The organism is Enterobacter sp. DSM 30060 (assembly GCF_013375955.1).
Lineage (GTDB): Bacteria > Pseudomonadota > Gammaproteobacteria > Enterobacterales > Enterobacteriaceae > Enterobacter > Enterobacter intestinihominis.
Genome location: NZ_CP056118.1, coordinates 1,312,474 through 1,427,816 on the forward strand (window position 1 = coordinate 1,312,474; position 115,343 = coordinate 1,427,816).

Annotated in this window: 107 protein-coding genes and 3 pseudogenes (2 of these 110 only partly in view); 51 read left to right on the forward strand and 59 right to left on the reverse strand. The window is 56.1% G+C overall.

Features of this window, described 5'->3' with window-relative positions; all coding sequences use genetic code 11:
* From HWQ15_RS06320 to feoC, 4 genes are all read left to right on the forward strand, one after another.
* Positions 1–303, forward strand: partial view of a Tex family protein gene (locus HWQ15_RS06320; protein WP_063149308.1) — the final stretch only. It extends 2,028 nt beyond the left edge of the window; 303 of the gene's 2,331 nt are visible here — the last part of the coding sequence; the start codon falls outside the window, past its left edge; its stop codon occupies positions 301–303.
* Between the two features lie 336 nt (positions 304–639).
* Entirely contained in the window at positions 640–867 is a 228-nt protein-coding gene (gene feoA / locus HWQ15_RS06325) for a ferrous iron transporter A (RefSeq protein ID WP_022649633.1), read from the forward strand.
* Positions 868–897: 30 nt separating this feature from the next.
* The gene (gene feoB, locus HWQ15_RS06330) at positions 898–3,216 is read left to right on the forward strand and encodes a Fe(2+) transporter permease subunit FeoB (RefSeq protein WP_058645894.1); all 2,319 of its coding nucleotides are present in this window, start codon (positions 898–900) and stop codon (positions 3,214–3,216) included.
* Positions 3,217–3,227: 11 nt separating this feature from the next.
* Complete coding sequence (gene feoC, locus HWQ15_RS06335; RefSeq protein ID WP_015571443.1) at positions 3,228–3,464, forward strand: [Fe-S]-dependent transcriptional repressor FeoC; 237 nt, start codon at positions 3,228–3,230, stop codon at positions 3,462–3,464.
* Here feoC and bioH read toward each other — a convergent pair.
* Positions 3,439–4,221, reverse strand: a complete 783-nt coding sequence (bioH, locus tag HWQ15_RS06340; RefSeq protein ID WP_045622171.1) for a pimeloyl-ACP methyl ester esterase BioH — start codon at positions 4,219–4,221, stop codon at positions 3,439–3,441. The genes feoC and bioH overlap by 26 nt on opposite strands.
* 36 nt (positions 4,222–4,257) lie before the next feature.
* Between bioH and gntX the strand changes: the two genes are divergently transcribed.
* The 3 genes from gntX to gntT all read left to right on the forward strand — a co-directional run bounded on the left by gntX (position 4,258) and on the right by gntT (position 7,197).
* Positions 4,258–4,938, forward strand: a complete 681-nt coding sequence (gntX, locus tag HWQ15_RS06345; RefSeq protein WP_023298787.1) for a DNA utilization protein GntX — start codon at positions 4,258–4,260, stop codon at positions 4,936–4,938.
* Between the two features lie 61 nt (positions 4,939–4,999).
* Positions 5,000–5,575 (forward strand): Fe-S biogenesis protein NfuA, encoded by a 576-nt coding sequence (nfuA, locus tag HWQ15_RS06350; RefSeq protein ID WP_003861601.1) that lies wholly within the window; start codon positions 5,000–5,002, stop codon positions 5,573–5,575.
* A 305-nt stretch (positions 5,576–5,880) separates the two neighbouring features.
* On the forward strand, positions 5,881–7,197 hold the full coding sequence (gene gntT, locus HWQ15_RS06355) for a gluconate transporter (RefSeq protein ID WP_022649637.1): 1,317 nt from the start codon (positions 5,881–5,883) through the stop codon (positions 7,195–7,197).
* Between the two features lie 87 nt (positions 7,198–7,284).
* Here gntT and malQ read toward each other — a convergent pair whose 3' ends face one another.
* Positions 7,285–9,363 carry a 4-alpha-glucanotransferase gene (malQ, locus tag HWQ15_RS06360; RefSeq protein WP_063149288.1) on the reverse strand — a complete coding sequence of 693 codons (2,079 nt, stop codon included), beginning with the start codon at positions 9,361–9,363 and terminating at the stop codon, positions 7,285–7,287.
* Between the two features lie 9 nt (positions 9,364–9,372).
* Positions 9,373–11,766: a maltodextrin phosphorylase gene (gene malP / locus HWQ15_RS06365; protein ID WP_063148126.1), complete on the reverse strand. Its 2,394-nt coding sequence runs from the start codon at positions 11,764–11,766 to the stop codon at positions 9,373–9,375.
* A 573-nt stretch (positions 11,767–12,339) separates the two neighbouring features.
* On the opposite strand from malP, the gene malT reads away from it, so the two are divergent.
* Positions 12,340–15,045 carry an HTH-type transcriptional regulator MalT gene (gene malT, locus HWQ15_RS06370; protein WP_022649640.1) on the forward strand — a complete coding sequence of 902 codons (2,706 nt, stop codon included), beginning with the start codon at positions 12,340–12,342 and terminating at the stop codon, positions 15,043–15,045.
* A gap of 97 nt (positions 15,046–15,142) precedes the next feature.
* Here the strand turns inward: malT and HWQ15_RS06375 are convergent, their stop codons facing one another.
* From HWQ15_RS06375 to glpE, 3 genes are read right to left on the reverse strand one after another with little or no spacing between them, the layout of a single operon-like run.
* Complete coding sequence (locus HWQ15_RS06375) at positions 15,143–15,901, reverse strand: DeoR/GlpR family transcriptional regulator (protein ID WP_022649641.1); 759 nt, start codon at positions 15,899–15,901, stop codon at positions 15,143–15,145.
* Between the two features lie 16 nt (positions 15,902–15,917).
* Complete coding sequence (glpG, locus tag HWQ15_RS06380; protein ID WP_022649642.1) at positions 15,918–16,748, reverse strand: rhomboid family intramembrane serine protease GlpG; 831 nt, start codon at positions 16,746–16,748, stop codon at positions 15,918–15,920.
* Between the two features lie 47 nt (positions 16,749–16,795).
* The gene (gene glpE, locus HWQ15_RS06385) at positions 16,796–17,128 is read right to left on the reverse strand and encodes a thiosulfate sulfurtransferase GlpE (protein WP_022649643.1); all 333 of its coding nucleotides are present in this window, start codon (positions 17,126–17,128) and stop codon (positions 16,796–16,798) included.
* Positions 17,129–17,378: 250 nt separating this feature from the next.
* Here glpE and glpD point away from each other — a divergent pair, with 250 nt between their 5' ends.
* Positions 17,379–18,887: a glycerol-3-phosphate dehydrogenase gene (gene glpD, locus HWQ15_RS06390; protein WP_022649644.1), complete on the forward strand. Its 1,509-nt coding sequence runs from the start codon at positions 17,379–17,381 to the stop codon at positions 18,885–18,887.
* Between the two features lie 90 nt (positions 18,888–18,977).
* On the opposite strand, the gene glgP is transcribed toward glpD, so the two are convergent.
* From glgP to asd, 6 genes are all read right to left on the reverse strand, one after another.
* Positions 18,978–21,425: a glycogen phosphorylase gene (gene glgP / locus HWQ15_RS06395; RefSeq protein ID WP_032626819.1), complete on the reverse strand. Its 2,448-nt coding sequence runs from the start codon at positions 21,423–21,425 to the stop codon at positions 18,978–18,980.
* Between the two features lie 18 nt (positions 21,426–21,443).
* On the reverse strand, positions 21,444–22,877 hold the full coding sequence (glgA, locus tag HWQ15_RS06400) for a glycogen synthase GlgA (RefSeq protein ID WP_022649646.1): 1,434 nt from the start codon (positions 22,875–22,877) through the stop codon (positions 21,444–21,446).
* The gene (gene glgC / locus HWQ15_RS06405) at positions 22,877–24,172 is read right to left on the reverse strand and encodes a glucose-1-phosphate adenylyltransferase (RefSeq protein WP_003861582.1); all 1,296 of its coding nucleotides are present in this window, start codon (positions 24,170–24,172) and stop codon (positions 22,877–22,879) included. Before glgC ends, glgA begins: the two co-directional genes overlap by 1 nt.
* 17 nt (positions 24,173–24,189) lie before the next feature.
* Positions 24,190–26,163, reverse strand: coding sequence for a glycogen debranching protein GlgX (gene glgX / locus HWQ15_RS06410; RefSeq protein ID WP_063149287.1), 1,974 nt, complete (start codon positions 26,161–26,163; stop codon positions 24,190–24,192).
* Positions 26,160–28,346, reverse strand: a complete 2,187-nt coding sequence (glgB, locus tag HWQ15_RS06415; protein ID WP_063149286.1) for a 1,4-alpha-glucan branching enzyme — start codon at positions 28,344–28,346, stop codon at positions 26,160–26,162. Before glgB ends, glgX begins: the two co-directional genes overlap by 4 nt.
* 239 nt (positions 28,347–28,585) lie before the next feature.
* A complete protein-coding gene (gene asd / locus HWQ15_RS06420; protein WP_022649649.1) occupies positions 28,586–29,689 on the reverse strand; it encodes an aspartate-semialdehyde dehydrogenase in 1,104 nt (367 codons plus the stop codon).
* A 178-nt stretch (positions 29,690–29,867) separates the two neighbouring features.
* Here asd and yhgN point away from each other — a divergent pair, with 178 nt between their 5' ends.
* The 3 genes from yhgN (at position 29,868) to HWQ15_RS06440 (ending at position 32,616) form a co-directional block, all read left to right on the forward strand.
* Positions 29,868–30,461, forward strand: coding sequence for an NAAT family transporter YhgN (gene yhgN / locus HWQ15_RS06425; protein ID WP_003861574.1), 594 nt, complete (start codon positions 29,868–29,870; stop codon positions 30,459–30,461).
* A 432-nt stretch (positions 30,462–30,893) separates the two neighbouring features.
* A complete protein-coding gene (locus HWQ15_RS06435; RefSeq protein WP_045308769.1) occupies positions 30,894–31,340 on the forward strand; it encodes a hypothetical protein in 447 nt (148 codons plus the stop codon).
* Between the two features lie 397 nt (positions 31,341–31,737).
* Positions 31,738–32,616, forward strand: a complete 879-nt coding sequence (locus tag HWQ15_RS06440; RefSeq protein WP_063216068.1) for an Abi family protein — start codon at positions 31,738–31,740, stop codon at positions 32,614–32,616.
* Positions 32,617–32,666: 50 nt separating this feature from the next.
* Here HWQ15_RS06440 and gntU read toward each other — a convergent pair whose 3' ends face one another.
* The 5 genes from gntU to HWQ15_RS06465 form a co-directional block, all read right to left on the reverse strand.
* Positions 32,667–34,007, reverse strand: coding sequence for a gluconate transporter (gene gntU, locus HWQ15_RS06445; RefSeq protein WP_017693851.1), 1,341 nt, complete (start codon positions 34,005–34,007; stop codon positions 32,667–32,669).
* Between the two features lie 3 nt (positions 34,008–34,010).
* Positions 34,011–34,538, reverse strand: coding sequence for a gluconokinase (gene gntK / locus HWQ15_RS06450; protein ID WP_003861569.1), 528 nt, complete (start codon positions 34,536–34,538; stop codon positions 34,011–34,013).
* Between the two features lie 126 nt (positions 34,539–34,664).
* Positions 34,665–35,660, reverse strand: a complete 996-nt coding sequence (gene gntR / locus HWQ15_RS06455) for a gluconate operon transcriptional repressor GntR (protein WP_003861567.1) — start codon at positions 35,658–35,660, stop codon at positions 34,665–34,667.
* Positions 35,661–35,751: 91 nt separating this feature from the next.
* Positions 35,752–36,447 (reverse strand): pirin family protein, encoded by a 696-nt coding sequence (locus HWQ15_RS06460; protein WP_003861565.1) that lies wholly within the window; start codon positions 36,445–36,447, stop codon positions 35,752–35,754.
* A 123-nt stretch (positions 36,448–36,570) separates the two neighbouring features.
* Complete coding sequence (locus HWQ15_RS06465) at positions 36,571–37,608, reverse strand: oxidoreductase (protein ID WP_063149284.1); 1,038 nt, start codon at positions 37,606–37,608, stop codon at positions 36,571–36,573.
* 256 nt (positions 37,609–37,864) lie between these two features.
* Here HWQ15_RS06465 and yhhY point away from each other — a divergent pair, with 256 nt between their 5' ends.
* Positions 37,865–38,353 (forward strand): N-acetyltransferase, encoded by a 489-nt coding sequence (gene yhhY, locus HWQ15_RS06470; RefSeq protein ID WP_023298796.1) that lies wholly within the window; start codon positions 37,865–37,867, stop codon positions 38,351–38,353.
* A gap of 87 nt (positions 38,354–38,440) precedes the next feature.
* Here the strand turns inward: yhhY and ggt are convergent, their stop codons facing one another.
* Complete coding sequence (gene ggt / locus HWQ15_RS06475; protein ID WP_074143565.1) at positions 38,441–40,186, reverse strand: gamma-glutamyltransferase; 1,746 nt, start codon at positions 40,184–40,186, stop codon at positions 38,441–38,443.
* A gap of 122 nt (positions 40,187–40,308) precedes the next feature.
* On the opposite strand from ggt, the gene HWQ15_RS06480 reads away from it, so the two are divergent.
* On the forward strand, positions 40,309–40,680 hold the full coding sequence (locus HWQ15_RS06480) for a DUF2756 family protein (protein WP_023298798.1): 372 nt from the start codon (positions 40,309–40,311) through the stop codon (positions 40,678–40,680).
* Here the strand turns inward: HWQ15_RS06480 and ugpQ are convergent.
* From ugpQ to livK, 10 genes are all read right to left on the reverse strand, one after another.
* The gene (gene ugpQ, locus HWQ15_RS06485; RefSeq protein WP_063149283.1) at positions 40,670–41,410 is read right to left on the reverse strand and encodes a glycerophosphodiester phosphodiesterase; all 741 of its coding nucleotides are present in this window, start codon (positions 41,408–41,410) and stop codon (positions 40,670–40,672) included. The two genes, HWQ15_RS06480 and ugpQ, sit on opposite strands and share 11 nt — an antisense overlap.
* The gene (locus HWQ15_RS06490) at positions 41,407–42,477 is read right to left on the reverse strand and encodes a sn-glycerol-3-phosphate import ATP-binding protein UgpC (RefSeq protein ID WP_022649656.1); all 1,071 of its coding nucleotides are present in this window, start codon (positions 42,475–42,477) and stop codon (positions 41,407–41,409) included. Before HWQ15_RS06490 ends, ugpQ begins: the two co-directional genes overlap by 4 nt.
* Before the next feature lies 1 nt (position 42,478).
* On the reverse strand, positions 42,479–43,324 hold the full coding sequence (ugpE, locus tag HWQ15_RS06495) for a sn-glycerol-3-phosphate ABC transporter permease UgpE (RefSeq protein WP_063149282.1): 846 nt from the start codon (positions 43,322–43,324) through the stop codon (positions 42,479–42,481).
* Positions 43,321–44,208 (reverse strand): sn-glycerol-3-phosphate ABC transporter permease UgpA, encoded by an 888-nt coding sequence (gene ugpA, locus HWQ15_RS06500; protein ID WP_003861551.1) that lies wholly within the window; start codon positions 44,206–44,208, stop codon positions 43,321–43,323. The genes ugpE and ugpA overlap by 4 nt, the downstream gene beginning before the upstream one ends.
* Positions 44,209–44,337: 129 nt before the next feature.
* The gene (gene ugpB / locus HWQ15_RS06505; protein ID WP_022649659.1) at positions 44,338–45,654 is read right to left on the reverse strand and encodes a sn-glycerol-3-phosphate ABC transporter substrate-binding protein UgpB; all 1,317 of its coding nucleotides are present in this window, start codon (positions 45,652–45,654) and stop codon (positions 44,338–44,340) included.
* A gap of 246 nt (positions 45,655–45,900) precedes the next feature.
* Positions 45,901–46,614, reverse strand: coding sequence for a high-affinity branched-chain amino acid ABC transporter ATP-binding protein LivF (livF, locus tag HWQ15_RS06510; protein WP_023298801.1), 714 nt, complete (start codon positions 46,612–46,614; stop codon positions 45,901–45,903).
* A gap of 1 nt (position 46,615) precedes the next feature.
* Complete coding sequence (gene livG / locus HWQ15_RS06515; RefSeq protein WP_022649661.1) at positions 46,616–47,383, reverse strand: high-affinity branched-chain amino acid ABC transporter ATP-binding protein LivG; 768 nt, start codon at positions 47,381–47,383, stop codon at positions 46,616–46,618.
* Positions 47,380–48,657 carry a high-affinity branched-chain amino acid ABC transporter permease LivM gene (locus HWQ15_RS06520; RefSeq protein WP_063149280.1) on the reverse strand — a complete coding sequence of 426 codons (1,278 nt, stop codon included), beginning with the start codon at positions 48,655–48,657 and terminating at the stop codon, positions 47,380–47,382. The genes livG and HWQ15_RS06520 overlap by 4 nt, the downstream gene beginning before the upstream one ends.
* Positions 48,654–49,580 (reverse strand): high-affinity branched-chain amino acid ABC transporter permease LivH, encoded by a 927-nt coding sequence (gene livH, locus HWQ15_RS06525; protein WP_022649662.1) that lies wholly within the window; start codon positions 49,578–49,580, stop codon positions 48,654–48,656. The genes HWQ15_RS06520 and livH overlap by 4 nt, the downstream gene beginning before the upstream one ends.
* A 46-nt stretch (positions 49,581–49,626) precedes the next feature.
* Positions 49,627–50,736 carry a high-affinity branched-chain amino acid ABC transporter substrate-binding protein LivK gene (livK, locus tag HWQ15_RS06530; RefSeq protein WP_023307130.1) on the reverse strand — a complete coding sequence of 370 codons (1,110 nt, stop codon included), beginning with the start codon at positions 50,734–50,736 and terminating at the stop codon, positions 49,627–49,629.
* 424 nt (positions 50,737–51,160) lie between these two features.
* On the opposite strand from livK, the gene panM reads away from it, so the two are divergent.
* Positions 51,161–51,544: an aspartate 1-decarboxylase autocleavage activator PanM gene (gene panM / locus HWQ15_RS06535; RefSeq protein ID WP_022649664.1), complete on the forward strand. Its 384-nt coding sequence runs from the start codon at positions 51,161–51,163 to the stop codon at positions 51,542–51,544.
* A 200-nt stretch (positions 51,545–51,744) separates the two neighbouring features.
* On the opposite strand, the gene livJ is transcribed toward panM, so the two are convergent.
* From livJ to ftsY, 6 genes are all read right to left on the reverse strand, one after another.
* On the reverse strand, positions 51,745–52,845 hold the full coding sequence (gene livJ / locus HWQ15_RS06540; protein WP_015571474.1) for a branched chain amino acid ABC transporter substrate-binding protein LivJ: 1,101 nt from the start codon (positions 52,843–52,845) through the stop codon (positions 51,745–51,747).
* A gap of 197 nt (positions 52,846–53,042) precedes the next feature.
* Positions 53,043–54,308 (reverse strand): 4-aminobutyrate--2-oxoglutarate transaminase, encoded by a 1,266-nt coding sequence (locus HWQ15_RS06545; RefSeq protein ID WP_063149279.1) that lies wholly within the window; start codon positions 54,306–54,308, stop codon positions 53,043–53,045.
* Between the two features lie 136 nt (positions 54,309–54,444).
* A complete protein-coding gene (rpoH, locus tag HWQ15_RS06550; RefSeq protein WP_000159624.1) occupies positions 54,445–55,302 on the reverse strand; it encodes an RNA polymerase sigma factor RpoH in 858 nt (285 codons plus the stop codon).
* A gap of 250 nt (positions 55,303–55,552) precedes the next feature.
* Positions 55,553–56,608: a permease-like cell division protein FtsX gene (ftsX, locus tag HWQ15_RS06555; RefSeq protein WP_022649667.1), complete on the reverse strand. Its 1,056-nt coding sequence runs from the start codon at positions 56,606–56,608 to the stop codon at positions 55,553–55,555.
* The gene (gene ftsE / locus HWQ15_RS06560) at positions 56,601–57,266 is read right to left on the reverse strand and encodes a cell division ATP-binding protein FtsE (RefSeq protein WP_006812284.1); all 666 of its coding nucleotides are present in this window, start codon (positions 57,264–57,266) and stop codon (positions 56,601–56,603) included. The genes ftsX and ftsE overlap by 8 nt, the downstream gene beginning before the upstream one ends.
* Positions 57,267–57,268: 2 nt before the next feature.
* The gene (ftsY, locus tag HWQ15_RS06565) at positions 57,269–58,729 is read right to left on the reverse strand and encodes a signal recognition particle-docking protein FtsY (protein WP_023298805.1); all 1,461 of its coding nucleotides are present in this window, start codon (positions 58,727–58,729) and stop codon (positions 57,269–57,271) included.
* Between the two features lie 126 nt (positions 58,730–58,855).
* On the opposite strand from ftsY, the gene rsmD reads away from it, so the two are divergent.
* Entirely contained in the window at positions 58,856–59,458 is a 603-nt protein-coding gene (gene rsmD, locus HWQ15_RS06570; protein ID WP_022649669.1) for a 16S rRNA (guanine(966)-N(2))-methyltransferase, read from the forward strand.
* Positions 59,442–59,723 (forward strand): DUF1145 family protein, encoded by a 282-nt coding sequence (locus HWQ15_RS06575; protein ID WP_022649670.1) that lies wholly within the window; start codon positions 59,442–59,444, stop codon positions 59,721–59,723. Before rsmD ends, HWQ15_RS06575 begins: the two co-directional genes overlap by 17 nt.
* Before the next feature lie 87 nt (positions 59,724–59,810).
* Here the strand turns inward: HWQ15_RS06575 and HWQ15_RS06580 are convergent, their stop codons facing one another.
* Positions 59,811–60,170: a DUF2500 domain-containing protein gene (locus HWQ15_RS06580; protein ID WP_022649671.1), complete on the reverse strand. Its 360-nt coding sequence runs from the start codon at positions 60,168–60,170 to the stop codon at positions 59,811–59,813.
* Positions 60,171–60,299: 129 nt separating this feature from the next.
* Between HWQ15_RS06580 and HWQ15_RS06585 the strand changes: the two genes are divergently transcribed.
* Both HWQ15_RS06585 and zntA read left to right on the forward strand, forming a co-directional pair.
* A complete protein-coding gene (locus tag HWQ15_RS06585) occupies positions 60,300–60,926 on the forward strand; it encodes a lysoplasmalogenase (RefSeq protein WP_176587384.1) in 627 nt (208 codons plus the stop codon).
* Between the two features lie 76 nt (positions 60,927–61,002).
* Positions 61,003–63,174: a Zn(II)/Cd(II)/Pb(II) translocating P-type ATPase ZntA gene (gene zntA, locus HWQ15_RS06590; RefSeq protein WP_063149278.1), complete on the forward strand. Its 2,172-nt coding sequence runs from the start codon at positions 61,003–61,005 to the stop codon at positions 63,172–63,174.
* Between the two features lie 89 nt (positions 63,175–63,263).
* Here the strand turns inward: zntA and HWQ15_RS06595 are convergent, their stop codons facing one another.
* The 4 genes from HWQ15_RS06595 to tusA all read right to left on the reverse strand — a co-directional run bounded on the left by HWQ15_RS06595 (position 63,264) and on the right by tusA (position 66,531).
* Entirely contained in the window at positions 63,264–64,550 is a 1,287-nt protein-coding gene (locus tag HWQ15_RS06595) for a TRAP transporter large permease (RefSeq protein ID WP_022649674.1), read from the reverse strand.
* A gap of 10 nt (positions 64,551–64,560) precedes the next feature.
* Positions 64,561–65,070: a TRAP transporter small permease gene (locus HWQ15_RS06600; protein ID WP_023298808.1), complete on the reverse strand. Its 510-nt coding sequence runs from the start codon at positions 65,068–65,070 to the stop codon at positions 64,561–64,563.
* 12 nt (positions 65,071–65,082) lie between these two features.
* Positions 65,083–66,054, reverse strand: a complete 972-nt coding sequence (locus HWQ15_RS06605; protein ID WP_022649675.1) for a TRAP transporter substrate-binding protein — start codon at positions 66,052–66,054, stop codon at positions 65,083–65,085.
* 234 nt (positions 66,055–66,288) lie between these two features.
* The gene (gene tusA / locus HWQ15_RS06610) at positions 66,289–66,531 is read right to left on the reverse strand and encodes a sulfurtransferase TusA (RefSeq protein WP_000130627.1); all 243 of its coding nucleotides are present in this window, start codon (positions 66,529–66,531) and stop codon (positions 66,289–66,291) included.
* Between the two features lie 169 nt (positions 66,532–66,700).
* Here tusA and HWQ15_RS06615 point away from each other — a divergent pair, with 169 nt between their 5' ends.
* The 20 genes and pseudogenes from HWQ15_RS06615 to acpT all read left to right on the forward strand — a co-directional run bounded on the left by HWQ15_RS06615 (position 66,701) and on the right by acpT (position 82,877).
* Positions 66,701–67,366 carry a 7-cyano-7-deazaguanine/7-aminomethyl-7-deazaguanine transporter gene (locus HWQ15_RS06615; protein WP_022649676.1) on the forward strand — a complete coding sequence of 222 codons (666 nt, stop codon included), beginning with the start codon at positions 66,701–66,703 and terminating at the stop codon, positions 67,364–67,366.
* A gap of 72 nt (positions 67,367–67,438) precedes the next feature.
* On the forward strand, positions 67,439–67,996 hold the full coding sequence (locus tag HWQ15_RS06620; RefSeq protein ID WP_022649677.1) for a DcrB family lipoprotein: 558 nt from the start codon (positions 67,439–67,441) through the stop codon (positions 67,994–67,996).
* Between the two features lie 135 nt (positions 67,997–68,131).
* Positions 68,132–69,181, forward strand: a complete 1,050-nt coding sequence (locus tag HWQ15_RS06625; protein ID WP_003861270.1) for an AI-2E family transporter — start codon at positions 68,132–68,134, stop codon at positions 69,179–69,181.
* 125 nt (positions 69,182–69,306) lie between these two features.
* A complete protein-coding gene (locus HWQ15_RS06630) occupies positions 69,307–70,029 on the forward strand; it encodes a beta-ketoacyl synthase chain length factor (RefSeq protein ID WP_023307137.1) in 723 nt (240 codons plus the stop codon).
* The gene (locus HWQ15_RS06635) at positions 70,026–70,841 is read left to right on the forward strand and encodes a 1-acyl-sn-glycerol-3-phosphate acyltransferase (RefSeq protein ID WP_063149277.1); all 816 of its coding nucleotides are present in this window, start codon (positions 70,026–70,028) and stop codon (positions 70,839–70,841) included. The genes HWQ15_RS06630 and HWQ15_RS06635 overlap by 4 nt, the downstream gene beginning before the upstream one ends.
* The gene (locus HWQ15_RS06640) at positions 70,822–71,079 is read left to right on the forward strand and encodes a phosphopantetheine-binding protein (protein ID WP_003861263.1); all 258 of its coding nucleotides are present in this window, start codon (positions 70,822–70,824) and stop codon (positions 71,077–71,079) included. The genes HWQ15_RS06635 and HWQ15_RS06640 overlap by 20 nt, the downstream gene beginning before the upstream one ends.
* Before the next feature lie 11 nt (positions 71,080–71,090).
* Complete coding sequence (locus tag HWQ15_RS06645; protein ID WP_022649680.1) at positions 71,091–71,342, forward strand: acyl carrier protein; 252 nt, start codon at positions 71,091–71,093, stop codon at positions 71,340–71,342.
* Entirely contained in the window at positions 71,314–71,913 is a 600-nt protein-coding gene (locus HWQ15_RS06650; RefSeq protein ID WP_038416874.1) for a hypothetical protein, read from the forward strand. The genes HWQ15_RS06645 and HWQ15_RS06650 overlap by 29 nt, the downstream gene beginning before the upstream one ends.
* Complete coding sequence (locus tag HWQ15_RS06655) at positions 71,906–73,252, forward strand: AMP-binding protein (RefSeq protein ID WP_063149276.1); 1,347 nt, start codon at positions 71,906–71,908, stop codon at positions 73,250–73,252. The genes HWQ15_RS06650 and HWQ15_RS06655 overlap by 8 nt, the downstream gene beginning before the upstream one ends.
* Positions 73,239–73,589: a hydroxymyristoyl-ACP dehydratase gene (locus HWQ15_RS06660; RefSeq protein WP_063149275.1), complete on the forward strand. Its 351-nt coding sequence runs from the start codon at positions 73,239–73,241 to the stop codon at positions 73,587–73,589. Before HWQ15_RS06655 ends, HWQ15_RS06660 begins: the two co-directional genes overlap by 14 nt.
* Complete coding sequence (locus HWQ15_RS06665) at positions 73,580–75,271, forward strand: glycosyltransferase (protein ID WP_063149274.1); 1,692 nt, start codon at positions 73,580–73,582, stop codon at positions 75,269–75,271. Before HWQ15_RS06660 ends, HWQ15_RS06665 begins: the two co-directional genes overlap by 10 nt.
* A 3-nt stretch (positions 75,272–75,274) precedes the next feature.
* Positions 75,275–75,697 carry a thioesterase family protein gene (locus tag HWQ15_RS06670; RefSeq protein WP_023298814.1) on the forward strand — a complete coding sequence of 141 codons (423 nt, stop codon included), beginning with the start codon at positions 75,275–75,277 and terminating at the stop codon, positions 75,695–75,697.
* Positions 75,694–76,299, forward strand: a complete 606-nt coding sequence (locus HWQ15_RS06675) for an outer membrane lipoprotein carrier protein LolA (RefSeq protein WP_017384113.1) — start codon at positions 75,694–75,696, stop codon at positions 76,297–76,299. The genes HWQ15_RS06670 and HWQ15_RS06675 overlap by 4 nt, the downstream gene beginning before the upstream one ends.
* Positions 76,268–78,114, forward strand: a pseudogene (locus HWQ15_RS06680) (MMPL family transporter). Before HWQ15_RS06675 ends, HWQ15_RS06680 begins: the two are co-directional and overlap by 32 nt.
* Positions 78,111–78,689, forward strand: a complete 579-nt coding sequence (locus HWQ15_RS06685; RefSeq protein ID WP_023307143.1) for a DUF3261 domain-containing protein — start codon at positions 78,111–78,113, stop codon at positions 78,687–78,689. The pseudogene HWQ15_RS06680 and the gene HWQ15_RS06685 overlap by 4 nt, the downstream one beginning before the upstream one ends.
* Before the next feature lies 1 nt (position 78,690).
* Positions 78,691–79,857 (forward strand): beta-ketoacyl-[acyl-carrier-protein] synthase family protein, encoded by a 1,167-nt coding sequence (locus tag HWQ15_RS06690; protein WP_063149272.1) that lies wholly within the window; start codon positions 78,691–78,693, stop codon positions 79,855–79,857.
* On the forward strand, positions 79,857–80,330 hold the full coding sequence (locus HWQ15_RS06695; RefSeq protein WP_046620731.1) for a 3-hydroxy-fatty acyl-ACP dehydratase: 474 nt from the start codon (positions 79,857–79,859) through the stop codon (positions 80,328–80,330). The genes HWQ15_RS06690 and HWQ15_RS06695 overlap by 1 nt, the downstream gene beginning before the upstream one ends.
* Positions 80,324–81,055, forward strand: coding sequence for a 3-ketoacyl-ACP reductase FabG2 (locus HWQ15_RS06700; RefSeq protein ID WP_032626847.1), 732 nt, complete (start codon positions 80,324–80,326; stop codon positions 81,053–81,055). The genes HWQ15_RS06695 and HWQ15_RS06700 overlap by 7 nt, the downstream gene beginning before the upstream one ends.
* Positions 81,052–82,281, forward strand: a complete 1,230-nt coding sequence (locus HWQ15_RS06705; protein WP_045622198.1) for a beta-ketoacyl-ACP synthase — start codon at positions 81,052–81,054, stop codon at positions 82,279–82,281. The genes HWQ15_RS06700 and HWQ15_RS06705 overlap by 4 nt, the downstream gene beginning before the upstream one ends.
* Positions 82,282–82,283: 2 nt before the next feature.
* A complete protein-coding gene (gene acpT / locus HWQ15_RS06710; RefSeq protein WP_022649693.1) occupies positions 82,284–82,877 on the forward strand; it encodes a 4'-phosphopantetheinyl transferase AcpT in 594 nt (197 codons plus the stop codon).
* Between the two features lie 59 nt (positions 82,878–82,936).
* On the opposite strand, the gene HWQ15_RS06715 is transcribed toward acpT, so the two are convergent.
* The gene (locus HWQ15_RS06715; protein WP_063149271.1) at positions 82,937–83,443 is read right to left on the reverse strand and encodes a phenolic acid decarboxylase; all 507 of its coding nucleotides are present in this window, start codon (positions 83,441–83,443) and stop codon (positions 82,937–82,939) included.
* A gap of 99 nt (positions 83,444–83,542) precedes the next feature.
* On the opposite strand from HWQ15_RS06715, the gene HWQ15_RS06720 reads away from it, so the two are divergent.
* The 3 genes from HWQ15_RS06720 (at position 83,543) to HWQ15_RS06730 (ending at position 86,020) form a co-directional block, all read left to right on the forward strand.
* Positions 83,543–84,424 (forward strand): LysR family transcriptional regulator, encoded by an 882-nt coding sequence (locus tag HWQ15_RS06720; protein ID WP_023298821.1) that lies wholly within the window; start codon positions 83,543–83,545, stop codon positions 84,422–84,424.
* Positions 84,425–84,456: 32 nt separating this feature from the next.
* Complete coding sequence (locus tag HWQ15_RS06725) at positions 84,457–85,251, forward strand: SDR family NAD(P)-dependent oxidoreductase (RefSeq protein ID WP_022649696.1); 795 nt, start codon at positions 84,457–84,459, stop codon at positions 85,249–85,251.
* 106 nt (positions 85,252–85,357) lie between these two features.
* On the forward strand, positions 85,358–86,020 hold the full coding sequence (locus tag HWQ15_RS06730) for an HAD family hydrolase (protein ID WP_022649697.1): 663 nt from the start codon (positions 85,358–85,360) through the stop codon (positions 86,018–86,020).
* Between the two features lie 60 nt (positions 86,021–86,080).
* Here the strand turns inward: HWQ15_RS06730 and HWQ15_RS06735 are convergent, their stop codons facing one another.
* Positions 86,081–87,106: a TerC/Alx family metal homeostasis membrane protein gene (locus HWQ15_RS06735; RefSeq protein WP_063149270.1), complete on the reverse strand. Its 1,026-nt coding sequence runs from the start codon at positions 87,104–87,106 to the stop codon at positions 86,081–86,083.
* Between the two features lie 384 nt (positions 87,107–87,490).
* Between HWQ15_RS06735 and HWQ15_RS06740 the strand changes: the two genes are divergently transcribed.
* Positions 87,491–88,768 (forward strand): MFS transporter, encoded by a 1,278-nt coding sequence (locus HWQ15_RS06740; RefSeq protein ID WP_063216070.1) that lies wholly within the window; start codon positions 87,491–87,493, stop codon positions 88,766–88,768.
* 36 nt (positions 88,769–88,804) lie between these two features.
* Here HWQ15_RS06740 and HWQ15_RS06745 read toward each other — a convergent pair whose 3' ends face one another.
* Positions 88,805–89,542, reverse strand: coding sequence for an IclR family transcriptional regulator (locus tag HWQ15_RS06745; RefSeq protein ID WP_032674096.1), 738 nt, complete (start codon positions 89,540–89,542; stop codon positions 88,805–88,807).
* A gap of 169 nt (positions 89,543–89,711) precedes the next feature.
* Here HWQ15_RS06745 and HWQ15_RS06750 point away from each other — a divergent pair, with 169 nt between their 5' ends.
* Positions 89,712–90,404 carry an RraA family protein gene (locus HWQ15_RS06750; protein WP_063146809.1) on the forward strand — a complete coding sequence of 231 codons (693 nt, stop codon included), beginning with the start codon at positions 89,712–89,714 and terminating at the stop codon, positions 90,402–90,404.
* A complete protein-coding gene (locus tag HWQ15_RS06755) occupies positions 90,404–91,348 on the forward strand; it encodes a hydroxyacid dehydrogenase (RefSeq protein ID WP_063149268.1) in 945 nt (314 codons plus the stop codon). The genes HWQ15_RS06750 and HWQ15_RS06755 overlap by 1 nt, the downstream gene beginning before the upstream one ends.
* Before the next feature lie 368 nt (positions 91,349–91,716).
* Here HWQ15_RS06755 and pcoE read toward each other — a convergent pair whose 3' ends face one another.
* The 9 genes and pseudogenes from pcoE to HWQ15_RS06800 all read right to left on the reverse strand — a co-directional run.
* On the reverse strand, positions 91,717–92,151 hold the full coding sequence (gene pcoE, locus HWQ15_RS06760) for a copper resistance system metallochaperone PcoE (RefSeq protein WP_000723069.1): 435 nt from the start codon (positions 92,149–92,151) through the stop codon (positions 91,717–91,719).
* A gap of 217 nt (positions 92,152–92,368) precedes the next feature.
* Entirely contained in the window at positions 92,369–93,769 is a 1,401-nt protein-coding gene (pcoS, locus tag HWQ15_RS06765) for a copper resistance membrane spanning protein PcoS (protein WP_001211180.1), read from the reverse strand.
* Positions 93,766–94,446, reverse strand: coding sequence for a copper response regulator transcription factor PcoR (pcoR, locus tag HWQ15_RS06770; protein ID WP_001188930.1), 681 nt, complete (start codon positions 94,444–94,446; stop codon positions 93,766–93,768). Before pcoR ends, pcoS begins: the two co-directional genes overlap by 4 nt.
* Before the next feature lie 54 nt (positions 94,447–94,500).
* Positions 94,501–95,379: a copper resistance inner membrane protein PcoD gene (gene pcoD / locus HWQ15_RS06775; protein ID WP_229692861.1), complete on the reverse strand. Its 879-nt coding sequence runs from the start codon at positions 95,377–95,379 to the stop codon at positions 94,501–94,503.
* 55 nt (positions 95,380–95,434) lie between these two features.
* Positions 95,435–95,815: a copper resistance system metallochaperone PcoC gene (pcoC, locus tag HWQ15_RS06780; RefSeq protein WP_000025662.1), complete on the reverse strand. Its 381-nt coding sequence runs from the start codon at positions 95,813–95,815 to the stop codon at positions 95,435–95,437.
* A 39-nt stretch (positions 95,816–95,854) separates the two neighbouring features.
* Positions 95,855–96,745, reverse strand: a complete 891-nt coding sequence (gene pcoB / locus HWQ15_RS06785) for a copper resistance outer membrane transporter PcoB (RefSeq protein WP_001378118.1) — start codon at positions 96,743–96,745, stop codon at positions 95,855–95,857.
* A gap of 5 nt (positions 96,746–96,750) precedes the next feature.
* Positions 96,751–98,379: pseudogene (gene pcoA / locus HWQ15_RS06790) on the reverse strand (multicopper oxidase PcoA); the annotation flags it as partial.
* A 149-nt stretch (positions 98,380–98,528) separates the two neighbouring features.
* The gene (locus HWQ15_RS06795) at positions 98,529–99,509 is read right to left on the reverse strand and encodes an IS5-like element ISEc68 family transposase (RefSeq protein ID WP_000082736.1); all 981 of its coding nucleotides are present in this window, start codon (positions 99,507–99,509) and stop codon (positions 98,529–98,531) included.
* Between the two features lie 62 nt (positions 99,510–99,571).
* Positions 99,572–99,769, reverse strand: a pseudogene (locus HWQ15_RS06800) (twin-arginine translocation signal domain-containing protein); the annotation flags it as partial.
* A gap of 234 nt (positions 99,770–100,003) precedes the next feature.
* Here HWQ15_RS06800 and HWQ15_RS06805 point away from each other — a divergent pair.
* Positions 100,004–100,453: a copper resistance protein gene (locus tag HWQ15_RS06805; protein WP_001023257.1), complete on the forward strand. Its 450-nt coding sequence runs from the start codon at positions 100,004–100,006 to the stop codon at positions 100,451–100,453.
* Between the two features lie 288 nt (positions 100,454–100,741).
* A complete protein-coding gene (locus HWQ15_RS06810; RefSeq protein WP_000287501.1) occupies positions 100,742–101,479 on the forward strand; it encodes a peptidoglycan DD-metalloendopeptidase family protein in 738 nt (245 codons plus the stop codon).
* Positions 101,480–101,512: 33 nt separating this feature from the next.
* Here the strand turns inward: HWQ15_RS06810 and HWQ15_RS06815 are convergent, their stop codons facing one another.
* The 7 genes from HWQ15_RS06815 to silC all read right to left on the reverse strand — a co-directional run bounded on the left by HWQ15_RS06815 (position 101,513) and on the right by silC (position 111,181).
* Entirely contained in the window at positions 101,513–101,710 is a 198-nt protein-coding gene (locus HWQ15_RS06815) for a DUF2933 domain-containing protein (RefSeq protein ID WP_000843494.1), read from the reverse strand.
* Positions 101,711–101,750: 40 nt separating this feature from the next.
* Positions 101,751–104,198, reverse strand: coding sequence for an Ag(+)-translocating P-type ATPase SilP (gene silP, locus HWQ15_RS06820; RefSeq protein ID WP_001353604.1), 2,448 nt, complete (start codon positions 104,196–104,198; stop codon positions 101,751–101,753).
* Positions 104,199–104,324: 126 nt separating this feature from the next.
* Positions 104,325–104,765, reverse strand: a complete 441-nt coding sequence (locus HWQ15_RS06825) for a DUF411 domain-containing protein (RefSeq protein ID WP_000758228.1) — start codon at positions 104,763–104,765, stop codon at positions 104,325–104,327.
* 86 nt (positions 104,766–104,851) lie between these two features.
* A complete protein-coding gene (gene silA, locus HWQ15_RS06830) occupies positions 104,852–107,998 on the reverse strand; it encodes a Cu(+)/Ag(+) efflux RND transporter permease subunit SilA (protein ID WP_000574029.1) in 3,147 nt (1,048 codons plus the stop codon).
* 10 nt (positions 107,999–108,008) lie between these two features.
* The gene (gene silB / locus HWQ15_RS06835; protein ID WP_000157620.1) at positions 108,009–109,301 is read right to left on the reverse strand and encodes a Cu(+)/Ag(+) efflux RND transporter periplasmic adaptor subunit SilB; all 1,293 of its coding nucleotides are present in this window, start codon (positions 109,299–109,301) and stop codon (positions 108,009–108,011) included.
* Positions 109,302–109,414: 113 nt separating this feature from the next.
* Positions 109,415–109,768, reverse strand: a complete 354-nt coding sequence (gene cusF / locus HWQ15_RS06840; RefSeq protein ID WP_001246155.1) for a cation efflux system protein CusF — start codon at positions 109,766–109,768, stop codon at positions 109,415–109,417.
* A gap of 27 nt (positions 109,769–109,795) precedes the next feature.
* Positions 109,796–111,181 (reverse strand): Cu(+)/Ag(+) efflux RND transporter outer membrane channel SilC, encoded by a 1,386-nt coding sequence (silC, locus tag HWQ15_RS06845; protein ID WP_000475506.1) that lies wholly within the window; start codon positions 111,179–111,181, stop codon positions 109,796–109,798.
* A 189-nt stretch (positions 111,182–111,370) separates the two neighbouring features.
* On the opposite strand from silC, the gene silR reads away from it, so the two are divergent.
* The 4 genes from silR to HWQ15_RS06865 all read left to right on the forward strand — a co-directional run bounded on the left by silR (position 111,371) and on the right by HWQ15_RS06865 (position 114,699).
* A complete protein-coding gene (gene silR / locus HWQ15_RS06850; protein WP_000697968.1) occupies positions 111,371–112,051 on the forward strand; it encodes a copper/silver response regulator transcription factor SilR in 681 nt (226 codons plus the stop codon).
* A complete protein-coding gene (silS, locus tag HWQ15_RS06855) occupies positions 112,044–113,525 on the forward strand; it encodes a copper/silver sensor histidine kinase SilS (RefSeq protein WP_000555736.1) in 1,482 nt (493 codons plus the stop codon). Before silR ends, silS begins: the two co-directional genes overlap by 8 nt.
* Before the next feature lie 244 nt (positions 113,526–113,769).
* A complete protein-coding gene (gene silE / locus HWQ15_RS06860) occupies positions 113,770–114,201 on the forward strand; it encodes a silver-binding protein SilE (protein WP_000790485.1) in 432 nt (143 codons plus the stop codon).
* Positions 114,202–114,348: 147 nt separating this feature from the next.
* The gene (locus HWQ15_RS06865; protein WP_000647571.1) at positions 114,349–114,699 is read left to right on the forward strand and encodes a DUF305 domain-containing protein; all 351 of its coding nucleotides are present in this window, start codon (positions 114,349–114,351) and stop codon (positions 114,697–114,699) included.
* Between the two features lie 168 nt (positions 114,700–114,867).
* On the opposite strand, the gene HWQ15_RS23440 is transcribed toward HWQ15_RS06865, so the two are convergent.
* Positions 114,868–115,343, reverse strand: the 3' portion of a protein-coding gene (locus HWQ15_RS23440; RefSeq protein ID WP_326972508.1) for an ATP-dependent endonuclease. 307 nt of this gene lie beyond the right edge of the window; the window shows 476 of its 783 coding nt (coding positions 308–783); the start codon falls outside the window, past its right edge; it ends in the stop codon at positions 114,868–114,870.

Consider the following 115,343-nt stretch of genomic DNA (forward strand, 5'->3'; position numbering starts at 1 on the left):
CTGGTGCATATCTCTTCCCTCGCCGACAAGTTCGTTGAAGATCCGCACACCGTGGTCAAAGCGGGCGACATCGTGAAGGTGAAAGTGCTGGAAGTGGATCTTCAGCGTAAGCGTATCGCCCTGACCATGCGTCTGGACGAGCAGCCGGGCGACACTAACGCGCGCCGTGGCGGTAATGGCGGTGGCCGTGAACAGCAGCGTCCGGCAGCGAAAGCCGCGAAGCCACGCGGACGTGACGCACAGCCAGCAGGCAACAGCGCGATGATGGATGCTCTGGCAGCGGCGATGGGTAAGAAACGCTAATCCTGTAAATGCCCCTCACCCTAACCCTCTCCCCAAAGGGGAGAGGGAACTTGAACACCCTCGCCCTTTTGGGGAGAGGGCCGGGGTGAGGGGAAAAATTATATCGTAAAATATGAAACCGATTGCATATCCATATTTAAACCGCTATTTATCACTCCATTAACAAATACGCTTTTTATTCCTTCCCGGGTATTCCCGCAAATATTGAGCAAGGTCAAGCAGACCGCAAATTAATACGATTAACAACATCCCGTCACATTTTTATTATTGCTGATAAAAACTATTCTCATTATCATCGCAGTGTTGATTATTTAACCTCTCGTGGAATCAGGCGCTATGCAATTCACTCCAGAAAGTGCGTGGAAAATTATCGGTTTTACCCGTGAGATAAGCCCGGCCTATCGGCAGAAGCTACTGTCACTGGGCATGCTACCCGGCTCATCATTCCAGGTGGTGCGCGTGGCGCCGTTGGGCGATCCTGTTCATATCGAAACCCGACGCGTTAATCTGGTTCTGCGTAAAAAAGACCTCGCATTAATTGAAGTTGAATCTTTATCCCGTTAACAAGCCAGCGGTTTCAGTGAGTCTAAAACAATGAAAAAATTAACTATTGGCTTAATTGGCAATCCTAATTCCGGCAAGACAACCTTATTTAATCAGTTAACCGGCGCACGCCAGCGTGTGGGAAATTGGGCAGGCGTAACGGTTGAACGCAAAGAAGGCCTGTTCACCACGACAGATAATCAGGTCACGCTGGTTGATTTACCGGGGACCTATTCACTCACCACAATTTCATCTCAGACCTCTCTCGATGAGCAAATTGCCTGCCACTATATTCTGAGCGGCGACGCGGATCTGCTCATCAATGTGGTGGATGCCTCCAATCTCGAACGAAATCTGTACCTCACGCTACAGCTGCTGGAGCTGGGGATCCCCTGCATCGTAGCGCTTAACATGCTCGACATCGCCGAGAAGCAAAAGCTGCGCATCGACGTCGACGCCCTCTCCGCCCGTCTGGGCTGCCCGGTGGTCCCGCTGGTTTCTACCCGCGCGCGCGGCATTGACGCCCTGAAGCTGGCAATTGACCGCCACACGGGCAATGCCGACGTCGAACTGGTGCACTACGCCCAGCCGCTGCTGCGCGAGGCCGGGCAGCTGGCGCAGGAGATGGACAACGCCATGCCCGCCAGACAGCGCCTGTGGCTTGGCTTGCAAATGCTGGAAGGCGATATCTACAGCCGCGCCTACGCAGGCGATGCGGCGGATAAACTGAGCGTTGCACAGGCTCGCCTGAGCGACGAGCTCGACGACCCGGCCCTGCATATTGCGGATGCGCGCTATCAGGCCATCGCCGCTATCTGTGACGTGGTCAGTAATGCATTAACCGCTGAACCCAGCCGCTTCACCGCCGCCGTGGATAAGATTGTGCTCAACCGCTTCCTCGGTTTGCCAATCTTTTTACTGGTGATGTACGTAATGTTCCTGCTCGCTATAAACATCGGCGGTGCATTACAACCCATCTTTGATGGCGGCTCTGTCGCTATCTTCGTGCACGGTATTCAGTGGCTGGGCTACACCCTCCACTTCCCGGAATGGTTGACCATCTTCCTTGCGCAGGGGATCGGCGGCGGGATCAACACCGTCCTGCCGCTGGTGCCGCAGATCGGCATGATGTACCTGTTCCTCTCCTTCCTTGAAGATTCCGGTTACATGGCACGCGCCGCCTTCGTGATGGACCGCCTGATGCAGGCGCTGGGGCTGCCGGGGAAATCCTTCGTGCCGCTGATTGTCGGTTTTGGCTGTAACGTGCCGTCAGTCATGGGCGCGCGTACGCTGGACGCACCGCGCGAACGCCTGATGACCATCATGATGGCGCCGTTCATGTCCTGCGGCGCACGTCTGGCGATCTTCGCGGTCTTTGCCGCGGCGTTCTTTGGTCAGGAAGGGGCGCTGGCCGTCTTCTCCCTGTATGTGCTGGGTATCGTGATGGCTATTCTCACCGGCCTGATGTTGAAGCACACCATCATGCGTGGCGAAGCGTCGCCGTTCGTGATGGAACTGCCGGTTTATCACGTTCCGCATCTGAAAAGCCTGATTATTCAAACCTGGCAGCGCCTGAAGGGCTTTGTTCTGCGCGCCGGTAAGGTGATTGTAGTGGTCAGCATTTTCCTGAGCGCCCTGAACAGCTTCACCCTGAGCGGCCAGGCAGCGGACAACATTAATGACTCTGCCCTTGCCTCCGTCAGCCGGATCATTACGCCGGTCTTCAAACCGATTGGCGTACAGGAAGACAACTGGCAGGCAACCGTGGGCCTGTTCACCGGCGCGATGGCAAAAGAGGTGGTTGTCGGCACCCTGAACACGCTCTACACCGCGGAAAACATCCAGGAAGAGGAGTTCAACCCGGCAGAGTTCAGCCTCGGTGACGAACTTCTGGGTGCAGTAGAAGAGACCTGGCAGAGCCTGAAAGACACCTTCAGCCTGAGCGTGCTGGCGAACCCGATTGAAGCCAGCAAAGGCGACGGCGTAATGGCGACCGGAGCAATGGGTGTGATGGGCCAGAAATTTGGCAGCGCGTCGGCGGCCTACAGCTACCTGATCTTCGTCCTGCTCTATATTCCGTGCATCTCGGTCATGGGCGCCATTGCCCGTGAGTCCAGCCGCGGCTGGATGGGCTTCTCCATTCTGTGGGGGCTGAACATTGCCTACTCGCTGGCGACCGTGTTTTATCAAACCGTCAATTACAGCCAGCATCCGCGCTACAGCCTGGTCTGTATCCTCGCGGTGATCCTGTTTAACGTGATGGTGATTGGCCTGCTGCGCCGGGCACGTAGCCGCGTTGACGTTAACCTGCTGGCAACGCGCAAAACCCCAACGACCTGCTGTAGTAGCCCTGCGGGCGACTGTCACTGAGGGGAAAAAAGATGGCATCGTTGATTCAGGTCCGTGACTTACTGGCGTTACAGGGACGAATGGAGGCGAAGCAGCTCAGCCTCAGCCTGCATACGCCGCAGCCGATGATCGATGCCATGCTGGAAAGGCTGGAGGCGATGGGGAAAGCCGTGCGCATTCAGGAAGAGCCGGACAGTTGTCTGTCCGGCAGTTGTAAAAGTTGTCCGGAAGGTAAAGCCTGCCTCAGGGAGTGGTGGACGCTTCGCTGATAAAACCGGTCAGCGCTGAACAAAACTCAGCAGGATGAGAGATGAACGGCGCATGTGCCGCTTTGGCAACCACCATTGATTCACTCTCCGGCCACAGCGCATCCAGCAGCGGAACAACCTTGCGCGGGACCAGTCCATCCAGATAGCCATAAATACGCAGATGCGGCACCGTCAGTGACGCCAGCGGCTCACGCAGATCGGCCGTTTTCAGGATCTCCAGTCCACCGTTCAGCACCTCAACCTCCGGCATCGGCAGGGAAAGCACCGTCTGCTTCAGCATCCGCGCGTCCTGACGGGCGGTTTCAGTTCCCATCGTCTGCAACGCCAGGAAACGCTCCACCGTCCGCTGGAAATCTTCGCTCAACTGGTGCTGGAACCCGGCCAGCACCTCAGGTTTGATGCCCGGCCACGCCTCGCGGGCGCTGAAACAGGGTGATGAGGCAACGGTGATCAGCGCCTGGACCCGCTCAGGATGGCGCAGCGCAATCTGGCTTGCCACCAGCCCGCCCAGGCTCCAGCCGAGCCAGACGGCTTTTTGCGGCGCCGCTTCCAGAACCTGCTCCGCCATGTCCTCGAGCGTCATCGCGCCGTAGCCGTGGCTACGGCCATACCCCGGCAGATCCACCAGGTGTACCGTAAATTGCGAGGCCAGTTCCTCACTTATGCAACGCCACACTTCGGCGTTCAGTCCCCATCCGTGCAGCAGCACAAGATGACAATTTCCCGTCCCAACGGTCTGCCACCACAGCGTCTTCATCAGTTAACGTTCTCTTTTTTCACATGGAGATTGCGTATGCTAACAGTGCCCGGCTTGTGCTGGCTATGCCGAATGCCACTTGCGCTGAGCGCGTGGGGCGTCTGTTCCGTTTGCACGGGAGCGCTGGGTTACCTGAAGGGCTGTCCGCAATGCGGCTTGCCTGCCGTAAGCCAGACGCTCCCCTGTGGTCGATGCCTGAAAAAAGCGCCGCCGTGGAGCGCGCTGGTGGCAGTGGATGATTACGTTTTGCCGCTGAGTCGTCTGGTTCATCAGTTTAAGTTTTCCAGCCAGTTCGCGCTGGCGCAGCCACTGGCACGCCTGTTATTACTGGCGGTATTGCAGGCGCGAAGAACGCGTGGGCTACCGTCGGTCGACACGCTCGTGAACGTGCCACTCTTTCAGCGTCGGCACTGGCGGCGGGGATACAATCAGAGCGACCTGCTGTGCCGTCCGCTCGCCCGCTGGCTGGGTTGCCGGTACCCCGCCTCTGCGCTGAAACGTATTCATGCCACTGCCGTTCAGCACCGGCTCAACGCCCGGTCGCGCAAAAGAAACCTGAAAAACGCCTTTCGCCTTGAATTGCCGGTCAACGGTCTCCATATCGCGATTGTGGATGATGTCGTCACCACGGGCAGTACCGTGGCTGAACTTTCCCGACTGCTTTTGCAAAGCGGCGCCGCGTCAGTTCAGGTATGGTGTCTGTGCCGTACCTTGTAGCCCTTCTTCAATGGGCGTATGATTATACCCAGGTAATTTAGTCAACTATTAGGCCAAAGCTATGATCCGTATTTCCGATTCTGCACAAGCGCACTTTGCCAAACTGCTGGCAAATCAGGAAGAAGGGACGCAGATCCGCGTGTTTGTGATCAATCCAGGCACTCCGAATGCAGAATGTGGTGTCTCTTATTGTCCTCCGGATGCTGTGGAAGCAACTGACACTGCCCTTAAATTTGAACAGCTCACCGCATACGTTGATGAGCTGAGCGCGCCGTATCTTGAAGATGCGGAGATTGATTTCGTCACCGACCAGCTGGGTTCTCAGCTGACGCTGAAGGCGCCAAACGCGAAGATGCGTAAAGTCTCTGACGATGCCCCGCTGATGGAGCGTGTGGAATATCTGCTGCAATCGCAGATCAACCCGCAGCTGGCCGGCCACGGTGGACGTGTTTCCCTGATGGAAATCACCGAAGATGGTCTGGCGATCCTGCAATTCGGCGGCGGCTGTAACGGCTGCTCCATGGTCGATGTAACCCTGAAAGAAGGGATCGAGAAGCAGCTGCTGAACGAATTCCCGGAACTGAAAGGCGTGCGCGATCTGACCGAACACCAGCGCGGCGAGCACTCTTACTACTAATTCAGTGCCCGTCTGTATTGCCCGGTGGCGCTGCGCTTACCGGGCCTGCTTTTTCTTGCCTCCCCCTCTATATGTTGACCTGCGTCTCATAATTCAAATTTTGCCTCCCTGGGTGATTCTCAATCACGCCATGTTACCCGTATCATTCCCATGGGCACTCAACACCCTTATAACAGCCGACTAAACTTATCGTTTTCGCAGGCATCAGTATGAGTGCCGTTAATACTCTGTTCCCAGTTGGGACAACCGGAATTTGTCGTTGAAACAATGACGTTACCCATAACAATTCAAAGGCCAGGTCAATCATGCCATTAGTCATCGTCGCTATCGGTGTTGTGTTATTACTGCTCTTGATGATCCGCTTCAAAATGAACGGATTTATCGCTCTGGTTCTGGTGGCACTTGCAGTCGGTCTGATGCAGGGAATGCCGCTGGTTAAAGTTATCAGCTCCATTAAAGCCGGTGTCGGCGGTACGCTCGGCAGCCTGGCGCTGATCATGGGCTTCGGCGCCATGCTCGGTAAAATGCTCGCGGACTGCGGTGGCGCGCAGCGTATTGCCACTACCCTTATCGATAAATTTGGCAAGCAGCACATCCAGTGGGCGGTGGTGTTAACCGGTTTTACCGTCGGTTTCGCACTGTTCTATGAAGTGGGCTTCGTCCTGATGCTGCCGCTGGTGTTCACCATCGCCGCTGCCGCCAACATCCCGCTGCTGTTCGTGGGCGTGCCGATGGCTGCGGCGCTGTCCGTCACCCACGGCTTCCTGCCGCCGCATCCGGGTCCAACGGCTATCGCCACCATCTTCCATGCCGACATGGGTAAAACCCTGCTGTTCGGTACGATTCTGGCGATCCCAACGGTTATCCTGGCCGGTCCTGTTTATGCGCGCTTCCTGAAAGGCATTGATAAGCCCATCCCGGAAGGCCTGTACAGCGCCAAAACCTTCACAGATGCAGAGATGCCTGGCTTTGGCGTCAGCGTCTGGACCTCTCTGGTGCCGGTGATCCTGATGGCAATGCGTGCCGTAGCAGAGATGGTTCTGCCGAAAGGTCACGCGTTCCTGTCCGTTGCGGAGTTCCTGGGCGACCCGGTGATGGCAACACTGATTGCGGTCCTGATCGCCATGTTCACCTTCGGTCTTAACCGTGGTCGTTCCATGGATCAGATCAACGACACGCTGACCTCTTCCATCAAAATCATTGCCATGATGCTGCTGATCATCGGCGGTGGCGGCGCGTTTAAGCAGGTGCTGGTCGACAGTGGCGTGGATAAATACATTGCTGCCATGATGCATGAAACCAACGTATCGCCGCTCCTGATGGCATGGTCTATTGCCGCGGTGCTGCGTATCGCGCTGGGCTCTGCAACCGTTGCGGCGATTACCGCGGGTGGTATCGTTGCGCCGCTGATTGCGACCACGGGCGTAAGCCCTGAGCTGATGGTTATCGCGGTCGGTTCGGGCAGCGTGATTTTCTCCCACGTGAACGATCCGGGCTTCTGGCTGTTCAAGGAGTACTTCAACCTGACCATCGGTGAAACCATCAAGTCCTGGTCCGCGCTGGAAACCATTATTTCGGTGTGCGGTCTGGTCGGGGTGCTGCTGTTGAATATGGTGGTCTGATGCCCTAAGTCGGGTGGCGGCTACGCCTTACCCGACCTACATGAGCACGACCTGATAATAAAAAACCCGCCACTGGCGGGTTTTTTATTATTTCTTCGCGGCTGCTTTTCGCCGTTTATCCAAATCCTTAATCAGCCTGTTCACCCCGTCATCGGCGAACATCGCTTCAAGCGTAGTGGACAGCTTGCGACGCCAGTTTTTGTACTGATAGCTGGTGCCGGGAATGTTTACCGGCTCCGCCATATCAATCCAGTCTTCCGGTTGCAGACCGAGCAACGCGCTGTTACTGTCGGCAATATAGCGCTGTAAGCCCCGGTTAAGCGTTGGCGTCATCGACATCAGCGACGCCTTATGCCCGGCGCGCTTTGGCAGACAGCCATGCTTATGCAGCGCATCCAGCAGCCCCTGTTTCGCCAGCTCGCGATCCTGATACAACCCACGCAGAACCTCTTCATCCGGGTAGAGACCCAGCGTTTTGCCGAGCGTCAGGTCGCCGCTTTCCCAGTAGCCTCTGAGCGTAGGAAGATCATGCGTCGTCGCGACTGCCATTGACTGTTCAGGGTACGCTTTCGGCGCGCGGAAGGTTTTCTCATGGTCGTTTTCAAAATAGAGCACTTTGTAGGAGTAAACCCCGCTGTCGCGGAGCTTGCTGACAATCTCAACCGGCACGGTACCGAGATCTTCGCCAATCACCATGCACTGATGACGTTTACTCTCCAGCGCGAGGATTGAGAGCAGATCGTCCACCGGATACTGCACGTACGCCCCGTGATCGGCCGTTTCACCGTACGGGATCCACCACAGACGCAGCACAGACATGACATGGTCGATACGCAACGCGCCGCAGTTCTGCATGTTAGCGCGCAGCAGATCGATAAACGGCTCGTAGGCACGCGCCGCCATCACGTGCGGATCCATCGGCGGCAAGCCCCAGTTCTGACCAAGCGGGCCCAGAATATCCGGCGGCGCACCGACGGAGGCTTTCAGACAGTAAAGTTCACGGTCACACCAGGTCTCCGCCCCGCCTTCCGCCACGCCGACGGCCAGATCGCGATACAGACCGATCGGCATGTTATAGCCCTGGCTCACCTGCCAGCAGGCAGCAAACTGGCTGTACGCCAGCCACTGCAACCAGAGATAGAAATCCACCTCGTCGGCATGCGTCTCACAAAACGCCTTCACTTCCGGGGTATCCACGGACTGATACGCTTCCGGCCACACCGGCCAGCCCCAGCGCATCTCATCCTCCTGGACCTGATACGCATGCAGCGCATCAAACGCCGCCTGCCAGTAAAGGCTCTCGCCTTCCTGCATCACAAACTGGCGGAAGGCTGCCATCTGCTCGTCGTCACGCTTCGCAAAGCCCTTCCAGGCCAGACGCAGCGCCGCCATTTTCAGCGCGGTCACGGAGGCATAATCGACCCAGTCCGCATCGCGGGCCTGTTTCAGCATCTGTTGGGTGGTGTCCAGCTTCCACCACGCCTGCGCCTCTTTGCTGTTTTTGAAATCGTCTAACGCGTTAACGTCGATGTAGATCACGTTCAGCCAGCGGCGGGAAGACGGGCTGTACGGGCTCGCGCTTTCCGGATCCGCCGGATAGAGGGCGTGGATCGGGTTGAGGCCGATAAATGCCCCGCCGCGCTCACCAACAGATGCCAGCATCTTTTTCAGGTCGCCAAAATCGCCAATGCCCCAGTTGCTGTCTGAACGCAAGGTGTAAAGCTGCACACAGGCGCCCCACAGCTTTTTGCCTTCGAGTAGCGCCTGCGGCTCATAGCAGCGCTTCGGCGCGACGATCACCCGACAGTGGAAGCGGCTGTCATTCTGGGTGAGCGTCAGGCTGTGATAGCCCTCCGGCAGCTTCGCCGGAAGGGTGAGGGTTTTACCGCCGGTGGCATGGCCTTTATGCTGATGCCCCTCTTCGGTGGTGAGCAGCCAGCTGAACTCGCCGCGTCCTTCCACCGCCAGCGGCATCTTTTTGCCCGCGGTAAAGACCTTCACGTTCGGCACCGGCGCTCCCGACGCTTTCGCGTCGGTTTTGTGCATGGCATCCAGCAAACGTCTTTTGGTGTCCGCACCAATAGACTGCGGTTTGCCGTGCGCATTGATGTAACTGAGGCTAATTCCCGCCGCCTGCGCGGCACTGTCCAGACGTTTACTCTCCATCGCGCTTCCTTAGCGTTTTGCCTGCCAGATACGAGCCTGATAATCACGGATTGAGCGGTCAGAGCTGAACATACCGCAGCGCGCGGTGTTCAGGATACACGCGCGGGTCCAGGCATCCTGGTCGCGATACAGCACGTCGACCTGCTTCTGCGCTTCAACGTAAGCGGTGAAGTCCGCCATCACCAGGTACGGGTCGCCGCCCTGTTTGTCCATGCTGTGCAGCATCTGGTCAAACGCGTGCTTGTCGCCGTCGCTGTACTTTCCGCTTTCCAGCTCTTTCAACACTGCATCCAGCACTTTGTCTTTTTTACGCCATTTCACCGGGTCGTACCCTTTGGCTTTGATGGCTTTCACTTCTTCAACAGTATGGCCGAAGATAAAGATGTTCTCTTCACCGACCTTCTCGGCGATTTCAACGTTCGCACCGTCCAGCGTGCCGACGGTCAGCGCGCCGTTCAGGGCCAGCTTCATGTTGCCGGTGCCGGACGCTTCTTTACCGGCGGTAGAGATCTGCTCGGAAATATCCGCCGCCGGGATCAGCATTTCAGCCGCAGAGACGCAGTAGTCCGGCAGGAACACCACCTTCAGCTTGTCGCCCACTTTCGGATCGTTGTTGATCGCCGCCGCCACTTTATTAATGGCAAGGATAATGTTTTTCGCCAGGTAGTAGCCCGGCGCCGCTTTCGCACCGAACAGGAACACGCGCGGGACGCGGTCGGCCTGAGGGTTCTCGCGGATCTCTTTGTACAGCGCCAGAATGTGCAGCAGGTTCAGGTGCTGACGTTTGTACTCGTGCAGGCGTTTGATCTGGATATCGAAAATCGCATTTGGGTTAATTTCAATTCCGGTACGCATTTTCACGAACTCGGCCAGACGTACCTTGTTCTCCAGCTTAATGGCGCGGTACTGCTCGCGGAACTTCGCGTCGTCAGCGTATTTTTCCAGGTTGATGAGCTGGTCCAGATCGTTGGCCCACTCTTTCTTCAGGGTCTTGTCCAGCAGGCCGGCCAGCAGCGGGTTGCACTGTTTGATCCAGCGACGCGGCGTAATGCCGTTGGTCACGTTGTGGAATTTGGTCGGCCACAGCTGGTGGTATTCCGGGAAGAGGTCTTTCACCACCAGATCCGAGTGCAGCGCGGCCACGCCGTTCACCGCAAAGCCGCTTACCACGCACATGTTCGCCATGCGCACCTGTTTGTTGTGTACCACGGCCAGCTTCGCCCAAACGGCCTTATCGCCCGGCCAGGTTTTCTCCACCAGCGTTTTGAACTGGTCGTTAATCTTATTGATGATCTGCATATGGCGCGGCAGCAGCGTTTTCACCAGCTTCTCATCCCAGCACTCCAGCGCTTCCGGCATCAGGGTGTGGTTGGTGTAGGCGAAGGTGCGGCTGGTGATGGCCCAGGCGTCGTCCCAGCTCAGCTGATGCTCGTCGATCAGCACGCGCAGAAGTTCCGGGATGGCAATGGTTGGGTGCGTGTCGTTGAGCTGAATAACTTCGAAGTCCGGCAGCTGCGCCAGCTTGCGGCCCGCCAGGTGGTGGCGGCGCAGAATGTCCGCCACGGAGCAGGCGCACTGGAAGTATTGCTGCATCAGGCGCAGCTTTTTACCCGCCAGATGGTTGTCGTTCGGGTAGAGCACTTTGGTCAGCTTCTCGGCGTCGATACCCTGCTGCTCGGCGCGCAGGAAATCACCGTCATTGAATTTAGTCAGGTTGAATGGATGCGCGTGCTTCGCCTGCCACAGACGCAGCGGCTGCGCCACGCCGTTACGGTAGCCGAGCACCGGCAGATCCCAGGCTTCACCGGTAATGGTGAACGCTGGTTCCCAGAGCCCCTGCTTCGTGACTTTTCCGCCAATCCCGACCTGCACATCCAGTTGTGCGTTGTGGCGGAACCACGGGTAAGTATTACGATGCCAGTCGTCCGGCGCTTCCATCTGGTGGCCGTCAACGAACGACTGGCGGAACAGACCGTACTGGTAGTTCAGACCATAGCCAATGGCCGACTGGCCCACGGTTGCCATGGAATCCAGGAAGCAGGCTGCCAGACGTCCCAGACCGCCGTTACCCAGCGCCGGATCAATCTCTTCTTCCAGCAGATCGGTCAGGTTGATGTCGTGTTCTTTCAGCACATCGCCGACGTCCTGATACCAGCCAAGGTTCAGCAGATTGTTACCCGTCAGACGGCCAATCAGGAACTCCATCGAAATGTAGTTGACGTGACGCTGGCCTTTCACAGGCTTCGTCGCGGGCTGAGCGTCCAGCTGCTCTGCGAGCGCCCCGCTCACCGCCTGCCACCACTGGTGAGGCGTCATCTCGTTTGCAGCATGAAGGCCAAAACGCTGCCACTGACGCGTCAGGGCAGCCTGGAATTGAGCTTTGTTGAAAGTAGGCTGTGACATAGGGAATCGGCATCCTGTAGAGAGAAAACACATTTGGCGCTAGTGTGCCTGGCTCATTGCGCCTCTTCCTCCTCCTGTCGGGGATTAGGCAGGGAGGAGTAGCGGGGATGAGCATAAAAGTGTGATCGAGGCCACTGTGTAAGTGTGCGCTTCGCTGAAAAAGCGATCCCGGAAGAGCGTCAAAGAAATGAAATGCAGTTTCGGAGGAAATTAATCATCGCTGAAATGATTACTTACGTAGAATAATATTTCTCACGTACAGCGGCTTTCCAGCAACACTATTAAGCCAGAGCAACTTTCCCCAAAGTTAATTAACTTCACCGTCATTATCTCTTTCTGAAACCAGTTTCAGCGCAACCGCGCGCCATGCAGACAAGCCAGTAACAGCGCGGCATCCAGCCATTTATGAAAAGTTCCACCAATGATGAGAATGTTTTGTGACAGAGTGCAAATTCAGAGCCTCCAAACCCAGACATAACTTGCAATAGTTCCTCTATTGGCCGAACTTATAGATATTAATTACGAAGCGCAAAAAAAATAAATTCTCTCGTTCCCCACAGTGAAGTGAAAACTATGTTGATTCCGTCCAAATTAAGTCGCCCGGTTCGTCTTGACCATACTGTGGTCCGCGAGCGCCTGCTGGCTAAACTTTCCGGTGCGCATAATTTCCGACTGGCGCTGGTTACGAGTCCTGCGGGTTATGGAAAAACAACGCTCATTTCGCAATGGGCGGCAGGTAAAAGCGATCTTGGCTGGTACTCCCTGGATGAAGGTGATAACCAGCAGGAGCGTTTTGCCAGCTATTTAATTGCCGCGATTCAGCAGGCAACCAACGGACACTGCGTCACCAGCGAGGTGATGGTGCAAAAGCGCCAGTACGCCAGCCTGTCCTCTCTGTTCTCCCAGCTGTTTATCGAACTGGCCGAATGGCATCGCCCGCTGTATGTGGTGATTGATGATTATCATCTGATCACCAACCCGGTTATTCACGAGTCGATGCGGTTCTTCCTGCGCCATCAGCCGGAAAACCTGACGCTGGTCGTCCTGTCGCGCAACCTTCCGCAGCTGGGCATTGCCAACCTACGGGTGCGCGATCAGCTACTGGAAATTGGCAGTCAGCAGCTGGCCTTTACCCATCAGGAAGCGAAACAGTTCTTTGACTGCCGTCTGACTTCTCCGATTGAGGCGTCGGAAAGCAGCCGCCTGTGTGATGACGTTGCAGGCTGGGCCACGGCGCTTCAGCTGATTGCCCTTTCCGCGCGGCAAAACAATAGCCCAACGCACCAGTCCGCGCGCCGCCTGGCGGGCATCAACGCCAGCCACCTGTCGGATTATCTGGTGGATGAGGTACTCAACAGCGTAGACCTCACTACCCGCCATTTCCTGCTGAAAAGCTCCCTGCTACGTTCGATGAACGATGCGCTGATTGTGCGCGTCACCGGTATTGAAAACGGGCAGCTTCAGCTCGAAGAGATTGAACGTCAGGGTTTGTTCCTGACGCGAATGGACGATCCCGGCGAATGGTTTAGCTACCATCCGCTGTTTGGCAGCTTCCTGCGCCAGCGTTGCCAGTGGGAGATGGCCGCAGAGCTGCCAGAAATTCACCGCGCCGCCGCCGAAAGCTGGATGGCGCAAGGTTTCCCGAGCGAGGCTATCCACCATGCGCTGGCCGCCGGAGATGCCGGTATGCTGCGCGATATTCTGCTCAACCACGCGTGGGGACTGTTCAACCACAGCGAACTGACGCTGCTGGAAGAGTCGTTAAAAGCGCTGCCGTGGGAGAGCCTGCTGGAGAATCCGCGTCTGGTGCTGCTCCAGGCCTGGCTGATGCAGAGCCAGCATCGCTACAGCGAAGTGAACACCCTGCTGGCGCGCGCCGAGCAGGAAATGGAAAGCGAGATGGATGCCACCCTGCACGGCGAATTTAACGCCCTGCGTGCGCAGGTGGCGATTAACGACGGCGACCCGGAAGAAGCCGAACGGCTGGCGATGGTCGCGCTGGATGAGCTGCCGCTGGCGAATTTCTACAGCCGTATTGTGGCCACCTCGGTACACGGCGAAGTGCTGCATTGTAAGGGCGACCTCACGCGTTCGCTTTCGCTCATGCAGCAAACCGAACAGATGGCCCGCCGCCACGATGTCTGGCATTACGCCCTCTGGAGCCTGATCCAGCAAAGCGAGATTTTATTTGCTCAGGGGTTCCTGCAGGCCGCCTGGGAAAACCAGGAGAAAGCGTTCCAGCTGATCCGTGAACAGCATCTGGAACAGCTGCCGATGCACGAGTTCCTGTTGCGTATTCGCGCTCAGCTGCTCTGGGCATGGTCGCGTCTGGATGAAGCAGAAAGCTGCGCCCGCCAGGGCCTGAATGTGCTTTCGAGCTTCCAGCCGCAGCAGCAACTCCAGTGCCTGGCCCTGCTGGTGCAGTGCTCGCTGGCACGCGGCGACCTGGATAATGCCCGCAACCACCTTAACCGCCTGGAAAACCTGCTCGGCAACGGGCAGTACCATAGCGACTGGGTCTCCAACGCCGATAAGGTCCGGGTGATTTACTGGCAGATGACCGGCGATAAAAAGTCCGCCGCCAACTGGCTGCGTCACACGCCTAAACCAGAATTTGCCAATAACCACTTCCTGCAAAGCCAGTGGCGCAATATTGCCCGCGTGCAGATCCTGCTGGGTGACTTCGAGCCTGCCGAAATCGTGCTGGAAGAGTTAAACGAAAACGCCCGTAGCCTGCGCCTGATGAGCGATTTAAACCGCAACCTGCTGCTGTTAAACCAGCTTTACTGGCAGGCGGGACGTAAAAACGATGCCCAGCGCGTGCTGCTGGAAGCGTTGCAGCTGGCGAACCGCACCGGGTTTATCAGCCACTTTGTGATTGAGGGCGAAGTGATGGCCCAGCAGTTGCGCCAGCTGATTCAGCTCAACACGCTGCCGGAACTCGATCAGCATCGCGCCCAGCGCATTCTGCGCGAGATCAACCAGCACCATCGCCACAAGTTTGCGCACTTCGATGAGAACTTTGTTGAACGTCTGCTGAACCATCCGGAAGTACCGGAGCTTATCCGCACCAGCCCGCTCACACAGCGTGAATGGCAGGTGCTGGGGCTGATCTATTCAGGCTACAGCAACGAGCAGATAGCCGGTGAGCTGGCGGTGGCGGCAACCACCATCAAAACGCACATTCGCAATCTGTATCAGAAGCTGGGCGTGGCGCACCGTCAGGACGCGGTGCAGCATGCGCAGCAGTTGTTGAAGATGATGGGGTACGGAGTTTAGTTTTGTGCGGCCTGATGCCCTCACCCCGGCCCTCTCCCACAGGGAGAGGGAGAACAATTTGTAGGTCGGGTAAGCGCAGCGCCACCCGACACCACCGCTAGCACAACTCCAGCTGCAAATTGTTATCCTTAATCACCTGCAACACGCCCGCCGGCGGCATCTCGTCGGTGTAGACCGCATTCACCATGCTAATGCTGCCCATGTTGACCATCGCATTGCGACCAAACTTGGAGTGATCCACCACCAGCATTACGTGGCGTGAGTTCTCAATAATCGCGCGCTTGGTGCGCACCTCGTGGTAATCAAACTCCAGCAGCGAGCCGTCGGTGTCGATGCCGCTGATCCCCAGAATGCCGAAGTCGAGGCGGAACTGAGAGATAAAATCGAGCGTCGCTTCGCCGATAATGCCCCCGTCGCGGCTGCGCAGTTCGCCGCCCGCGAGGATGATGCGAAAATCGTCTTTCTGCATCAACGTGTTGGCCACGTTCAGGTTGTTGGTCACCACGCGGAGGTTCTCATGGTTCAGCAGCGCATGGGCGACCGCTTCCGGCGTGGTGCCGATATCAATAAACAGCGTCGCGCCGTTCGGGATCTGGCTCGCCACTTTACGGGCGATACGCTCTTTCTCTGCCGTTTGCGTCGCCTTACGGTCATGCCATGAGGTGTTCACCGAGCTGGACGGCAGCGCCGCGCCGCCGTGATGGCGCAGAATACGGTTCTGATCGGCCAGGTCGTTGAGGTCACGACGGATGGTTTGCGGGCTGACGGCAAACTGCTCCACCAGCTCTTCAGTACTGACGTATCCCTGTTTTTTTACCAGTTCGATAATGGCGTCATGACGTTGTGTTTGTTTCATGAAATATCCCTGGGAATTATGTTCGTTTTCGCGCATGGAGCGTATCGGCCAGCGCCATCGCCAGCCCGACCGCCAGGCCGGTAACGTGCGCACCATTGGCGATAGACATACCAAACAGATCAAACCATCCGGCAATAAGCCATATTAACGCAAAGGTTATTAATCCACGTTGTAAATAGATGCCGCTTTCCGGGTCGCGCTCGCCTCTGAGCCAGGCGTAACCCATCAGGGCGTACACCACGCCGGATAACCCGCCAAACCACGGACCGCTGAATTTATGCTGCACATAGCCGCTTAACAGGGCGCTGATAAGGGTGATCACAATCAGCTTGCCGCTGCCGAGCCGCTTCTCCACCGCCCCGCCGAGATACCACCACCACAGCAGGTTAAAGAGGATATGCATCACCGAGAAGTGCATCAGCGCATGCGTGAAGTAGCGCCAGACGTCAAATTGCAGAGAGGGATCGTACGGCCATGCGAGGGCAATCATCACGCTCTGGTCGCCCACCACGCTCATAATAATGAAGACGATGATGCAGGCTGCCATCAAAAGCAGCGTAAACGGTCCTGCGCGCTCGCGGAGGGTGGCGAGAAACGGAAAACGTTGATAGTGCAGGCCACTGTCGGTCTGGCCGGATTGCCAGCTTGCTGCCAGATAACGCGGGTCGCCCGGGTTTTCCAGGAAACGCGCCAGCTCGGCGTTCACGCGCCCAGCCTGGCTTTCGTCTGCCAGCCAGACATCCGTCTGTGTATGCTGCTGAATAGTCAGGATAATGCCCTGCGTCGCCATATAGTCGACAAACGCCTGGGCGACGCGCGGGTTGCTAAAAGAGGTGATCATCAACATGGGCAGCGGTCGCTTATTTCCACACAAAAGGGGACGGTATAGCGGGATCAGCGCTCAAACGCGTATTCAACTTCTGCCGGGAAATGACGATGCCATGCATCGAAGCCGCCATCGACGCTGTATACCGCGTCGTAACCCTGCTGGAGCAGATACTGCGCCGCGCCTTTACTGCTGTTGCCGTGATAGCACATCACCATCACCGGCGTGTCGAAGTCGTTATCGCGCATAAACGCGCCCAGCGTGTCGTTGGTGAGATGGAACGCGCCCGGCGTGTGGCCCATCGCAAAGCTCTGCGGATCGCGGATATCCACCAGCACCGCGGTTTTCTGGTGCATCTTCTGATGGGCTTCTTCTACGTTAATACATTCAAACTGATCCATGGTGTTCTCTTTCTGTTGTTCTGGTTGGGTGCGCTCTGGTGCCCTCACCCCAGCCCTCTCCCACAGGGAGAGGGAGAAAAGTTAGTCGCACGATTTTACCCCGTAGTGTACGTCCTGGCGGCGGGTAAACGCCATTATGTTATCCATATCACTCTAAATTGTTTTTTTGATGTTACCAAAAGCGCGTTCCTTTGCTATTATGAGCGATATCGAACATTTTTGAGCTTTAACGAAAGTGCATGAGGGTGTTATGGAAACCAAAGATCTGATTGTGATAGGCGGGGGCATCAACGGTGCCGGTATTGCGGTTGATGCCGCAGGACGCGGTTTATCCGTGCTGATGCTGGAAGCTAACGATCTCGCCTGCGCGACGTCGTCCGCCAGCTCCAAGCTGATCCACGGAGGCCTGCGCTACCTGGAACACTACGAATTCCGCCTGGTCAGCGAAGCGCTGGCCGAACGCGAAGTGCTGCTGAAAATGGCTCCGCATCTGGCGATCCCGATGCGCTTCCGCCTGCCCCACCGCCCGCACCTGCGTCCGGCGTGGATGATCCGCATCGGCCTGTTCATGTACGATCATCTGGGTAAACGCACCAGCCTGCCGGGTTCGACCGGTTTGCGTTTTGGCTCAGAATCGGTCCTTAAGCCTGAAATCGTGCGCGGTTTCGAATATTCCGACTGCTGGGTGGACGATGCGCGTCTGGTGCTGGCTAACGCGCAGATGGTCGAGAAGAAAGGCGGCGAGGTGAAAACCCGTACCCGCGCGATCGCCGCGCGCCGCGAAAACGGCCTGTGGATCGTGGAAGCGGAAGACGTGGATACCGGCGAGAAGTTTAGCTGGAAAGCGCGCGGCCTGGTGAACGCCACCGGCCCGTGGGTGAAACAGTTCTTCGATGACGGTATGCACCTGCCTTCTCCGTACGGCATCCGCCTGATCAAGGGCAGCCACATTGTGGTGCCGCGCGTGCATACCCAGAAGCAGGCTTATATCCTGCAAAACGAAGACAAGCGCATCGTGTTTGTGATCCCGTGGATGGACGAGTTCTCCATCATCGGCACCACTGACGTGGAGTACAAGGGCGATCCGAAAAACGTTGAGATTGAAGAGAGCGAAGTCAGCTACCTGCTGAAAGTGTACAACGCACACTTTAAGAAACAGCTGGCGCGCGATGACGTGGTCTGGACCTACTCCGGCGTGCGTCCGCTGTGTGATGACGAGTCTGACTCACCGCAGGCCATCACCCGTGACTATACGCTTGATATTCATGACGTAGACGGTCAGGCGCCGCTGCTGTCGGTGTTTGGCGGTAAGCTCACCACCTACCGTAAACTGGCGGAGCATGCGCTGGAAAAACTGGCGCCGTATTACAAAGGCATCGGCCCGGCGTGGACGAAAGGCGCCGTGCTGCCTGGCGGCGATATCGGCAATAACCGCGACGATTACGCCGCGAAGCTGCGTCGCCGCTTCCCGTTCATTACCGAAGGAATGGCGCGCCACTACGCCCGCACCTACGGCAGCAATACCGAACTGTTCCTCGGCGACGCGAAAGAGATTGCCGATCTGGGCGAGCATTTTGGCCATGAGCTGTACGAAGCGGAACTGCGCTACCTGGTGGAACACGAGTGGGTGCGCCGTCTGGACGATGCCATCTGGCGTCGTACTAAAGAAGGGATGTGGCTGAATGCCGAGCAGCAGTCTCGCGTGGCGCAGTGGTTGCAACAACATGCGGGAAAGCGTGAATTGTCACTGGCGTCCTGAGGGTGACAAAAAATGCCCGGTGGCGCTGCGCTTACCGGGCCTACAGGATCGAGTAGGCCGGGTAAGGCGGAGCCGCCACCCGGCTTTGTTTTACAACCTCACCGGATCAATATGCCAGATATTCTCGGCATACTCTTTGATGGTCCTGTCTGACGAGAAGTATCCCATGTTGGCGATGTTATGCATCGCGGCGCTGGTCCACTTCTCCTGCTGACGGTACAGTTCGTCCACCTTATCCTGACAATCCACGTAGCTGCGGTAATCCGCCAGCACCTGATAATGATCGCCAAAGTTAATCAGCGAGTCCACCAGGTCACGATAGCGCCCAGGCTCCTCAGGGTTAAACACCCCGGTGGCGATTTGCGTCAGCACCTGGCGTAACTCTTCATCCTCTTCATAATACTCACGCGGCGAGTAGCCCTGCTTGCGCAGCGCCTCCACCTCTTCCGCCGTATTCCCGAAGATAAAGATATTCTCCGCGCCCACATGCTCCAGCATTTCGACATTTGCGCCGTCCAGCGTGCCGATGGTCAGCGCGCCGTTCAGGGCAAACTTCATGTTGCTGGTGCCGGATGCTTCCGTCCCCGCCGTGGAAATCTGCTCAGAGAGATCCGCCGCCGGAATAATCAGCTGCGCCAGGCTTACGCTGTAGTTCGGGATAAACACCACTTTCAGCTTGTCGCCAATGTCCGGATCCTGGTTCACTACCTTCGCCACATCGTTGATAAGATGAATGATGTGCTTCGCCATGTAGTACGCGGAGGCCGCCTTACCGGCAAAGATTTTCACGCGCGGCACCCACTCCGCTGTCGGGTCAGCCTTAATGCGGTTGTAGTGAGTGATGACGTGCAGGACGTTCATCAGCTGACGCTTGTACTCGTGGATACGCTTGATCTGCACGTCAAACAACGCTTTCGGGTTCGCCACCACGTTGAGGTGCATCGCCAGCCACACCGCCAGACGTTTCTTGTTCAGTAGCTTGGCTTCCCGCACGGCTTTGTTCACCGTCGGAAAATCAATGTGTTGCTCAAGCTCGCTCAGCTGGCTCAAATCGGTGCGCCAGGTGCGGCCGATATTTTCGTCCAGCACGTCAGACAGCGGCTGGTTCGCCAGCGCCAGCCAGCGGCGCGGGGTGACGCCGTTGGTCACGTTGCAGAAACGCGTCGGGAAGATCTTCGCAAAGTCCGCAAACAGGGATTGCACCATCAGGTTCGAATGCAGCTCTGAAACTCCGTTGACCTTATGGCTGATCACCACCGCCAGCCAGGCCATGCGTACGCGGCGACCATTGGATTCATCAATGATCGAGGCGCGGCTCAGCAGGCCGGTATCGTTCGGGTACTGCTCCTGCAAGGTCTTGAGGAAGTAGTCGTTGATCTCGAAGATGATTTGCAGGTGGCGCGGCAGAATTTTGCCGAGCATATCCACCGGCCACGTCTCCAGCGCTTCACTCATCAGCGTATGGTTGGTGTACGAGAACACCTGGCAGGTCACTTCAAACGCGTCATCCCAGCTGAACTTATGCTCGTCAATCAGCAGGCGCATCAGCTCAGGGATCGACAGCACCGGATGGGTATCGTTGAGGTGAATAGCGGTTTTTTCCGCCAGATTCGCATAGGTTTTGTGCAGCTGATAGTGACGGCTAAGGATATCCTGAATCGTTGCCGAGACGAGGAAATACTCCTGACGCAGACGCAGCTCGCGGCCCGAATAGGTCGAGTCATCCGGATACAGGACGCGGGACACGTTCTCAGAGTGGTTTTTATCTTCCACCGCCGCGAAGTAGTCGCCCTGATTGAATTTACCGAGGTTGATCTCGCTACTGGCCTGCGCGTTCCACAGACGCAGCGTGTTGGTCGCATCGGTGTCGTAGCCGGGGATAATCTGGTCATAGGCCACGGCGAGGATCTCTTCGGTTTCCACCCAGCGGGATTTTTTCCCTTCCTGCTGAATACGCCCGCCAAAACGCACCTTGTAGCGCGTGTTGTGGCGCTTGAACTCCCACGGGTTACCGTACTCCAGCCAGTAGTCCGGCGACTCTTTCTGACGCCCATCAACGATGTTCTGCTTGAACATGCCGTAGTCGTAGCGAATACCGTACCCGCGTCCCGGCAGCGCCAGCGTCGCCAGTGAATCGAGGAAGCAGGCGGCAAGACGCCCGAGACCACCGTTACCCAGCCCCGGGTCGTTCTCTTCGTCAATCAGCTCTTCTAAGTCCAGCCCCATCTCTTCCAGTGCGTTTTTGACGTCGTCATAAATCCCGAGCGATAACAGCGCATTGGAGAGGGTGCGACCAATCAAAAACTCCATCGACAGGTAATACACCTGTCGCGTCTCCTGCGAGAGCTGGGCGCGGTTGGAGCGCAGCCAGCGTTCGACCATACGGTCACGCACCGCAAACAGCGTGGCGTTCAGCCACTCATGTTTGTTGGCAATAACGGGATCTTTCCCAATGGTAAACATCAGCTTATAGGCGATGGAGTGTTTCAACGCCTCAACGCTGAGCGTGGGGGAAGAGTAGCTAAATGGAGCATTCATATCAGTAACTTCGCCTCGTTACATCAAGCGTTGATAAAGGTCGCGGTAGGACTGCGCCGCAACGTGCCAGCCAAAGTCCATGGACATCGCCTGACGTTGTACGTAACGCCACAGGGATGGACGGGACCACAAGACGAAAGCACGCCGGATCGCCCGAAGTAGCGACCAGGCATTACTGTCCTCGAAAACAAACCCGCTGGCGATACCATCCGCCAGGTTTTCCAGGGAGCTGTCAGACACCGTATCCGCCAGCCCGCCCGTGCGGCGTACCAGCGGCAGCGTGCCGTATTTCAGACCATAGAGCTGCGTCAGGCCGCAGGGCTCGAAACGGCTCGGCACCAGAATCACGTCTGCGCCGCCCATGATGCGGTGCGAGAACGCTTCGTGATAGCCAATCTGCACGCCCACCTGCCCCGGATGTTCCGCCGCGGCCGCGAGGAAACCTTCCTGCAATACCGGGTCGCCCGCGCCGAGCAGCGCAAGCTGCCCACCCTGCTCCAGTAATCCCGGCAGCGCTTCCAGCACCAGATCCAGCCCTTTCTGGCTGGTCAGGCGGCTGACCACCGCAAACAGCGGTACCTTGTCGTTGACCTTCAGCCCCATCGCAATCTGTAGCTGACGCTTGTTCTCCGCTTTGTCCTCCACGGAGTCGCGACCATAGCGCGCTGCCAGCAGGAGGTCCGTTTCCGGATTCCAGATCTGTTCATCCACGCCGTTCAGAATGCCCGACAGACGACCTTCACGGTGGCGCTGTTGCAGTAGCCCTTCCATACCGTAACCGAACTCCGGCTGGGTAATTTCCCGCGCGTAGGTTGGGCTGACCGCCGTGATGTGGTCGGCGTAGTACAGACCGGCCTTCAGGAACGAAATCTGTCCGTTAAACTCCAGTCCGTGCATGTTAAAGAACGACCATGGCAGATCGATGTCATTCATATGATGCGCGTAATACATGCCCTGATACGCCAGGTTGTGCACCGTAAACACCGATTTCGCCGGATGCCCTTTCGCCGCCAGATACGCAGGAGCCAGCCCCGCATGCCAGTCGTGCGCGTGCACCACGTTCGGACGCCAGAACGGATCCAGCCCGACGGCCATCTCCGCCCCCACCCAGCCGAGCAGGGCAAAGCGCAGCACGTTATCGGTATAGGCGTACAGGTTGGTATCGTGATACGGGCTGCCGGGTCGGTCGTATAAATGCGGCGCATCAATCAGGTAAATCCCTACGCCATTGTAATGTCCAAACAGCAGGGTGATACGTCCCGCGAAGGTCTCGCGGCGGGTAACAACCTTCGCATCGGGAATACCACGCCGGATATCCGGAAAAGCGGGTAACAACACGCGGGTATCCACCCCTCCGGCAATTTGCGCCGCCGGTAATGCACCAAGAACATCCGCCAGTCCGCCCGTTTTTAACAACGGGAACATCTCAGAACATACGTGTAAAACCTGCATCATCGCTCCTGTTTGATTTGCAGCTTCCGCAACATTTCCCGTGTTACTAACACGATCCCCTCTTCCGATCGGTAGAAACGACGTGCATCTTCTTCCGCGTTTTCCCCAATCACCATCCCTTCGGGAATGACGCAGGCACGGTCGATAACGCAGCGACGCAGACGACATGAGCGCCCTACCCAGACATCCGGCAGCAGGACTGCCGAATCGATATTACAGAATGAGTTTATACGCACGCGCGGGAACAGCACGGACTGCACCACCACCGAACCGGAGATAATGCACCCGCCAGAGACCAGCGAGTTCAGCGTCATACCGTGGCTGCCGGAGCGATCCTGGACGAACTTCGCCGGCGGCAGCGATTCCATATGGGTGCGAATCGGCCAGTTCTGGTCGTACATATCTAGCTCAGGCGTCACGGACGCCAGATCGAGGTTGGCTTTCCAGTACGCTTCCAGCGTGCCGACGTCGCGCCAGTAAGGTTCCGCATTCGGATCGGACTGCACGCAGGACAATGGGAAAGGATGTGCATACGCCATGCCAGCTTTGGTAATTTTCGGGATGATGTCTTTACCGAAGTCGTGGCTGGAGTTTTCGTCTTTGTCGTCTTCTTCCAGCAGTTCATAAAGATAATCGGCATCAAAGACATAGATCCCCATGCTGGCGAGCGATTTGGTGTCGTCTCCCGGCATGGTTGGCGGATTCGCCGGTTTTTCGACAAAGTCGATAATCTTGTCGTCGCCATCTACATGCATCACGCCAAACGCGGTTGCTTCTGCAACAGGCACCGGCAGACACGCCACGGTGCAGCGCGCACCTTTTTCGACGTGGTCGATCAGCATGTGGGAGTAATCTTGCTTGTAGATGTGGTCCCCGGCGAGGATAACGATGTATTCCGCGTTGTAGCGGCGAATGATGTCGAGGTTCTGGGTCACGGCATCCGCCGTGCCGCGGTACCAGTTCTCCCCGTGAACGCGCTGCTGCGCCGGGAGCAGATCGACAAACTCGTTCATCTCTTCGCTGAAGAATGACCAGCCGCGCTGAATGTGCTGCACCAGCGTGTGCGACTGATACTGGGTAATGACGCCAATACGGCGAATGCCTGAGTTCAGGCAGTTGGACAGTGCAAAATCGATAATACGGAACTTACCACCAAAGTGAACGGCCGGTTTGGCGCGCTTGATGGTCAAATCTTTCAGACGGGTACCACGCCCGCCCGCGAGGATCAGGGCAACTGTTTTTAATGGTAGCTGGCGCGCCAACATTAACGGATCGTTCTTCTCTAATCTAACCATGACTAACTCCTTTTTTATCATCTTTGGAATACGCACACTCCGTGCGCAGGCCCGTGCCAGACAGCCATAACAACCGGATTATCCGCTCCGGCAAAGGGAGGAATGGCTCGCCATTCCCCGTCAGGTAAAACAATCTCTGCGACGTCATCCGTCGCGTTCAGCGTCACCAGCCACGCATCCGAAAGCAGGATTTGCAGACAGGGTATGCCGTGTTGCCACTCTTGCGCGCTTAACGGTTGCGCGTCTTTATTCAGCCAGCGAACGTTGCCGTCGCCCTCTTCCCACCAGCAGTCGGCGGTGAGCGCGGGGATGTGCTGGCGAAGATGGATCAGCGCCGCGGTGAAATGGGTCAACCCGCTGTTCGCTTCTTCCCAGTTGAGCCAGGTCAGGGTGTTGTCCTGGCAATAGGCGTTGTTGTTGCCGTGCTGGCTGTGACCGTGCTCATCGCCCGCCAGCAGCATCGGCGTGCCCTGCGACAACAAAAGCGTCGTCAGCAGCGCATGAACGCTGGCGCGTCGCCGCTCGATCACATCCAGACTTCCGCCTAACCCTTCTATACCATGGTTAAAGCTATGGTTGTTGTTAGTCCCATCGCGATTCTCTTCGCCGTTTGCCTCATTGTGTTTCTGATTGAAACAAACGCAGTCGCGCAGCGTAAAACCGTCGTGCGCCGTCACCAGATTAATGGTGGCCGACGGACGTTTGCCGTCACGCTTAAAGAGATCGCTGGAGCCGGCAAAGCGACCGGCAAACTCCCCCAGCGACAGATCGCGCGTCAGCCAGAAGCGGCGGACGGCATCGCGGAAGTGGTCGTTCCACTCGGCAAACAGCGGCGGGAAGTTCCCCACCTGATAACCGCCCTCGCCGATGTCCCAGGGCTCCGCAATCAGCTTCACCTTTGAAAGCACCGGACAGTTTTTGATGGCCTCAAACAGCGGCGCCTGCTGGCTGAACGCCGGGGTGCGCCCCATTACCGGCGCCAGGTCGAAACGAAAACCGTCCACGTGGAACGTCTCAACCCAGTATTTCAGGCACGCGTACGCGTAATGCGTAACGGCCGGATGACTGAGGTTGAGGGTGTTACCGCACCCGGTCCAGTTCTCGTAATCGCCGTCGTCCCTGATCCAATAATAGCTACGGTTATCGATTCCGCGCTGTGAGAGCGTCGGGCCATCAAGATCGCTTTCTGCACTGTGGTTCAACACCACGTCCAGAATGACCTCGATACCCGCCGCGTGAAGCGCCTTCACCGCATCGCGAAACTCATCCCGCGCCTTCTCCGGATGCACCGCGTAGCGCGGGTCGAGGGCGAACATCGCCAGCGGGTTGTAGCCCCAGTAGTTGCTTAACCCAAGACGCTGCAGCCGCGGCTCGCTGGCAAAATGCGCCACGGGCAACAGCTCCAGGGCGGTGATCCCTAAGTGCTTCAGGTACGCGACCATCGTCGGATGCCCAAGCGCTTTGTAGGTACCGCGCATCTCTTTGGGGATTGACGGATGCAGATACGTCAGCCCTTTGACGTGGGCTTCATAAATAACGGTGTTGCCCCACGGCGTGCGCGGCGGGGCATCGTCTTCCCAGTCGTAGAGATCGTGTACCACCACGCTTTTGGGCGCGACGGGTGCGCTGTCGCGGTGGTCTGGTTCGCCGTAGCCAACGTGGAACAGCGGATCGTCTTTAAACTCGCCGTCCACGCGGTGCGCACATGGGTCAATCAGCAGCTTCGCCGGGTTAAACCAGTGCCCCTGAGAGGGCTCCCAGGGGCCGTGTACGCGAAAACCGTAGTGCATCCCCGGCCGTCCTCCGGCCAGGTAGCCATGCCAGGTATCCCCCGTGCGCGCCGGTAAATCGTAACGGTGCTCGTTACCTTCCCCGTCAAACACACAGAGTTCCACCCGCTCCGCATGGGCGGAAAAGAGCGTGAAGTTCACCCCCTTTCCGTCAAAACTCGCCCCGAGCGGTTCGGGTTTACCTGCCGTAAGCTGCGTCATTCTCCCTCCCGCACCAGCCAGATTGTGCCAAGCGGCGGCAGCGTCAGGCTCAGGGAGTTCGGACGGCCATGGCTTTCAATGGCATCGCTCTGCACCAGCCCGCCGTTACCCGCATTGCTGCCGTGGTAGTGCATGGAGTCGGTATTGAGAATTTCGCGCCATTTGCCCGGCTGGTTTATGCCGAAGCGGTAGTGTTCGCGCGGTATCGGCGTGAAGTTGCTGGCGACGATGATCTCGTTACCGGCTTTATCACGTCGTACAAAGACAAACACCGAGCGCTCGTGGTCGTCCACCACAAGCCACTCAAAGCCGTACGGATCGAAGTCCAGCTCGTGCAGCGCTTTGTGGTGGCGATAGGTCAGGTTCAGGTCGCGAACCAGACGCTGCACGCCGTGGTGCCAGTTGTCCGCGCCTTCCAGCAGATGCCAGTCAAGGCTGGTGTCGTGGTTCCATTCGCGCCCTTGCGCAAATTCGTTGCCCATAAACAGCAGCTTTTTGCCCGGGAAGGCGAACATCCAGCCGTAATAGGCGCGCAGGTTGGCAAACTTCTGCCACGCGTCCCCCGGCATGCGGTCGAGAACGGATTTCTTGCCGTGTACCACTTCATCGTGCGACAGCGGCAGCATGAAGTTTTCGGTGTAGTTGTAGAGTAGCCCGAAGGTGAGCTTATCGTGGTGATACTGACGATAAACCGGGTCAAGCTTCATGTAGTCGAGCGTGTCGTGCATCCAGCCGAGGTTCCACTTGAACCAGAAGCCCAGGCCGCCCATTGCCGGTGGACGGGAAACGCCCGGGAAGTCGGTTGACTCTTCAGCCATGGTCACGGCGCCTTCCACCTGCTCGCCGATAATGCGGTTGGTGTTGCGCAGAAACTCAATCGCTTCGAGGTTTTCACGCCCGCCATACTCGTTTGGGATCCACTCACCCTCTTTGCGGCTGTAGTCGCGGTAGATCATCGACGCCACCGCATCGACGCGCAGGGCATCAATGCCGAAACGTTCGATCCAGTACAGCGCGTTCCCGACCAGGTAGTTTGACACTTCACGGCGACCGTAGTTGTAGATCAGCGTGTTCCAGTCCTGGTGATAGCCTTCGCGCGGATCGCTGTGCTCGTACAGCTTCGTACCGTCAAACTCTGCCAGCGCAAAATCATCCGACGGGAAGTGGCCCGGCACCCAGTCGAGGATCACGTTCAGTCCGGCGGCGTGCGCGGCATCAATGAAATAGCGGAAGTCATCGCGCGTGCCGAAGCGGCGCGTAGGCGCATATAGCCCGGTCGGCTGATAGCCCCAGCTACCGTCGAACGGGTGTTCGTTGATTGGCAGCAGCTCCAGATGGGTAAAGCCCATCCATTTGGCGTACGGCACCAGCTGGTCCGCCAGCTCGCGATAGCTCAGCCAGAAGTTGTTATCGGTGTGGCGACGCCAGGAGCCGAGATGCACTTCATAGACGGAGATCGGCGCATCAAAGCGGTTGGCCTGCTTGCGCTCCTCGCTCTGGACAACCTTCTCCGGCAGGCCGCAAATCAGCGAGGCGGTATTCGGGCGCAGTTCGGCCTCAAAGGCGTACGGGTCGGATTTAATACGCAGCTTGCCGTTGGCATCGATCATCTCGAATTTGTAGAGCTGACCGTTGTGCGCGCCGGGGATAAACAGCTCCCAGATGCCGGTTTCCCGGCGCAGGCGCATGGGGTGACGACGACCGTCCCAGTAGTTGAACTGCCCGACAACGGAGACGCGCTGGGCGTTTGGCGCCCATACGGCAAAGCGCGTGCCGGTGATACCGTCCATGGTATCCGCATGGGCACCCAGCGTTTCGTAGGGGCGTAAATGGGTCCCTTCGGACAGCAGCCAGGCGTCCATCTCTTTTAAGAGCGGGCCGAAGCTATAGGGATCATCAATCAGGTTTTGCTGACCGTGCCAGATAACGGCAAGCTGATAACGAAAAGGATTTTTACGGCGGGGCATGACGCCCGAGAAGAAGCCACGCGAGTCGAGGCATTCCAGATTACCCACCTTGCGGCCGGTTTTGGGTTCGATAACCCACACTTCTGTTGCATCCGGTAACAGCGCCCGAACTTCCAGTCCGGCCTCTGTACGGTGCATCCCTAGCACAGAAAAGGGGTCGGCAAAGTGACCCGCAATAAGCGCATTAATCACGTCTCTCGAAATACGATCGGACATGGTATTCATCCTGTTTTTTTATGTCGCCCTTTTTACGCGCTCCGGGACGACTTTTAATGTGACCTAAACGGTGCAGTTAATCCTCTCTGCTCCGCCCTACCCTCAGGTGAGAAATAAATCTTCCTTAAAGCATAGCCAACGTCGTGGGCCCTCCTGATAAAAAATAAGACATCTGCGTTTTACTCCATGTAGTACGCAAAAAAAGGGGGTGACATTCACCCCCGGTGTTTAACAAATTATTACGCCAGCTGGCGCAGCATGCGGCGCAGCGGCTCGGCGGCACCCCAAAGAAGCTGGTCGCCAACGGTGAACGCGGAGAGGTACTCCGGCCCCATGTTCAGCTTGCGCAGGCGGCCAACCGGGGTGGTCAGCGTGCCGGTAACGGCTGCCGGGGTCAGTTCGCGCATGGTGATATCGCGATCGTTTGGCACCACTTTCGCCCACGGGTTGTGCGCGGCCAGCAGCTCTTCCACGGTCGGAATAGACACATCTTTTTTCAGTTTAATGGTGAAAGCCTGGCTGTGGCAGCGCAGCGCGCCGATACGCACGCACAGACCGTCAACCGGAATGGTGTTCGCGGTGGCGAGGATTTTGTTGGTCTCAGCCTGGCCCTTCCACTCTTCGCGGGTCTGGCCGTTATCCAGCTGTTTGTCGATCCACGGGATCAGACCGCCGGCCAGCGGTACGCCAAAGTTATCCACCGGCAACTCGCCGCTGCGGGTGAGCTGAGTGACTTTACGCTCGATATCGAGGATCGCGGACGCCGGGTTTGCCAGCTCGGTCGCGACGCTCTGGTGCAGCTGGCCCATCTGGGTCAGCAGCTCGCGCATATGTCGCGCGCCGCCGCCGGACGCCGCCTGGTAGGTCGCTACGGAGACCCACTCCACCAGATCCTGTGCGAACAGGCCGCCGAGGGACATCAGCATCAGGCTGACGGTGCAGTTACCGCCAACAAACGTTTTCACGCCGTTGTTCAGGCCGTCGGTGATGACATCCTGGTTAACCGGGTCGAGAATGATGATGGCATCGTCTTTCATACGCAGCGAAGAGGCCGCGTCAATCCAGTAGCCCTGCCAGCCGCTTTCACGCAGCTTCGGATAAATTTCGTTGGTATAATCGCCGCCCTGGCAGGTCACAATAATGTCGAGTGCCTTCAGCGCTTCCAGATCGTAAGCATCCTGCAACGTGCCTGTGGTACCACCAAAGGACGGTGCAGCCTGGCCGAGCTGGGAAGTGGAGAAGAAGACCGGGCGGATGGCGTCGAAATCGCGCTCTTCAACCATGCGTTGCATGAGTACAGAGCCGACCATACCGCGCCAGCCGATAAAACCAACGTTTTTCATAGCATTTTTTTCCTGCAAGGGGTGTGTGCTGATTGTGCAAGCCAGTATTGAACTGGGATATGCTTCACATTACAAAATGCTGCCAAAGTCGCAAGCGAAATTAATCGATGATTGCCCGGCAATCAGAAAAAGTGCTAATCATCGCAATGACCACAATAAGTATCAGGGATAATTTAAGATGAGTGAAATCATTTCCGCAGCGGTTTTATTGATCCTGATTATGGATCCGCTCGGTAATCTGCCGATCTTCATGTCGGTGCTGAAGCACACCGAGCCGAAGCGCCGTCGGGCGATCATGATCCGCGAGCTGCTCATCGCCCTGCTGGTGATGTTTATCTTCCTGTTCGCCGGTGAAAAAATCCTCGCTTTCCTGAACTTACGTGCCGAAACGGTCTCCATTTCCGGCGGGATCATTTTGTTCCTGATTGCCATAAAGATGATTTTCCCGAGCGCGGAAGGCAGCAGCAGCGGCCTGCCTGCGGGTGAAGAACCGTTTATCGTGCCGCTGGCGATTCCGCTGGTCGCCGGGCCAACGATTCTGGCAACGCTGATGCTGTTGTCGCATCAGTATCCGAATCAGATGAGCCACCTGGTCATTGCCCTGCTGATCGCCTGGGGCGGGACATTTATTATCCTGTTGCAGTCATCGCTGTTCCTGCGCCTGCTGGGCGAGAAAGGGGTGAACGCCCTCGAGCGCCTGATGGGGCTGATTCTGGTGATGATGGCGACGCAGATGTTCCTGGATGGGATCCGGGCATGGATGAAAGGGTGAAGATGTAAAAAAGCCGGGTGGCGCTTACGCTTACCCGGCCTACGGGACCTGATTTTTTTGTAGGTCGGGTAAGCGTAAGCGCCACCCGACACACATACGGTCACTGAGATCTGGTGCCTCAATAATTCAAAATATTCATTCGTTTTGCGAGCCGCCTTCCAGAGCCTCTCTTGCCACCCCGCCCCCAACGCAGTATCTTCTTGCCGCGCCTGCTAAATCAGGCGTCAGGATTAGCCTCCTGAACTACCTCATCAGCGACACGAGTGTTATCGTGTCGTGCGCTTAGCTACACTTCAATGGTGGGCCAGGCGGGGGCGTCGCAAGACGCGCCGGTAGCTGATGAGGCCGGTAAGGCTAACCCTGTCTGGTTCCACCACCCGTGAGATTAGCCTCTCCAGTGGTGGATACACATTACTCATCAGAGGCGGTCATATGACTACTACCCCTAACTTTTCCCACGCTTTATTCACTACCCCGTTCGATCACACTACCGATTTCACCGAACTGGCAGACAACTGCGCGCAGTTTGTTGACGTGCTGGTTGAATGTGACGATCCAACCCAGAAGATGGCGCTGTGCGGACGGCTCTCAGCCTGCCTCGCCCTGCTCCAGCCAACGCTGCTTGAACCTGTTCCGGAATATTTAAAAGCCAGCCTGACGGTGGATGACCTGCCGCTGGACGTGCCGGTTTTTGAACCGGAGATCGATCAACTGGGGAGATACTGCCAGCTGCTAACGCAAATGCTGTTGGCTCGAACGCTCTCGGCGAGCGATGAAAGAGTCGCAGGAGATTTGTTGCAGGATTTAGTGGGGTTTTACAGTGAGACGCTGAAAGCGCCGCGCTGGTTGCGCACTCCTTTAGGTACGGTAGGCATTTGAAGCTTAAACTGGCTTTAACAGCAAAAAAACAACCCCGGGATCATTTTTATGATTCCGGGGTCGGTATCCTTTCGCTTTATATCGAAGAACTGGCACCACGACAAGGTGGGAGAAGAACTTTCAATTAGCTACGCTAGAAAGTATATCGGGCCATCTTTTGTATAGCAAGCAATACAAGGATATCCGATGGATGTACAACGTACATCCATCGGATATCCTTTTAACAAAAGCCAAATATGCCCATGAAAGCATTCAAAATGTAGAGATTAATCATCTGAAGATTTAGAATCTTATGCATTAAATTCAACAGATCAGAACTTCCATGCCTGAGTCCTATGATTACTCGGAACCAACCCGCTTACTTAGCCGTATTCGATTAAGTAGCTATACCACTTCGATGGCAACTCAAACTGATGCCCAGCTTTTAGGGGCATATTGTTGGAATCTTGCCATCGTCGGGGCATTTTATCCTCTTATTCAACTTGTTGAAGTAGCACTACGCAATGCGCTTCATCATGTAGCATCCTCCAAGTATCAAGGTGCTAACAACGAACATTGGTTTGGGATTGTTCCATGCAGGCAAGCTAATGATGAAAATGGCCAACCGATAACCGCAGAACAAGTGCGTAAGTTCCATGACTGCATAAAAAATGCAAAGAAGAGTGCTAAGCGCACGCTTGAAAGCAAAGGAATTGCGAGCCCCATACCAACCGTAGATCAGGTCATTTCTCAATGCGATTTTGCGACCTGGGAGTATCTCCTTGATAAGCATTTTTATGATGGTTCAGATAAAAATTTTCTTTGGCCACATGAGCTTACAAAAGTCTTTCGCAAACTTCCCAGAGTAGAGGAAACTAAAAACGCTATGTTTCATCAACGAGATGCGCTTCGTCGTCGCATTGAGGAAGTACGTTCGTTCAGAAACAGAATCTCTCACAATGAACCTGCGTGGATGACTGAAGGCGTGCAAAACAAGCAGGACATAATCGATCGCTTGATCGAGAAACTTGACCATATCATGGAGTTACTTTTCTGGATTTCACCAAAATTCAGGAAGTACGTCATGGATGTCGGTATCGAATCACGTGTCCGTCAGTTGATCTGTATGCGCGAGTTGAATCGATACATGCATTCTTATGAACGGTACGCTGTAGAGGATTTGCAGTTAATTGGCGAATTAGTATTGGAATCTAACAAAAATAACTATCGATGCTATTTTCATATAAACGGAGTGCCTGGCATTATCTCTCCAACCAATTCGTCTCTGTTACAATGAATAAGGGCTTCCATATGGAAGCCCTTTACTTTATCTATCAAAGGAATACGTTAGCTCAGCAGCGTAAACGCAATCATCCCGACAACCGCACCCGTCGTGCCGAGGATGGTTTCCATCAGCGTCCAGGTTTTCAGGGTTTGCGCTTCGGTTGCGCCGGTAAATTTACCGAACAGCCAGAAGCCTGCGTCGTTCACGTGAGAAACCACAATCGAACCGCCCGCGATACAGATAGAGAGCGCCGCCATCTGCGCGCCGGAGTAGTTCAGCTGTTCAATCACCGGCATCACCAGCCCCACCGCGGTTAAGCACGCCACGGTCGCGGAGCCCTGAATGATACGCACCGCCGCGGCCAGCACGAAGCAGGTGACCGCAATCGGCAGGCCCATCCCGGTCAGCGCTTCGCCCAGCGCCGGGCCAACGCCGGAATCCACCAGCACCTGCTTGAACACGCCGCCCGCCCCGATCACCAGCAGAATAATCCCCGCCGGTTGTAGCGCGGCACCGCATATCTCCATCACGCGATCTTTTGGCATGCCCTGACGCATCGCCAGCCCGTAAATCGCGACCAGACACGCCACCAGGATCGCAGTGAACGGATGGCCAATAAATTCGAACCATTCGTAAGCGGTTGACCCCACCGGCACAAAGCGGGCAGCGATGGTTTTCAGGCCCACCAGCACCAGCGGCAGCAGGATCAGTGACAGACTGAAGCCGAAGGACGGCATTTTGCCCTCGCCCAGGTGCGGCTCGGAGATGTCATCCGGAATGTGCAGCTCAACGTAACGGCTAATGAAGTTGCCCCACAGCGGACCGGCGATAATCATCCCCGGGATCGCCGCACACAGGCCAATCAGGATCATCCAGCCAAAGTCAGCATGCATCTGGGAAGCCAGCAGCATCGGCGCAGGCCCCGGCAGCAGAAACGCCGCCGCCGCCGCCACGCCCGCAAACAGCGGAATGACCAGCTTCACGAGGTTGGTACCGGTATGGCGTGCCATGGAGAACGCCACGCTAATCAGCAGCACCACCGCCACTTCAAAGAACAGCGGCAGCGCGCAAATCAGACCAGCCAGACCAATCGCGTAGTGCGCACGGCTGTGTCCGAAGGATTTCAGCATCTTGACGGCAATCTGATCGACCGCGCCCGTCTCGTGCAAAATCTTGCCAAACATCGCGCCGAGCGCGACTACGATGGCCAGGAAGCCGAGCGTGCCGCCCATCCCTTTTTCCATCGTCGCCGCAATTTTGTCGAGCGGCATTCCGGAAAAGAGACCGGCACCAATAGAAACCACCATCAAAGCAACGAAGGCGTGCATACGTGCCTTCATCACTAAAAACAGCAGCAGCAATACGGAACCCACTGCTGTCAAAACTAGCGTTAATGTACTCAAAACTTACTGCCTTTTATTAATAACCTCGATGGTGCTGGCAACAACACCTTCCAGCGGCTGATCGATATCAACCACTAAGACATCCTGTTCGTCAGCCCCCGGCTCCTGCAACGCTTCGAACTGCGTTACCAGCATCTGGGTTTTGAAGAAGTGGCCTTTACGCGCCTTCAGGCGGCTTTCAATTACCCCGAAATCGCCTTTCAGGTAGATGAAAGAGAGGTTCGGGTTGCCATCGCGCAGCAGGTCGCGATAGGTTTTTTTCAGCGCGGAACAGACTATCAGGGAGACTTTATTGGTGCGCTGCATCGCGAACGCGGCATCATTCAGCGCCTGCAACCAGGGTTTGCGGTCGTCGTCATTCAGCGGCTCGCCGGAAGCCATTTTCATGATGTTGCTGCGCGGATGGAGGAAGTCACCATCAAGAAACGCAGCCTGGAGTTGATGCGCCACTTCGCTCGCCACGGCAGATTTACCGCTACCGGACACGCCCATCAGGACGTAAACGTGGTGATCGTGATTAGTCGTGCTCAAAGGGTGTCCCTCAGTCAATTGTTACGGGTAACAGTTATCGGTAACATTGTCCTGCCGGGGCATAAGAGAAGCAATATCCAAACGTGCGCGAAGTGAATAAGTGTGAGCTACTTCAAATTTGTCGGATTAAATAGATCCACCCGGTGACAAGGTGAAACCTAAATCTAACATTTTAGGGGTAACTGCCTCACCACGAATGCGCGCCAGCAGGCGTTCTGCACCAATGCGGCCCATGCGTTCACGCGGGGTCAGGACGCTTGCCAGACGCGGCTCCATCACCTGGCCAATGTCGTGGCCGTGGAAGCCGGCAATCGCCATATCATCCGGGATTTTTAAACCCAGGCGCTGACACTCAAACGCGGCGCCGACCGCAAGGTCATCGTTGGTACAAAAAATACCGTCCAGTTGCGGATACTCGCGTCGCGCCTGACGCATCAGCTCAATACCCGACGTATAAGAGGAAGATTGCTCCACCATCACGCTGTACGGGGTTAAACCGGCGTCGAGCATCGCCTGCTCGTATCCCTTCTGTTTGATGATAGTACGTTCATCCAGACGCGCACCCAGATAGGCCACATGGCGATGACCGCGGGCGATGATCGCCGCCGTCATCTGACGCGCCGCTTCAAAGTTATCGAACCCCACGGCGATGTCGAGGCACGGCGACTGGCTGTCCATCAACTCCACCACCGGAATGCCTGCCACTTCAATCATTTTCAGCGTGCGCGGGGTGTGAGTACGTTCCGTTAAAATCAGGCCGTCAATGTTCCAGGAAAGCATCGATTCAAGACGTTCCTCTTCCAGTTCCGGCTTGTACCCATAGTGGGCGAGCATGGTCTGATAACCAAAGGCATCGGTCACGCTTTCGATGCCACGCAGCACTTCAGCGAAAACCTGGTTGGTTAAGGAAGGAAGCAGGACGCCCACCGCACGGCTGGTCGCATTGGAGAGAATATCGGGCGCGCGGTTGGGGATATAACCCAGTTCATCAAGGGCGGCGGCAATCTTGCCACGCAACGCCACGGAAACCTGCTCCGGGTTACGTAAAAAACGGCTGACCGTCATTTTGGTCACACCGACGCGATCGGCGACATCCTGAAGTACGGGGCGTTTCTTTTTCATCGTCCTGAGAAATCTTGAAGTGAGAGATTTGCTCAGTTTATCACGGACAAAGCTCAACCTTCCCCGTTTAAAGGGAAGGTTGAGAAATTATTTAGACCGGCGGCAGATCAAACAGCAGAATTTCACTTTCGCTGTCGGCATGCACGGAGAGCGCCTGCTCATCCCAGACTGCCAGGCCATCGGCGGTGGTGGCTTTGGTGCCATTGATGGACACCTCGCCTTTCACCACCTGGATCCACACGCGGCGGTTGGCGGCGATCTGGTGCACAGACTGCTCATCTTTCGCCAGCGCCCAGCGGTACAGCTCCATATCCTGATGCACTTTCAGGGAACCTTCACGCGCATCCGGGGAGAGCACCAGCTGTTTACCCTGTTTCGCATCGAAGCGGCGCTGTTCGTAGCGTGGCGTGATGCCAGTCTCTTCTGGAATGATCCAGATTTGATACAGGTGCAGTTTTTCCGTTTTGCTCGGGTTGTACTCAGAGTGACGCACCCCGGTCCCCGCGCTCATAATCTGGAACTCGCCCGCCGGAACCTGCTCTTTATTGCCCATGCTGTCCTGGTGCTCAACCGCCCCTTCCAGCACATAGGTCAGGATTTCCATGTCCTTGTGCGGGTGGGTACCGAAGCCCTGGCCTGCATCAATCACGTCGTCGTTAATGACGCGCAGCGCGGAGAAGCCCATGAAGTTCGGGTCGTAGTAGTCGGCAAACGAGAATGAATGCCATGAGTCCAGCCAGCCATGATTCGCATGACCACGTTCGTTTGCTTTGCGTAAGTAGATCATTGTTTTCACCCTCAGTTCGTTTCGATGGAGTAAGTGTGGACGCAAACGCTCAGGGATCATAGAGGGTGAAAATTGACTCCTCTGTTCAAAAATTTAGAACAAGCACAAAGGAGCCATTTTTGCTTATCTGGCGAGGGTTACCGTGGCAGGGGAAGCCTGTTCGAAGGCCCGTTCAAGGATTTCCAGGTTCGTCAGAACGTCAGATTCCTTGACGTAATTCGGCGTGCCGCTGGAGAGGGTTTCATACAGCGCATCGTAGACGCGTCCATAATCGCCCGTTTCCGGCTTCAGCTCTTCCCTGACCGTCAGGCCCTCGTCGTTCACGTACTCCAGCACGCCCACGGAATCATCTGCCGCAAAGCCCGGTTCGCCCGGCATGATGTTGGCCTTCAGGCTGGTCTCCTGCTGGTCGATGCCGTACTTGATAAAGGAGCCTTTCTTGCCGTGAACGATAAATTTCGGGTAGTCGATTTTCACCAGATGGCTGGTTTTGACGATGGCTTTGAGATCGCCGTAGAACAGCTGTGCTTCGAAGGTATCGTCCGGATTGGCCTTATTGCGCAGGCTGCGGATGTCGTACGCCACGTGGTCCGGGCGGCCAAACAGGGAGATGAACTGGTCCATGGTGTGTACGCCCAGACCGTAGAACGAACCGTCCTGCGGCAGGCCGGGTTTGGTTTCTGCCACCGGGCGGTAGTAATCGAAGTGGCTTTCGATTTCAACGATCTCGCCGAGCTTGCCGCTTTCAATTGCCTTTTTTGCCGTCAGGAAGCAGCTGTCAAAGCGACGGTTCTGGTACGGCGTGACGGTCAGGCCTTTGCTTTTTGCCAGCGCAAAGAGTTCCTTCGCTTCGGCGATGGTCGGGGTGAACGGTTTTTCCACCAGCACGTTTTTACCCGCTTCCAACGCGCGTTTCGCGTAGTCAAAGTGGCTGTCGGCGTGGGTACAGACCACCACCAGCTTCACCTGCGAATCATTTAACACTTCATCAAGATCGCTGGTGAAATGAATATGGGAATACTGCGGAGACTGCTCTTCTGGCTTCGCGCGGCGGCGATAGATATGGGCCACGTGCCAGGTCTCTTTTCGGTTAAGAACATACGGAAGGTGGTAACGCGTGGTGCTTTTGCCAAATCCAATAAATGCACAATGTAGTGTCATGGCTCAGTCCTTTTGGAAGGTTACTGAGTCTAACCATAACAAAAAAAAGCCAGCGAGAAGCTGGCTAAAGTAATACTGGAAGCAATGTGAGCAATGTCGTGCTTTCAGGTTCCCGTAGGAGGTCTTCCTGAATGCAGAGCAATAATAATCATTCTCATTCGCACTTGTCCAACACTTTTTGCAAAAAATAGCGATTGACTCAACTTTTAAAGTCACTGATGTTGGAAGGGACTTTTAACTGACTGAGGAACAAGGAATGAGTGAGATAGTGATACGCCACGCTGAACCGAAAGATTACGACGCCATTCGTCAGATCCACGCCCAGCCGGAGGTGTACCACAACACGCTACAGGTTCCTCATCCCTCAGAGCAGATGTGGCATGACCGGCTAACCGATCAGCCCGGTATCAAGCAGCTTGTCGCCTGTATTGATGATACCGTCGCCGGGCATCTGTGCATTGCCGTAGCCCAGCGTCCGCGCCGCAGCCACGTTGCCGATTTTGGAATTTGTGTGGGTGCGCAGTGGCAAAACCGGGGCGTCGCCAGCGCGCTGATACGCACCATGATTGATATGTGCGACAACTGGCTGCGCGTCGACCGCATCGAGTTAACGGTGTTTGTCGATAACGCACCGGCAATCGCGGTGTACAAAAAGCACGGGTTTGAGATTGAAGGCACCGGCAGGCGCTACGCCCTGCGCAACGGCGAGTACGTGGACGCGTATTATATGGCGCGGATGAAGTAACCCCTCACCCCGAAGGGGCGAGGGAGAAAAGACCGCACCGTGCAATCCCCTCTCCCCTATGGGGAGAGGGTTAGGTGAGAGGAGCCCTCAATACCCCGCCGTTAAATCATCCACCGACCGTGGGTCCGACGCGCCAAACAGGGCACCGTCCGGCCCGACCATAATGCTCTGGGTGCTGCCCATCGCCTCCTTCACCGCCACCTTCTGCCCGCGCTGCTCAAGCAGCTTGAGGGTATCCGGGCTAAAGCCCTTCTCCACGCGCAACTCGTCCGGCAGCCACTGGTGATGGAAACGCGGCGCATTGGTCGCTTCGGCGACGTTCATCCCAAAGTCGATGCTGTTCACTACCATTTGCAGCACGGTGGTGATAATCCGGCTCCCGCCCGGGCTGCCGGTCACCAGCCAGGTTTTGCCGTCTTTCACCACGATGGTGGGCGACATGGACGACAGCGGGCGCTTCTTCGGCCCGACCGCATTTGCATCGCCGCCGACCAGCCCGTAGACGTTCGGCACGCCCGGCTTGGCCGAGAAATCATCCATCTCGTTGTTCAGCAAAATACCGCTACTGCCCGCCACAATCCCGGTGCCGAAGGTGGTGTTAAGCGTGTAGGTCACCGCCACCGCGTTTCCGTCTTTGTCCACGACCGAGAAGTGGGTGGTCTGGTTACTTTCATACGGCGCCAGCTTGCCCGGGCGGATCTCGCTGGACGGTTTAGCCTTGTTGATGTCGATCTCATCGGCAATCGATTTGGCATAGGCTTTGTTGGTCAGCGCCTGCCACGGCACCTTCACGAAATCCGGATCGCCAAGATATTCCGAGCGGTCCGCGTAGGCGCGCTTTTCCGCCTCCGCCATCACCTGCATGGCATCGGCACTACCGAAGCCGAACTTGTGCATATCGAAGTTTTCCAGAATATTGAGGATCTGCACAATGTGAATGCCCCCGGAGGACGGCGGCGGCATGGAGAAGACCTCGTAGCCGCGATAGGTGCCGCTAATCGGCTCGCGCTCCACCGCCTTATATTCCGCCAGATCCGCTTTGGTGATCAGCCCGCCGTTCTTCTGCATCTCGTCGGCAATTTGATCGGCAATCGGCCCCTTATAGAAGGCGTCCGGACCGTTTTCGGCAATCAGTTCGAGACTTTTTGCGAGGTTCTTCTGCACCAGCTTATCGCCCTTTTTCAGCGGCTCGCCGTCTTTCCAGAAGATAGCCTTGCTGTTTTCATGATTGGGAATAACTTCGCTGCCGTAGGTTTTGAGGTCGTCCGCCAGCGCGTCGTTGACGACGAAGCCGTCGCGCGCCAGCCTGATGGCAGGCTGTACCACTTTATTCAGCGGCAGCGTGCCGTATTTTTCCAGCGCCAGCGAGAACCCCGCAACGGTGCCCGGCGTGCCGGAGGCAAGGTGCGAGGTCAGGGATTTTTTACTGTCCGGATTGCTCTGATCGTCGAGGAACATATCGCGGGAGGCCTGATTCGGTGCCATCTCACGAAAGTCGATGGCCGTAGTTTTACCGTCTTTCGTGCGCAGCATCATAAACCCGCCGCCGCCCAGGTTCCCCGCCTGTGGATGCGTCACCGCCAGCGCGTACCCGACCGCGACCGCCGCATCCACCGCGTTACCGCCCTGTTTAAGAATATCGACGCCCACCTGAGTTGCCAGCGCGTCAACCGAGGCCACCATGCCGTGCGTCGCCCGCTCGGGATGAAAAACATCCTCCTCCACGCCGTAAGAGACCGGAGGAGCGGCGGGCGGGTTGGCCGCCACGGTAAATGTGCCGCCTGCCATCAGCGCAGCGATGGCGACCCAGCGCAAAAAGGTTGGTTTCATCATTATTGTTCTCCAGGTGAAGGGGCCTATATTCCCCGCTTAAGCCTGGTTCACAACTCTTAAAAAATCATCGTTATGCCGGAATCAGGATAAACTTAAGAGAAGCCTCAAAGGAGGAGATAACCATGAAACGATTACCGATCCTGATCGCGCTGCTTCCGTTCGCCGCGCTCGCACAGCCGATAAACACGCTGAACAACCCGAACCAGCAGGGCTATGTCATTCCGAGCCAGCAGCGTATGCAGACGGAGATGATGAGCCAGCAACAGCAGCAGAAAGGGATGCTTAATCAGCAGTTAAAGACGCAGACCCAGGTGCAGCAACAGCACCTGCAAAACCAGATGAACGCTAATACCCAGCGCGTGCAGCAGGGCCAGATGCGCGAGCAGCCGCTGTCAAACTCAAACGGTGGGATGTTAGGGGGCGGGGTGTCGCAAAGCAGCGGTCAGCAGCATATGCTGCCGACCCAGCAGAACGGCAGTATGCTTAATAAATAAAGTTCGGCCCGATCTGGTCAATCGCATCGGTACAGATGCTGTCCACGCCCCAGCGCAGCAGCTCGGCCGCACGCTGGGGTTTGTTGACGGTGTAGACCAGGATATGCAGACCGGCCTCTTTTAACAGCATCACGCGCGCTTCATCCAGCAGCTTATGGTTGAGGTGGATCGACACGCAACCTAAGCGGGAAGTCAGCGCGCGCCAGTCTTCTCGCCACTCATCCAGCAGCAGCCCGCGCGGCAGCTCTGGTACGGCCGCCTGTGCCGCTTCCAGCGCGTCGATGTCAAACGACGACAGCAGCGGTACCGTCATCCCTTCCCACAGCTCACGCGCGGCCAGCGCGATGACTTTGCCCGTCAGCGGCCCGGTGCCGGTGGTCGGTTTGATTTCGATGTTGGCCATCATGCCGTGCTGGCGGCAGCGGTCCGCCACTTCCGCCAGCAGCGGCAGCGGTTCACCTTTGAATTCCCCGCTGAACCAGCTTCCGGCATCCACCTTCAGCAGATCGCGCCACGGCAGTTCGCCCGCCACGCCCCAGCCGTTGCTGGTGCGTTCAAGGTTGTCGTCATGCAGCAGGAAAATTTCGCCGTCCTTCGACAGCTTGGCATCGAACTCGATCATCGTGTGGCCGTAGCGCGCGCCAGCGTCAATTGCCGCCAGGGTGTTTTCCGGCGCCAGTTTACCGCCGCCACGGTGGGCGACAATGTGGGGGTAAGGCCAGTTGCTCATACTCGTTGTCCTGTTTCACCGTCAAATAAGTGCAGGTGATTTTCCGGCATATGCAGCCACAGCGTGCTGCCTGCCTTCGGGCGCTCCTGATGCGGCAGGCGCACCACCAGCTTTTGTTCGCCCCAGCGTCCGTGCGCCAGGTTGTCTGCGCCCAGCATCTCCAGCGTGTCCATCACCAGCGGCACGCCGCCGTCCGCCTGAGACGTCAAACCAATATGCTCCGGGCGGATACCGAGCGTCATCTTACGCCCGGCGTAGCCACGATAGTACCAGTTGATCGGCAACGCCATCCCGCTTTCCAGCTCAAAATGGGTTCCTGCAGCATTGATCCGCCCGTCCAGCAGGTTCATCGCCGGGCTGCCGATAAAGCTCGCCACAAAACGGCTGGCCGGTTTTTCGTAGACTTCCACCGGGGTGCCAATCTGCTCGGCGATGCCTTTGTTCATCACCATCACGCGCTGGGCGAGAGTCATGGCCTCTACCTGATCGTGGGTCACGTAGAGGGACGTGGTTTTCAGGCGGCGATGCAGCTGCTGTAGCTCAAGGCGCATCTGCACGCGCAGCTTGGCGTCGAGGTTTGACAGCGGTTCGTCGAACAGAAAGACTGCCGGGTCGCGCACGATGGCGCGCCCCATCGCCACGCGCTGACGTTGGCCGCCGGAAAGCTCACGCGGGCGACGCTTGAGCAGGCCGTCCAGCTCCAGAATGCGCGCGGCTTCTTTCACGCGCTCCTCGATATGGCCTTTGCCCATGCCGCGAATTTTCAGCCCCCAGGCCATGTTCTCTTCCACGCTCATGTGCGGATAGAGAGCGTAGTTCTGGAACACCATCGCGATGCCGCGATCTTTGGGTTCCATCTCGGTAACGCGCTGGCGGTCAATCCAGATATCCCCGGACGTCACGCGTTCCAGCCCCGCCACCATGCGCAGCAGCGTGGATTTCCCACAGCCGGACGGACCGACCATGACGATAAATTCCCCGTCCGCCACGTCGAGCGTCAGCGGCTGAATGACCTGGGTTTTGCCGTCCCAGCTTTTGGTTACTGCCTGTAATTTTAAACCTGCCATCTTATTTCTCGCTATCGACCAGGCCGCGGACAAACGCGCGCTGCATGGCTAAAACAATGACTACGGGTGGGATAAGGGTGAGCAGCATCGCCGCCATCACCTGGTTCCAGAGGGTGGTGCCTTCGCCGGTGGCGATCATGCCTTTGATGCCTGCCACGGCGGTGCCGAGGTTGACGTCCTGAACGATCAGCAGCGGCCACAGGTACTGGTTCCAGCCGTAGATAAAGGTGATCACAAACAGCGCCGCAAGGTTGGTTTTCGACAGCGGCAGCACGATGTCGCGGAAGAAGCGCATCGGCGAGGCGCCGTCAATACGCGCGGCTTCAATCAGCTCATCCGGCAGGGTCATAAAGAACTGGCGGAACAGGAAGGTGGCGGTCGCCGAGGCCATCAGCGGCAGGGTTAAGCCCGCGTAGCTGTCGAGCATCTTCAGGTTGGCGATCACCTCCACCGTCGGGAAGATACGCACCTCCACAGGCAGCATCAGAGTGATGAAAATCATCCAGAAAAACAGGTTACGCAGCGGAAAGCGGAACCAGACGATGGCGAAGGCCGAAAGCATCGACACCGTGATTTTGCCGATGGTGATGCCGAACGCCATGATGAAACTGTTGAGCATCATCAGCCAGAACGGCGCGCTGTTGGCCCCCACGCCCTGGGTCCAGATAGTTTTCATGTTCTCGAAAAGATGCCCGCCGGGGACGAGCGTCATCGGCGTGTCGAACACCGCCCTGGTGTCCAGCGTGGCGGCGACAAACGCCACGTACAGCGGAAACAGGATGACGAGAATGCCCAGAATCAGCAGGGTATGGCTGAAAATCGTCAGCCCGCGACGGTTCTCAATCATTGGTAGCGCACCTTACTTTCGACATAGCGGAACTGCACCACCGTGAGGATGATGACGAGGAACATCAGCACCACGGACTGGGCGGCAGAGGCAGAGAGATCAAGCCCGGCAAAGCCTTCGCGGTAAATTTTATAAATCAGCGTGGTCGTCGCCTGTACCGGACCGCCCGCAGTGGCGGCGTCGATCACCGGGAAGGTGTCGAAGAAGGCGTACACCAGGTTGACCACCAGCAGGAAGAAACTCACCGGGGCGATCAGCGGCAGCGACAGCCGGAAGAAGCGACGAACGGGCCCTGCGCCGTCAATCGCGGCGGCCTCCACCAGCGAACGCGGGATAGACTGTAGCGCGGCGAAGAAAAACAGGAAGTTGTAGCTGATCTGCTTCCACACCGAGGCGAACACCACCAGGAACATGGCCTGACCGCTGTTCTGGGCGTGGTTCCAGTCATAGCCAAACTCGCCCAGGAAGTGGGTAATCAGCCCGCGCCCCGGGTTAAACAGGAAGATCCACAGCACGGCGGCCACGGCGGGAGCCACAGCGTAAGGCAGCAGCATCAGGGTCTGATACAGACGGCTGCCGCGCACTACGTAATCCACCAGCGCGGCGAAGAACAGCGACGCGACAAGACCGCTGACGGTGACCAGCGCGCTGAATTTGATCGTCGTCCAGAAGGAGTCCAGGTAGTAGCTGTCATGGAACAGCGCGGTAAAGTTGTCCAGCCCGACAAACTGGCTGGAAAGCCCGAACGGATCGACGCTTTGTACCGAGTACCACAGCGCTTCGCCCGCAGGCCAGATAAAGAAGATTACGGTGATGACCAGCTGCGGCGCGACCAGCAGGTACGGCAGCCAGCGGGAACGGAACACCGGACGGGATGATGACATAGGTTAGCTCAAGTAGGTTTTCGCCCCTCACCCCGGCCCTCTCCCCATAGGGGCGAGGGAGAAAAGACGGCTCCGTGCAGTCCCCTCTCCCCTATGGGGAGAGGGTTAGGGTGAGGGGTAAGATTTTAATTAAGACTTCGTCGACTGCTCAAAGCGGCGTAACAGTTGGTTGCCGCGCTCTACCGCTGAATCCAGCGCCTGCTGAGGCGTTTTCTTCCCGGTCCAGACGCTTTCCAGCTCTTCATCAACGATGGTGCGGATCTGCGGCATGTTGCCCAGACGCAGGCCTTTGGTGAACGGCAACGGCGGCTTGTTCAGCATCTGACGCGTCGCGATGTCCGCGCCCGGGTTCTTGCTGTAGAAGCCCTGCTCCCGAGTCAGGTCGTACGCGGCTTTGGTGATCGGCAGGTAGCCGGTCTTCTGGTGCCACTCGGCGGCGTTTTCCGGCTTCGCCAGGAAGTCGAGGAACTCGGCCACGCCTTTGTAGGTGCCGTTGTCTTTACCCTGCATCACCCACAGGCTCGCCCCGCCGATGATGGCGTTCTGCGGCGCGCCTTTTACATCAGCGTCGTACGGCATCATGCCCACGCCGTAGTTGAATTTGGCGTAGTGACGGATGTCCGCCAGCGAACCGGAAGACGCGGTAGTAATGGCGCAGTCACCGTTGTAGAACTTCTCGGTGGATTCGTCTTTGCGCCCGAAATAGCTGAAGTCGCCCTTCTTGTTCAGATCGGCCAGCAGCGCGATGTGCTTCACCTGCTCCGGCTTGTTAAATTCCAGAACCGCGTCGGTGCCATCGAAGCCGTTGTTTTTGGTGGCAACCGGCAGGCCGTGCCAGGCGCTGAAGTTTTCAATCTGGATCCAGCCCTGCCAGCCGCTGGCGTAGCCGCACTTCATCCCCGCCGCTTTCAGCTTCGCGGTGTACTCCGCCAGATCCTGCCAGGTTTTTGGCGGCTGTTCCGGATCTAAACCGGCTTTTTTGAAGGCATCTTTGTTGTAGTACAGCACCGGCGTGGAGCTGTTAAACGGTTGGGACAGCAGGTGGCCGGTTTTGGAATCGGTGTAGTAACCGGAGACGGTCGGCACAAACTGGGATTCGTCAAAGTTGATGCCCGCGTCTTTGAACACTTCATAGACCGGCTTGATGGCTTTGGAGGCCATCATGGTCGCGGTGCCGACTTCATAAACCTGTAACAGGGCTGGCGCATTGCCGGTACGGAAGGCGGCGATGCCCGCGCTCAGGCTCTGCTCGTAGTTGCCTTTGTACACCGGCACAATTTTGTAATCCGGGTGGGTGTCGTTGAAACGTTGCGCCAGGGAGTCAACCTCTTTACCCAACTCCCCTTCCATAGAATGCCAGAACGGAATGGTGGTCACAGCCATTGCGTTCGTCGCAAAAGCCAGACCGATTGCCAGACCCAAAGCTGTGTGTCGTAACGATGTCATTGTCATCTCTCTTATTATGCCGGATGCGCGATATCACGCGTTTTGTGCTCGCGAGGTAACATGACATGCTCGAATGACAGAAAAATAACTGTTTGTTTACAGATAGGTGACAGCCAGGCGTCAGAGGGATGATGGTTGTGTGAAGGGGTTAATATGAAAAAAAGCCGGGTGGCGGCTTCGCCTTACCCGGCCTACATGGAATCCGTAGGCCCGGTAAGCGCAGCGCCACCGGGCGATACAGACGGCTTAGCCTCCGAGGTACGCACTCCGCACCGCTTCGTTCGCCAGCAGCGCATCGCCGGTATCGGAGAGCACCACGCGGCCGTTCTCCAGCACGTAGCCACGGTCAGCGAGCTTCAGCGCCTGGTTGGCGTTCTGCTCGACGAGGAAGATGGTCATCCCCTCTTTGCGCAGCTGCTCGATGGTGTCGAAAATCTGCTGAATGATGATAGGCGCCAGCCCGAGCGACGGTTCATCCAGCAGCAGCAGACGCGGCTGGCTCATCAGCGCGCGGCCAATCGCCAGCATCTGTTGCTCCCCGCCGGACATGGTGCCCGCGCGCTGAATTCGCCGCTCCCACAGGCGCGGGAAGAGTTCGTATACCCATTTGATGCGGGTCTGGTATTCATCCCGGTGGGCGAAGAAACCGCCCATCGCCAGGTTCTCTTCGACCGTCATGCGCGAGAACACGCGACGCCCTTCCGGGACGATCGCTACCGCTTCACGCATAATTTTAGCCGTCTGCCAGTCGGTAATATCTTTGCCGTCAAACACAATCCGCCCGCTGGTGGCGCGCGGATCGCCGCACAGGGTGCCGAGCAGCGTGGTTTTCCCCGCGCCGTTGGCGCCAATCAGGGTGACGATCTCGCCCTGATTGATATGCAGGCTGACGTCGTGCAGCGCCTGGATCTTGCCGTAGTGCGCATTGACCTTGTCGAACGTTAACATCGCTTTTTCCATCTTATGCCTCACCAAGGTATGCGCGGATCACGTCCGGGTTGCTGCGGATCTCTTCCGGCGTGCCGTTTGCCAGCGGCGTGCCCTGGTTAACCACGTAGATACGGTCCGAAATGCCCATCACCAGCTTCATGTCATGCTCAATCAGCAGGATGGTGGTGTCGTGATGATCGCGAAGCTCGGCAATCAGCTCGTCCAGCTCTTTGGTCTCTTTCGGGTTGAGGCCCGCCGCCGGTTCGTCGAGCATCAGGATCTCCGGCTGGGTCACCATGCAGCGCACGATCTCAAGGCGACGCTGGTCACCGTAGGCGAGGTTGCTCGCCTGACGGTTGGCGTGCTGGAGCAGGCCGATACGGTCGAGCCAGGTGGCGGCGCGATCGAGCGCCTCCTCCTGCGCGCGGCGGAAGGCCGGGGTTTTCAGCAGGCCGGAAAAGAGGCCGGTTTTGAGCTGCTGATGTTGCGCCACCAGCAGGTTCTCAATCACCGTCATCTCACGGAACAGACGCACGTGCTGGAAGGTACGCACCACGCCCATGCGGGCAATCTGCTGGCCCGGTAGCCCTTCGAGGTGCTGGTCGCGCAGCATGATGGTGCCACCTGTCGGCTTGTAAAAACCGGTCAGGCAGTTGAATACTGTGGTTTTCCCTGCGCCGTTCGGGCCAATCAGGGAGACAATCTCTTTCTTGTGCAGATCCAGATTCACATTGTTGACCGCCAGCAGGCCACCAAAACGCATCATCAGACCGTTAACGGATAATAATGGCTGACTCATGCCTGCTCTCCTTTCGCTTCCGCGCTCTTAAGCTTCAGCTGTGGACGCGTCATCGGCAGCAAGCCCTGCGGACGCCAGATCATCATCAGCACCATCAAGCCACCCAGCATCAGCATGCTGTATTCGTTAAAGTCGCGCATCAGCTCGCGCGAGACCACCAGCAGGATGGCCGCGAGGATCACGGCGAACTGGGAACCCATCCCGCCGAGCACCACAATCGCCAGCACGAAGGCCGATTCGGCAAAGGTGAACGATTCCGGGCTGACGAAGCCCTGACGCGCGGCAAACAGCGTTCCGGCGAAACCGGCAAACGCGGCGCTGATGGTAAACGCGGTCAGCTTGATACGGGTCGGATTCAGGCCCAGGGAACGGCAGGCGATCTCATCCTCACGCAGCGCTTCCCATGCGCGGCCCAGCGGCATGCGCAGCAGACGGTTGATCACAAACAGGGTAATCACCACCAGCAGCAGCGCCACCAGGTAGAGCCAGATCACGCGGTCGGACGGGTCGTATTTGATGCCAAAGAAGTTGCTGAAGGTATCCCAGCCGCCTTCGCGGGCGGTACGGCTGAACTCCAGGCCGAAGAAGGTCGGTTTCGGGATCTGGCTGATGCCGTTCGGACCGCCGGTCACTTCGGTATTGTTGAGCAGCAGGATACGGACGATTTCGCCGAAGCCTAAGGTCACAATCGCCAGGTAGTCACCGCGCAGGCGCAGCACCGGGAAGCCGAGCAGGAAGCCCGCGGCGGCAGAGACCAGCCCCGCCAGCGGCAAACAGGTCCAGAAGCCGAGGCCGTAATAATGGTTCAGCAGCGCGAAGGTGTACGCGCCGATGGCGTAGAACCCGCCGTAGCCCAGCACCAGCAGGCCAGACAGCCCCACCACCACGTTCAGACCTAGCCCCAGAATCACGTAGATCATGGTCAGGGTGGCAATATCCACCGTCCCGCGCGATACCATAAACGGCCACGCCACGGCAGCCACCAGCAGCGCCACAAGGAACAGCTTCTGCTTCACGGTTGTACCGTCGATCGCCGGCAGGACGAATTTCGGCCCGGAGACGTTCTTCAGCGTCTTCTGGAACAGCGGACGCAGCAGCTGGAACAGGAACACCACGCCAGTACCGATTAACACCCACTGCCAGCGGATATCGGGGGCGGTATCCACCACCAGCTTCGTGCCGTCCAGCCCTAACTGGACGCCCATAAAGACGCCCGCCAGGACGAAGAACATGGCGGCAGAAAGCAGCGCCATCGCAAAATGCATCGGTTTCATACTTTCTCTACCTCCGGACGGCCCAGAATACCGGTAGGCATCACCAGCAGAACCAGAATCAGCAGGGCAAACGACACCACATCTTTATATTCGGTGCTCAGGTACGCCGAGGAGAGCGCTTCGGCCACGCCCAAAATCAGGCCGCCAATCATCGCGCCCGGAATGCTGCCGATACCGCCCAGTACCGCGGCGGTGAAGGCTTTCATCCCGGCCATAAAGCCGATGTACGGGTTGATTACGCCGTAGAACTGGCCGAGCAACACGCCCGCCACCGCCGCCATCGCTGCACCGATCACGAAGGTCAGGGCAATCACGCGGTCGGTGTTGATCCCGAGCAAGCTCGCCATCTTCAGGTCTTCCGCGCAGGCGCGGCAGGCGCGTCCCATGCGGGAGTAGCGGATGAAAACGGTCAGGGCCAGCATCGCCAGGAAGGTCACAATCCAGATAACCAGCTGCATGGTGGTGACAGAGGCAGAGAAGTTTTCGCTGGCCCCCACAATCCACTGGCCGTTAAACAGGCTTGGCAGCGCCACGTCACGCGAACCTTCTGTCAGGCTGACGTAGTTTTGCAGGAAGATGGACATACCGATGGCGGAGATCAGCGCAATAAGGCGCTTGGAGCTGCGCACCGGCCGGTAGGCCACCCGTTCGATGCTCCAGCCGTAGGCGCTGGCAATCACAATCGCGCCGACAAACCCGGCGGCCACCAGCAACCAGCTGCTGTCGATGCCCATCATCATCAGCGCGGCGATGATCATAAAGGAGACGTAGCTACCGATCATGTACACCTCGCCGTGGGCGAAGTTGATCATGCCGATAATGCCGTAAACCATCGTGTAGCCGATGGCGATCAGCGCGTAGGTGCTTCCCAGCGTGACGCCGTTAAACATCTGCTGCAAAAAGTAGAGAAACTGCTCGGACATATGCAAACCTTTTTATATCCGCCCGGTAAACCGGGCGGTGGGATTATTATCTGGCGACCGAGGACGAACCGTCGGCGTGCCACTTAAAGACACCAAATTCAAATCCCTTCAGATCGCCTTTCTCATCCCAGTTCAGCGGCCCAATCACGGTGTTCGCCCCGTGTGCTTTTAAATCTTTCACCAGATCCAGCGGCTCTTTGCTGCCGGTGCGATCCATGGCCGTGGCCAGCGACTGCACGGCCGCGTAGGTGATCCAGACGTATGGGCCACTCGGATCTTTCTTCTGTGCCTTGAGCGCATCCACGATAGCTTTATTCGCCGGATCCTGGTCATAGCGTTTTGGCATCGTCACCAGCATGCCTTCGGCAGAATCGCCCGCGATGTTCGACAGGGAGGCATTACCGACGCCCTCAGGCCCCATAAACTGGGTTTTCAGACCGGTGGCGCGCGCCTGGCGCAACATCTGCCCCATTTCCGGGTAGTAGCCGCCGTAGTAAACGAAGTCGATATTCTCTTTTTGCAGGCGGGCGATCAGCGCGGAGAAGTCTTTCTCACCGGCGGTAATGCCGTCGAAGAAGACGATATTCGCCCCGCCTTTTTTCAGGCCGTCCTGTACGGAGCGCGCCAGGCCTTCACCGTACTGCTGTTTGTCATGAATGATGGCAATGCGCTGTGGCTTAACGGTTTCGAGGATGTATTTGGCGGCGGTTGGCCCCTGCGAGGAGTCCAGACCGGCGGTACGCATAATGTGCTGGTAACCGCGCTGGGTCAGTTCCGGGTTGGTGGCGCCCGGGGTGATCATCAGGATGCCTTCGTCTTCGTAGATATCAGACGCAGGCTGCGTGGAGGAGGAACACAGGTGCCCGATGACGTACTGGATACCGTCGTTAACGATTTTGTTGGCGACCGCGACGGCCTGTTTTGGATCGCAGGCGTCGTCATACTCCACGCCCACCAGCTTGTCGCCTTTGATGCCGCCTTTAGCATTGATATCTTTGATGGCCTGACGCGCGCCGTTGAACTCCATATCGCCCCACTGGGCAACGGGGCCGGACATCGCACCCACTACCGCAACTTTAATGTCGTCTGCCATAGCGGCATGCGAGATCGACAGTGCGACCATCCCCGCGATTAACGTCTTCGCGTTCCTTTTCATCTCAGAATCCCCATTCGTGAAGTGATGTTTATATTTTGTTTTATTATGGTTAAAAAGCATTCTGTACTTTTAATGAACAACGCTATTTTTACCAGTGCCTTTAATGGTTTAGCGCAGGTTTTTAACAAAAACCAGACTAATATCTCTATTTTTCAGGCGATTAAGCAAAGATAATATTCTGAAATCAGACGGAGATAAACAAATAAAAGCGCAGTTAGCAGCATAAAATAACGGTACAAAGCGCCGAATAAATCACTACCATTCAGGTTAAAATTCTGCTTATTTTTCGATCCATGTGTTTTCAAACTGCCCATCGCGTTGCCAAAAAACTAATCACCTGGTAAATAGGAAGAAAAAGAGAAAGTGCCTGAGCAATTAAATTGAGTACACTGGCCGTACTCTTTTTGATTTGGACAAGCAGCTAATGAAACTGACTATCGTGCGTCTGGTGACCTTTAGCGACCAGGATCATATCGACCTGGGCAAGATCTGGCCGGAATATTCCTCTTCATCGCTGGCCGTCGATGAGAACCACCGCATCTATGCCGCGCGCTTTAACGAGCGCCTGCTGGCCGCCGTCCGCGTAACGCTGAGCGGCACGGAAGGGGCGCTGGACTCCCTGCGCGTGCGCGACGTGACCCGTCGTCGCGGGGTCGGGCAGTATTTGATTGAAGAGGTGATCCGCGAAAACCCGAGCGTGACCTCCTGGTGGATGGCCGACGTGGGCGTAGAGGATCGCGGCGTAATGGCGGCGTTTATGCAGGCGTTAGGGTTTACGGCGCAGGCGAACGGGTGGGAGAAGCGCTAAAAGAAAGCCGGGTGGCGGCTGCGCCTTACCCGGCCTACATTCATTATCTGCCGCATTTTCCCAGGCTGATTGTAGGCCCGGTAAGCGAAGCGCCACCGGGCAAAAGCGGGGCTGTGCGGCCTGATGCCCTCACCCCGGCCCTCTCCCACGGGGAGAGGGAGAAAACATTAAAAAAGGCAACTTACGTTGCCTTTTTGCTTTTATTTGGCGTCTGTCGCCGTGCCGTTGGCATGCCAGTCAAACACGCCGAACTCGAAGCCCTTCAGGTCGCCCTTCTCATCCCAGGACAGCGGCCCCATCACGGTTTCCACCGAGTTCGCTTTCAGCCAGGTGGCAATCTCCGCCGGATCGGCTGACTGGTTCAGGCCCGCTTGCAGAGACTGCAACGCTGCGTAAGTGGTCCAGACGAACGCACCGCTTGGATCCTGTTTCTTCGCCTTGATGGCATCTACAACAGGTTTGTTCGCAGGCACCTGGTCGTAGTTTTTCGGTTTGGTCACCAGCAGCCCTTCAGCAGACTCACCCGCGATGTTAGACAGGGAAACGTTCGCCACGCCTTCTGGCCCCATGAACTGTGTCTTCAGACCCGCCGCACGCGCCTGACGCAGGATCTGCCCCATTTCCGGGTGGTAGCCGCCGTAATAAACGAAATCGATATTTTCTTTCTTCAGACGCGCTACCAGAGTCGAGAAGTCTTTCTCACCGGCGGTAATACCGTCAAAGAACACCACGTTGGCATTCGCTTTTTTCAGGTTATCCTGCACCGCACGGGCCAGGCCTTCGCCGTACTGCTGTTTGTCATGAACAATCGCGATGCGCTGCGGCTTCACTTTTTCCACAATGTATTTCGCGGCGGTTGGCCCCTGATCCGAGTCCAGACCGGTGGTACGCAGGATCAGCTTATAGCCGCGCGCGGTCAGCTCTGGTGCCGTCGCAGCCGGCGTGATCATCAGAATGCCTTCGTCTTCGTAGATGTCAGACGCGGGCTGGGTGGAAGAGGAGCACAGGTGACCGATAACGTATTTGATCCCGTCATTTACCACTTTGTTCGCCACCGCGACCGCCTGTTTCGGGTCACAGGCATCGTCATATTTTACGATTTGCAGCTTTTCGCCCTTGATGCCGCCCTTAGCATTAATGTCTGCAACCGCCTGTTCCGCGCCCGTAAATTCCTGGTCGCCGTACTGTGCTACCGGACCGGACATCGCGCCCACCACGGCCACTTTAATATCGGCCTGCGCCATAGTGCTGAATGCCAACGCGATACATCCTGCCAGTAACGCTTTACCCTTCATGTTCATCCTGAGATTCCCCATTATTATGGTTATAACGATTGTTGTGATGTTGTTGTGTAGCGCTTTATTTCAATTATAGGCGTGCTGTTCGCGCTTTTTCAGCATACTCTGCTAAAACATACCCCATTTTTATGATTTTGGAATAGCTAATTTGAAATGAAAATATGATAAGCCCGACTGTCATTTCAGCCGGGCTTTTGGCTTTATCGTGTCAGCGAGGCGGAAATAATATCCAGCGCTTTACGGAACTGCGCTTCGGGGATGGTGAGCGGGTAGAGGAAGCGGATAACGTTGCCGTAGATGCCGCAACTCAAAAGCAGCAGCCCTTCGTTCAACGCGCGTTCCTGAACCTGACGGGTAAATTCCGGCGACGGCTGTCCGGTTTGCGGATCGGTAAATTCCACCGCCACCATCGAGCCCTGCCCACGGATATCGGCGATCCAGGGACAGCCATCCTTCGCTTTATTCAGCACCTCAACAAGATGATGGCCGAGATGAGACGCGCGCGTGCAGAGATCTTCCTCGTCAATCACGTCCAGCACCGCATGGGCCGCCGCAATCGCCAGCGGGTTACCCGCGTAGGTGCCGCCCAGTCCGCCCGGAGCGGGCGCGTCCATCACCTCTGCCCGGCCAGAGACGGCAGAGAGCGGCATTCCGCCCGCCAGGCTTTTCGCCATGGTGATCAGATCGGGCTTCACGCAGTGGTTTTCCATGGAGAATAGCTTGCCGGTACGGGCGAAGCCGGTTTGCACTTCGTCGGCAATCAGTAAAATCCCGTGGGTATCGCACAGGGCACGCAGCGACTGCATAAAATCAGCGGGCGCGACGTTGAATCCGCCCTCGCCCTGAACCGGTTCAATAATGATTGCCGCCACCTGATCGGGCGCGATATCGGCTTTGAAGATGCGCTCCAGGCTTTTTAACGCTTCGGCGGTACTGACGCCGTGCAGGCTGTTGGGGAATTGCGCGTGGTACACCGAGCCGGGGAACGGGCCGAAGCCGAGCTTATAGGGCGCCACTTTGCCGGTCAGCGCCATGGTCATAAAGGTACGGCCGTGGAACGCGCCGCCGAAGGTGATAAGGCCGGGACGTCTGGTGTACGCGCGGGCAATTTTCACCGCGTTTTCGACCGCTTCTGCACCCGTTGAGAAGAAGGCGGTTTTGGCTGGCCCCTCTATGGGTACGCGCTGGTTGATGCGCTCGGCAAGCGCCACATAACCTTCATAGGGGACGATCTGGTAAGCGGTATGGGTAAAGGCATGAAGCTGTTTTTCGATGGCGGCGATAACTTTAGGATGGCGATGCCCGGTATTCAGCACGGCGATCCCGGCGGCAAAATCAATATACTCGTTACCTTCTACATCCCACACCGTGGCGTTTTCGGCTTTATCGGCATAGAAGTTACACATGACGCCGATACCGCGCGGCGTCGCCTGTAAACGCCGGTCGTTCAGTTCGTTATTTTTCACCCTGTCACCCTCTGAAAGTCGCCTGCTTAGCGCATCAGTAAGTGTTTGCCAGGGGGAAGAAATTCGCCAGAGCGGGCGCTAAAAAAACAAAACCCCCAGACTCTCATCCAGGGGTTCTCGGTGTACTTCGCGGAAATTACGCTTCGATAGCGGCGCGAAGTTTTTTCATGGCGTTCTTCTCAAGCTGACGCACACGTTCAGCGGAGACGCCGTAGCGGTCGGCCAGTTCCTGCAACGTGGACTTGTTATCTTCGTCCAGCCAGCGGGCACGGATGATATCCTGGCTACGCTCGTCGAGGCCTTCCATCGCGAAGGTCAGCTTGTTTGCCGCCTGGTCTTCCCAGTTATCCTCTTCAATGCCGTCAGCAAAGTTAGAGGTTTTATCCTGCAGATACAGTACCGGGGCCATCGGCTGGCTGTCGGAGGCATCGTCGTCGGCAGACATATCAAACGTCATGTCCTGCGCGGCCATACGGGATTCCATCTCGCGGACGTCTTTGCTGGAAACGCCCAGCTCGCGCGCCACCATTTCCACTTCATCCTGATTGAACCAGCCCAGACGCTGCTTGGTTTTACGCAGGTTGAAGAACAGTTTGCGCTGCGCTTTCGTCGTGGCGACTTTCACAATACGCCAGTTACGCAGGACGTATTCGTGAATTTCCGCTTTGATCCAGTGCACGGCGAAGGAGACGAGTCGCACACCCACTTCCGGGTTGAAGCGACGTACCGCCTTCATCAGGCCAATGTTACCTTCCTGAATCAGGTCCGCCTGCGGCAGGCCGTAGCCCGCATAATTACGAGCAACGTGAACAACAAAGCGCAGGTGAGACAGGATCAGCGTTTTAGCTGCTTCCAGATCGCCCTGGTAATGCAGCTTTTCAGCAAGCTCCTTTTCTTCCTCAGCCGTTAACATCGGCCAGGTGTTCGCAGCCCGGATGTAAGATTCCAGGTTACCAACAGGGGCTAAAGCTAAAGTTTGCATTTCTTTGGTCATTCATTCCTCTCAATGTTTCTTCTGGTCCAGGTTGTCCCCGTCAGGCAACAACCATGCCAAAGCGTTTGAGCAACGAGATTAGCATTCACTCTTTTATCAGACAGTGATTTTATCCACAAGTTCCAGGTGCAACAGTGAATAAATTACGCACAAAATGTGACATGAAGATGATTACAGGGGAAGAGACAACAGGGACGCTTTCCCTGCAAGCGAACATCTCGGTGCAGGGAAAGATTATATCACGCTTTTATTAGTCGGGAGTAAAGTGGCGTAAATGTTGAACCGTTGCCAGCCATGCCGCCACCCAGCCGATCATGGAGCAGACCAGCAGCAACAGCAGGCACTCATCGAACCCTAAGCCACTGATATCAAACTTCGTTCCGAAAACCTGCGCCACCTCGGTGACGGCAGACGACAGCCGCATCACCAAAATTTCTGACAAAATCAATGAAAGAAATGCACCAGAAAAACCTAATAACGCGCCGCCATAGAGGAACGGGCGGAGGATGAAACCATCCGTTGCGCCAATCAGTTTCTGCACGTTGATGGTATCGCGACGGGCGAAGATGCTCAGGCGCACGCTGTTACCGATGACGAGGAACACCGCCGCCACCATCAGCACGCCGATCATCGCCGATACGCGCCCCACCAGCCCGGTCAGGGCGGCAAGACGGGCAAACCAGCTGTCGTCCATGCGCACTTCATCAATCCCATTGATGCGGGTAATGCGGTCGCGCAGGGTGTTGAGCGAATCGGTGCCCTGGAAATCGAGCTTCGGGATCACCACCGCCACGGCGGGCAGCGGGTTCTCTTCCAGCATATCCAGCGCGCCGCCGAACCCGGACCAGTTGCGGAATTCGCCCAGCGCTTCATCGCGGGAAAGATAGTTCACCTTCTCCACGCCCTGCTCGGCCTGAATCTGCCCCACTACCTGAGCCGCCGCGTTATCGTCGAGGGCTTTATCCAGATAAACGGTAATCTGCGGCGACGGATAGTACTGGGACGCCGCCTGGTTCACGTTTTTGTAAACCATGTAGCAGACGCTGGGCAGCGTCAGGGAGATGGCAATCACCATCACCGTCAGGAACGTCGCCAGCGGTTTGCTTTTTAGATCCTGCAACGCGCCCTGGAAGGCGTAGCGCACCTGTTCGTTGAAGACGTTGGTTTTACGGGAGTTCGGTTTCGGTGTCGCTTTGGCACGCTTAGGCGCATGGCGATTGCCGTCCCCGCCGCCCTGAGGCTTGCGGAAACGGTCAAACCGGTTGCTGAACTGCCGTATCTGGTTCATTGCATCACGCTTATTCACCGTGGCCTCCGTGCAAATGCCCGTCGCTCAGGGTCAGCATGCGGTACGAACGGCGTGAGATAAGCCCCATGTCGTGCGTCGCCATCAGTACCGTGACCCCCACGCGGTTAAATTCCTCAAACAGACGCAGGATCCCTTCAGAGAGGGCATCGTCCAGGTTACCGGTCGGTTCATCCGCCAGCAAGACGGCAGGCTTGTTCACCACCGCACGGGCGATGCCCACGCGCTGCTGCTCACCGCCGGAGAGCTGGATCGGGAAGTTCTTCGCTTTGTCCAGCAGCCCGACCTTATCCAGCGCCGCCGAAACGCGACGGCGGATATCATCGTAACTGGCGCCGGCAATAATCAGCGGGATCGCGACGTTATCGAAAACCGTGCGATCCATCAGCAGGTGGTGATCCTGGAAAATCATGCCAATCTGACGACGCAGGAACGGCACTTCACGGTTCTTAAGACGGCTAATTTCATGGCCGCTGAACCAGATTTTCCCGGCACTTGGCCGCTCGATCCCACAGATCAGCTTGAGCAGGGTACTTTTCCCCGCGCCGGAATGGCCGGTCAGGAATGCCATCTCGCCTGGCTGGAGGTGGAATGTTACCCCCTGTAGCGCTTGTCTCCCGCCGAGATAGGCCTTGCTGACGTGTTCAAAGCGAATCATTGTTAGTCCTCTCGGGCAAATAGTGCCTCAATAAAGTCGTCCGCTTTAAACGGACGTAAATCCTCAATACGCTCGCCCACACCGATGTAACGGATAGGAATGCCGAACTGGTCGGCCACGGAGAAGATCACCCCGCCTTTCGCGGTGCCGTCCAGCTTGGTCAGCGTGATCCCGGTCAGTCCTACCGCTTCATTGAACAGCTTCGCCTGGCTGATGGCGTTCTGTCCGGTGCTGGCGTCGATAGTCAGCATAATTTCATGCGGTGCATCTTCGTCCAGCTTCTTCATGACGCGAACGATTTTCTTCAGCTCTTCCATCAGGTGCGATTTGTTCTGCAAACGCCCTGCGGTATCTGCAATCAGCACGTCCACGTTACGCGACTTCGCCGCCTGGATGGCATCGAAAATCACGGACGCGGAATCCGCGCCGGTGTGCTGGGCAATGACCGGAATATTGTTGCGCTGGCCCCACACCTGGAGCTGTTCCACCGCTGCCGCACGGAAGGTATCGCCCGCCGCCAGCATCACCGATTTGCCCTGCTGCTCAAACTGGCGCGCCAGCTTGCCGATGGTGGTGGTTTTACCCACGCCGTTGACGCCAACCATCAGAATAACAAAGGGCATTTTGCCTTCAATATTAAGCGGTTCGTCAACTTTTGCGAGAATTTCACCCATCTCGTCTTTCAGCAGGCCGTACAGCGCCTCGGCGTCACGCAGCTGTTTGCGGTTCGCCCCTTCGGTCAGGTTGGCGATGATTTTCCGGGTGGTTTCCACGCCCACGTCCGCAATCAGCAGTTGCTCTTCCAGCTCCTCAAACAGATCGTCGTCGATCTTCTTGCCGCGGAACAGACTGATAAATCCGGAACCTAAGTTTTCTTTGGTTTTAAGCAGGCTGCGCTTCAGGCGCGCGAAGAAACCTTCTTTGGTCGGTTTTTCCTGCTCCTGAACGATCTCTTCTTCGGCCTGCTCTTCCACCGGCACGACGATGACCGCTTCTTCAGCCGCTTCCGCCGCCAGCGCCTGGGCCTCCAGCTCTTCGTCGGTCAGCTCTGGCTCAAGGGCCGCTTCTTCTTCCACCGCCTCAACAATTTCAACGGTTTCCGCTTCGGCCTGCCACTCTTCGGCAGAAACCTCTTCAGCTTTCACCTCTTCCGGCAGCGGCAGCGCTTCGTGTTCGATAGCGGCCTGCGGCGCTTCGGTAAGGGTTTCAACGATAACCGGCTCTGGTTTTTCGCTCTCCTGAACCTGTTCGGTAACCTCAACCACCTCTTCGGCAAAGGATTCAATCTCTTCTTTGCTGTGGGCTGGCTCTTCCGCTTCGACAACCGCAGCGGTTTCGACAGGCGTTTCAGGCTGTGACTGCTCTTCTACAACCTGCTGTTCTTCGGTTTTCTGTTCTGTTTCTTGCTCTTTTTCACCGAAACCCAACCAGGAAAAGAAGCCACGTTTTTTTTGTTTTGCCATCTGCGACTACACTCCTCGCGGCGCTATATACAGGGAAGCTAAAAAAATGATGAAATAGTCTAACACTTTACTTAATTGACATCACCGCCCGCAATCGCAGGGCATTGTTAACAGAGCTTTCCTGAGATGAAGAAACCCACCCGCGCCCCGGCCGGTCAAATTCGCATTATCGGCGGTCAGTGGCGAGGCCGGAAATTACCGGTGCCGGACAGCCCCGGATTACGCCCTACCACGGACCGCGTTCGCGAGACGCTGTTTAACTGGCTCGCCCCGTCAATGGTAGACGCCCATTGCCTGGACTGCTTCGCCGGAAGCGGTGCATTAGGGCTGGAAGCGCTGTCGCGCTATGCTGCGAGCGCCACGCTACTGGAGATGGAGCGCGGCGTCGCGCAGACGTTGCAGCAAAATTTGGCTACGCTGAAAGCAACCAACGCCAAAGTGGTGAATACCAACACGCTGAGCTTCCTCGCGCAACAGGGGACGCCGTTCAACGTAGTGTTTGTTGACCCGCCGTTCCGTAAAGGGCTGCTGGAAGAGACATTATCGTTGCTGGAAAAAAATGGCTGGCTGGCAGACGACGCGCTGATTTACGTTGAAAGCGAAGTGGAAAATGGTCTGCCGCCCGTTCCCGTTCACTGGGATCTGCACCGCGAGAAGGTCGCCGGCCAGGTGGCTTATCGTCTGTATCACCGTCAGGCACAAGGAGGATCCGATGCCAGTACTGATTAACGTAGGGCGCTTGCTGATGCTGGGCGTCTGGGCATTTTTGATTTTGAATCTGGTGCACCCGTTCCCGCGTCCGCTGAATATCTTCATTAACGTGGCGCTGATTTTCACCGCGTTCATGCATGCCTTGCAGATGGTGATGCTGAAAAACGGACTGCCGAAAGATAGCCCACCGATGACCGGCTGGCAGCAGCTACGGGTGTTTATTTTCGGCGTATTTGAGCTGCTGGTGTGGATGAAGAAGTTTAAGGCGCAGGTGAAGAAGTAACCCCCTCACCCTAACCTTCTCCCCGAAGGGGAGAGGGGACGCTTACACCCTCTCCCCATCGGGGAGAGGGCCGGGGTGAGGGGAAAATTACTGCTCCGGTTCAAACCCTTCAAACCGCGACCCTTTGTAGCTCAGCGTGCCTTTCTCCCCCACCGTCAGCTGGTGGTACTGCTGCGCCTCCAGTCGGAAGGTCATCTCCAGCCCGCCGGTTTCCGGCTTAAAGCTCGCTTCATAGCGCATCGTTGTGCCCGCAGGCGTCACCTGCTGCTGGCGGGATCGGCGGTCATTAAGCGGTTTCTCGCGCTTGTTCGTCACCACCACGCGCTTTTGCATCAGCGGCGCGGCATCGTTGTCGGCCTTCTCACGGCGCTGCTGCACGAAGCGAAACGAGGCGGCAATGACGATAATCGCCAGCACGACAATAAAAAACAGCGGCATCTTGCTCATTGAAAAATCCCATCAGATTATGCGGAATTCAGGATACCTCGCCTGCCCCGGCATTGCCAAACGCCCGCTCGCGTCACTACACTGGATCAGAAACTGATCATTCAGCCTCAACAGTTACAGGGAGTTAATATGCTTTGGTCATTTATCGCTGTCTGTTTTTCCGCATGGCTTTACGTCGATGTGTCTTACCGTGGCCCAGCCTGGCAGCGCTGGTTGTTTAAACCCGTCACGCTATTGCTCCTGCTGTTGCTTGCCTGGCAGGCACCGATGTTTAACGCCATCAGCTATCTTGTCCTCGCGGGGCTGTGTGCGTCCCTGATTGGCGATGCCTTAACCCTGCTGCCGCGCCAGCGTCTGCTGTACGCCGTGGGGGCATTCTTCCTGTCGCATCTGCTCTATACCATCTACTTTGCCAGCCAGATGACGCTCTCCATCTTCTGGCCGCTGCCGCTGGTGCTGCTGGTGATTGGCGCCCTGCTGATCGCGGTGATCTGGTCGCGTCTGGAAGAGATGCGTCTGCCGGTGTGTACGTTTATCGCCATGACGCTGGTGATGGTGTGGCTGGCGGGCGAGCTGTGGTTCTTCCGTCCGACAGCGCCTGCGATGTCCGCGTTCTTCGGTGCCGCACTGTTGTTGTTGGGTAACATCGTCTGGCTGGGCAGCCACTATCGCCGCCGCTTCCGTGCGGATAATGCGATTTCTGCCGCCTGTTACTTTGCCGGACACTTCCTGATTGTGCGTTCACTGTATATCTAAATAACGCTTGACTCTGGAGTCGACTCCAGAGTGTATGCTGCGGTTAATGAGAAAATTATCATTACCGGAGACTGCCATGTCGACTCCAGAAATACCTAAAAAAGTTCCCCAATTCTCGGCACTTAAGCTCAGCCCGGTTCCGCCAAAAGAGGACTGCTGCTGCGAGGGCGCATGCGAAACGCAAACTCAAACGCTGCCTGAAAGCGGCAATCACTACAGCTGGGTCGTCAACGGCATGGACTGCGCGGCCTGCGCCCGCAAAGTGGAAAACGCGGTGAAGCAGGTGCCGGGCGTGAGCCACGTTCAGGTGCTGTTCGCTACCGAAAAGCTGCTGGTCAGCGCCGAAAACGACGTCAGCAGACAGGTTGAAGCCGCCGTCAGCAAAGCGGGTTATACCCTCCGCAGCGAAACGGCGCCCGCAGAAAAAACGTCCCCGCTAAAAGAAAACCTGCCCCTTATCACCCTCATCATGATGTTGGCCCTGAGCTGGGGGCTGGAGCAGATCAACCACCCGTTCGGCAACCTGGCGTTTATCGCCACCACGCTGGTTGGCCTGTTCCCGATTGCCCGTCAGGCGCTGCGTCTGATGAGAAGCGGCAGCTGGTTTGCCATCGAAACGCTGATGAGCGTGGCGGCTATCGGGGCGCTGTTTATTGGCGCGACGGCGGAAGCGGCGATGGTGCTGCTGCTGTTCTTAATTGGCGAACGCCTTGAGGGCTGGGCGGCGAGCCGGGCGCGTAAAGGGGTGAGCGCGCTGATGGCGCTAAAGCCGGAAACCGCCACGCGGGTTATTGATGGTCAGCGTGAAACGGTCGCCATCAACACCCTGCGCCCGGGTGACGTGATTGAAGTGCCCGCAGGCGGACGTCTGCCAGCCGATGGGGCCCTCGTTACCGCCACCGCAAGTTTTGACGAAAGTGCCCTGACCGGGGAATCCATCCCGGTTGCGCGCGCGGCGGGTGAAAAGGTGCCTGCGGGCGCCACCAGCGTCGACCGACTGGTGCAGTTGACGGTCCTTTCCGAACCGGGCGACAGTGCCATCGACCGCATCCTCAGGCTGATTGAAGAGGCCGAGGAGCGCCGCGCGCCGGTAGAACGCTTTATCGATCGCTTCAGCCGGATTTACACCCCCGCCATCATGCTGGTGGCGCTGCTGGTCACCGTCGTCCCGCCGCTGTTCTTCGGCGCACCGTGGGAGGGCTGGATTTACAAAGGGCTGACGCTGCTGCTGATCGGCTGTCCGTGTGCGCTGGTGATCTCCACCCCGGCGGCGATTACCTCCGGGCTGGCGGCGGCGGCACGTCGCGGGGCGCTGATTAAGGGCGGCGCGGCGCTGGAGCAACTGAGCCAGGTCCAGCACATCGCCTTCGATAAAACCGGCACGCTGACCGTCGGCAAGCCGCAGGTGACCGGCGTGTATCCGCAGGACATCAGTGAAGACGCCCTGCTGACGCTGGCCGCTGCCGTGGAGCAGGGCTCCACCCACCCTCTGGCGCAGGCGATTGTACGTGAAGCGAAGGGGCGCGGGCTGAACATCCCTCCGGCAACGGCCCAGCGAGCGCTGGTCGGGTCAGGGATTGAGGCTGTGGTCGAAGGCAAAAAAGTGCTGATCGCCGCGGCGGACGCGCGCTCTACTCCACAGGTTGAGGCGCTGGAGCAGACCGGGCAGACGGTCATTACCGTGATGCAGGACGGTGTGCCGATGGGCATGCTGGCGCTGCGCGACACCCTGCGTGACGATGCGAAAGAGGCCGTCGACGCACTGCACAGGCTGGGAGTACAGGGCGTGATCCTGACCGGCGATAATCCGCGCGCGGCGGCGGCGATTGCCGGCGAGCTGGGGCTGGAGTTTAAGGCCGGATTGTTGCCTGCGGATAAAGTCAGCGCGGTAACCGAGCTGAACAGCAACGCCCCGCTGGCGATGGTCGGGGACGGAATAAACGATGCCCCGGCAATGAAAGCTTCCAGCATCGGCATTGCGATGGGCAGCGGCACCGACGTGGCACTGGAGACCGCCGACGCGGCGCTGACGCACAACCGCCTGACCGGGCTGGCGCAGATGATAGAACTTGCGCGGGCAACGCGCGCCAATATTCGGCAGAACATCGCCATTGCGCTGGGTCTGAAGGGGATTTTCCTGGTCACCACGCTGCTCGGCATGACCGGACTGTGGCTGGCGGTACTGGCGGATACGGGGGCGACGGTGCTGGTTACGGCGAACGCGTTGCGGTTGTTGCGTCAAAGGTAAAAGTGAAACGGCAACCGGGTTGCCGTTTCTCGTGTTTGCCCCCTCTCCCCGCGGGAGAGGGCCGGGGTGAGGGCATCAGGCCGCACGCGTCACTGCATTCCTAACAGCCCCGGCAACCACAATGAAATCGCCGGAATGTACGTCACCATCCCCAGCACGACCAGCAACATACCGTAAAACGGCAGCATCGCCCGCACCACGTGTTCGATCTTCTGCTTACTCACCGCGCTCGCCACGAACAGCACCGACCCGACCGGCGGCGTGATCAGCCCAATCCCCAGGTTAACCATCATGATCATCCCAAAATGCACCGGGTCGATACCCAGTGCATTGGTCACCGGCAGCAGCACCGGTGTCAGGATCAGGATGATAGGCGCCATGTCCATCAGCGTGCCAATCAGCAGCAGCATGATGTTGAGGTACATGAGGATCACGTACTTGTTATCGGAGAGCGATGTGAAGAATTCGGTGATGCGCATCGGCAGTTGCATGTAGGTCATCACCGCCCCAAACGCCGCGGCAAAGCCGATTAAAATCATCACGATGGTGACGGTTTTCACCGTGCGGCACATCAGCTTCGGCAGTTCGCTCCACTTGTAGTCGCGGTAGATAAACATGGTGACGAAGAACGCCCACAGGCAGGCCACGGCGGCAGATTCGGTGGCGGTAAAAATCCCGGACAAGATCCCGCCGAGGATAATCACCACCGTCATCAGCCCCCACAGGGCATCGAGCATAATTTTCAGCGCCTGCCTGAACGGGATTTTGTCCCCCTTCGGGTAGCCGCGCTTGCGGGCGAAGCACAGGCAGAGCACCATCAGGCTCACCCCCAGCAGCAGGCCCGGCAGCACGCCCGCGATAAACAGCGTGGCGATGGAGACCGTTCCCCCCGCCGCCAGGGAGTAAATCACCGAGTTGTGGCTGGGCGGGATCAGAATCGCCTGCACCGACCCGCTGGCCGTCACCGCCGCCGCGTATTCGCGCGGATAACCCTTCTTCTCCATCTCCGGGATCATCACGCTGCCGATAGACGCCGTATCCGCCACCGACGAGCCGGAAATCGCGCCGAAGAACGTCGAGGCGACAATGTTCACCAGCGACAGCCCACCGCGGATAAAGCCGACGAACACGTAGGCGAAATTCACCAGCCGTCGGGCAATGCCCCCTTCCGCCATGATCGCCCCGGCAAGAATGAAGAACGGGATTGCCAGCAGGGTAAATTTATTGACCCCGCTGGTGATCTGGATCATCAGCGCCTCCAGCGGCAGGTCAATCCACAGCGCGCCCGCCACGGCGCTTAAGCCGACGGCGAAGGCCACCGGCATCCCCAGCGCCAGCAAAATGGCGAGGGTGAATAACAAAACAAAAGCATCCATTGTTCACCCCTTAACTGTGATTGCCGATCAGCACGACCGGACGGTTTTCCTGCGAGCCAAACAGCAGGCGTTCAAGCACAAACAGGATCAAAATGGCCGACCCGACAGGCAGAGGCAGATAGCTTTCGCCGGAGGTCAGGAGCGGAAACTCCGCCACCGGCTGCTCCCACAGCTCGACGCACAGCCAGTAGCTGTACCAGCACATCAGGCCAGAAATCAGCAGCATCAGCAGATCCACTACCCGCGCGCACAGCCTTTGCAGCGACGCGGGCAGGCGGTCGGTAAGCATGTTGACCGCAATATGCGACCCGGCGCGGTAGCTCACCGCCGCGCCGATGAAGGTAAACGTCACCATGCAGATAATGGCGATCGGTTCCGGCCAGGATTCGCCGCGATTGAGCACGTAGCGTGAGAAGATGCCGATGGGGATGACAATCGTCATCACCAGCAGCGAGAGACCCGCCACCGCCATGGCGAGCAGGTACAGACGATCCATCCACTTCAGGTAGAGTTCGGACATACGTACTCCGGATTACTGAACGTCAGCGATGGCTTTCATCAGATCCTGATGCTTGTCGCCATACTGCGCGCGCACCGGCTCAGTGGCTTTGATGAACACCGTTTTGTCGATATCGTGGAACTTCACGCCGCCAGCCTTCATTTTTGCCAGCGCCTGGTCGTTATACGCATTCCACAGCTTGCGCTGCTCGAACTGCGCTTCGCGGGCCAGCGTCAGGATCTTTTGCTGTTCGTCAGCGCTGAGCTTGTCCCATTTCACTTTGGAGTAGAGCAGCATTTCCGGAGTGATAAAGTGGCCGCTCAGCGTGTAGTTTTTGGCGATCGGCATGTAGTTGTGGGCGATAAAGGTTGGCGGGTTGTTCTCCGCGCCATCGATCACCCCGGTCTGCATGCCGCTGTAAACCTCGCTGACGCCCATCGCCACCGAGTTCGCCCCCATCGCTTTCAGCGTGGCCAGCGCCACCGGGCTACCCTGAACGCGGATCTTCTTCCCTTTCAGGTCTTCCGGTTTAACGATTGGCTCTTTGGTGATCAGGTTGCGGGTGCCGGAATCCATCCAGCCGAGGAAGACCAGGCGCGATTTCGGGTTGGCGGTCAGCTTGTCCCCAATCTGCTTGCCGATATCCCCGTCGATCACCTTGTGCATGTGGTCTTCATCGCGGAATACGTAGGGCAGCGTAAACACTTCGATATCCGGCAGGATGGCGGCAACCGGCGCCATAGAGACGCGGATCATGTCTATCGCCCCCATCTGCGCCTGCTCAATCATCTGCTTTTCATCCCCCAGCACGCCGCCGGGGAAGACCTTAATCTCCAGCTTGCCATCGGTTTGTTGTTTGAGTTTTTCACCCATCTGCTGAACCGCCACCACGTTCGGGTAGCCTTCAGGATGCACATCGGCGGCTTTGATGGTCTGGGCAGAAACGGTGCAGGCAAAAGCAGACAGGCACAGAGCAGCCAGTAACGGCTTGAGGGTCGTTTTCATTGAGTCAACTCCAGGGTAGTGAAATAAGCGTTAAAACGATGTTTTAGTTTTTGACGTTTAAAAATTAGACTACGGCTGGAAAAAGGAGGGTGAAGCGCCTCACAAAAAGCGCGAAATTTTGAAACGATGGTTCGAAATTGTGATGAGTACTTGTCGGGTGGCGGCTGCGCCTTACCCGACCTACTACACCCGTAGGCCCGTGCAAGCGAAGCGCCGCCGGGCATCAGGCCGCACTTACCCCTTACGAATCAAATATCGGTACGGCAAGGTCTCGGTTTGCTGCGCTACCAGTTCATGCTCCATAAAGGTACAAAAGCCGGGGATATCGCGGGTGGTAGCCGGGTCATCGGCGACGATTAGCAGCGTTTCGCCGCTCTGCATGTTACGGACGGTCTTACGCACCATCATTACCGGCTCCGGGCAACGGAGGCCCTGAGCATCAAGCGTGTGGTCTGGGCTGGAAAACAGGTCGGTCATGTTCTTCTCGTTCAGGTAAAAACGGCTGTAGTTTACGCCCCGCTATCGCCAATGCAAACCAGGTTAACGATTGCGTGAAAATTAGCCATTGCAAAGTGTCGTCAAAGCAGTATCATGCGGCGGCTTTATTGGGTTCCCTCACCCCAAATATTAATCAAAAAGGTACAATATGAACTCCTTTACACAATCGCAGCGCGTCAAGGCGTTGTTCTGGCTTTCGCTATTTCATCTGCTGGTGATCATCTCCAGTAACTATCTGGTACAGCTCCCCATCTCCATTTTTGGTTTCCATACCACCTGGGGCGCGTTCAGTTTCCCGTTTATTTTCCTTGCGACGGATTTAACCGTGCGTATTTTTGGCGCACCGCTGGCGCGGCGGATTATTTTTGCGGTGATGATCCCGGCACTGTTTGTCTCCTACGCCATCTCCTCGCTGTTTTACATGGGAAGCTGGCAGGGCTTCGAAGCCCTGACGCATTTCAACCTGTTCGTCGCGCGTATTGCCGCCGCCAGCTTTATGGCCTATGCCCTGGGGCAGATCCTCGATGTCCACGTGTTTAACCGCCTGCGTCAGAACCATCGCTGGTGGATGGCACCAACGGCTTCCACGCTGTTCGGTAACGTGAGCGATACGCTGGCCTTCTTCTTCATTGCCTTCTGGCGCAGCCCGGACGCCTTCATGGCAGAACACTGGATGGAAATCGCTCTGGTGGACTACGCCTTTAAGGTGCTTATCAGCCTGGTCTTCTTCCTGCCGATGTACGGCGTGCTGTTGAATATGCTGCTGAAAAGACTGGCAGATAAATCTGAAATCTCCGCATTGCAGGCAGGTTAAGGGTTCGCTTTATCAGTTGTGATAAGATGAACGAATGAGCCGCTATGGCCGTTTATCGAAAGGAAGAAGTCAATGCGCAATCTGGTTAAATATGTCGGGATTGGCCTGCTGGTTGTTGGCCTTGCAGCCTGTGATAACAGCGACACCAAAACGCCTGCTCAGGGCGCGTCAGCAGAAAGCAACGCCACCGGTCAGCCGGTGAGCCTGATGGATGGCAAACTCAGTTTCTCTCTGCCCGCGGACATGACCGATCAGAGCGGTAAGCTGGGCACCCAGGCGAACAACATGCACGTCTACTCCGATGCCACCGGGCAAAAAGCAGTCATTGTGATTGTCGGTGACGATACCAGCGAAGATCTGGGTGTGCTGTCCAAACGTCTGGAAGATCAGCAGCGCAGCCGCGACCCGCAGCTTCAGGTGGTGACCAATAAGTCTATCGAGCTGAAAGGCCACACGCTGCAACAGCTGGACAGCATCATCTCCGCCAAAGGCCAGACCGCTTACTCCTCCGTGGTTCTCGGCAAGGTAGATAATAAACTGCTGACCATGCAGATCACTCTGCCTGCAGATAATCAGCAAAAAGCGCAGGCAACCGCTGAAAACATCATTAACACCCTCGTGATCCAGTAATCGTTCACCAGGATGACGTGGCCTCCGTCGCTTGCGCCGGGGGCCATTTTTTTTCCATGACTTTAAGACTAACGCTCCAGACGAAGCGAATCCGGCGCACTACAATTAGCAAGCCCCCCGGAAAAAGGAATTCTTATGACTGCCAGCCCGCCCGACAAAGCCGGACTTCATATTTTATTAAAACTCGCCTGCCTGGTGGTTATCCTTGCGGGTATCCATGCGGCGGCGGATATCATTGTTCAGCTTCTGCTGGCGCTGTTTTTCGCCATCGTCCTCAACCCGCTGGTGACGTGGTTTTTACGCCGGGGCATCAGCCGCCCGGTCGCGATTACCATTGTGGTGATGGTGATGCTGGTTGTCCTGACGGCGCTGTTCGGCGTGCTCGCCGCCTCGCTGAGCGAATTTTCCACCATGCTGCCGCAGTACAATAAAGAGCTGACGCGCAAGCTGGTCGATCTCCAGCGCATGTTGCCGTTCGTGAATCTGCATATCTCACCGGAACGGATGCTGCGCCGGATGGATTCCGAGAAGGTGATGACCTACGCCACCACGTTGATGACCGGGCTTTCCGGGGCAATGGCCAGCATTCTGCTGCTGGTGATGACGGTGGTGTTTATGCTGTTCGAAGTGCGCCACGTGCCGTATAAGCTGCGTTTTGCCCTGAACAATCCGCAGATCCACATTGCCGGCTTGCATCGCGCGCTGAAGGGTGTGTCCAAATATCTGGCGCTGAAAACGCTGTTAAGCCTGTGGACCGGCGTGATCGTCTGGCTGGGGCTGGTGCTGCTGGACGTGCAGTTCGCGCTGATGTGGGGCGTGCTGGCGTTTTTACTGAACTACGTGCCCAATATCGGCGCGGTGCTTTCTGCCGTTCCGCCGATGATCCAGGCGTTCCTGTTTAACGGTTTTTATGAGTGCATGCTGGTAGGAGCGCTGTTCCTTGTCGTGCATATGGTGCTGGGCAATATTCTCGAACCGCGCATGATGGGTCACCGTCTGGGCATGTCGACGATGGTGGTGTTTTTATCGTTACTGATCTGGGGATGGCTGCTGGGACCGGTGGGCATGCTGCTCTCCGTGCCGCTCACCAGCGTCTGTAAAATCTGGATGGAAACCACGAAAGGAGGCAGTAAACTCGCCATCCTGCTGGGTCCGGGTCGGCCAAAAAGCCGTTTGCCGGGATAACCGGGTGGAAAGGGTTAAAAGTGACGTTTATTCGCCAGCGCGACGACAACATTGTACGATGTGCGCAGCAAATCGCGCTGGCGAAGAAAAAGTCACAGAAACAGGTTTATCGCGGACGCGCGTAGATGAAATTTACACTTACCCTTATCGACTGGCAGGCAAGAGCGCCAGGACTCAGCGATGCCGACGAATGGCAGGCATGGTCACGCCGATCTGACGCCATCGATCCTGATGCACCGCTGGCGAAACTGACCGATCTGCCGATGATGACCGCCCGCCGCCTGAATTCAGGCAGCAAGCTGGCCGTTGATCTTGGCCTGATGATGCTGCGCAAACACCGCATCGACGCCGTCGTCTACAGCAGCCGTCACGGGGAGCTGGAACGCAATTTTCGTATTCTCCAGGCCCTGGCGGCAGATCAGCCCGTTTCCCCCACCGATTTTGCCATGTCGGTACACAACTCGGCGGTCGGCAATCTCACTATCGCCGCGCGTCAGCCGGTTGTCTCTTCGTCGGTTTCCGCCGGTATGGATACCTTCCAGCAGAGCTTATGCGAGGTGCTGAGCCTGCTGCATGCGGGCTACTCACGCGTGTTGCTGGTAGATTTCGACGGTCTGCTGCCGGAGTTTTATCACGCCGGGCTGCCGCCGCAGATGCCCGTCTGGCCCTACGCGCTGGCGCTGGTGATTGAGGCCGGAAATACGCTCAGCTGTGAAACGCACGCCAACCGCAGGCCTGAAGAGCCCGCGCTGCCGCAAAGCCTGCAGTTCCTGCGCCATTACCTGCGGGACGAGCGCCAGTTTACCCTGCCGGGCGAGCGCCTGCTGTGGCAATGGACGCGCCAATGAGAGGGTTACGTTCCCGCCTCGATCGGGTATGGCGCATGCTGATGACCGGATTGTGCTTCGCCCTGTTCGGCCTCGGCGGGCTGACGCTGTCGCTGGTGTGGTTTAACCTGCTGCTGATTTTCCAGCGTGACCGCACTCAACGTCGCCGCCTGGCACGCCGCACTATTTCTGCCAGTTTCCGCCTGTTCCTCGCGGTGGTACGCGGTGTAGGGGTACTGGATTACCATTTCAACAACCTGGACGTTTTGCGCGCCGAGCGACGCTGTCTGGTGATTGCGAACCATCCCTCGCTGCTGGACTACGTTTTGCTGGCGTCGGTGATGAACGAAACTGACTGTCTGGTGAAAAGCGCGTTGCTGCGTAACCCGTTCGTCAGCGGCGTGATCCGCGCGGCGGACTATCTGATTAACAGCGAAGCCGACACGCTGCTTGCCGCAAGCCAGCAGCGTCTGGCCCAGGGCGACACCCTGCTTATCTTCCCTGAAGGCACCCGCACCCGGGTGGGGGAAGCCATTACCCTGCAGCGTGGGGCGGCGAATATCGCCGTTCGCTGCAACAGCGCCGTGCGCGTGGTGGTGATCCACTGTAGCGAACGGATGCTGGATAAACAGAGCAGCTGGTATAACGTGCCCCCCAACAAACCTGTTTTCACCGTGGATGTTCGCGAACGCATCAACATTCATGATTTTTATGATGCGAGTCAGCACGAACCCGCGCTGGCGGCAAGGCAGTTAAACCGGCATATGCAGCATCAGTTAACAACCGGTCTTCAATCTTTGTCAGGAACGAAAGATGCAAGCGCTCTATCTTGAAATTAAGAATCTCATTATCTCTACGCTGAATCTGGAAGAACTTACCCCAGAGGATATTGATACAGACGCCGCGCTCTTTGGCGACGGCCTCGGTCTGGACTCAATCGACGCCCTTGAGCTGGGGCTGGCGGTAAAAAATCAGTACGGCGTAGTGCTTTCTGCCGAAAGTGACGAGATGCGTCAGCACTTCTATTCCGTTGCCACGCTCGCGGCTTTTATTCATCAACAACGCGCCTGAGAATGACCGCTATGACAGAACAACAAACGATTTATCAGGAAGTCTCTGCGCTTCTTATTACGCTGTTTGAAGTCGCCCCGGAGGATATTACCCCTGAGGCACGGCTTTACGAGGATCTGGATCTCGACAGCATTGATGCCGTCGATATGGTAGTGCACCTGCAAAAGAAAACGGGCCATAAAATCAAGCCCGAAACCTTCAAAGCGGTGCGCACGGTGCAGGACGTCGTGGACGTTGTGGAACAGCTTCAGCGCGACGCGTAACGTGCGTTCGATTCCAGTTCTTCCCGCCCTGACGGGGCTGATGCTGCTGGCATGGCCGTTTTTGATCGGCTTTGGGCTGGCGAATAATAGCCTGCACGGGATACTGCCCGTGATGGCGCTGGTGCTGCTGTTACGCGTCTGCCAGGCCCGTCGGCAGGGCGGTCCCCTGCGTTATCTTTTCGTGAGCGTGGCGCTGGCTGGCATAGCGCTTTGCGCGGCGAGTTACGTCCTGCACGCGCACCAGTGGGTGCTGTTTTATCCGGTGGTGGTGAATCTGGTGATGCTGGTGGTGTTTGGTGGTTCGCTGTGGACGGCAATGCCTGTCGTTGAACGGCTGGCGCGCCTGCGTGAACCGGACCTCTCCCCTGTCGGGGTACGTTACACGCGCCGGGTTACCCGGGTCTGGTGCGGCTTTTTTATTATTAACGGGGCGATCGCGCTGTTTACCGTATTACACGCTGATATCCGTCTCTGGACGCTGTGGAACGGGATGATTGCCTATCTCCTGATGGGCACGCTGATGGCCGGCGAGTGGCTGGTGCGACAACGGGTGATGAAAAACGATGCTTAACCCTCTCCCGCTTAGCCAGTGGCTCAGTGCGCCCCGCCCTGACGACACCCCTGTCGCCTGGCAGGACAACCATCTCTGGACGCTTGGCGATCTGCGCCACGATGTCACTCAGCTGGTCGACACGCTGCATGATGAAGAAGGCGAGCGCTGGGCGCTGTGCATCGAAAACGGCTATCTGTTTATTGTCGCGCTGCTGGCGACGCTGCATGCGGGTAAAACGCCGGTCCTCCCCGGGCACAACCGGGCGGCGCAGCTTAACGAACAGCGGGCGCTGTTCAGCGGCGTCCTGAGCGACACCACGCTCGATTTTCAGGGGCGACAGCTGCGGGTGGCTTCCGCTCAGCGGGCAGGCCATCCCTTTTCACCGCTGCCTGCCATCGATGAGATGCGCACGATCGAGCTTTACACCTCCGGCTCGACCGGCACGCCGCAGCGGGTGAGTAAGCCGGTGGTCAGCCTGGATCGTGAGGCTCGTCTGCTGGCGGAACATTTTGGCGAGCGTCTGGCAGGCTGTCACGTCGTCGCTTCCGTGGTGCTGCACCACCTGTATGGCCTGACGTTTCGTGTCGTCTTACCCATGGCGCTCGGCCTGCCGCTGCACGCCAGCCTGCTAAACTATGCCGAGCAGCTCTCTGCCCTTCCCGACAATAAACGCTATCTTTTCATCAGCAGTCCGGCGTTTCTCAAGCGGCTGGACGCGTCACTGACGCCGCCCCCCGTCAACCTGCTCTTCTCCGCTGGCGGCGCGCTGCCCTGGCAGGAGGTCGCCGCGGTTCAGGCCTGGCTCAACGTCTGGCCGGATGAAATATATGGCAGCACAGAAACGGGGGTTATGGCCTGGCGCTACCGTCAGGAGGAAAGCATCCGCTGGCAGCCTTTCCCCGGCGTGACGTTTCACGGCGATCGCGTGACGTCTCCGCTGATCCCCGAGGCGGAGGGGGTCCTGCTGGATGATATCCTGCACTTCACGGCTGACGGGCAGTTCAGCCTCGTCGGGCGCCGCGGTCGGGTGGTCAAAATTGAAGATAAGCGCATTTCGCTCGATGACATTGAGCGCCGCCTGCTGGCGCTGGACGGCATCCGCGAAGCCGCCGCGCTGACGGTGACGCGCGGCGGGCGTCAGGGTATTGGCGTATTGCTGGTGCTGAATGAAGCGGTGCGTCAGCAACACGAACAGAGCAAAAAAGCGCAGGAGCTCGCCTGGCGTCGCGCCCTTCGCCCCTGGCTTGAACCGGTTGCCGTGCCGCGCTACTGGCGGATCGTTGATGAAATTCCGGTCAACAGCATGAACAAGCGCGTAACTGCGCAGCTACAGGAGTTGTTTCATGAAAATCCCTGAAATCGAACGCCGCGAGCCTGGCCCCGGGTATCTGGAGATAACCCTTTATCTTGATCCTGACCTGCTCTGGTTTAAGGGACATTTCGCCGTACAGCCGCTGCTGCCGGGCGTGGCCCAGCTCGACTGGGTAATGCATTACGCTGCCGCGCTGGCGCCGGGCTACCGTTTTCACAGTATTCAGAACGTGAAGTTCGCCGCCCCGCTGTTGCCGGAGAATACGGTCACGCTGCTCCTTGCCTGGCAGCCCGAACGCGAGATGCTGACCTTTAGCTACCAGCGCCATGCGGGTAACGAGCGCCACACCGCCAGCAGCGGGAAGATTCGCTTATGTCAGTAACCTTCCGTCCCTGCGTGCTGATCCCGTGCTATAACCACGGGGCGATGATGGCTTCGGTGCTGGCGCGCCTGGCGCCTTTCGATCTGCCCTGTCTGGTGGTGGACGACGGCAGCGATGAAACCACGCGCCGCACGCTTGAAGCGCTGGCGGCGGATCGTCCGCAGGTCACGCTGCTGCGCCTCGCCGAAAACAGCGGCAAAGGCGCGGCGGTGATGCAGGGGCTGAAAGCCTGTGCCGATCGCGGCTTCACCCACGCCGTTCAGGTGGACGCTGACGGCCAGCACGCTATTGAAGACATCCCCAAACTGCTGGCGCTGGCCGAACGCCATCCCGATGCGCTCATTTCCGGTCAGCCCGTTTATGATGACTCGATCCCCCGTTCGCGCCTGTACGGGCGCTGGATTACACACGTCTGGGTCTGGATTGAAACCCTCTCCCTGCAACTAAAAGACAGCATGTGCGGGTTTCGCGTTTACCCGATAGCGCCGGTAATGCGTTTGGCGGCGGGCACGCCGCTCGGCTGGCGGATGGATTTTGATACTGAAGTGATGGTGCGCCTCTACTGGCAGGGCAACACCAGCTATTTTCTGCCCACCCGCGTGACCTATCCGCCGGACGGGGTATCCCATTTCGATGCCCTGAAAGACAACGTGCGCATCTCGTTGATGCATACCCGTCTGTTTCTCGGCATGCTGCCGCGCATTCCTTCCCTGCTGATGCGTCGCCGCTCGCAGCACTGGGCGCAGCAGCAGGAGGTGAAAGGATTATGGGGCATGCGCCTGATGTTGCGCGTCTGGCAGTTGCTGGGGCGAAAGGCGTTTACCATCCTGCTGTGGCCGGTTACGGGCGTCTACTGGCTGACCGCCCGCGCTGCGCGTCAGGCGTCGCAGCAGTGGCTGACGCGGGTTAAAACGGTGATGGCACAGCGGCAAATGCCGCAACCCGCACGGCTTAACAGTTTTTTCCACTTCCTGCGCTTCGGTCATGCCATGCTGAACAAAGTGGCCAGCTGGCGCGGCGAAATGAAGCTTCATCGCGATCTGGTCTTTGCGCCAGGCGCGCAGGAGGCGCTGGGTCTTGACGATCCTCAGGGCAAACTGCTGCTCGCGTCGCATCTTGGCGATGTGGAAGCCTGCCGGGCGCTGGCCCAGCGCGAAGGGGCGAAAACCATCAACGCGCTGGTCTTTAGCGACAATGCTCAGCGTTTTAAACAGGTGATGGAGGAGATGGCGCCGCAGGCGGGCATTCACCTGATGCCGGTCACCGACATTGGCCCGGAGACCGCCATCCTCATTAAAGAGAAGCTGGATCGCGGCGAATGGGTGGCGATCGTGGGCGATCGCATCGCCGTCACCCCGCAGCGCGGCGGCAGCTGGCGGGTGATATGGAGCGAATTTATGGGCCAGCCCGCGCCGTTCCCGCAGGGACCGTTTATCCTGGCGTCCCTATTGCGCTGCCCGGTGGTGCTGATTTTTGCCCTCTGCCAGCAGGGAAAGCTGACCCTGCACTGCGAGCCGTTTGCCGACCCGCTGCTGCTGCCGCGCGGCGAACGCCAGCAGGCGCTACAGCAGACCGTCGATCGCTATGCGCAGCGGCTGGAGCATTACGCGCTCTTGTCGCCGCTCGACTGGTTTAATTTTTTCGATTTCTGGCAGCTGCCAGAGGTCAACGAGAAGGAGTAAAGGGTGCTGACCGATCCCCGCTTTACGGCTGAAGTTGAAATCACCGTTCCGTTCCACGACGTCGATATGATGGGCGTGGTGTGGCACGGCAACTATTTCCGCTATTTTGAGATTGCCCGCGAAGCGCTGCTCAACCAGTTTGATTACGGCTATCGCCAGATGAAAGCGTCCGGCTACGTCTGGCCGGTGGTGGATACCCGTGTGAAATACCGCGACGCGGTGACCTTCGAGCAGCGCATTCGCGTCCGCGCCCGCATTGAAGAGGTTGAAAACCGTCTGCGCATCGCCTATCAAATCTTCGACGCGCAAACCGGGAAACGCACCACCACCGGCTACACCATTCAGGTGGCGGTGGAAGAAGCAAGCCGGGAGATGTGCTTTGTCAGCCCGGCCATTCTGTTCGAACGCATGGGGATCGCGCCATGAAGTGGATAACGCTACTCGCGCTGCTGGTAAGCCCGCTGGTGAACGCGGTCACGCTGGATGAACTGCAACAGCGGTTTGCGGAGCAACCGGTGGTGCGCGCACACTTCGAACAGACCCGCACGATCAAGGACATGCCTCAGCCCCTGCGCTCGCAGGGGGAGATGCTGATCGCCCGTGACAATGGCCTGCTGTGGGATCAAAAAGCGCCGTTCCCGATGACGCTGCTGCTGGATGACAAACGGATGGTGCAAATCGTCAACGGTCAGCCGCCGCAGACCATTACCGCCGACACTAACCCGCAGATGTTCCAGTTCAACCATCTGCTGCGGGCGCTGTTCCAGGCCGACCGCAAGGTGCTGGAAGAGAACTTCCGCATCGATTTCAAAGACCTGGGCGAAGGCCGCTGGTCGCTGGTGCTGACGCCCGTTACCACGCCGCTGGACAAGATTTTCTCCACCCTTGATTTGAAGGGCGCGATCTATCTGGAATCCATTCGCCTGAACGATAAGCAGGGCGACACGACGGATATCGCCCTCTCCCGCCACCAACTGACGCCCGCCCGCCTGACCGATGCAGAACGCCAGCGCTTTGCCGCACCGTAACGCTCTGCGCCCGGCGCTGCTGTGGGCCGTGGTATGCCTGATCCTGCTGGGCGTGCTGCTGTCGCTGCTGCCCGGCGCGCGGCTGAACAGCAGCGTGCTCGCCATGCTGCCGAAACAGACGCTCGGCGCGATCCCTCCCGCCCTCAACGACGGATTTATGCAGCGCCTCGACCGCCAGCTCATCTGGCTGGTCAGCCCCGGTAAACAGCCGGACCCGCGCGTGGCGCAGCAGTGGTTAACTCTGCTGCAACGCAGCCAGGCGCTGAGTGTCGTAAAAGGTCCGCTGGATGCCGCCGGGCAACAGGCCTGGGGAGATTTCTTCTGGCAGCACCGCAATGGCCTGGTCGATCCGGCCACCCGCGCCCGCCTGCAAAACGGCGGTGAAGCGCAGGCTCAGTGGATCCTGTCCCAACTCTACTCCGCCTTTTCCGGCGTGAGCGGCAAGGAGCTGCAAAACGATCCGCTGATGCTGATGCGCGGCGCGCAGCTCGCGCTGGCGAAGAACAGCCAGAAGATGCAGCTGATGGACGGCTGGCTGGTGACAAAAGATGCGGCCGGGAACTACTGGTATCTGCTGCACGGCGAGCTGGCAGGCTCTTCATGATGCTGGCCCCCTTCCCCGGCATTCGTCAGATGGCGGTGTTCGCCGCCGCAGGGCTGAGCGCCTCGTGCCTGACGGTAATTTTCTGGCACCCGTGGTTGTGCCGTGGCATGCCGGTTCGCCCGATCCCCCTGAGAGGGATGATGCAGCGCTGGCTGAACGCCTGGCGCGACAGCAAAGCCCTCTCCGTCGGGCTGCCGGTAGCACTGGCGCTGCTCTCCGCCATCGGGATCGCCAGCCTGCGGGTGGATGACGATATCGCCCGGCTTCAGGCGCTGCCGCAGGACATTCTGGCGCAGGAAAAAACCATCACCGCCCTGACCGGGCAAAATGTCGATCAGAAGTGGTTCGTGGTGTATGGCGCGTCGGCTCAGGAAACGCTGGAGCGGCTGGAGGCGTTTGCCCCGGCGCTGGCGCAGGCGCAAAAAGCCGGAGAATTAAACCGCTGGCGCACCCTGCCGCTGAACTCGCTGGCGCGGCAGAACAGCGATCTGCAACTTCTGCGTAACGCCGCACCGACAGTGACGAAAATGCTGCAAAGCACGGGGCTGAATGCCGTCGCCCCGAATCTGAACGCCATGCCTGTCAGCGTGGAGGCGTGGCTCGCCAGCCCGGCCAGCGAGGGCTGGCGTTTGCTGTGGCTGACGCTGCCGAACGGCAAAAGCGGTGTGCTGGTCCCGGTCGATGGCGTCAGAAACAGCGCTGCGCTCGGTGAGCTGGCCGCCCGCCATCCCGGAGTCGTCTGGGTTGACCGTAAGGCCAGCTTCGACAGCCTGTTTGCACTCTACCGCGCGCTGCTGACGGGGCTGCTGGGCGTGGCGCTGGCGGTGATTGCCTGCGGCGCGGTGGTGCGCCTCGGCTGGCGAAAAGGGCTGGTGGCGCTGGTGCCGTCCGTGCTGTCGCTGGGCGGCGGGCTGGCGGCGCTGGCCGTGACGGGCCATCCGGTGAACCTGTTTTCCCTGCTGGCGCTGGTGCTGGTCCTCGGCATTGGCATCAACTACACGCTGTTTTTCAGCAACCCGCGCGGCACGCCGCTGACCTCCATGCTGGCGATTACCCTCGCCATGATGACCACCCTGCTGACGCTGGGAATGCTGGTGTTCAGCACCACTCAGGCCATCAGCAGCTTTGGCATTGTGCTGGTGAGCGGTATCTTCACCGCGTTCCTGCTCGCCCCGCTGGCGATGCCGACTAACAAAGAGAACTTACCATGACCCGTTTCATTCGCCTGGCGGCAGTGATGATGGCCCTGTTGCTGGCGGGGTGTAGCCATACGACGAACCGCGATGACGCGCGCCCTCAGGCCTGGCTCCAGCCCGGCACCCGCGTCACGCTGCCACCGCCGGGCATCACGCCTGCCATCCGCGCGCAGCAGTTGCTTACCGGCAGTTTTAAAGGCCAGACCCAGTCGCTGCTGGTGATGCTGAACGCCGATGGCGATAAAGTGACGCTTGCCGGCCTCTCCTCCGTCGGGATCCGCCTGTTCCTCGCCACCTACGACGACACCGGGATCCACACCGAGCAGTCGGTTGTGATGCCGCAGCTGCCGCCCGCCAGCCAGGTGCTGGCCGACGTGATGCTGAGCCACTGGCCGCTCAGCGCCTGGCAGCCGCAGTTGCCGAAAGGCTGGACGCTGAACGATACTGACACCAGACGCGAACTGCGCAACCCCGATGGCAAACTGGTCACGGAAATTGCCTACCTGAACCGTAACGGCAGGCGCGAACCGATTAGCATTGTGCAGCACGCTTTTCACTACCACATCACCATTCAATATCTGGGTGACTGAGATGATTTACCTTTCTGCCGTTGGCATGGTCAACGCGCTCGGCAACTCGGCTGATGAAATAGCGGCAAACCTGAACGCTGGCGTGGCCCCCGGGATGCGCCAGCGTGCGGGCTGGCTACAGGGCTTACCCGAGGCCGTGCTGGGCGGGGTGGAGGGTGATCTTCCCCCTGTTCCCGGGTCTTTTTCTGCGCATCGAAGTCGCAACAACCAGCTGCTGCTGGCGGCGCTGGCGCAAATCCGGCCCGCCGTCGATGCGGCCATTGCGCGCGTGGGGCGCGACCGCGTGGCGGTGGTGCTGGGCACCAGCACCTCCGGACTGGACGAGGGTGATGAGTACGTGCGCCGCGCGCAGAACGGCGAGCGCAGTCCGCAGTGGCAATATCCGCAGCAGGAGCTGGGCGATCCGTCGCGCTTTCTCGCCAGCTGGCTTGCGCTGGACGGCCCGGCGTATACCATCTCGACCGCCTGCTCCTCCAGCGCACGGGCGATCATCAGCGGCCGTCGCCTGATCGACGCCGGTCTGGTGGACGTCGTCATCGTCGGCGGGGCCGACAGCCTGAGCCGAATGCCGGTCAACGGCTTCAACAGCCTGGAATCCTTCTCCCCGACCCTGTGCGAACCGTTTGGCCGCAACCGTCGGGGGATCACCATTGGCGAAGCGGCAGCACTGATGGTACTGACCCGCGAGCCGGGCGAGATTGCGCTGCTGGGCGCGGGGGAATCCAGCGATGCGTACCATATTTCCGCCCCACATCCGCAGGGCGAAGGGGCGATCCGCGCCATCACCCAGGCGCTGAACGAGGCGGGCATGACGGCGGCGGACGTCGGTTATATCAACCTGCACGGCACCGCCACGCCGCTGAACGATCGCATTGAGGCGCAGGTGATCCACGATCTCTTTGGCGACCGCGTGCCGTGCAGCTCCACGAAACATCTTACCGGCCACACGCTGGGTGCCGCCGGGATCACCGAGGCCGCCCTGAGCTGGCTGATCCTGACCCGAGACCTGCCGCTGCCGCCGCAGGATTTTTCCCGCTACGCGCCGGACGACACCCTGCCCGCCTTCGGCCTACTGCACCAGAGCGCACCGCTGAATAAACCAGTGATCCTGTCAAACTCTTTCGCGTTTGGCGGCAACAACGCCAGCCTTCTGCTGGGGAGAGTATGATGCGCTACTTACCACCCGGGGATTATCTTCCTCACGACACGCCGATGCTGCTGCTTGAGAGCGTGGAAAGCGTCACCGATGACCGCGCCGTTTGCAACGTGACGGTGAACGATCGGGGCGTTCTGGCGCCGTTTCTGGACGCAGGCGGCAACCTGCCCGGCTGGTTTGCGCTGGAGCTGATGGCTCAGACCGTGGGCGTCTGGTCTGAATGGCACCGGATGCAAAAAGGGCTGCCGCACTGTGCGCTGGGTATGGTGCTGGGCGCGCGCGAGCTGGTATGCGACGCAGGGCATTTTGCCGCAGGCTGCACGCTGACCATCACCATCGAACGTCTGATGCAGGATGAGCGCTTTGGCAGCTTCGAGTGCACCATTCATGCGGATAATATTTCCCTCGCCACGGGCCGCGTGAACACCTTCCAGCCGAGCGAGGAAGAATTAACCACACTTTTTAACCAGGGAACACCATCATGAGATCCGTACTGGTCACCGGCGCCAGCAAAGGCATTGGCCGCGCTATCGCCCTTCAGCTTGCGGCGGACGGTTTCACCGTCGGCGTGCATTACCATCGTGATGAAGCGGGCGCGCAGGAGACGCTGGAGGCGATTGTCCAGGCAGGCGGCGCGGGCCGTTTACTCACCTTTGACGTGGGCAACCGCGAGCAGTGCCGTACGGTGCTGGAACAGGCGATCGCTGACCACGGCGCGTGGTATGGCGTGGTCAGTAACGCCGGTATTACCCGCGACGGCGCATTTCCGGCGCTCAGCGACGATGACTGGGACAGCGTGATCCACACCAATCTCGACAGTTTTTATAACGTCATTCATCCCTGCATTATGCCGATGATCGGCACCCGCAAGGGCGGGCGGATCATCACCCTGTCGTCGGTGTCAGGCATTATGGGCAACCGTGGGCAGGTGAACTACAGCGCGGCGAAAGCCGGGATCATCGGCGCCACCAAAGCGCTCGCCACCGAGCTGGCAAAACGCAAAATCACCGTCAACTGCATCGCGCCGGGGCTGATTGATACCGGTATGATCGAGATGGATGAAGCCGCGCTGAACGCGGCGATGTCGATGATCCCGATGCAGCGTATGGGCCAGGCCGAGGAGGTCGCCGGGCTGGCGAGCTACCTGATGTCGGATAAAGCAGGCTATGTGACGCGACAGGTGATATCGATCAACGGAGGCATGCTATGACCCGCCGGGTAGTGATTACGGGCATGGGCGGCATCACCGCATTCGGCGAGGACTGGCCGACCATCTCGCGCCGTCTGCGCGAGTATGAAAATGCGGTACGTACCATGACGGAGTGGCAGGCGTATGACGGCCTGCAAACCCTGCTCGCCGCGCCGATTGAAGATTTCACTCTGCCCGCTCACTATACCCGTAAGCGCATTCGCGCTATGGGCCGCGTGTCGCTGCTCTCAACCCGCGCCACCGAGCTGGCGCTGGAGCAGGCGGGACTGATCGACAACGCGGTGCTGACCAACGGTCAGACCGGCATCGCCTACGGCTCGTCGACGGGCAGCACCGGGCCGGTCAGCGAGTTTGCCTCCATGCTCACCGAAAAGCACACCCACAACATCACCGGCACCACCTACGTGCAGATGATGCCGCACACCACGGCGGTGAATACCGGACTGTTCTTTGGCCTGCGCGGACGGGTGATCCCCACCTCAAGCGCCTGTACCTCTGGCAGCCAGGCGATTGGCTACGCCTGGGAAGCGATTCGTCACGGCTACCAGACCGTGATGGTGGCAGGCGGCGCGGAAGAGCTGTGCCCGTCGGAAGCGGCGGTTTTCGATACCCTGTTTGCCACCAGCCAGCGTAACGACGCGCCCAAAACCACGCCGTCGCCGTTTGACGTTCAGCGCGATGGCCTGGTGATTGGCGAAGGGGCGGGCACGCTGGTGCTGGAAGCGCTGGATCACGCCAGAGCACGCGGGGCGACAATCTATGGCGAGATCGTGGGCTTTGCCACCAACTGCGATGCGGCGCACATCACCCAGCCCCAGCGTGAAACCATGCAGGTGTGTATGGAGCAGTCGCTGGCGATGGCGGGCCTTAGCCCTCAGGACATTGGCTACATTTCTGCCCACGGCACGGCAACCGATCGCGGGGATATCGCCGAGAGTCAGGCGACCGCCGCTATTTTCGGCGACAGCGTGCCCATCTCATCCTTAAAGAGCTATTTCGGCCATACCCTGGGTGCCTGCGGCGCGCTGGAAGCCTTGCTGAGTCTGCATATGATGCGGGAGGGCTGGTTCACGCCGACGCTCAATTTAAGACAACCGGATGAGCAATGCGGCGCTTTAGATTATATTATGGGGGAAACCCGCCCGATTGATTGCGAATTTATTCAGAGCAATAACTTTGCCTTTGGCGGCATTAATACCTCGATAATCATTAAACGCTGGGCGTAACTATGTACCAGTTTGTACTGGGAAAGATCTCCACCCTTAGCGCGGACCCGCTGGCGTCAACGCTCGCAGACATGGCACCTCAGGGTGCGCGATACGCTTCCTGGCTTGCAGGCCGGACGCTGCTCGCCAGAACTTTATCCCCCTCACCGCTTCCCGAGATAATCTACGGCGAGCAGGGAAAACCGGCCTTCGCTAACGGCCATCCGCTGTGGTTTAACCTGAGCCACAGCGGGGACGACATTGCCATGCTGATAAGCGATGAAGGCGAGGTTGGCTGCGATATCGAAGTGATCCGCCCGCGGGAGAACTGGCAGGCGCTGGCGAATGCCGTTTTCAGCCTCACCGAGCATGACGAGCTGGAGCGTGAAGCGCCGGAAGAACAGCTTTCCGCATTCTGGCGCATCTGGACGCGCAAAGAGGCGATCGTCAAACAGCGTGGCGGCAGCGCGTGGCAGATTGTCAGCATTGACAGCACCGCCCAGTCGCTCCCGGTCAGCCAGCTGCGCTTCGGCTCGCTGAGCCTGGCGGTCTGTACTCCTACGCCTTTCACCTTAACGGCGGAATCGGTGACTTACTCCGGTATTTCTGCAGCATAAAAAACGGCCATTCGGGTTAAAACCGAAATGGCCGTTGTGCATTTAACGCGTTGCTAAGCTTATTTTAAATTATCAGGAAAGTTTTTTGGCAACTCGCTGGCAACACACGCAATAACGCTATCGTCATTCGCACCGCAGTCGCGTACAAAAGTAATCGTCGCAAATTCATCAATCACTTCGGTTGGATACGCTGGCCCGGCATCACGGTAGCTGTTCATCAGCGGAATGTGATCGTTCTGGAAGCAGACGGTTTTTTCCGGATTATTCATGACCCAGCGTGGGAAGAAGATGGTGCCGTGGAACAGGCGGTCGCCCAGGTTCACAATCAGGCTCACGTCGGTACCGGTTGGCTCCGTCCAGGAAATTTTATAGATGCTTTCCCCAACACGGACAATGTAGGCCTGCTGATCTTTCACCCAACGATTGCCCACCAGACCGCTGTGAATACGGTAGTCGAGCGTGTTCTCGTTTTTAACGTAAATTTCGTAGTTCCAGCCATTGTCGTAGGTATATACCAGATGTTTGCCGACGAAGCCGCTTAAATCATGTTTATCGAAGGTGCTCATAAGATGTCTCCTTTGTTTTGATGAGACGATCGTACCCCTTCAAAAAATGAATGAATAACGCTATGTTTGAATCAAATTCATCCAAAATTTAGATTAATCATGCACAAGACGACGCTCGAACAGTGGGCCTTGCTGGAAAGAGTCATCGAGGCTGGCAGCTTCGCTAAGGCGGCGGAAGAGACCCATCGCAGCCAGTCCTCGGTCAGCTATAACCTGTCGCTTTTGCAGGAGCGGCTGGGCGTAGCGCTCCTGATGACAGAGGGACGCCGTGCCGTGCTGACCCCGGCGGGTGAGCTGTTGCTGAACCAGGTTAAACCGCTGCTGAAAGCCTTCGCCTATGTTGAAACGCGCGCTGCGACCCTGCGCAGCGGGATGCGAACCCGTATCGACCTGATGGTAGACAGTATTTTTCCGCGCAGCCGGCTGTTCGCGATTTTGCGCCAGTTTCAGCAGCTGTACCCGCAAACGCAGGTGCGGCTTACCGAGGTGCTGGAAAACAGCCGCGCAGATGCGCTCAATGATGAGGCCGACGTGATGGTCTTAACCCGCCGCCAGGACATTACCGGCCTGGGCGAATGGCTGATGAATATCGATTTTGTTGCCGTCGCGCATCACGCGCACCCGCTGTTTGCGCTGGATACACCGCTTAACGACGAGATGCTTCGACCGTGGCCGCGCATTCAGATCGCAGACAGCCAGCCCACCGTTCGCCCCACCGGGGAGTCGTGGACATTCTCCACCATCGATGCCGCGATCGAAGCAGTGATGTATCAGGTTGGATATGGCTGGTTACCGGAAGAACGCATTCAGACCCCGCTCCAGCAGGGCATCCTCAAAATCCTGCCCCTCAGCCACGGCGTTCGACGCGCCACGCCGCTGCACCTCATCGTTAAACGCTCCCTCAGCCCGCTGGACGAGCAGGTTGAGACGCTGTTGCGCCTTTTTAAACAGGAGCCGTCATCGTCAACTGCTACGCTTTAAGTTTTGAACCATAAAACGACAAGGAGTGAACGATGAAAATCGATTTAACGGGGAAAGTAGCGCTGGTGACCGCGTCCACCGGCGGTATTGGGTTTGCCATCGCCCGCGGACTGGCGGAGAGCGGTGCGGAAGTGATCGTCAACGGGCGCAGCGTCGACTCGGTGAACAAAGGCATTCAGGCGCTCCAGCAGGTGGTGCCAGGCGTACAGGTCCGTGCCGCCATCGCCGACCTGAGCTCGCAGGAGGGCGTTGACGAACTACTCAGGGTCGCCACGCACGTCGATATTCTGGTGAATAACGCCGGGATCTATGGCCAGCAGGATTTTTATTCCACCGACGACGAGACCTGGGAACGCTACTGGCAAACCAACGTGATGTCCGGCGTGCGCCTCTCCCGTGCCCTGCTGCCCGGTATGGTACAAAAAGGCTGGGGTCGGGTAGTGTTTATCTCGTCAGAATCGGCCTGCAATATTCCTGCGGATATGATCCACTATGGCGTGACAAAAACCGCCCAGCTCTCGCTGGCGCGCGGTCTGGCGAAGTTCGTGGCAGGCAGCGGCGTCACGGTGAACAGCGTGCTGCCGGGCCCGACAATGTCGGACGGTTTTGCCGCAATGATGAAAGACGAGATGGAGAGAACCGGCAAATCGCTGGAGCAGCTGGCGAAAGCGTTCGTGATGGAGAATCGCCCCAGCTCGGTTATTCAGCGCGCCGCAACGGTAGAAGAAGTGGCGAATATGGTGGTGTATGTCTGTTCCATGCAGGCCTCCGCGACTTCCGGCGCGGCGCTGCGCGTTGACGGTGGCGTGGTGGATGACATAGTTTGACCCGTCAGCCCACAGGTTCGAGAAAAAATGAGATCGGATAGAAGGACTGTGAAGGTAAAGCAGGTAAACTAGTGAACAGAATGTGTATTTCAGCTAAGACGTATTTATGACCAATATGATTGCCGACGAAGCCGTGGCGAAGTCCAGCGTGCTCTCTGTCTTTGACTTTGATGGTACGTTGACGCACCACGACAGTTTTATTCCGTTCCTGCGCTTTGCCTTTGGCAAGCGCTACTTTGCGGGTCGCCTGGTGCGCATGGCCCTGCCTACGCTGCACTGCGTGCGTCGCAAGCTGACGCGTGATGAGCTGAAAGAGGTGTTGATCAAAACCTTCCTGACGGGGGTGGATGAGCACTGGTTACGTCAGCAGGCAGAGGCCTTCTGTGAAAAATACTGGAACAAGCTGATGCGCCCGGAAGGGGTCATGGCTGTCGCCAACGAAGTTAATTCCGGTGCGGAAGTGACGATTTGCTCCGCCTCCCCGGCGCTGGTATTGCAGCCGTGGGCCGATAAGCTCGGCATTAAGCTGATTGGCACGCAACTGGAAGTGAAAGACGGCAAGCTGACCGGGCGGATCACCGGTAACAACTGCCGCTGCGCGCAGAAAGTGGCGAGGCTGGAAAAGGTGTATGGCGATCTGAACGCATATCACCTGCGCGCCTGGGGCGACACGCGTGGCGACCACGAGCTGCTGGCGGCGGCGCAGGATCCGCACTGGCGCCATTTCCATCATCCGCGCAAGCGCCGAAATTCACCGATTAAGGGTTAGGTGCGGCCTGGTGCCCTCACCCCGGCCCTCTCCCACAGGGAGAGGGAGAAAAGCAGTACATCAGGTCTCACGTTTTCCCGGGAACATCACGCTCGCAATAATCCCCAGCGCCAGTACCCCCAGCACCACAAACAGGCTTGCCGTGGCACCGATGTTATAACCGTGATGCCAGAAGTGATCGGTCGCATTCAGCCCCAGCTTGAACGCCACGAAGAACAGCAGTAACACTACCGCTTTCTCAAGATGCACCAGATACTGCTTCAGCGCTTCCAGCACGAAGTAGAGGGTACGCAGGCCGAGGATTGCGAACATCATGGCGCTGTAGATAATCAGCGGCTCGCGGCTGACGGCAATGATCGCGGGAACGGAGTCGAAGGCGAACATCACGTCGGACAGCTCTACCACCGCCACGCAGAGCAGCAGCGGCGTCGCGTAGCGCTTCGCCTTCTTCACACGACCTACCATCACATCCTTGTTTTCAGGCTTCTCCAGCTCGGCGTCCACCTCTTTTTGGGTCAGGATAAACGCGTGGCTGCTGATTTTTGGCCAGACCGGATAGAAGCGTTTTACCAGGCGGTACGCCAGATGGTTGGAGTAATCCTCGACTTCATCACTCTCTTCATTGCGTTTCAGCATCATCACCGCGGTCCAGCCGACGACCAGCGCAAAAATCACCTCAACGTATGGCCCCAGGCTTAGCAGGCTGGTGCCGATGGCAACAAAAATACCGCGGAACACAATCGCCCCCAGCACGCCCCAGTAGAGCACGCGGTGACGATACTTATCCGGCACGCCGAACCAGGCGAAGATCGCCATCATCACAAACAGGTTGTCGACGGAGAGCACCTCTTCCAGTGCATAGCCGGTGAGGAACAGACTGGCCATCTCCGCGCCGTGGTGCACGTATAAGAAGCCAGCAAACGCCATCGCCATCATGACCCAGAAGATGGACCACAAGGCCGCGCTTTTCAGCGAGATCGGTTTATCGTGACGGTGCATGAAGAGGTCGATAAACATCGCCCCAACGGCCATCACCACAAAGACAACAACGGTTTCCGTCGGGAAACCGAGATGAGCAGCAGACATAGACAACCCTTTTAAGAAGACAAAACACAACACCATGCAGGCTGGCGTAAACCAGAAGTGAGAATGGGGGAGCGTGTTATTCGCCTATACCCCACAAAACCGCAGCTCTTTGGCTGCGCAAGGTGTGTACTTTACCTCACAACGGGGGGTGGCGCATCTGTCGTTTAGGCTCACGAGGTAAAGCCCGTTAACTGTGAGTCACGTCTTATTTACATCATTTAAACCTTCCATTAACTGGATAAAAAGAAGGCGCCGACGCTATAGTGGTTTTGTTTAATAAAACCGAGTTGTACCTGATAAAACCAAGAACAGACCCTGCGAGGAACACATGACAGACATATTCGTAATGGCACTGCCGCCACTGAGGACATAGAAAGAGAGACTATGCGCAAGGTGATCTGGCGTATCCTCCCGTTTCTGATAGTCAGTTATCTGGTCTCCATTATCGATCGCGGCAATATCGGCATGGCTTCGCTACAGATGAATGAGGATCTCGGTCTCAGCAAAGCGGCATTTGGCTTCGCCAGTAGCCTCTATTTCGTGGCGTATTTTCTGTTTGAAGTTCCAAGCAATCTGGCAATGCAGAAAGTTGGCGCACGTCTGTGGATCCCCCGCATTATGATCAGCTGGGGGGTGGTATCCATGTGTATGGCACTGGTACAAAACACGACGTCGCTTTATATCGTGCGTTTTCTGCTGGGTGCCGCGGAGGCGGGCTTCTTCCCCGGCGTCGTACTCTTTCTGACCTGGTGGATCCCTTCCCGCTACCGTGCGCGAATTATCGCGTCCTTTATGGTCGCGATCCCGCTGGCCAATTTTATTGGCTCGCCGCTGTCCGGGTTGATTCTGTCGCTGGATGGATGGCTGGGTCTGCGCGGCTGGCATCTGCTGTTTATCATTGAAGGTTTACCCGCCGTCCTGCTGGGTATTGCCGCCTGGTTTGTTCTTCGCGATCGTCAGCACCAGGCTAACTGGCTTAACGCGGAACAGAAAAAATGGCTGGAAACGACGCTTGAAACCGAGCGTCAACAGCAAAAAAATATCGGACACCAGACGACATGGCAGTTGCTCAGGCATCGTCAAATCTGGCTGCTGGCGCTGATTTACGCAGGCGCGTCATCAGCGGGCACCACCATCAGCGTCTGGTCACCGCAGCTGCTGAAATCGTTCCACCTTGATAATCTGGAGACGGGTCTGTTCAACGCCATTCCTTACGGTCTGGCATCCGTACTGATGATTGTGTGGGGACGCAGTTCGGACCGAACCAACGAACGCCGCTGGCATACCGCTCTGACCCTTTTCATTATTGCCGCAGGCGTATTTGCCGCCTTTGTCAGCGTCTCTCTTTCCGCCACCATTGTTATCCTGAGCATCATGCTGATAGGGGCGTATTCAATGAAGGGGCCTTTCTGGGCGCTGGCGTCAGGCTGGATGAGCAGCACGTCGGCGGCTGCGGGCCTGGCTGCAATTGGCGCCATCGCTAACCTTATCGGCGGTGCGGTGATGGTCAACGCTTACGGTATTATCAACGAACGGACGGGTAGCCACACGCTGGCCATGCTTCCTCTGGCGGCGTTATGCGTCACGGGGGGTATCGCGGTATTGGTGATGGGACGCCAGGCCCGCAATGCTCAGTTGCATGAAAAGCAGGTCACCCATTAGACATAACAAAAGCGGGACGCACGTCCCGCTTTATGCTTAGAGACTCTCTTCCGCAGTATCCTGCGTTTCCCCATAAAACTGCTGGCAAAAAGGCTTACTGGCCCCCATTTTCTGTGACAGGCGGCTGGCGGTGGCATGCATTAGCTGGCTGATCCCCTGTTCACGGCGATCTTCAGTCAGTCTGGAGATGGGCCCGGTCAACGCCAGCGCCGCAATCAGCTTGTCATTGACGCCGAAGACGGGCATTGCGAACGCCGCAGTATGCGGGTCACGGGCGCCTGCGGTATAGAGCGGAACAGCGGGCTCCCCCTCTGGCAGCGCGTCATTAAGGCCCCAGTGGCGAAGCACTTTACTGATGGCAGAATCGTCCAGCGGAAACTGAGTACCCGGCAGATTGCTGTGACGCAACCCGTGCGATGCTTCTGCCCGGAACAGGCACAGACGTTGCCCGCCTTCTAACACATACCAGCTGGCGCTCTCCTGAGAGGCCTGTGATAACGCCTGAAGCTCAGGCTGCACCACCCGGGAAAGATGGAAAGATTGTTCATAAAGTTTGCCAAGGTAAAGCAGACGTGGGCCAAGCGCATAATTGCCGTCATCATGCCTGACGACATAGTTCATTCGCTCAAGCGAATTCATTAACCGGTAAACCGTGGTTTTGTGATAACCCGATAGCTGCGCCAGCGCGGTCAGCGTCAGGCTCTCATCGCCGGGACGGAAGCAATCCAGTAAAGCCAGCGCCTTTTCGACCGCTACAACGCCTTCGTTACCCATCATCATCTCCTTTTCTGCTCGGCAGTGAGTGTACCTCAATTTTTGTGAGTCACTTCGTGTTTACATCACAAACGCCATCGCAGATCTGGCTAATGGGAAAGTAACACCGCTATAGTTGTTTTGTATTGTACACCTGCATTGTACACAGTAAAACAATATGGAGGCATATATGTCCGTTTCTGAAAAATCATTGATTAATCGTCAGGTCGAACGCGTATCGGCTGAACAGGTTCACCAGGCTGCCGAGTATCAGGCCGCCATTCTGGCGGATGTTGCCGGTCGCCGCGGTACACTCCATGGTCGTATCAAACCGCTCGCGCCTCACATGGCCGTTGCGGGCCCGGCAGTCACCGTGGAGGTGCGCCCGGGAGATAATCTGGCCATCCATGCCGCAATGGCCGTAGCACAGCCTGGCGATGTGTTGGTTGTTGACGGGAAAGGCGACCTGACCTGTGCGCTGCTCGGTGAGATTATGGCGACGCAGGCCCAGGCAAGCGGTATTGCGGGCATCATCATTGACGGGGCGGTACGTGATGCCGATACCCTGAGTAAAGGGCACTACCCCGTCTTCGCCGCCGGTCTTAACCCCTGTGGCCCGACAAAATCCATTCCTGGCCGGGTTAATCACCCCATCTCTATCGCTGGTGCAACGGTACGAGCCGGGGATCTGGTGGTCGCGGATATCGACGGCGTGGTGGTGATCCCGCGTGATGAAGTGCAGGCCGTTATCGCCATGGCCAAAGGGAAACTCGAAACAGAGACCCGACGTATTGCTGCTATTCGTGAGGGCGATTTACGTCCACACTGGCTTAACGACGCGCTGCGTAAGGCAGGCATGTTATCTGACGGGGAGACGCTGTAATGGAAGACAAACGCGTTGTACTGGTCACGGGATGCGACCTGGCGGACCAGGCTGTCAACATGCTGCGAGACTTTGACGTGGTGTATGCCGGTCACCAGCCCACAGAAGATCAGCTGGTTACGCTGTGCGAACGGCACAATCCTGTGGCCATCCTGGTGCGTTACGGCAAAATAACCGCAAGGATCATGGATGCAGCCCCTGCATTACAGGTTATATCGAAACACGGAAGCGGCATTGACGTGATAGACCAGCCAGCGGCAGCGGCGCGTAATATCGCCGTTCGTTCCGCCCCCGGTGCCAATGCGGCAGCGGTTGCAGAACATACCTGGGCATTGATCCTTGCCTGTGCCAAATCCGTGGTCACCCTTGATAAACGCCTGCGCGACGGGCACTGGGATAAAGCCACGCACAAATCTATCGAGCTGGAAGGCATGACGCTGGGGCTTATCGGTCTGGGGGCGATTGGCTCGCGGGTTGCGCTGGTGGGGCAGGCATTCGGCATGCAGATTGTGGCGTATGATCCTTACGCTAAAACGATGCCTTCTGGTTGTGAACGGGCAAACACCTTACCCGACCTTTTATCCCGTGCCGATGTTATCTCATTGCATTGTCCGCTCACTGACGACAACAGAGGAATGATCAACGCAGACACGCTCGCGCACTGTAAACGTAACGCGATTCTGGTGAACACAGCGCGCGGCGGGTTGGTTAACGATGAAGCCCTGTTACACGCGCTGAAGGATGGAACCTTGCACAGCGCGGCACTCGACAGCTTTACCAGCGAGCCACTGACCGCCCCGAACCTGTGGCAGACCGTCGATAACGTCATCATTTCGCCGCATATTGGCGGCGTCAGCGCAGCGTCATACATCAAGATGGGAACCGTGGCCGCCAGCAATATTCTGGACGTTGTATACCTGACTGACGTCGCCGTCAGCCCCTGAAATGCAATGATGAATGACCGCGCCCGCTTGTCATTTACCCTCAGCTGTGTAGAGACATTAAAGTTGTATCCTTTAACCTGAAAAAGACTTTAAAGTTGTAAAGTTTTAAAAAAACACATACAAAACATGATGCTAAGTGTGTATCACACGCTGTTCCAACATTATGCCTTGATGTTCTTGCAGGAACTGCAATTTACAGGAGGAAAAAGGTGTTTTTGTAGTTATCTGGCGTTACGTGACAGTGTTGGTCAGATACTTCCACCTCTTCAGAGTTAAAGTTTGATATATGGGAAAAAAAACGCTCCCGGACGGGAGCGTAAGCCAGTGACTTCGGCGTCAAATGAGGGTCTAACAAGTGGAGCTGCGGGTTAATTCTGGGTGATCTGACTGCGATGCTTATCAGCCTGCTGCTGGTGAACAACGGAAGACTGACCATTATTCGCCTTCTCATGTACAGCTGCGGCCTTCTCATGCTCGCTCATTTCAGAAAATGACTTTGCTGTTTCGTTGGTAGCTCCGGGTTTAGCTTTCATCATTTTTTTATGCATTTCAGCCATGTCCTGGTGGGCAGCAGAATTGCTGTTTTGCATCATGTCATGGGACATTGCGGCCTGATCGTGACTGCTCATATCCATCATTGTCATGCTGTCTCCCTGAATTGCACTTTTTTCAGCAGATGACTGCATCTGGTGGGCAGGTGCCTGTGCATTATTTACCTGGTCATGCATGTTCATTGTCTCTGCAGCCATGGCAGATGAAGCGGCAGCCATAATGGCAACAAATGATACGAGAATCTTTTTCATGGTTGGGTCTCCGGTGTTTACATACCCAAACAATCAATGGCTTATAACAGAGAAAGCAGTTGATCTCAGGGCGGGTTAATCATCACTCCAGGAACCAGGTGATTGTGTTATCACGCTGCTCCTGATTTATGAATAATTATAAAAAACCGCCTCTGTTTATCGCGTGACTGAATGATGACAATTTTGTCACCTTCCAGGTTTCTCCTGAACAACGGGATTAATCCATTAACAGGCGCACTTTGAACACAATTTCACGCCCCTGCTGTTCTGCTGACAGCTCGCCGCCGTGAGCATGAATGATCGACCTTGTAATTGATAATCCCAGCCCCGCGCCTTCCGTGTTGTAGAACCTTGATGAGTCTGCGCGATAGAACCGGTCAAACAAACGTTCCAGATTAGCGGGAACCTGGCCGGACATCGTATTCGTAATCATCACGTTCACACAGTCACTGTCACGCTCAAGGTGTATCGCTGTACAGGTGTTATCGGGAGAATACTTGATTGCATTGGAAAGCAGGTTACTGAAAGCACGTCGGAGCATATCGCTGTCTCCGGCAACAACGCCCTCTCCTTCAACCGTGATTGTCTTTCCTGTTTCGTCTGCCAGGGGCTCGAACAACTCACGTAATTCATTCAGTTCGGCTGCCAGATCCACATCATGTTTATCCAGCCGCAGCAGACCATGCTCTGAACGTGCCAGAAAAAGCATGTCACTGGTCATTCGTGACAACCTTTTCAGTTCTTCCAGGTTAGCGAATAAAATTTCGCGGTAATGCGAAACATCCCTTTCCTTAGCCAGTGCAAACTGCGTCTGCATCATCAGATTACTGACTGGTGTGCGCAGCTCATGCGCGATGTCAGACGAGAAATCTGACAGTTTCCGGAATGCCCCCTCCAGGCGATCAAACATATTATTGAACTCCTGCATGGTCTCAGAGATTTCCGGCGGAGCCAGATCGGGATTTAGACGCTGATCCAGGCTGTGTACGGTCATGGAGGAAGCCAGACTGGTCATTTCCCGTAGCGGTTTCAGACCAATACGTGTGGTCAGCCAGCCCAGAAAAACAGAAATAAAGACCAGACCGATATTGAACCAGAACAGCCAGGTACTGAGTTTGTCCATAAACAGGGTGTGATACCCAGTATCCGTGGCAACCGTAATGATGACATGTTTGCTTTTACCCTGTTCCGGCGTCACGGCAACCCGCCGCGAGATACTGCGGTACACGGTGTTATTTTCTTCCGTCTGGATCATATAGTCGAGAATATCACCCGACTTATTAAGCAGGACCGCTGGAACAACAGAATTTTTGGCATAGAGTTCAACAATTTTTTCATTTTCCATGTTTTTTATAGAAATGAATAAGCCATTGTGCCCCACCATCGCATCGTTTATTTTTTCTGATAATGACTTAATATCCGTTTTGTTCCTGAACGTCTCTGTTTTAAGAAACTCTTCGGTGAGCTGAAGTTTACCTGTCAGAAAATCGCGGTCCTGATTATCGAAATAGCCATTAAGGGTGCTAATCAGGATAAAACTTGATAACCACCATACCGTAAGCATCACCGCAGAAAAAATCAGGCTCAGGCGTGTGGTCAGGGAAATTTTGAACCTCACTCTTCTCTGATCTCCAGGACATATCCGGCACCGCGAACGGTATGGATCAGTTTTGGCTCAAAGTCATCATCAATTTTACTTCTCAGACGTCTCACGGCGACATCAATCACATTCGTATCACTGTCAAAATTCATGTTCCAGACCAGGGACGAGATAAGACTCCTGGGTAACACTTCTCCGGTGCGTTGCAGCAGCAACTCAAGCAGAACGTATTCTTTACCGGTGAGATGGATCTTCTTCCCCGAACGGATCACGGTCCGGCGCACCATATCAACGGTCATATCGGCGATGGTGCAGACTGTTGCGGCCTGCGAGCGTGCCCGGCGCAGTAGGGTTCTTACACGTGCAACCAGCTCCGTAAAATCAAAGGGCTTAATCAGGTAGTCATCTGCGCCAAGCTCCAGTCCTTTCACTTTGTCCCGCACGTTGTCCTTTGCGGTTAAAAACAGGACCGGTTCTTCGTGCCCGGACTCCCTCAGTGCGCTGATGATTTGCCACCCGTCGAGGAAAGGCAGCATCACGTCCAGTATTATCAAATCATACTGTCCCTTCGACGCGGCCCCGAGACCATCGCGGCCATTATTAAAGAGATCGGCCTGATAGCCTTCCTCAACCAGTCCCTGCTGCAGGTAACGACCTGTTTTTTGTTCGTCTTCAACGATTAAAATACGCTGCATGGTCAACTCGCTGATATGAAAGTAAAAATCTCACGCATGAGCTTTGGCTGTCCCCTAGCTGACCTGAGACGGAGCAAGCATTCCGAGCCACGCTACGGCGCCCAGAATGATAATCGCAACAACGAATTCTGTCAGGATGCTGTTTCGCATCAGGGCAACGCTGCGATCATAATTCCCTTCCCTGACCATAACTTCAAGCCGGGGACCCAGGTGAAACCGGTTTGCTGCAGCCAGAAGAAGCATCAGAACAAACAGAGCCGTCTTGGCAAGCAATATCCTCCCCCAGGAACTGTTGAATAAGGGAGTTAAGTTACCCTCAGCAATATACAGATAGTTGACCAGCGCACTCAGGATCAGGGCTACAACAATCACCGTTCCTGCCGTGGCAAATTTTGCCAGGGAGTCAGATATCACAATGACGCTCTGTGCATTATGCTCGTTTCTGCGCATCAGCAGGATAGCAAATGCAACCAGAGCACCTGTCCAGGCACCTGCAGCGCCGAGATGGGTCAGATCGCTCAGTAAATGGAGATAGTAATGCAGACCGTCATGCATAACGGCGTGTCCTCCCCAGGCAAGTGTAGCCAGCGCCACGCCCCCACTCATCGTCATCAGCAGGCAGGACAATACTCTCTTATTAGTGTAAAGGAACAAAGCACCGAGTGTGGTAAACAGGGCACAGAGCCTGACAATCCAGCTAATACCCACATCAGTTTCTTCTATCACCATCTCGATAACATGGATGGATAATTCTCTGAGGTCAGTTACTCCACTCATGGCATTAGATACCAGGAGCATATTAATGCCAGTAAGAATGATGCCTGTAACAACAGCAAAAGTTATAAACGACCTGAAATTAGTCAGGTTATAGGTTTCATGTCTGACACCGCTTATTCCATATATCTGAAAAAATGGCAATCCAAATATTACCATCAAATCCAGATAAAGAAGAAAACGAATAACAATCATAATCAGGTCGTTCATAATATTACTTCACTGTAAAGGTGTAATTACCGGTAATAGGGTGCGTATCTGAAGAAACCGCGCGCCAGTCAACACGATAAGTGCCAGCGGGTAAAGGCTCTCGCGGAATAATGACCATCGATTTAGGGTCAGCGCCTGGCGCCACTTTTGCCGCGACCGGCATCGGAGAATGTGATGACATGCCTTTCATACCCGTCATCGTTAATTTTGCACCTGAGAATTTCACGGTCAGATTTTCCGAGAAATTAAGCTGAATCTTTTCCGGGGCCGCTACGGCTGAATCAGCCTGTGGCACAGAGCTTTTTAATTCCGGATGGGCCATAGCAGAGAAAGCAACGCCCATAACGAGGCCACCTGTAAGAATGGCTTTATTTAAAATCGACATTTTATTTACCTGTTTAGTTGAGTGTTTTATATCAGTGCGTTAAAACCAGATTCTGGCTCCCGCCAGGAATACTACCTGATGGTCTTTCTCACCTTCTCTTTTCGCCATATCGGATGTTTTCCCGTAAAGTTGATTCCAGGAAACGCCTATATAGGGTGCAAACTCACGGCGTATTTCATAGCGCAGCCGGAGCCCCAGCTCTGTGTCAGTCAGTCCCCTGCCGCGACCCCGCGATTCATCATCCTGACTGTAGAAATTCACCTCATAGGATGGCTGGAGTATGAGCCGGTTAGTCAGTAAAACGTCGTATTCTCCTCCCAGACGAAGGGCTGCTTTTCCGCCATTACTGACAAAACCCGTAATTTCAGACTCAAAATTATAGAGTGCCAGCCCCTGAAAACCGACAGCAGCCCAGGTCCGGGCAGAAGCAGGTCTGAAATCCTGCCTGACACCCGCAACCAAATCCCACCATGGGCCAACCGCATGTCCCCAGAGTAACTGCGCTTCAGCCGCCTCCGTTTCCCCATTGCTTCGTTCACCTTCACTCTTTAGCCAAATCCGATCTGTGTCGCCTCCAATCCAGCTGTTAACACTCCAGCTGAAATTGTTGGTGTTATCCGACCGTTGCCATTCCAGTTGATCCAGCAGAACCAGATAATTAATCGCACTGTCGTGAATCGCATGCCCCTGTAAATTGCCGAATGCAGCCTTCCGGTCGGCATCGGTAACAGGCGGAATTGGCGTTCTGCTCTCAGTTACAATGGGCTCCATTGACGTCATCTCAGTGAAATTCTCATCTGCTGGCATCTGCATGGCAGACATGTCGTGCCCGGCGTGGGGATCTGCAGAGACGGAGCCCGCCGCAATAGAAAGCTGTGAGGTAAACAAACCGGCGACCAGAACAGGTATGGCCTTCAAATTTCTCTTCATTCGCATCATTCCTCCACCCGGACTTCACGAAACATTCCCATTTCCATGTGATAGAGCAAATGGCAGTGATACGCCCAGCGGCCAAGCGCATCTGCTGTCACTCTGTAACTGCGTTTTGTACCAGGGGGAACATCTATTGTGTGTTTACGAACCATGAAATTACCGTTTTCATCTTCCAGATCGCTCCACATACCATGCAGGTGAATGGGGTGAGTCATCATGGTATCGTTGATCAGCGTGATCCTGAGCCGCTCACCGTATTTCAGCAGCACCGGTGCGGCATCTGAAAACTTGATTCCGTTAAATGACCAGGCAAACTTTTCCATGTGGCCGGTTAAATGCAGTTCTATGGTACGGCCAGGTTCACGTCCGTCAGGATCCTCAAAGCGGCTTTTCAAATCCGCGTACGTGAGAACCTTTCTTCCGTTATTTCGAAGACCAATACCCGGATCATTTAATTTCGGAGAGACGCTCATCGCCTGCATATCAACCAGTGGGTTATCCGTTTCTGACGCAGGATGACTTTGCATACCCGGCATTCCGGCCATCCGGGAATGATCCATACCGGCCATGCTGCTGTGATCCATGGGCGCGGAGGATGTCCCGCTATCCGGAAGGTCAGCACCGTCCATAGACATCATCTCTCCGCTGTTATCCATGCCTCCCATCTGGCTGTGGTCCATTCCTGCCATATCATGTCCCATTCCCCCCATACCCATATCTTCCATGGTCAACAGAGGACGGGGATCGAGGGGGGGAACGGCAGCACTTAACCCCTCTCTCGTGGCCAGTGTCCCTCGAGCGTAACCGGTCCTGTCCATGGATTGTGCGAAGATGGTATAGGCCTCACCCTGAGGCTCCACAATGACATCATAGGTTTCGGCAACGGCAATCCTGAATTCGTCAACGGTAACCGGGTTTACATACTGGCCATCTGCAGCCACGACCGTCATTTTCAGCCCGGGGATACGGATATCGAAATAGGTCATTGCCGAGCCGTTGATAAACCGTAAGCGTATCTTTTCACCGGGACGGAACAGTCCGGTCCAGTTTTTCAGCGGGGCCTGCCCGTTCATGAGATAGGTGTAGGTGTAGCCACTGACATCCGCGAGGTCAGTCGGATTCATTTTCATTTCAGCCCACATTTTCCGATCGGCAATGGTGGCTGACAGCCCCCTGGTATTCACGTCGCGGAAAAAAGAGCCAACGGTTGGTTTATTGAAATTGTAGTAATCCGACTGTTTTTTTAATTTTTTCAGCAGGCTGTGAGGATTTTCATCGGTCCAGTCAGACAACATGACCACATGCTCACGATCGTAAGTAAACGGTTCTGGCTCCCCGGCATCGATGATAATGGCACCGTATACCCCCTCCTGTTCCTGCAGACCGGAATGGCTGTGGTACCAGTAAGTCCCGTTCTGCTTAACCTTAAAGGTGTAAACGTAGGTATCATCAGGCTCTATGCCCATAAAACTCAGCCCCGGAACACCATCCATATTGGCCGGAAGAATAATGCCGTGCCAGTGAATGGACGTCTGTTCATTAAGACGGTTTTTGACCTTCAGGGTAATGGTGTCACCTTCTTTCCAGCGAAGAACGGGCCCCGGCAGGCCTCCATTGATTGTTTTGGCCTGAGGAAGTTGCGATTAAGTGGTCCGCAGCTCCCGATATGACGCCCCAAACCGTCCTTTATCGACGTCCTGTGGCTCAATTTTCCAATTTTCAGCCCAAAATCGTCTCTTCGTGGCTGATTTTGGCCCTGTTTCAGGCCAATTTCCTCATTTCAGGTAGATCTCGCCTGTGCCCGTATCAATTGGTCAACTCGAACCAGGTTCGCCAGGGTGAATAACATCGCCAGTTGACTGTCATTTTTAGCCAGCCCCTTGTACCTGGCTTTGACGAAACCAAACTGACATTTTACTATCCGAAATGGATGCTCAACCTTCGCTCGGATACTCGCTTTCAGGTATTCGTAACGGATGGCCAGCTTGTTCTTGCGCGGGTGTTGCTTCAATGCATTCACTTTGCCGGGACGCTTGGCGATAAGCCAGTCTGCGCTGACATCGCTGAGCTCATCGCGCTTTTCGGCCCCCTGATAACCAGCATCGGCTGAGATAAATTCTTCATCGCCATGCAGTAACTTGCCAACCTGATTGAGGTCGTGCTCGTTAGCCGCCGTGGTCACCAGACTGTGGGTCAGGCCACTTTTGGCGTCCACGCCAATGTGCGCTTTCATGCCGAAGTACCACTGGTTACCTTTCTTGGTCTGGTGCATGTCTTCATCACGGCTGTTGTGTTTGTTTTTGGTAGAGCTGGGGGCTTGAATGATGGTGGCATCCACCAAGGTGCCCTGGGTCATTAGAACGCCACACTCTGCTAGCCAGTGATTAACGGTACTGAAGATTTTGCGGGCCAGTTCATGCTGCTCCAGCAAATGCCGGAAATTCATGATGGTAGTGCGGTCTGGAATGGCTTTATCCAGTGACAGGCGAGCAAATTGGCGCATGGAGGCGATTTCATAGAGGGCATCTTCCATGGCCTCATCGCTCAGGTTGTACCATTGCTGCATGCAGTGAATACGCAGCATGGTTTCCAGCGGATAGGGCCTGCGACCATTACCGGCCTTGGGATACACAGGCTCGATAACGCCAAGTAATTTGTCCCAGGGAAGCAAGTCATCCATTCTGCCAAGGAAAACTTCTTTGCGGGTCTGGCGGCGTTTACTGGAAAACTCACTGTCGGCAAAAGTCAGTTGCTGGCTCATCCGGTTACTCATTCTGGGTTCAGGTTACAACACGATGATCTCACATCTCGGACTTATTCGCACCTTCCCTGACGCTCACTGCCCGTGATATTGACGGCCGTTTCACCAATGGTCAGGTCAAACTGAGTACCCTGCAGGGATGCGGCAACTGGCAGGCTCAGACTGGAACGCGCATTGAAACTCCATACGCCAAGACTTCCGGCTACGCCAGAGAGGGTTAACCCCTTCAGGAAAGTTCGTCGAGACGTTTTCAACAGCATGCGCATTCCCTTATTTAAAGTATGGTTACTGACAGAATTCGAGAACCGATTTAAATTAAATTACTGGTTCATCCACTTACAATGAAATGAATCTAGCACACCTTAAGAAACAAATTCATTACAATCGTGTAATGTACATAGCTGTATTACATTTACGTCATCTTCCCCACAGGTTGATTATTTTTATATATGATCATAAGGACATCTTTTATGTACCTCAGAAGGTAATTACACATGAATATATTAATCACGACCACTGCGTTTACAGCTTTATTTTGTGGGGCAGCTTTTGCTCAGTCCAGTGATATTGCCCATGAAGCACATCGATTTGTTAATAATGCCTCAGCCGTCAGTCATGTGAATTCCTCGACGCATGAAAACTTACCGGACAGGGTTAATAAAAACAACACGCCCTCATTCTCTGAAATGAATGAACATGAAAGGGCCATTGTTGCTCATTCATTTATGAACAACAGCGCGTCCTATGCGCATCAGAAAATGATTGAGGAACATAAAAAAATGCTGTCCGGCAGTGATGCAAATTCAAAGACCTCGTCTTCTTCTTTTAACGAACTGAATGCCGGAGAAAAAGCCGCTCTCGTGCATGAGCAGGTCAATAATGCCGGTGCGGAAGCACATCAGACGCAGGCAAGAAAGCTTCGCGGGCTGTATTCGACCAGGTAACTGCAGGCGGGTTAGTGCTTAGCGTCAGGTGCGCAGCAGGGCTTTACTGACGGGTTACGTAGCAGGACATGAGCCCCATATTGCTCTGCCGTAACCTGTTTCAGTCCCGTTAATCATCACCGTCGGGCTGGTCATACAGTTCCCAGAGCTTCAGGAGCAAACGGGAAACAAGATATGTTACAAAAATGACGACCATCAACGGTGCTCCCGATTAACTGACAGATGACACGCCTCCTGAAAACCCCTAGCATACGCCGCAGTGTTCATGCTAACGGCGAATTCCAGTAAATGTATTCTACCGATGTCGTAAAAGAAAATGCCTACCTTTCAGCCACCCGCTCGGGGCTGGAATCGAACGAGATCGCTACTCTTCAGCGCTCCTTGCCTTCCCGGTTTAATCTGCGGCATTTGAAAAAAAATGAATCATTAAAACTCGTACTGCAAAAGAAAGCGGGAAAATCACGTGTCGTGGCCTATAAATTTACGTCCGGTTCATTTAATTACACGGCGTATCGTATATCAGATAAAAAGTTCTATAACCTTTCCGATACTTCCGGGAAAGGCAGTCTCGATTATCCGTTACCGGCCACAGCAAGACTCAGTTCGCCTTTCAATCCTGCAAGACTTAACCCGGTATCGGGAAAAGTGAGTCCCCATAATGGCATTGATTATTCCATGCCCATGAACACGAAAATAGTCAGCGTCATCGACGGAAAAATCACCCGGGCCGAATACAACAGTACCATGGGATATTTTGTTGAAGTAACGGGAAAAGCCGGTGTTAAAACTCGCTATCTCCACCTCAATAAAATACTCGTTACTAAAGGGGCCAGGGTTACACGGGGAGGTGCTATTGCGTTATCCGGTAACAGCGGACGTTCATCCGGTCCTCATCTGCATTACGAGCTGGTCATCAATAACAACCCTGTTAACTCTCTGGCGTTCCGGGCAGCGGCACCCGCTGATAACAAACTCGAACAGCATGCCTTTGCGCATGCCAGAGACTACGAACGATACCTGGACTGATAACGGGACCGCGACGCGGCCCCGTCTGCCGGATTAATTTTTTTTATCGTTTTCACTTCCGTGATGTTGATGATCTCCATGCCCTCCGTGGCCGTGGAAAAGATGCATTAGCGGGCAGACCAGCAATAACAGATATGGCCAGTAACCTGCCACATGTGACCAGTGTTCGCGCAGGAGGGCAAATGCCGCGATCGCGGCGACAGCAATAAGCGCATAGGTGGTACTTTTCATACTGGACTCCTTCTGTTCGTAACTGACCCTTCACTCAGTGTTATTTCCCGAGCCTGACACTTTTCAGACGCAACGCATTCACAATGACGCTGACGGAGGAAAGAGCCATGGCCGCCGCCGCAATAACTGGCGACAGCAGTATTCCATACACAGGATAAAGCAGACCTGCAGCCACAGGCACGCCAAGTGCGTTGTAGATAAATGCAAAAAACAGATTCTGACGGATATTTTTCATGGTGATCTCTGACAGATGACGGGCCCTGTTCAGTATCATCAAGTCGCCTTTGAGAAGGGTGACTCCGGCACTTTCAATTGCCACATCTGTACCCGTTCCCATGGCTATACCCACGTCAGCCGCTGCCAGCGCCGGGGCATCATTCACACCGTCTCCGGCCATCGCAACCACATGGCCAGACTCTTTCAGTCGGGTTATCACTGCTTTTTTGCCATCCGGCAGAATTCCGGCTTCAACCTCATCTATTCCCAGTTTCCGTGCGACTGCTTCAGCAGTAAGCTGGTTATCCCCGGTGAGCATAACGATGCGGATCCCCGCCTGACGCAAAGCTTTAAGCGCATCCGGCGTGGTTGTTTTCACGGGATCCGAGATAGCTATCAGGCCTGCAAGGTCCCCGTCTGTGGCCACATAGATAACGGTAGCGCCTTCCATCCGCAACGTATCCGCAACGGCCTTTTGATTATCAATAACTATACTGTTTTCCTGCATAGCCAGTTCATTACCAATAACAACCCGTTGACCTTCGACATCGCCTGAGACACCTTTACCCGACGGTGCATCGAAATGAGTGACTGCGGGTATTGCGATCCCCTTTTCCTGTGCTGCTTTAACTACTGCCATACCCAGCGGATGCTGCGAGCCTTTTTCCACTGCGGCTGTTACACGCAAAAGAGATGTTTCCCCACCCGGATTGAGACTGATAATCCCTGTCACCGTAGGCGAACCTTCCGTGAGCGTGCCTGTTTTGTCGACAACCAGCGTGTCCACTTTTTCAAGACGCTCAAGGGCTTCGGCATTCCTGATTAACACCCCGGCCTGGGCTCCTTTGCCCACCCCCACCATTATCGACATCGGCGTGGCCAGCCCCAGCGCGCAGGGACAGGCAATAATCAGGACCGACACAGCCGCAATGAGACCGTGCGCCATCCTGGGCTCGGGCCCCCAGACAGACCAGATCACGAAAGCAACAACCGCGATAAGTATCACCAGAGGAACAAACCAGCCTGAAACGCTGTCAGCCATTCTCTGGATGGGGGCACGCGAACGCTGTGCATCAGCGACCATCTGAACAATTCGTGAGAGCATTGTTTCATCACCGACTTTCTCTGCACGGATGATGAGACTCCCTGTCTGATTAATGGTCCCCCCGATGACAGGGTCACCCTCCGTTTTGGTAACCGGCATAGATTCCCCGGTCACCATCGATTCATCAACGGTTGTTTTGCCTTCGATCACGATACCGTCGACCGGAATACTCTCTCCAGGTCTGATGCGGAGCTTATCGCCAGGCAGGACATCTTCCGCATTAATATCCGTTTCATGACCGTCATGATCCAGCCGTCTGGCGGTTTTGGGGGCAAGGTTCAGAAGCGCAGTAATGGCGCCTGAGGTTTGTTCCCGTGCCCGCAGCTCAAGAACCTGTCCCAGCAGAACAAGCACCGTAATAACTGCTGCGGCTTCAAAATAAACGGCCACCAGGCCATCCATGTTTCTGAACGATGCAGGAAACCAGGAGGGGAAGACGGTTGCAATGACGCTGTAAACCCAGGCTACGCCGGTCCCCATTGCAACAAGGGTAAACATATTCAGGGAGCGGTTACGTAACGACATTCCGGCCCGGGCGAAGAATGGCCAGCCACACCACAACACGACAGGGGAGGCCAGAAGCAGCTGCAGCCATGTGTTGTACTGTGGCGGTACTGTATTCCTCAACTCGGGAAACAGATGAGATCCCATTTCGAGTACCAGAACCGGAAACGCCAGCAACAACCCCAGCCAGAAGCGTCTTGTCATGTCGTGAAGTTCATCACTCGGCCCCGTGGATGCCGTAGCTACGAGCGGCTCCAGTGCCATTCCACAGACAGGACAGCTTCCGGGACCACTGCGGCGTATCTCCGGGTGCATCGGACATGTCCACACACCTTCAGAATTCTCTTTTTCCGCCTGGTGGTGAGGCTGTTTTATCTGATCAGGGCTGACTTCGTGATGATCGTGGTGATGGTGATGGGAATGTTCACTGGCATCTTCGGTAAGATAACGATCGGGATGGGCTTTAAATTTACTCTCACAGCTGGCGGAGCAGAAATAAAGTTGATGGTCCTGGTATCGAATGCTGCTGTGCGCCCTGTCGGGCAGGATGGCCATCCCGCACACGGGATCTCTCACCTTATGCAATACGTGGCCCTCGTCCGGGGATAATGTCTGCTCAGAAGCAGTCTGGTTGTTGTGTTGCACTGCATTGTCATTTTTCACAGTAACTCTCCTTATGCATACCGAAGCATCTTCTGTCTTCAGGGTATGTCATGGATGCGATTACCACGAATATCGCCGGCACAGGAGTGCCTGCTACCGGCGTCCCGTTATCAGCCGTTCCGCTGACTATTCGATTCGCTGGAAGACTTTTTTACTTCCATCCGGTGAGAATGCGATAACATCGTAAGCCTCTTTTCGGGCTCCCATCTCCATTCCAGGACTTCCTGCTGGCATACCGGGGGTGGCGAGACCGTATATACCTGAACCAGACTGCATTGCCTTATGTATCGTTGTCGCAGGCACATGGCCTTCAATGATCAAATTACCGGCAACCGCGGTATGACAACTTCGCAGTCCTGCAGGAATAGCATGCTTTTCTTTCAGGGCTGACAGCGCCTGATCATTCATGACGTGAGTTCGTACTTCAAACCCGTCTTTTTCCATCGCCTTGCCCCACAGGGAACAACAGCCACAGTTTTCAGATTTGTACATATCAATCACTTTTTCACTCGCCATCGCGGGCAGTGAAAGGCCGAGAGCCAGCGCCATCAGAACCACTTTTTTCATACTCACCTCTGTATATTATCGATTTAAACCCTGACGTCAGGGTGAATCAGTAAAGAAGGACACCCACAGGGGGTGCCCTTTCAGGTTCAGGACACGCTTTTTTTATGTCTGCGCAGCCAGATTAATTTGTAGGCGGCAGGAATAATGAACAGGGACAGCAGCGGAGCCGTGATCATCCCACCAATCATGGGTGCCGCGATACGGCTCATGACTTCTGAACCTGCACCGGTTCCCCAGAGTATTGGCAGCAGACCCGCAATGATCACCGCCACGGTCATGGCTTTCGGCCGGACACGCAGTACGGCACCATGATAGAGGGCTTCATCAAGGCCTTCCGGTGTGAACGTCTCTTTACGGGACAATTCCGGGTGCGCTTCAATGGCATGACGCAGATACATCAGCATGACCACGCCAAACTCTGCTGCCACCCCGGCCAGAGCGATAAACCCCGTTCCGGTTGCGACAGACATATGGAAGCCCTGCCAGTACAGGAACCATATCCCGCCAACCAGGGCGAACGGCAGGCTCATCAGGATCAGCAGGGCTTCATCAACCCGGCGGAATGCCAGATACAACAGGATGAAGATGATCATCACCGTCATCGGCACCATCAGCTTCAGTTTCTTGTTGGCATGCTCAAGCAGTTCAAACTGTCCGGAGAATGACACGCTGGTACCCGGTCTCAGTTTCACTTTCTGACTGATCGCCGTTTTAATGTCATTAACCACCGACACCATATCCCTGCCGCGCGCGTCAATGTAAATCCAGCTGGCTGGACGGGCATTTTCCGTTTTCAGCATAGTCGGCCCGGAAACGACCTTAATATCCGCAACATCGCCCAGCGTGATCTGCTGCTTCATCGGGGTCAGGATCGGCATCTGTTTCAGGGCCTGCGGGCTGTTCCGGTAATCCTGCGGATAGCGGATATTAATCGGGTACCGGGCCACGCCTTCAACCGTTTCCCCTACCGTCGCGCCGCCGATGGCTGATGAGATGAACAGCTGCACATCGCCCACCGTCATTCCGTAGCGGGAGGCTTTTTCCCGGTTGATATCCACATCAATGTAGCGCCCGCCTTCCAGTCGCTCTGCGAGAGCAGACACTACGCCGGGTACGGTTTTGGCGACCGCTTCGATACTCTGCGCCGTTGCATCGATATCGGACAGAACCGTTCCGGACACCTTGATACCTATCGGGCTTTTGATCCCGGTTGAGAGCATATCAATACGGTTACGGATTGGCGGCACCCAGAGGTTTGCCAGCCCCGGTAAACGGACGGTCCTGTCGAGTTCTTCAATAATCTTGTCAATCGTCATGCCTGGACGCCACTGATCCTCAGGTTTGAGCTGGATCGTGGTTTCAACCATTTCGAGCGGTGCGGAATCCGTGGCGGTCTCTGCTTTACCGGTCTTGCCAAATACAGAGGCCACTTCAGGAACGCTTTTGATTAACTTGTCCGTCGTCTGCAGGAGCGCTGCAGCTTCAGCCGGAGAGACACCCGGCAGGGTCGACGGCATATACAACAGGTCGCCCTCGTTAATCTTCGGCAGAAACTCACCGCCCACCTGGCTCAGCGGCCAGATAACGGTGAAAATGGACAAGGCCGCAACCAGCAGGGTTGTTTTTGGCCAGTGGAGAACCCGCAACAGCAATGGATGATACGCTTTGATCAGTACCCGGTTCAGGGGGTTACTGGTCTCTGCAGGAATTTTCCCCCGGATCCAGAATCCCATCAGAATCGGAATGACGATGATGGCCAGCGCGGCCGCGCCCGCCATGGAGTACGTTTTCGTGAATGCCAGCGGGCCAAACAGACGTCCTTCCTGACCTTCCAGGGTAAAGATAGGAATAAAGGACAGGGTGATGATCAGCAGGCTGATAAACAGTGCGGGTCCCACTTCAACGGAGGCATCGGTAATCACCTTCCAGCGGGTGGCGTTGTCAATCTGCTCACCCGGATGCTGATGATCCCACTCCTCAAGCCGCTTATGCGCATTCTCAATCATCACAATGGCGGCATCCACCATCGCACCGACGGCAATCGCTATCCCTCCCAGCGACATGATATTGGCGTTCAGTCCCTGGAAGTGCATGACGATAAAGGCGATACACAGACCAAGCGGCAGAGAGATAATCGCCACCAGGGCAGAACGTACGTGCCACAGGAACAGGGCACAGACGATGGCCACCACGATAAACTCTTCCAGAAGTTTGGAACTGAGGTTATCAATCGCCCGGTCGATGAGCTGGCTGCGATCGTAGGTGGTCACGATTTCAACGCCTTCCGGCAGGCTGGCCTTCAGCGTCTCAAGTTTATCCCTCACTGCCGTGATAACGTCGCGTGCATTTTTACCCGACCGCAGGATCACCACGCCGCCAGCGACTTCGCCCTGGCCGTTCAGCTCGGCAATACCACGCCGCATTTCAGGCCCGGTCTGCACGCGGGCAACATCCCGCAGATAAACCGGCACGCCGTTCTCGCCTGTTTTCAGGACGATGTTATTAAAATCATCAATGCTCTGAAGATAACCGCTGGCACGGACCATATACTCAGCTTCGGCCATTTCAACGGATGAGCCACCGGCCTCCTGGTTAGACGATTCAAGGGCCTGTTTCACTTCGGGCAGGCTGATACCATACTGAGACAATTTTACCGGATTGACCTGAATCTGGTACTGTTTCACCACGCCGCCAACCGAAGCGACCTCAGCCACGTTCGGGATGGTTTTCAGCTCAAATTTCAGGAACCAGTCCTGCAGAGAACGCAGTTCTGAAAGGTCGTGTTTTCCGCTGCGATCGACAAGGGCATATTCAAATATCCAGCCCACCCCCGTGGCGTCCGGACCGATTTCAGAACTCACACCGGCGGGCAGTTTTCCCTGTACCTGGTTCAGGTACTCCAGCACGCGGGAACGGGCCCAGTACAGATCGGTGCCGTCTTCAAAAATGACATACACATACGAATCACCGAACTGTGAAAAACCACGCACGGTTTTTGCGCCAGGCACGGACAGCATGGTGGTGGTAAGTGGATAGGTGACCTGGTTTTCTACAATCTGCGGGGCCTGGCCGGGATAGCTGGTTTTGATAATGACCTGCACATCTGACAGGTCAGGCAAGGCATCGACAGGCGTGTTAATAATCGTCCATGTGCCCCAGATGCTGAGAAACAGGGCCCCCATCATGACCAGGAAACGGTTGGCGACAGAGCGCCGGATAATCCATTCAATCATCGTCGTCTCCTCAGTGCCCTGAATGCATATTTACAGGCTGGTCAGACATTGCTGGCATACTGCTTTCTGTTTTTTCAGGGTGGCGCATACGTTCCAGTGCGCCCGTAATATTGGCTTCAGAGTCAATGAGGAACAGGCCACTGACCACCACGGTATCGCCTTCATTCAGGCCGGAGCCGATGCCGGACTGTTGCTGTGACTCATGCAGAACGTGGATCTGTTTCGGCACAAACTTGCCTTCATCATCAACAGTAATCACGCGCTGTTCTTTGCCGGTATCGATAACGGCCTGGCTTGGTATCAGCAGCATCTCCTGGCTTCTGGTATTCAGTTTCAGATAGGCATTCATGCCCGGCTTGAGAAACTCATCCTTATTAGAAACCTGGAGACGGACCTGAAGCGTACGGGTTGTCTGATCCACGCTGGGAAGAATATTCCATTTTTCGACATGGAATGTTTTATCCGGATAAGCCGGTACCGAAATTTCAAACTGCGACGTATCTTTCAGCAGATAGGCGATAGATTCTGGCACTGCAGCGCTGATCCAGACCGGGTCCATTCCCTGAATCTGAGCCACCACCTTATCTTTCGAAATATTCATGCCGGTGCGCAGGTCAAATGCAGTAATGACACCATCAATAGGTGCTTTAATGGTAAAACGGGTCTGAATGCTCCGGGTAGAACGCAGTCTCTGAATATCCTCTTCCGGCATACCTGCCAGGCGAAGCCGTTCCAGAACGCCTTTAATTTGCGTGGAAGTACCACCGGTGCTGGATAACAGAAGGAATTCACTCTGTGCTTCCACCCAGTCCGGAATGGTAATATCGATAAGTGGCGTCCCCTTCTTCACATGATCGCCAATCGTCATGGGGTAGACTTTTTCGACAAACCCGTCAGAACGCGCCTGCACAATAACAAACTGATACTCGTTATAGCTGACATTAGCCGGGATTGTCTGAGAATAATTCAGCATTCCTCGCGTGACTTTTTGCGTTTTTAATCCCAGATTCTGAACCTGGGTTGGGTCGATACGGATCCCGCCACTGCTTTTATCGCCACTGTCATCAGCATATTTTGGCACCAGGTCCATATCCATAAAGGGCGATTTTCCGGGTTTATCAAATTTGGTATCCGGTTTCATTGGGTCATACCAGAAAAGCACCTTTCGTTCCGGTGCCTTTTGTTCTGTTTTTTCTGTCTTTTGTGCTGAGTTTACATACTGCCAGGCAGTAACCGATATCAGCCCCCCTGCTATGAGGCTGCTGATAATTATTGCAGCATATTTTATCTTTAAAGAAGCCATACAATTTTCCGCTAAAAAATCAAAACACCTGGCATATGCGCCTGACGGTTAACTCACACATATACCTATGTGAATGTACAGGCGCACAGGATGTAATCGCTCCGGACAGCCAATCAGGACTGCGTCACGTTAATGCTTTTGAGTAAGGAGATATTGCCCTGCTGAATAAACGAGAAATCGACATGGTTGCCTGTTTTCAGGGCATTAATAGCATCGTCTGCATTAACAAAAGTAAAGCGCATGGTCATTGCAGGCCAGCCCACCGCTGGAATTGCTTCATGCGAAATGGTGATTTTCTTAGTATTCATATCAATGTCTTTAACGACACCGGTGCCCTTGATAACTTGCTGTACCGAAGCATCACTGGCAGTATTCATATCGCCATGCTGATGTGTTTCAGCATGAAGACCGGCAGAAAACATGACAGAGAAGGCACCAAATAAAACGGCTTTAAGTGAATTACGCATTTTAATTTCCTGATTAATTAAATAAATTTACTCTACCCAACCGCCACCCAGCGCGGTAAACAGATTAATTTCGTTAACCTGCCGGGAATAGGTAAGATCGAGAATGGTTTGCTGGGTAGCGAAGAGGGAACGTTCTGCATCCAGCACTTCGATGTAACTGACAGCACCACTTGCATACAATCCTCTGGCACGCTGGAGAGTTATCTGAAGTGAATCAAGATAACGCTGCTGTGACTCAAGTTGCTGGCTAAGGCTGTCGCGCAGCGCAAGCGTGTCGGAAACATCCTTAAAGGCTGACTGAATTTTTTGTTCGTAATTAACCACCGACTGTTGCTGGCGAATTTCAGCCAGCTTCAGATTGGCTTTATTCCTGCCAGCATTAAATATAGGAATTTCAATTTTAGGGATAAAATTCCACATTCCACTTCCTGACGTAAACAGGCTGGACAGCTCCGTACTGCTTGCGGAAAGACCACTGGTCAGGGTAATTGAGGGGAAAAAGGCCGCTCGCGCTGCGCCAATATTGGCATCAGCCGCTTTCAGCTGATATTCCGCTTCCATAATATCCGGTCGCTGCAGCAAAATTTGTGAAGACAGATTTGGTGGCAATTTTACTGGGGCTATCTCCCCGCCTTTCATCCCTTTTTCTGACGGAAGTGCGCGGTACGTTCCCAGCACCAGTTGCAGGGCATTGTTTGCCTGAGCCAGATCGCCTTCTCGTTTGGCTATTTCGGCGCGGGTACTTTCGATTTGTCCTCGCGCCTGTTCAAGTGCCAGAACGTTCGTACTCCCGGTCACGAGCTGCTGCTCAACGAAAGCATAGGACTGTTGATAATTTTTCAGCGTTTCCCGCGCAATACGAAGTTGTTCGTACGCCAGTTGCTGGCTGAAATAGCTTTGTGAAACGTTGGATACCAGCAGGATGTGTACGGCCCGACGGGCTTCTTCGCTGGCAAAGTAGTTCTGGCGATCAGCATCACTCATGTTCTTAAGTTTGCCGAAAAAATCGAGCTCATAGCTGAGCTCCAGTCTCGCGTCGTACTCCTGTGTGGTCGGCTTGTCACCTTTCAGACCACCGCTGTATGTTATCCCGGATGAGGCATTCAGCTGGGGATAACGATCTGCATCCGTGACGTTGAACTGGGCTCGGGCCTCTTCAACCTTCAGGGCAGCCATTCTCAAATCACGGTTATTAGTCAGAGCTTCACCGATCAACCGGGTAACCTGGGGATCGACAAAAAAGTTACGCCAGCCCGTATCCTGATAGCCATTTACCGCTGGCGTCAGGCTGTTATGGGACAGTGAAAACTGCTGGGGTACCGGTGCTGCGGGCCGCTGATATTCAGGCGCAAGCGACACGCAGCCTGCCAGGATGAATATCGTGCTAATGCTGAGTAATTTTAATTTGAACATAACGCTTCTCGTCCAGGCAGACCTGGTAAATGGTTCAAATGAAGTCCAGAGTATTGATAGGGGTACTTTACCTAACGCTCTCTGTTTGCCGGGTGACAGGATAATGACAATGTTGTCATTTTTGCTGTAATCCGTTGATAACGATCGTGGGCGCAATAGAATGACATTAGCAGCCAGCCGGGGAGCAAGATGAAAATATTGATCGTCGAAGACGAAATTAAAACAGGTGAATATCTCAGCAAAGGGCTTACAGAGGCAGGGTTCGTAGTGGATCACGCTGATAATGGTCTTACCGGATATCATCTCGCCATGACAGCCGAGTATGATTTAGTCATTCTGGATATCATGCTACCTGATGTGAACGGCTGGGATATCATCCGCATGCTGCGCACTGCCGGAAAGGGTATGCCGGTCTTACTGCTGACAGCCCTCGGCACGATCGAACATAGGGTCAAAGGACTGGAACTGGGTGCGGACGATTATCTGGTTAAACCCTTTGCGTTTGCCGAACTGCTCGCCCGGGTGAGAACCCTTCTGAGGCGGGGAAACACGATGATCACGGAAAGCCAGTTTAAGGTGGCTGACCTCTCGATTGATCTCGTATCCAGAAAAGTCAGTCGCGCCGGAAACCGCATTGTGCTCACCAGTAAAGAGTTCAGCCTGCTGGAATTCTTCATTCGCCATCAGGGAGAGGTTCTTCCCCGCTCCCTGATTGCCTCTCAGGTCTGGGACATGAATTTTGACAGCGACACTAATGCGATCGATGTCGCAGTAAAGCGACTCCGCGCTAAAATAGACAACGATTACGAGACAAAGCTGATCCAGACAGTCCGGGGCGTGGGCTACATGCTGGAGGTCCCGGATGCATAGCAAACCTTCCAGACGCCCTTTCTCACTCGCTCTGCGGCTGACCTTTTTTATCAGCCTGTCCACGATACTGGCTTTTATCGCATTCACCTGGTTTATGCTGCATTCTGTTGAAAATCATTTTGCCGAGCAGGATGTCAGCGATCTTCAACAAATCAGCACCACACTGAACCGTATACTGCAGTCCCCGGTGGATCCGGATGATAAAAAAATAAGCAAAATAAAGGAATCAATTGCCAGCTACCGCAACGTTGCCCTTTTGCTCCTCAATCCCAGGGGGGAAGTGCTCTTTAGCTCAGCTCAGGGGGCGGCACTACGCCCGGCAGTGAATTCAGCAGATTTTAGCGAGCACAGCCGCGCACGGGATGTCTTTCTCTGGACGGTGGAGGATCCTGCGGGACCGATGGATACCGGGTCCGAAATGAAGATGGAAACATACAGGATTATCGCCTCCTCTGGTCAGGCGATATTTCAGGGCAAACAGCAGAACTATGTCATGCTGACTGGCCTATCCATTAATTTCCATCTCCATTACCTCGATGCGCTGAAAAAGAACCTGATTGCGATTGCCGTCGTGATAAGCCTGTTGATTGTTCTGATCATTCGAATCGCTGTCCGTCAGGGGCACCTGCCCCTTCGTAATGTCAGCAATGCCATTAAAAACATCACCTCCGAGAATCTTGATGCGCGACTGGAACCGACACGCGTTCCCATTGAGCTGGAGCAACTGGTTATCTCGTTCAATCATATGATTGGAAAGATTGAGGATGTCTTTACCCGCCAGGCCAATTTCTCTGCCGATATCGCGCATGAGATCAGAACGCCCATCACCAATCTGGTGACGCAGACTGAAATCGCACTGAGTCAGGATCGAACACAGAGGGAACTTGAGGATGTCCTCTATTCCAGTCTTGAAGAGTATAACCGGATGACCAAAATGGTCAGCGATATGCTGTTCCTGGCACAGGCAGATAATAATCAGCTGATACCTGACAGGGTCATGTTTGACCTCAGAGCGGAAGTCATGAAAGTCTTCGAGTTTTTCGAAGCCTGGGCCGAAGAACGCAATATCACGCTCAAATTTAACGGGATGCCCTGCCTGGTTGAGGGAGATCCACAAATGTTCAGAAGGGCGATCAATAATCTGTTATCCAATGCCCTGCGTTATACCCCGGAGGGACAGGCAATCACCGTCTCAATAAGAGAGCAGGAGAGCTTTTTTGACCTTGTGATTGAAAATCCGGGGAAACCAATCCCTGAAGAGCATTTATCAAGGTTGTTTGACCGTTTTTATCGGGTGGATCCGTCCAGACAACGAAAAGGAGAAGGCAGCGGCATCGGCCTTGCGATTGTGAAGTCAATCGTGGAAGCACATCACGGAAGAGTGCAGGTGGAATCGGACGTACACTCAACGCGTTTTATCTTATCCGTGCCCAGACTGGAGAAAATGATTCCGGACACCCAGTGCTGGGAATAAAGATTTAAATGACAAAGATGTCATTAGCCTGTCATGCAGCAAACAGAAGCCATTCGATATAATTAGTGCAACTTATCAGGAAGGCTGGATTGCTTTATCAATATCCGGCGTCAGTGGACGCCAGGAAATGAATATCCAGTCCCCTCCCGGAGAAATAAACACTTCCGAACCTGTTTCAGTTATGGAACTGAAAACACCGGTTGTACTCCCCCGGACATCACTAATTAAGAAATGGAGAGTTATCATGAAAAATATCGTATTAGCATCCTTGCTGGGCTTTGGCTTAATTTCTTCGGCCTGGGCCACTGAAACCGTGAATATCCATGAGCGGGTCAACAATGCACAGGCACCTGCTCACCAGATGCAGTCTGCTGCGGCTCCTGTCGGGATCCAGGGGACTGCACCTCGTATGGCCGGTATGGACCAGCATGAACAGGCCATTATTGCTCATGAAACCATGACGAACGGGTCGGCGGATGCGCACCAGAAAATGGTGGAAAGTCATCAGAGGATGATGGGAAGTCAGACCGTTTCCCCTACCGGGCCGTCGAAGTCATTAGCGGCAATGAATGAGCATGAAAGAGCTGCAGTTGCCCATGAATTTATGAATAACGGTCAGTCTGGCCCACATCAGGCCATGGCCGAAGCGCATCGTCGCATGCTCAGTGCAGGCTGACGGCGAGGGAAGTATCTGTGCTGTCCTTATTTCCTTGATAGATTTTTCCGTAACCGGATATATGGCAACATCTTTGCCCCCTACAGGGGGCATTTTTATCAGATTCTGCTACAGTTAACGGGCATCAACGCTAAAAGGATATTTTTTATGAAAGCCAGAAACACTTTATTTGCAGTATTAATGTTATCCCTGCCAGCGATTTCAGCAGAACATTCAGAAATGAAAATGACTGATATGTCTACCTCGGCTTCGTCACAGGAATATATGGCTGGCATGAAAGACATGCATGACAAAATGATGGCTGCCGTAAATGAGTCCGATCCCGACAAGGCTTTTGCGAAAGGCATGGTAGCGCACCATGAAGGGGCAATAGCAATGGCTGAGACCGAGCTCAAATACGGAAAAGATCCGAAAATGAGAAAGCTCGCGCAGGACATCATTAAAGCTCAAAAAGGTGAAATTGAGCAGATGAATAAATGGCTTGATAGTCAAAAGTAAACATTGTAGAAATGTCACGACAAGCGTGATTTTACATCGTTCCTGGGCGCGGGAGTCGGTTAATCTTTATATAATTCAAACCCGATTAATTTCGGGTTTTTACTACTCTGTACTCCGGTCCTTTGTTGAGGACCGGAATATATGCACCTGAGATGCTTATTTAATACATTATCTCGTCATGGATACAATGTCGCTCAGGATCTCAACCAGCTCGCTTCTCTCCTGCGTTCCGTCATGATAGGTTGATCTTGAGATGATTCTTTCTGATGTCATCTGAGGCCAGAATTTATCTAGTACATTATCGGGTTTCATTCCCACAGCCCGGCCGATTATTTTTTTAGCGTCACAGGTGTCCGTAAACGTGACGGCTACACCAGTAATTTCCTCGATAAGATCCGGGCACAGATAGTTTTCTATCTCACGTTTGCGCGTAGCGAAAAATACCTTACCGGCCTCCTCTACTTCTTTTTTACGCTTCTGGATGGACAGAACCTGTGCAGGGTCTCCCCCAATATCGGAGTCCAGAAATACGCACCAGGGAAGCCCCAGATCTTTGGCCAGATTCAATGTAACCCAGTGTTTGACGCTACCACACCCTCCTATGAGGACTGGCACTATTTTCACGTCCTCCAGAGAGGCTGGCA

Coding starts and splice junctions, on each gene's coding strand:
- HWQ15_RS06665 (WP_063149274.1), top strand. CDS start 73,580: ATGTCAGTAACCTTCCGTCCCTGCGTGCTGATCCCGTGCTATAACCAC.
- HWQ15_RS06675 (WP_017384113.1), top strand. CDS start 75,694: ATGAAGTGGATAACGCTACTCGCGCTGCTGGTAAGCCCGCTGGTGAAC.
- HWQ15_RS06480 (WP_023298798.1), top strand. CDS start 40,309: ATGAAACGATTACCGATCCTGATCGCGCTGCTTCCGTTCGCCGCGCTC.
- HWQ15_RS06745 (WP_032674096.1), bottom strand. CDS start 89,542: ATGGGTAACGAAGGCGTTGTAGCGGTCGAAAAGGCGCTGGCTTTACTG.
- yhgN (WP_003861574.1), top strand. CDS start 29,868: ATGAGTGAAATCATTTCCGCAGCGGTTTTATTGATCCTGATTATGGAT.
- ugpB (WP_022649659.1), bottom strand. CDS start 45,654: ATGACATCGTTACGACACACAGCTTTGGGTCTGGCAATCGGTCTGGCT.
- silR (WP_000697968.1), top strand. CDS start 111,371: ATGAAAATATTGATCGTCGAAGACGAAATTAAAACAGGTGAATATCTC.
- HWQ15_RS06520 (WP_063149280.1), bottom strand. CDS start 48,657: ATGAAACCGATGCATTTTGCGATGGCGCTGCTTTCTGCCGCCATGTTC.
- HWQ15_RS06660 (WP_063149275.1), top strand. CDS start 73,239: ATGAAAATCCCTGAAATCGAACGCCGCGAGCCTGGCCCCGGGTATCTG.
- HWQ15_RS06640 (WP_003861263.1), top strand. CDS start 70,822: ATGCAAGCGCTCTATCTTGAAATTAAGAATCTCATTATCTCTACGCTG.
- rpoH (WP_000159624.1), bottom strand. CDS start 55,302: ATGACCAAAGAAATGCAAACTTTAGCTTTAGCCCCTGTTGGTAACCTG.
- HWQ15_RS06690 (WP_063149272.1), top strand. CDS start 78,691: ATGATTTACCTTTCTGCCGTTGGCATGGTCAACGCGCTCGGCAACTCG.
- pcoR (WP_001188930.1), bottom strand. CDS start 94,446: ATGCAGCGTATTTTAATCGTTGAAGACGAACAAAAAACAGGTCGTTAC.
- nfuA (WP_003861601.1), top strand. CDS start 5,000: ATGATCCGTATTTCCGATTCTGCACAAGCGCACTTTGCCAAACTGCTG.
- HWQ15_RS06490 (WP_022649656.1), bottom strand. CDS start 42,477: ATGGCAGGTTTAAAATTACAGGCAGTAACCAAAAGCTGGGACGGCAAA.
- gntT (WP_022649637.1), top strand. CDS start 5,881: ATGCCATTAGTCATCGTCGCTATCGGTGTTGTGTTATTACTGCTCTTG.
- livJ (WP_015571474.1), bottom strand. CDS start 52,845: ATGAACATGAAGGGTAAAGCGTTACTGGCAGGATGTATCGCGTTGGCA.
- HWQ15_RS06715 (WP_063149271.1), bottom strand. CDS start 83,443: ATGAGCACCTTCGATAAACATGATTTAAGCGGCTTCGTCGGCAAACAT.
- livF (WP_023298801.1), bottom strand. CDS start 46,614: ATGGAAAAAGCGATGTTAACGTTCGACAAGGTCAATGCGCACTACGGC.
- glgB (WP_063149286.1), bottom strand. CDS start 28,346: ATGTCCGATCGTATTTCGAGAGACGTGATTAATGCGCTTATTGCGGGT.
- HWQ15_RS06605 (WP_022649675.1), bottom strand. CDS start 66,054: ATGAAAACGACCCTCAAGCCGTTACTGGCTGCTCTGTGCCTGTCTGCT.
- HWQ15_RS06460 (WP_003861565.1), bottom strand. CDS start 36,447: ATGATCTACTTACGCAAAGCAAACGAACGTGGTCATGCGAATCATGGC.
- feoA (WP_022649633.1), top strand. CDS start 640: ATGCAATTCACTCCAGAAAGTGCGTGGAAAATTATCGGTTTTACCCGT.
- glpE (WP_022649643.1), bottom strand. CDS start 17,128: ATGGATCAGTTTGAATGTATTAACGTAGAAGAAGCCCATCAGAAGATG.
- feoC (WP_015571443.1), top strand. CDS start 3,228: ATGGCATCGTTGATTCAGGTCCGTGACTTACTGGCGTTACAGGGACGA.
- HWQ15_RS06720 (WP_023298821.1), top strand. CDS start 83,543: ATGCACAAGACGACGCTCGAACAGTGGGCCTTGCTGGAAAGAGTCATC.
- HWQ15_RS06375 (WP_022649641.1), bottom strand. CDS start 15,901: ATGAAACAAACACAACGTCATGACGCCATTATCGAACTGGTAAAAAAA.
- rsmD (WP_022649669.1), top strand. CDS start 58,856: ATGAAGAAACCCACCCGCGCCCCGGCCGGTCAAATTCGCATTATCGGC.
- panM (WP_022649664.1), top strand. CDS start 51,161: ATGAAACTGACTATCGTGCGTCTGGTGACCTTTAGCGACCAGGATCAT.
- HWQ15_RS06620 (WP_022649677.1), top strand. CDS start 67,439: ATGCGCAATCTGGTTAAATATGTCGGGATTGGCCTGCTGGTTGTTGGC.
- HWQ15_RS06795 (WP_000082736.1), bottom strand. CDS start 99,509: ATGAGCCAGCAACTGACTTTTGCCGACAGTGAGTTTTCCAGTAAACGC.
- HWQ15_RS06805 (WP_001023257.1), top strand. CDS start 100,004: ATGAATATATTAATCACGACCACTGCGTTTACAGCTTTATTTTGTGGG.
- ftsE (WP_006812284.1), bottom strand. CDS start 57,266: ATGATTCGCTTTGAACACGTCAGCAAGGCCTATCTCGGCGGGAGACAA.
- HWQ15_RS06625 (WP_003861270.1), top strand. CDS start 68,132: ATGACTGCCAGCCCGCCCGACAAAGCCGGACTTCATATTTTATTAAAA.
- HWQ15_RS06440 (WP_063216068.1), top strand. CDS start 31,738: ATGGCAACTCAAACTGATGCCCAGCTTTTAGGGGCATATTGTTGGAAT.
- HWQ15_RS06600 (WP_023298808.1), bottom strand. CDS start 65,070: ATGTCCGAACTCTACCTGAAGTGGATGGATCGTCTGTACCTGCTCGCC.
- HWQ15_RS06755 (WP_063149268.1), top strand. CDS start 90,404: ATGGAAGACAAACGCGTTGTACTGGTCACGGGATGCGACCTGGCGGAC.
- glpG (WP_022649642.1), bottom strand. CDS start 16,748: ATGTTGATGATCACCTCTTTTAGCAACCCGCGCGTCGCCCAGGCGTTT.
- HWQ15_RS06695 (WP_046620731.1), top strand. CDS start 79,857: ATGCGCTACTTACCACCCGGGGATTATCTTCCTCACGACACGCCGATG.
- livK (WP_023307130.1), bottom strand. CDS start 50,736: ATGAAAAGGAACGCGAAGACGTTAATCGCGGGGATGGTCGCACTGTCG.
- ugpQ (WP_063149283.1), bottom strand. CDS start 41,410: ATGAGCAACTGGCCTTACCCCCACATTGTCGCCCACCGTGGCGGCGGT.
- HWQ15_RS06580 (WP_022649671.1), bottom strand. CDS start 60,170: ATGAGCAAGATGCCGCTGTTTTTTATTGTCGTGCTGGCGATTATCGTC.
- HWQ15_RS06705 (WP_045622198.1), top strand. CDS start 81,052: ATGACCCGCCGGGTAGTGATTACGGGCATGGGCGGCATCACCGCATTC.
- HWQ15_RS06635 (WP_063149277.1), top strand. CDS start 70,026: ATGAGAGGGTTACGTTCCCGCCTCGATCGGGTATGGCGCATGCTGATG.
- ugpA (WP_003861551.1), bottom strand. CDS start 44,208: ATGTCATCATCCCGTCCGGTGTTCCGTTCCCGCTGGCTGCCGTACCTG.
- silA (WP_000574029.1), bottom strand. CDS start 107,998: ATGATTGAATGGATTATCCGGCGCTCTGTCGCCAACCGTTTCCTGGTC.
- feoB (WP_058645894.1), top strand. CDS start 898: ATGAAAAAATTAACTATTGGCTTAATTGGCAATCCTAATTCCGGCAAG.
- pcoC (WP_000025662.1), bottom strand. CDS start 95,815: ATGTCGATTTTAAATAAAGCCATTCTTACAGGTGGCCTCGTTATGGGC.
- HWQ15_RS06825 (WP_000758228.1), bottom strand. CDS start 104,765: ATGAAAAAAGTGGTTCTGATGGCGCTGGCTCTCGGCCTTTCACTGCCC.
- ftsY (WP_023298805.1), bottom strand. CDS start 58,729: ATGGCAAAACAAAAAAAACGTGGCTTCTTTTCCTGGTTGGGTTTCGGT.
- pcoB (WP_001378118.1), bottom strand. CDS start 96,745: ATGAAGAGAAATTTGAAGGCCATACCTGTTCTGGTCGCCGGTTTGTTT.
- HWQ15_RS06645 (WP_022649680.1), top strand. CDS start 71,091: ATGACAGAACAACAAACGATTTATCAGGAAGTCTCTGCGCTTCTTATT.
- ggt (WP_074143565.1), bottom strand. CDS start 40,186: ATGATGAAACCAACCTTTTTGCGCTGGGTCGCCATCGCTGCGCTGATG.
- HWQ15_RS06630 (WP_023307137.1), top strand. CDS start 69,307: ATGAAATTTACACTTACCCTTATCGACTGGCAGGCAAGAGCGCCAGGA.
- HWQ15_RS06810 (WP_000287501.1), top strand. CDS start 100,742: ATGTATTCTACCGATGTCGTAAAAGAAAATGCCTACCTTTCAGCCACC.
- asd (WP_022649649.1), bottom strand. CDS start 29,689: ATGAAAAACGTTGGTTTTATCGGCTGGCGCGGTATGGTCGGCTCTGTA.
- HWQ15_RS06615 (WP_022649676.1), top strand. CDS start 66,701: ATGAACTCCTTTACACAATCGCAGCGCGTCAAGGCGTTGTTCTGGCTT.
- tusA (WP_000130627.1), bottom strand. CDS start 66,531: ATGACCGACCTGTTTTCCAGCCCAGACCACACGCTTGATGCTCAGGGC.
- malP (WP_063148126.1), bottom strand. CDS start 11,766: ATGTCACAGCCTACTTTCAACAAAGCTCAATTCCAGGCTGCCCTGACG.
- yhhY (WP_023298796.1), top strand. CDS start 37,865: ATGAGTGAGATAGTGATACGCCACGCTGAACCGAAAGATTACGACGCC.
- gntX (WP_023298787.1), top strand. CDS start 4,258: ATGCTAACAGTGCCCGGCTTGTGCTGGCTATGCCGAATGCCACTTGCG.
- cusF (WP_001246155.1), bottom strand. CDS start 109,768: ATGCGTAATTCACTTAAAGCCGTTTTATTTGGTGCCTTCTCTGTCATG.
- HWQ15_RS06465 (WP_063149284.1), bottom strand. CDS start 37,608: ATGACACTACATTGTGCATTTATTGGATTTGGCAAAAGCACCACGCGT.
- HWQ15_RS06865 (WP_000647571.1), top strand. CDS start 114,349: ATGAAAGCCAGAAACACTTTATTTGCAGTATTAATGTTATCCCTGCCA.
- livG (WP_022649661.1), bottom strand. CDS start 47,383: ATGAGTCAGCCATTATTATCCGTTAACGGTCTGATGATGCGTTTTGGT.
- HWQ15_RS06435 (WP_045308769.1), top strand. CDS start 30,894: ATGACTACTACCCCTAACTTTTCCCACGCTTTATTCACTACCCCGTTC.
- HWQ15_RS06685 (WP_023307143.1), top strand. CDS start 78,111: ATGACCCGTTTCATTCGCCTGGCGGCAGTGATGATGGCCCTGTTGCTG.
- HWQ15_RS06750 (WP_063146809.1), top strand. CDS start 89,712: ATGTCCGTTTCTGAAAAATCATTGATTAATCGTCAGGTCGAACGCGTA.
- glpD (WP_022649644.1), top strand. CDS start 17,379: ATGGAAACCAAAGATCTGATTGTGATAGGCGGGGGCATCAACGGTGCC.
- HWQ15_RS06575 (WP_022649670.1), top strand. CDS start 59,442: ATGCCAGTACTGATTAACGTAGGGCGCTTGCTGATGCTGGGCGTCTGG.
- HWQ15_RS06655 (WP_063149276.1), top strand. CDS start 71,906: ATGCTTAACCCTCTCCCGCTTAGCCAGTGGCTCAGTGCGCCCCGCCCT.
- HWQ15_RS06585 (WP_176587384.1), top strand. CDS start 60,300: ATGCTTTGGTCATTTATCGCTGTCTGTTTTTCCGCATGGCTTTACGTC.
- HWQ15_RS06735 (WP_063149270.1), bottom strand. CDS start 87,106: ATGTCTGCTGCTCATCTCGGTTTCCCGACGGAAACCGTTGTTGTCTTT.
- pcoD (WP_229692861.1), bottom strand. CDS start 95,379: ATGGTAATATTTGGATTGCCATTTTTTCAGATATATGGAATAAGCGGT.
- glgC (WP_003861582.1), bottom strand. CDS start 24,172: ATGGTTAGATTAGAGAAGAACGATCCGTTAATGTTGGCGCGCCAGCTA.
- HWQ15_RS06730 (WP_022649697.1), top strand. CDS start 85,358: ATGACCAATATGATTGCCGACGAAGCCGTGGCGAAGTCCAGCGTGCTC.
- zntA (WP_063149278.1), top strand. CDS start 61,003: ATGTCGACTCCAGAAATACCTAAAAAAGTTCCCCAATTCTCGGCACTT.
- silS (WP_000555736.1), top strand. CDS start 112,044: ATGCATAGCAAACCTTCCAGACGCCCTTTCTCACTCGCTCTGCGGCTG.
- glgX (WP_063149287.1), bottom strand. CDS start 26,163: ATGACGCAGCTTACGGCAGGTAAACCCGAACCGCTCGGGGCGAGTTTT.
- silE (WP_000790485.1), top strand. CDS start 113,770: ATGAAAAATATCGTATTAGCATCCTTGCTGGGCTTTGGCTTAATTTCT.
- bioH (WP_045622171.1), bottom strand. CDS start 4,221: ATGAAGACGCTGTGGTGGCAGACCGTTGGGACGGGAAATTGTCATCTT.
- ugpE (WP_063149282.1), bottom strand. CDS start 43,324: ATGATTGAGAACCGTCGCGGGCTGACGATTTTCAGCCATACCCTGCTG.
- livH (WP_022649662.1), bottom strand. CDS start 49,580: ATGTCCGAGCAGTTTCTCTACTTTTTGCAGCAGATGTTTAACGGCGTC.
- gntR (WP_003861567.1), bottom strand. CDS start 35,660: ATGAAAAAGAAACGCCCCGTACTTCAGGATGTCGCCGATCGCGTCGGT.
- malT (WP_022649640.1), top strand. CDS start 12,340: ATGTTGATTCCGTCCAAATTAAGTCGCCCGGTTCGTCTTGACCATACT.
- silB (WP_000157620.1), bottom strand. CDS start 109,301: ATGGCTTCTTTAAAGATAAAATATGCTGCAATAATTATCAGCAGCCTC.
- malQ (WP_063149288.1), bottom strand. CDS start 9,363: ATGGAGAGTAAACGTCTGGACAGTGCCGCGCAGGCGGCGGGAATTAGC.
- HWQ15_RS06815 (WP_000843494.1), bottom strand. CDS start 101,710: ATGAAAAGTACCACCTATGCGCTTATTGCTGTCGCCGCGATCGCGGCA.
- glgP (WP_032626819.1), bottom strand. CDS start 21,425: ATGAATGCTCCATTTAGCTACTCTTCCCCCACGCTCAGCGTTGAGGCG.
- acpT (WP_022649693.1), top strand. CDS start 82,284: ATGTACCAGTTTGTACTGGGAAAGATCTCCACCCTTAGCGCGGACCCG.
- silC (WP_000475506.1), bottom strand. CDS start 111,181: ATGTTCAAATTAAAATTACTCAGCATTAGCACGATATTCATCCTGGCA.
- pcoE (WP_000723069.1), bottom strand. CDS start 92,151: ATGAAAAAGATTCTCGTATCATTTGTTGCCATTATGGCTGCCGCTTCA.
- HWQ15_RS06595 (WP_022649674.1), bottom strand. CDS start 64,550: ATGGATGCTTTTGTTTTGTTATTCACCCTCGCCATTTTGCTGGCGCTG.
- HWQ15_RS06725 (WP_022649696.1), top strand. CDS start 84,457: ATGAAAATCGATTTAACGGGGAAAGTAGCGCTGGTGACCGCGTCCACC.
- HWQ15_RS06740 (WP_063216070.1), top strand. CDS start 87,491: ATGCGCAAGGTGATCTGGCGTATCCTCCCGTTTCTGATAGTCAGTTAT.
- glgA (WP_022649646.1), bottom strand. CDS start 22,877: ATGCAGGTTTTACACGTATGTTCTGAGATGTTCCCGTTGTTAAAAACG.